Consider the following 115,343-nt stretch of genomic DNA (forward strand, 5'->3'; position numbering starts at 1 on the left):
CACCACGCGCGCGTCGTCTCGGTGGGCCCGTCCAATTCGGTGAGGCCGGCGTCGATAACGGCAACCGGCCGGGTGACGGCGGCCCACTCATCTTGACTCGGGTGGTCCACGCGCACACGGAACTCATCCTCCCGCCACCGCTCTTGGTCGGCATCCGACATGGTCTCCCACGCCAATTGCGCGGCGTGGGCGCACTGGGCCGCGAGCTTGCCGCTGGTCATCTCCAGTCCCGGCCGCACCTCCACGGTGACCATGGCGTCGTTCGAGTGCGAGACGCCGTCGTCGGGAAAAGAGGTGCCCGAGACTTGGAGTTTGTTCAGTTCCTTGGGCAGCGGTTTAACCCGGCCCGGCACGAAGGCGCGCACGGCGGCGTCGCCGGATTCACCGGCACCTGCCTGGGTGACCGTCACGCCGGGCAGCTCCTGGACGTCGGCCCACCGCTTGCCGTCCGCGCGCCGCACCAACTTGCGAATGCGCGCGTCCCGCCAGTACTTCACGGCCGGGTACCAGGGCCCGTTCGGCGCGGATCGCGGGTCGGCGAGCAGGCCGACGACGGCGCGCGCGGCGGCTTCTGCCACGTCCACCTGGCGCGCGGGAGACTGCCGATCCCGGTGCACCACCAACTGCATGGCCCAGGGGATGTCGTGATCATCGGGAATCTGCTCGGACATCTTTCTACTGTGCCACGCGGGATCCGTACTCCCCACAATCGGGGTTCTGCTATGCCTGTCAGGGATCACCCGTAGCCTGAATCCATGAACGTTGACGTTGTGGCCGGACTCCGCAGTACCTTCCGTACCGGGCGGACCCGTTGCCTGGAATGGCGCCGTGACCAACTCAACGCGCTGGAAGCCATGCTGCTCAACCACCGCGAGCACTGGCAGATCGCGTTGGGACAGGACCTGGGCAAGTCCCCGTTCGAGGCCACGATGACCGAAATCTATCCGGTGATCACCGAACTCAAACACACCCGCCGAAACCTCAAGAAGTGGCACAAGGATCAGCCGGTCCGCACTCCCCAGCAGTTCTTCCCGGGCCGTTCGTGGGTGCGCTATGACCCGCTGGGCGTGGTCGTCATCATTTCCCCCTGGAACTACCCGCTGCAATTGCAGCTCTCCCCGTTGATCGGTGCCCTGGCCGCGGGTAACTGCGTGATCATCAAGCCCAGTGAGATCAGTTCCGCCGTGGAACAACTTTTTGCCGAGTTGGCCCCGCGCTACTTCGATCCGGAAGCCGTCGCGGTGGTCACGGGCCCGGCCGACGCCGCCACCGCCCTCATTGACGCCCGTCCCGATCACGTGTTCTTCACCGGTTCCACCCGCACCGGCACCGCCGTGGCCGAGCGAGCGGCCCGCCAGCTCGTTCCCGTGACGCTCGAGCTGGGTGGGAAGTCCCCAACCTATGTTCACCACGACGTGGACCTGAAGGCCACTGCCCGTCGGATCACGTGGGGCAAGTTCATCAATGCCGGTCAGACCTGTGTGGCACCGGATCACATTTACGCGCACCAGGACGTTGCGGCTGCACTTGCCGAGGAGATCGCGAATGCAGTGCGGGAGAGCTTCGGTGCGCGGCCGGAAAAATCCGAGGATTTCGGACGCATGATTCACACCGGCGCGGTGGACCGTGTGGGTGCCATGATCCCGCCGGTCGGCTCGGACAATGTTATTTGTGGTGGCCAGGTCGACCGGGAAGATCGCTACGTCGCCCCGACCGTCCTGTATCCCGTGGCCGAATCCGACCCGGCCATGAGCGAGGAAATCTTCGGTCCGGTGCTGCCCATTCTGCCGGTGAGTGGGCCGCAAGACGCTGCGCAACGAATGCTCACCCGGGACACCCCGCTGGCCCTCTACATCTTTGCGACGGACACGTCAGTACGGAACTACATCATGGCCGAGGTCCCGTCCGGTGGTGTGAGCATCGGCATCCCGGTCGCGCATGTGGGCAGCCCCCACCTGCCCTTCGGCGGTAAGGGCGCCAGCGGCCAGGGGAAATATCACGGCAAGTGGTCACGAGACACGTTCACCCACCAGCGCGCGGTGCTCTCCAAACCGCTGAAACCGGAAACAATGGGTGTCATCTATCCGCCCATCCACGGTGCGGTGAAGTCCGTTCTGGACCGTGCGCTGTCGCCCGTGGGGGACAAGAAGCGGCGCGCTCCAGGGTCGTAAAATGCGGCCACGAACCAGCCCGCGGCTTTCTTCCTGCGCGGGATCAACGTGGGAGTCAACAACAGGGTGGCCGCAGAGTTCGTGAGGGTCTTGTCAGCCGCTACGGAATCCGAATTCGGCGTCAGGGGTCCGGTCACAGCATGTCGGTGCCCCGCGCGATAATGAGCGCATGCACATAGTGGTGGCTCCCGCGGAAACCGGGACCGGAGGCTGGACCCTGCAGGTGGTCACGGCCAACGGTCAACGGGCGGGGCAGCCACTCACGGTCACGGACCAGGAATTCCCGGGCGTCGTTGCCAAGCGAGAGGCCGCCGCGCTGGAAGCGGACGTGCAGCCGCCGGTCTGGACCTGGATGGATACGTCCGTACCGGCCGCACTGCTCTGCGAAGCTGACGTGTGGGCCACCAAGTGCCGGGACCTGGGGCTCTGCGCGACCATCCTGGCCACCGCGTCCACCGCCCCCGGATCCGGTGCCCCGAACACCGACTCCGGCGAGCCCCAGCCCATGCACTACATCCCGGTGATCAACCCAGCGGATCCTCGTCATGTTCCCGGGCCGCGCCCGCGACCGGTGGATGACTCGCAATCGTCCCTGTTCGCCATGGCCACGGACCGTGGCCCCGGCCTCGACGAGTTGGTCGCGGAGCTGGCCGAACAGATCCGCGCCGTGAGCACCGCTCGCAACCACAAACGGCTGGATACGCTGCTGAGCCTCGAATCCCAGGGCGCACTGGTCGCGGCCACCATGCGACATCAGGGGATCCCGTGGAACCCGGACATCCACGAGCAGATCCTCGTTGCCGCCATGGGTTCGCGCCCCAAGGAGGGTGAGCGTCCCGCCCGCATGCAAGAACTGGCCGAAGACATCCGCCGGGTTCTGGCCGCCCCCAGGCTGAATCCCGATTCCCCGAATGAGCTCCTCAAGGCCCTGCGCACCGCGGGCGTTGACGTTGAATCCACCCGCGCCTGGGTGCTCAAGGACTGGACAATGGTCGCGGGCCAACCCGATCCGCACCGGGTCGAACTCGTGGGCCCGGTGCTCGAATACAAGAAACTGTCCCGGATTTTCTCCGCGACCGGCTGGCACTGGCTCGACACCTGGGTCGACAACGGCCGTTTCCACCCCGAGTACGTGGTGGGCGGTGTGGTCACCGGCCGCTGGGCCGCTCGCGGCGGCGGAGCACTGCAGATCCCCAAGTTCATTCGTGACGCCGTCCGGGCCGATCCCGGCCGCACCTTGGTCGTCGCGGACGCCGCTCAATTGGAGCCTCGCGTGCTCGCCATCCTGGCCCGCGACGATGCGCTGGCCCAGGCCTCACGGGACCGGGACCTCTACGAGTCCATTGCCCAACAGGGCCGGGAACGGGGATCGGAGTTGAAGGAAAGGCCTCACGTCAAGGTCGCGCTACTGGGCGCCATGTACGGCGCTACTCAGGGGGCGGCGGGCCGGTTCATGCCGCACCTCACCCGCATGTTCCCCCGGGCCGTGGGATATGTGGAACACGCCGCTCGCGTGGGCGAACGGGGAGAGCAGGTCTGTACCTATCTCGGGCGCTGGTCGCCCTTGCCGGATCCGGAGTGGTTCGAGATTCAGCGCGCCACGGACACCGCCGCCGGCGAGCGCCGCGCGGCCCAAGCGGCTCGGACCCACGGGCGGTTCTCCCGCAACTTTGTGGTGCAGGGGTCGGCCGCGGAGTGGGCTCTGGCCTGGCTGGGTCACATCCGGCAAGGGCTGCACCGTCAAGGATTGGACGCCCACCTGGTCTTTTTCCTGCATGACGAGGTCATGGTGCATTGCACCCAGGAACAGTCCGAGCACGTCAAGCGGGTAGTCCTGGATGCCGCCGAGCAGGCGGTGCGTACCGTGTTCGGCCGGGTGCCGGTCGAGGTTCCGGTGGCGACCAGCGTGGTCACCAGCTACGCGGACGCCAAGTAGGACGCCAAGTAAACCGTCCCCCGGCACGCCGATTCCGCATAGCTCGTCATCACATGGGCGCCGGGCGTTCGTCGTTGTGGTCCCATTCGACCGACCAATCCAGCCATTCCAGGATGCGATCGATCACGATGCCCGTGAATCCCCACACGGTAACGGTTTCCCCGGTCTCGTTCACGCGAACGTCGAACGCCGGTGATTTGTAGGTCTCGTTCCCGCGGGTCACGGTCGCGTAGTAACGGTGGGCCGGGTTGATCAGATCAAGCACGGGAACCCGGAAAACGAGTGAGGACTCCGCGTGATCGACCACGTCCACCTCGGACTGGCTCTGCCACCACCCGATGACCGGGGTGACCATGTGATTACTGATCGGCAGCGGCACGGGGTTGAGGGTTCCGAGCACTTCCACGCCCTGGGGATCCAGCCCGGTTTCCTCGTGGGCCTCGCGCAGCGCACCGCGCACGTGCGGTGCGCTCACCTCACCGCCGGGCACGGTCATGACTTCACCGACGTCACCGTCGGGCGGGTCCAACCGGCCGCCCGGGAAAGCTACCTGCCCGGGGTGTGAGCGGAGGGTGGCCGAGCGCTGCACGAGCAGCACGTCCAGGTCCCGGCCGGGGCCTTCACCGTGCTCGTGGTATCGGGAGGGAATCTCGTCCAGAGCACCGAACAGGATCAACACCGCGGATTGCCGGTAGTCGTCGGTGAGCTTTCCGATCCGCCAGGGCTCGCGGTCCTCCATGTACACCGTGTGCCCCTCTTGGGCCAGCGTCAACAACTGCTCGCGAGCATGCACGGAGCCGGGCGAGGTGGGTTTCATGGTTATCCTTTCGCGGTTCACGCGCTGAGCATGTGCCCCTGGGCCCGCAGCTCGCGTCGCGTGGCCCCGTTCATGTACCGGTCCAGCAGTTGCTCACGGCCGGGTTTCAATTCGTAGGCCAGCAGCTTGCGCGCCACCTGCGGGTCCGTGGGTCCTGCACCGTACGAGGGGCACAGGTCAGCGATCGGGCACACTCCGCACGCCGGTTTCCGGGAGTGACAGATGCGCCGCCCGTGATAGATCAGCTGATGAGACAGTTCGGTCCACACCGTGGCCGGGAACAGGGCGGTGACATCTCTTTCGACCTTGACCGGGTCCTCCTGGGTGCTCCAGCCGAGTCTGCGCGCAAGGCGTCCGAAGTGCGTGTCAACGGTGACACCGGGTACCCCGAACGCGTTGCCCAGCACCACGTTGGCGGTCTTGCGCCCCACGCCCGGCAGCGTGACCAGGTCCTTAAGTTTCCCGGGCACCGCGCCGTCGTATTCGTCCACCACCCGGTTGGCAAGTGCTTGGATGGACCGCGCCTTGGAGCGGTAGAAGCCCAGTGGCCGCACGATCTCCTGCACCGATTCGGACTCGGCCTCGGCCAGCTCTCGGGGTCCGGGGTAGGTCGCAAACAGAATGGGCGTCACCGAGTTCACGCGCACGTCGGTGGTCTGCGCGGACAGCACCGTGGCCACGAGAAGTTGCCAGGCGTCGTCAAAATCCAGTTCGGCCACCGCGTACGGGTAGGTTTCGGCGAGAATCCGCTGGATTTTCCGTGCGCGGCGGGTCACGGACAACGGGCTTTCCTCCCCCGCCCGACGACGCCGCGCGGCCGCCTTGGCCGCCTCATCCGGGGACACGTAACGGATGTGCTCGGCGGCTGCGGGGTTGTCCATAGTCTCGATCATGCTGGGCCGGGCACCCCGGGTCAAACCCGTTCGGCGACCCCGGGGGGTCACACGATGACTTGATATTTCGCGCCCGCGATTCGGTTGGATGTGGCACCGAAATGTCTACTACGCTGGACTTAAATGTGAACTGCGCCACGCAGGGAGTACTTGCGCGGCCAATGGCCATGAAGCAACACACTAAGGAGCGCCATGTCTCAGGACTCGAACTCAACAAAGCAGCGCACGTACGCGCCCAGTCAGGAATTTGCCTCGCAGGCCAACGCCACCGCGGACCTGTACACGCAGGCCGAGGAGCAGGGTGAGGAGTTCTGGGCGAACCAGGCCCGCGATCTGTTGAGCTGGTCCACCCCGTTCAACTCCGTCCTGGACTGGTCCAACCCGCCGTTCGCCAAGTGGTTCGAGGACGGCAAACTCAACGCGGCGTACAACGCCGTGGACCGTCATGTGGAGGCCGGCAACGGTGACCGCGTGGCGTTGCACTTCGAGGGTGAGCCCGGGGACAGCAAGTCCTACACCTATTCGGAACTCAAGGATGAGGTGTCCAAGGCCGCGAATGCCATGGAGTCCCTGGGGGTGTCCAAGGGCGACCGCGTGGCCGTGTACATGCCCATGATCGCCGAGGCCGTGATCACCATGCTGGCCTGCGCCCGCATCGGAGCAATCCATTCCGTGGTCTTCGGCGGTTTCTCCGCGGACGCGCTGCGTTCGCGCATTGACGACGGCGAGGCCAAGCTCGTGGTCACCGCGGACGGTTCCTACCGGCGCGGCAAGCCCACCCAGCTCAAACCCGCCGTGGACGAGGCCCTGTCCAAGGGCGGCAAAAGCGTCAAGCACGTGCTGGTGGTCAAGCGCAACGGTAGCGATGTCCCCTTCGAGAACGGTCGCGACGTGTGGTGGCACGAAGCTCTCGAGGCCGCGAGCACGGAACACACCCCGTCCGAACAGGGCGCCGAGGATCCCCTGTTCATCCTTTACACCTCCGGCACCACCGGTAAGCCCAAGGGCATCCTGCACACCACCGGTGGCTACCTCACGCAGGCCGCGTACACCCACAAGAACGTGTTCGACCTCAAGCCCGAAACGGACGTCTACTGGTGCACCGCTGACGTCGGATGGGTCACCGGGCACACCTACATCGCTTACGGCCCGCTGCTCAACGGCGCGACCCAGGTGATTTACGAGGGCACCCCGGACTCCCCGCACCGCGGCCGGTTCTGGGAGATCGTGCAGAAGTACGGCGTGACCATCCTGTACACCTCCCCCACCGCCATTCGCACCATGATGAAGTGGGGCGAGGAGATTCCCGCCGAGTTCGACCTGAGCTCGCTGCGCTTGTTGGGCACCGTCGGCGAGGCCATCAACCCGGAGGCCTGGACCTGGTTCCGCAAGTACATCGGCGCCGAGAAGTGCCCCATCGTGGACACCTGGTGGCAGACCGAGACCGGCGCCATCATGATCTCCCCGCTCCCGGGCGTCACCGAGACCAAGCCGGGTTCCGCGCAGATCCCGCTGCCCGGTATCGCCGTGGACGTCGTGGACGACGCCGGTACGTCCCTGCCGAACGAGACCGACGGCTTCCTGGTGGTCCGCAAACCATGGCCGTCCATGCTGCGCACCATCTGGGGCGACGACGATCGATTCGTCAACACCTACTGGGCCCAGTTCGGCGACAAGTACTTCGCCGGCGACGGCGCCAAGCGCGATGCGGACGGGGATGTCTGGATCCTGGGCCGCGTGGACGATGTGATGAACGTGTCCGGCCACCGCCTGTCCACCCCGGAAATCGAGTCCGCACTGGTTTCGCACCCGTCCGTGGCGGAGGCCGCGGTGGTCGGGGCCGCGGATGAAACCACCGGCCAGGCCGTGTTCGCGTTCGTGATCCTCTCCGATCACGCGACCACCGAGGCTCGGGATGAAACCGAGCTCTCCGAGGAGATCCGCGCGCACGTGGGCAAGGAGATCTCCCCGATCGCCAAACCCAAGAAGGTCCTGATCGTTCCGGAGCTGCCCAAGACCCGTTCCGGCAAGATCATGCGTCGTCTGCTCAAGGACGTCGCCGAGGATCGCCCCGTGGGCGATGTCTCCACCCTGGCGGATCAGACGGTCATGCAGCAGATCGTGGATTCGCTCGGCACCAAGTAGCCGGTCGCTCACGCCGACCGACGACGCCGCTCGGTGGCCTTTCGCTTGAATTGGCCACCGAGCGGCGTCGTCGTCGTGAAGTCGTGTTGAATGGAGCCATGAGCGAGCTCCCGATTTTCGTCCTGAACGGCCCCAATCTGAACACCCTCGGAACGCGCAAGCCCGAGATCTACGGGCACACCACGCTGAGCGATGTGGAGGCCAACGTGCGGGCGAAAGCCTCAGAATTCGGGTTGGACGTGGTGTTCGAACAATCCAACTACGAGGGCCAGATCGTCGAATGGATCCACCGGGCACGCACCGAGGCCTGCGGGATCGTGATCAACCCCGCGGCTCTGACCCACTATTCGATCGCCATCCACGACGCATTGGAGATGTGTGAAATCCCCATTGTGGAGGTCCACATCTCCAATGTGCACCGCCGGGAATCCTTCCGACACGTCTCGTACGTGTCCCCGCAGGCCACGGCCGTGATCGCCGGGGCCGGCGTGCTCGGCTACGAGCTGGGTGTTCAGGTCGTGGCCCACGAAATGGCGAAGTAGTCGGTCAGCGCCTCGCTCGTGACATCAGGAGAGCACGCATTCGCCGGTGGAAGCCGGCGCGGTTGACCCGCCGGTGGCTTCAAGGATGTCGGTGACCTGTTCCATGGGGATCGCGTAACCGGCTTCGCCCTCCACTGCCTTGGCGAAGATCACGCCCACCACGTTGCCGTTGGCGTCCAACATCGGTCCGCCGGAGTTGCCCTGTTCCACGCGACCGGCAATCTGGATGATGCTACGCGACAGGGTCTCGCCGGTGGTCACGTTCTGGACGGGCGCAACCGCTTCACCCTGGATCGTGGCCGGACGCACCGTGTATGGGCCGCCCAGGGGGTAGCCCGCGAACGAGACCTGCTGGCCGCGTGCCACGGAGTTACTCAACGACAAGGGGGCCTCCGGTAGATCCGGGGCGTAGAGCACGGCGAGGTCCGCGGCGTCGTCGTACTGGACGGCCTGAGCTTGGTAGACGCGACCGTCACGGGTCTGAACCACGGGCTGATCGACACCGGCCACCACGTGGGCGTTGGTGACAACCAAGCCGGAAGCGGCCACGAAACCGGAACCCGTCTGGTTCTGGGCGCACTGATCGGCGGTGCCATAGACCTGCACGACCGACTGGCCCGCGGCTTCGACAGCGCTGGAATCCGAGGTCTGCTCGGGCTCGGGGGCATCCTCGACCGGGAATAGCAAGGAGTCGAGCTGACGGATCCCCTGTGACCCGCTGACCGTATCCCGGGTGTGGGTCATCGCCTCTCGCACCGGTTCCGGGGTGTATTTCTCAATGGTGCGCAACACCGAGGAGCCCGCCACCTGTTGAGACAGCGAGGGGATACCCAACTGGCCCACCAAGGAACCGAGCAGGGCCAACACGATGGCCGCGACCACAACGTTCAGGACCCCACCGCCAATGCGGTCCAACACCCCCAAACCGGTCTTTTCGGTCAGGCGTGCCAAGAAGTTTCCGACCACGCCACCCAGCAGCTGCCCGAGGACCAGTAAGCCCAACACGGTGACGAGCACAAACGGAATGCGCAGTTCGGAACCGACCTGCGCCGAGATCCACGGCCCCGCCCAGAACGCGGCCACCGCGCCGAGTACGAAACCCACCAGCGAGGCGAGGGAACGGAAGAAACCCCTGGACAGCCCAGCGATCAAGTATCCCACCAACACCATCACCAGGATGATGTCCAGCAGGTTGAGGGCCAGGTCCATGAACGTCCTTCTTCGTCGCGCCGCAGACCGCGGGCGGTCAACAAGTAGTTAGTGAGCTTAGGGGTCAGGTCTGAGAAAACAGTGAACTCGGACCGTGCGTTACGCTAATCACAGACCGACATAAAACCGTCATACGATGCGTTCACACTCAGCGCAAGCGCTTGTCAGCCCCGTGAAGTGTGAAACTCGTTACGATGGTGACAAATAGCGCTCTCGATCGGCGCACCCCCAACTGTTGAGGAGAACCACCTTGGATACCGACGTCCTCCGCCGCGCCCCACTGTTTGCTTCACTGGACGATGAGGCTTTTGCCGCGCTGACCGAGGAGATCACCGAGGTTGACCTCTCCCGCGGCTCCGCCCTGTTCTACGAAGGCGACCCCGGGGATCAGCTGTACTTCATCGTGTCCGGCAAGATCAAGCTGGGCCGCACCGCCAGCGACGGCCGCGAGAACCTGGTGGCCATCATGGGCCCCGGCGAGATCTTCGGCGAGATGGCCCTGTTCGACCCGAGCCCCCGGTCGACCTCCGCCACCGCGGTGTCCGAGACCCGCCTGGCCGGCCTCAAGCATGAGAACCTGCGCAAGGTCATCACCCGCTCCCCCGAGGTCTCGGCCCAGTTGCTGCAGGCCCTGGCCCGCCGCCTGCGTCGCACCAATGAAAACTTGGCCGACCTGGTCTTCTCCGATGTTCCCGGCCGCGTGGCCAAGGCCCTGCTGGATCTCGCGGACCGCTTCGGCCGCCCCGCCACGGACGGCATCCTGGTGGCTCACGAGCTCACCCAGGAAGAGCTGGCCCAGCTCGTGGGCGCCTCCCGCGAAACCGTGAACAAGGCTCTGGCGGAGTTCGTGCAGCGCGGCTGGATCCGCCTGGAAGCTCGCGCCGTGGTCATCCTGGACCTGCAGCGCCTCAAGCAGCGTTCACGCTAAGACTCCGTGCCGGGGTCGCCTCTGACGCGCTGCCCCCACCGACGACGCCGCGGCACCCACTCGGGTGCCGCGGCGTTTCGTCTGCGGCCGTCCCGGTTCGTAAGACGGCCCGTGCGCGGTGGATTCGGTGCTACCTGCCCACGGGAGGCGTCAGCGTGTGAGCATCGGTATCAGCTCTTGAGCACCAGAACCGGGTCTCCGTCACGAACCTCGAGGGACGGGGTCCGGACGGTCAGGTCCCGGCGTGCGCTGAGGAAAGCGATCGCGGAACCCGCCTGCGCAATGAGCTCCAAAATCACCTGGACACCGGGGTTGGCCACTTCACCCAGGTCAAATTCCTGGCGTGAGCCGTGGTGCCCCGCGAAGAGCGCTGGCACCGGCGATTCGCCGGGATTCTCCAGCAGGGTACCCGCGTCCACCCATCCCAGCCAGGCACCCTGACCACGGGGTGTCAGGGGTGCGCAGTGCTGGCCCACGGGAAGCACCGCGGCGAAGTACCGCAGATCCACCCGCTGGTGCACGAAGTCCGAGGTCATCCACCGCGCGAGGGGTCTGAGTAGCTCTGAGCGAAAAACGAACAACCTGTTGGCGAGCACCTCTGCGAAGGAGATGTCCAGTGCGCAGAGCTGCTCACGGGCCAGCATCCAGTCCGCTCCATCGACATTTTCCGCCACGATGTCCCCCTCGGAACCCGCGAAGAGCAACCCCGTTTCCACAAAGGCGCGGCGCGCCGCGGCCACGACCGCGCGACGTGACAGGCCGATGTCTTCCGAGCCGAGCCGTTTGGCCCACTCGGTGGGGCGGGGCCCGGACCACACCAGGGGCTCGTCGTCGCTGGGTTCCAGGAGACCGCCCGGGAAGGACAGCTGCCCCAATGAAGGCCGCTCCGGGCGGTGCAGCATGAGGGCCTCCACACCGCGCTCACCGTCGCGAACCACCACGACGGCGGCCGCGTGCCTGGGGGCCGAGCCGTGGATTCCCACGCCCCGGTCCAGCCAGGCCAACGCGGCCTTCCGGTGCGCCAGCGGAACGTGAAACAGCCGTTCAGAGGATCCGCGAGCGGCTGGGTCAGCTGAACTCGACAATCAGTTCGACCTCCACGGGCGAGTTCAACGGCAGCACGCTCACACCCACCGCCGACCGAGCGTGTCGACCTGCCTCGCCAAAGATGTCCCCCAGGAGGGTCGATGCGCCGTCGATGACTCCGGGCTGACCGTAGAAATCGGGGGCGGAGGCCACGAAACCGGTGACCTTCACCACCCGCACCACGCGGTCCAGGTCTCCGATCTGCGCCTTCACGGCGGCCACGGCGTTCAGTGCGCACCGTGCGGCCAATTCCTGGGCGCGCGCCGGGCTCATGTGATTCTCGCCCTCGGTCTCACTGACCACCCCGGTGGCGGGCAGAGCACCGTCGACGAACGGCAACTGACCGGCTGTGTAGACGTACTTGCCGGAGACCACTGCCGGTGCGTATGCCGCGACGGGCGCGGCGACCTCGGGCAGGGTCAGACCCAGCTCCGCAATGCGGTCATCCAGTGAACTGCTCGTTGTCATGACGGGCCCTTTCGGTGCGGGTCGATCAGTTCTTGGGTCGTTTGAAATAGGCAATGGGATTGGTCTGGACCGGGGCATTGACGTTGGCGGCCGGCACATCCGCGGCCTGGGTGCCCGGCAGGACGGTCACCAGCTCCCAGCCGTCGTCACCCCAATTGTCGAGGATCTGCTTAGTAGCGTGAATCATGATCGGAACGGTTGCGTACTCCCAAGTGGTCATGGTCACCACCCTAGTGCCAGCCCGGGGCGGTGTCCCTTCACCGGTTGCTGATCACCCCCTGTGACTGTGCTCTCCGGTGCGCCCTTGCTTCCAGCCCTGGCTTGTACACTGGCGCAATGGCATCACGCAAGAACTCGGACTCCGAGCCCGCCTCGGTCTTCGGCAATGTTGTGGCTTTCCTCGCCACCGCAGTCGTCGCAGGCATCGTGGCGGCAGGGCTACTCGTACCCCCCGCAGCAGCAGCCGGCATGGCGGCCAACGCATCCATTGGTTGGTTCAAGTCCCTCCCCGATGAAATGGAGATGGGGCCGCTGTCCCGTTCCTCCACGGTGGTTGCTCGCGACGGAACCGAGATTGCTACCTTCTTCGCGCAGAACCGGGAACCGGTTGCGCTGGAGGACATGTCCGAGGACATGCAACACGCCATCCTGGCCATTGAGGACCGTGAGTTCTACGACCACGGTGGTGTCGACGCCGGCGGCATCGTTCGCGCCATGGGTAACAACATCTTGCGCCCCAGCGCCCGCCAGGGCGCCTCCACCATCACCCAGCAGTACGTGAACAATCTGTTGATCGACCAACAGGTGCGCGCCGGTGAACAGGCCAGCACCATTGGCTCGGACAAGGGCGTGGTGGACAAGATCAAGGAGATCAAGCTCGCGCTGTCCATGGAACAAGAAATGTCCAAGGACGAGATCCTGGAGGGCTACCTCAACATTGTGTTGTTCGGTGGTCAGAACTACGGGGTTGAAGCCGCCGCCCAGTACTTCTGGGGGATCCCCGCTTCGCAGCTGAACGTCCAGCAGTCCGCCACTTTGGCCGGCATGGTGCAGTCCCCCAACTACTACAACCCGCAGGTCAACCCGGAGGCCTCCGAGCAGCGCCGCAACCTGGTGTTGGACACCATGGTGCAGACCGGTGCCATCACGCAGCAGGAACATGATCAAGCTGTCGCGGCTCCTCTGGATTTGGACATTCACACCACCAACTCGGGGTGTTCCGCCGCGGCAACCGCTCCCTATTTCTGCGATTACGTGCAGAACGAGGTCCTGCAGTCCGAGGCCTTCGGTGCAACCCCCGATGAGCGTCTGGCCACCCTGCAGCGCGGCGGTCTGACCATTCACACCACTCTGGACATGGACGCTCAGCGTGTCGCGGAGCGCGAAGTCGAGAAGACCCAGCCGCGTGACAACAACCCCGACAACGTCTCCACCGCTCTGGTGTCCTTGGAACCCAAGAACGGTCACATCGCTGCCATGGCCCAGAACACTTCCTACTCCGGTGAAGAGAGTGCCTCGAACACCACCTACAACTTCAACGTGGACACCACCATGGGTGGTGCGGGTGGCTTCCAAGTGGGCTCCACCTACAAGCCGGTCACGCTGGCCCAGTGGATCAACGCCGGCAAGGGCGTGAAGGCGACCATTGACGCGCGTCGTACGAGTTACCCCGCCGACTTCAAGTGGACGGCGTCCTGCCTGCCCGGAGGGGTGAAGTACGAGCCCGGCGAGGACGGAAACGGCCTCTCGTTCCAGAACGCGACGCGTGGCTACGAGCGTCAAATGCAGGTGGACTACGGCCTGTACAACTCGATCAACTCCGCATTGTTCGCGATGGCCGCGGATCTCGACCTGTGCGACATCGGAGAAATGTCCGAGGATCTGGGCATCCACGACGGTAAGACCGGAGAACCGGTCGACACCACGATCTTGTCCTCCCTGCTGGGTGGCTCCGTGGACATCGCTCCCATGACCATGGCCCGCGCGTTCTCCGCCTTCGCCAACGACGGCGTGTTGTGCGAGGTGCGTTCCATGACCAAGGTCGAGGACTTCACCGGGAAAACCTACGAGATTCCCTCGGATAAGTGCGAACGTGCCATCAAGGAAGAAGTGGCCCAGGGCGTGAACTACACCCTGGAGCAAGTCCTGACTCGCGGTTCCGGCTATCAGCGTGACATCGGCCTGTCCGGGGCCTCCGCGGCCAAGACCGGCACGACCGACAATTCCACCCAGACGTGGATGATGGGTTACACCAAGGGCCTGTCCACTGCGTCCTGGGTCGGTAACTACGAGCTCGGCTCGCGGTCATTGAACGGCTTGTCGATCGGTGGCCGAACGGGAGGCACCGGCACCGACTGGGTCGACGGTTCCACGTACGCCGGTGAACAGTGGCAGAACTTCATGAACGAGGTGGCCCGCGATTACGACACGTCCCAGTTCTCGGATCCGCCGTCCAGCGTGCTCTCCACCAATAAATGAGTCCCGTGAGTAACGGTGCCCGCGCAGCCGCGGTACTGACCGCAGGGGTAGCAGCTGCGGGCGCGGGCACCACCGCGTGGGCGGTGTTCGGTGAACGGCGTCGGTTCCAGCTGCGGCAGGAGACGGTGCGGATTCTGCCCGCCGGCTCCAGGCCGCTGCGCATCCTGCACCTTTCGGACCTGCACACGGTTCCCGGCCAAGAAGCCAAGAAGCGCTTTGTCCAGTCACTGGCGGCGTTGCGGCCGGATCTGGTGATCGACACCGGTGACAATCTCTCGCATCTGCGAGCGCTGCCGTACCTGCTGGAAATCCTGGATCCCTTGTTCGAGTTCCCGGGCGTGTACGTGCCGGGCTCCAACTGCTACTTTGCGCCCCAGCCCAAGAATCCCCTCCGGTACCTGTGGCGGACCACGGCCAGCGAAGATCCGGTGGACAACACGCGGCTGCCCACCGAGGACATGCACCGCGCGTTCGACGCCGCCGGGTGGACGGGCCTGATCAATCGCCACGATCGCCTGCGCGTACGAGACACCGTGCTCGATTTCTCGGGCGTGGACGATCCGCACCTTGCGTATGACCGTCACCCCGGCTTTCCGAAGACACCTTCCGGTGACGACGCCGCCGCCCTCCGCATCGGTGTGGCGCACGCCCCGTACCTGCGGACCCTGGACCGATTCGTCGAGGACGGCGCGGATCTCATTTTCGCGGGTCACACCCATGGCGGTCAGGTTTGTCTTCCCGGCGGTCGTGCCCTGGTGAGCAACTGCGATCTGGATCCCGCCATCTGCAAGGGCCTGATCGATCACCAGGGTGTTCCGGTGAATATCTCTCAGGGGCTCGGGGAATCCCGTTTCGCCCCCGTGCGCCTGTTCTGCCCGCCCCAGGCGGTTCTGCTCACACTCACGGACTGAGCGACACCGCCGCGCGCTTGTCCGCCTGTGGTCTTACCATGGGTGTAAGCACCCTCACACCCCGCAGGAGCATCGCATGAGCGCACCCGTCCAGGAACAGTCCATCACCGCCACCGAGCGATTCGTGGCGCAGGTACGCGAGGCGTGCGGTGCGAGCGCGATTGCCGAAAGTGAGCTGGAACGACGAGTTCTGGCCCACGATGCGTCCCACTACCTGCTGCAACCCCAAGCCGTGGTGCGCCCTCGAGATGCTGCGCACGTGGGCCATGTCTTTGCCGCTGCGGCTCGGCACGGAGTGGACCTCACATTGCGGTCGGGTGGTACGTCGCTGTCCGGGCAGGCCGTCACCGATCAGGTTCTGGTGGACACCCGCCGGCACTTCCGGGACGTCGAAGTGCTGGACAGCGGCGCCAGGGTCCGCGTTCAGCCCGGGGTCACTATTCGGCAGGTCAACGCCCGCCTGACGCCCCACGGGTACAAGCTGGGCCCGGATCCGGCCAGTGAGGCCGCATGCACCGTGGGTGGAGTGGTGGCCAACAACTCCTCGGGTATGGCGTGCGGCACCGAGTTCAACACCTACCGCACCCTTGAATCCATGACGGTGGTGCTGCCCTCCGGAACGGTGCTCAACACCGCCGATGCGGACGCGGGCGCCCAGTTGCGCGCCGCCGAACCCGAACTCCACGAGGGACTGCTCCGGTTGCGGCAACGCGTCATGGCGAACCCCGAGTCGGTGCGCACCATTGAGCGTTTGTTCGCCATGAAGAACACCATGGGTTACGGGCTCAACGCGTTCGTCGACTTCGAGGAACCCGTGCGGATCCTCGAGCACCTCATGATCGGCTCGGAGGGCACGCTGGGCTTCGTGGCCCAGGCGGTGTTCCGCACCGTCCCCGTTCATCCGTTCGTGGCCACCGGCCTGCTCGTGTTCCCCACGGTGGTGGCGGCCACCAGCTCCGTGCCGCAACTGGTGGACGCCCACTCCGCCACGGTCGAGTTGCTGGACGCTACCTCGTTGAAGGTCTCTCAGCGCACCGGTCAGGCTCCCCCGGTGATCATGAACATTGCCGTGGACCAGCAGGCCGCGTTGCTGGTCGAGTACCAGGCGGATTCGCACGCCGAGGTACGGGACCAGGCCGGCGCGGCGTCGTCGTTGTTCGCGGACCTGGGACTCGAGACCCCCGCGCAACTGACCACCGACCCCGGGGAACGCGCGAGCCTGTGGACCGTGCGCAAGGGCCTGTACACGACCGTGGCGGGCAACCGACCGACCGGTTCCAACGCGCTGCTCGAGGACATCGTGGTGCCGGTGTCGCAGCTGGGCGGGACGTGCGAGGAACTGACCGCGCTGTTCGACGCGCACGGCTACGAGGATTCCGTGATCTTCGGGCACGCCAAGGACGGCAACGTGCACTTCATGCTCAACGAGCAGTTCACGGACCCTCAGCAGCTCAAGCGCTACGAACGGTTCACCGAGGACATGGTGGATCTGGTTCTTGATCGCGGCGGCGCGTTGAAGGCCGAGCACGGAACCGGGCGCATCATGGCGCCGTTCGTGCGGCGGCAGTACGGCGACGAACTCTACGAAGTGATGCTCGAGCTCAAACACCTGATCGATCCGGAGTACCGCTTCAACCCGGGCGTGATCCTCACCAATGACCCCACCGCGTATCTGCGCGACCTCAAGACGGCGCCCACCGTGGAGGAAGAGGTCGACCGCTGCGTGGAGTGCGGTTATTGCGAGCCCGTGTGCCCCTCGCAGAACCTCACGCTGACCCCGCGGCAGCGGATTGCGGGTCGCCGCGAGATCGCGGAGGCGGAGCACGCCGGGCACCGGGCATTGGCCGCGCGACTGTCCCGCGAATACGACTACGCCGGCCTGGACACGTGCGCCGTGGACGGCATGTGCGTGACCGCCTGCCCCGTACACATCAACACGGGAGACCTGGTCCGTCGGTTGCGCGCGGAGAATCACTCCAAGGTGGCGGATGCCCTCTGGGCGGGTCTGGCGCGGTCCTGGTCCGTGACGGCCCCCGGTGCCGCCTTCGCGTTGTCCGTGGCCAACCGGCTGCCCGCGGTGCTGCCGGTCAGTGCGACAGCGGTGGCCCGGGCGGCCCTGGGCGCGGACAACGTTCCGCAGTACAAGCCCCAGCTCCCGGCGGGTGGCCGTTCACGGGATTTCTTGACGACGTCGCCCGCGAATGTTTCCGCCGAACAAGCCCGTGCCGTGTTCTTCCCCGCGTGCATCGGGACCATGTTCGGAACGGTCGAGGGTGCCGGCCCCTCCGTCTCGGAGGCTTTCCTCAAGCTGTGCCGGCGGGCCGGAGTGGGCGTGAGCATTCCCCAGGGCATCACGGCCACGTGTTGCGGCACTCCGTGGAAGTCCAAGGGCCTACCCACCGGCTACAAGACCATGTCCCACCGCACGTTGGAGACGCTGTGGGAGGCTTCCGATCACGGCCGGCTGCCGATCGTGTGCGACGCGTCCTCGTGCACCGAAGGGCTGGAAACCATGCAGCAGTTGGCTCAGGAGACCGAGAAGTACGCGCCGTTGCGCTTTGTGGACGCCGTGGAATTCGTCTCGGAGCACGTGCTGGATCGGCTCACGGTGTCCGACCCGGTGCGCTCGATGGCCGTGCACCCCACCTGTTCCTCTGTGCAATTGGGCATCAACGATCACCTCATGCGCCTCGCCGGCGCGGCCGCTGAACGGGCCACGGTCCCCTTCGCCTGGGGTTGCTGCGGGTACGCCGGTGACCGTGGAATGCTGCACCCGGAACTCACCGCGGCCGCCACGGCCCCGGAGGCCGCGGAGGTCAACGCCACCCACTACGACGCCTATGTCTCCCTCAACCGCACGTGCGAACAGGGCATGACCGAAGCCACCGGCAAGGCCTACGAGCACGTGTTGCAGGTACTCGAGCGCGCGAGCAGGTGACGGGAGGCCGGGACGGTGCAGAGCGGCGTCGTCAGATTTCATGGCGCGGGTGCGCCACGGCTCGGGAGGCTGCCCGCGCCACGGGGACGGTCGAGACAAGGCATACGACCACACCGAAGGCCAAGCATGCAATGAAACCCCTGACCGGGCCGATCCCGAAGACCTCCCCCACGAACGGGCCCAGAACCGCAAGGACGAACGGCACCGCAAAACCGGTGTAGGTCAGGGTGTAGAAGACGCCGATGAGCGCCCCCAGTTCATGTGGTTCGGCGATGATCTCCACCTCCCGCAGACCGGAAACCATCATGATGCCGTAGCTGCACCCCAGGATGATGGCGGCGGGAACCACCAGAAGTGCGCTGCCCAGCTCGACGGCGATGCCGCCGACCAGCAAACCCACGCTCGCGGCACCCAGGCCGACGACCGACAACGGCAACCAGCCGCGCGAGGCGAGTTGCGCGGCGACCGGCTGGATGAAGACACCCGAAAACATGCCCACACCGGAGATGAGACCGAGGTAAGCGATCGGATACGCGACGTTGTCCGTCACGAAACCCGGGATGCTCGTGAACGCGACCGTGGCCGTGCCGAAGACCCACGGGGCCCACGCGGCGACCGCCCAGAAGAACCGGCCCGTGAGCGCGATCCGCGGAACCAACGGGGGCCGTGTGACGCGCCCCGCCGCGGGGAACTGGGTTTCGGGGACACCCCACACCAGCGGGACGGTCACGAGGACCAGTGCAATGTGCAGCAAATACGGCGTGACCTGCGGGGCGGGCACGAACTGGGCGAATTGCGCGGCGATCAAGGGCCCTCCGCCGAAGCCCGCGGACAGCACGATCGTGGCACGCCGCGGGCCCGCAGACGGCCGGTCGACGGACAGTTGTTTGATCCACGCAGACCCCGAGGACATGGCCATGCCCACCCCGAAGCCCATGATCCACCGGCCCACGTACAGTACCCATTCGGGGGCCTCACTACCTGCCGCGAGGATGCCCGAGGCCACAGCGACAAGGATCAGCGCCGGCCGAACGACTGCGCGGCGCCCGTAGTGGTCGGAGATGGGACCGAAAATCAGCAGCGCGGGCACCAGCCCCGCGGCGTAAATACCGAACATCGCGGTCACGGAAGCTTCGGAGATGCCGTCCTGATCGCGGTAAACCTTGAGCATGGGCGCGAACAGGTTGGTGCCGAACCCCACCGCGAACATCGCGAGCCCCACGCGGATCCAGGTGCGAGAAGTGATGGCGATGTCCCGGGACGGGGAGTTCGTGTCACCGGTGGCGGGCCGCGCAGTCATATAGGGGACCTTACCCGTGCTGCTCGACACCGTGGTCAGTGAGTCGCCCACGATGATCCAGCGCACCGATCCTTGGATTTCACAATCCCACTTGTGGCCCGCTATGCTGAAGCAGTTGTTTGCGGGTACGCCTGCCAACATCGGGATGTGGCGCAGCTTGGTAGCGCGCGTCGTTCGGGACGACGAGGTCGCAGGTTCAAATCCTGTCATCCCGACCAAGTGTCCCCTTGCCATCACTGATCGTGACGGCAAGGGGATTTTTCATTACCCCGGTTCGCGACCCAGATGACTTAATAAGTCCTTAGCCCACAATTAATTTCGCGTTCGGATTGAGTTTTGCATTCGCACACGCGTACTGTGAATTCTGGGAACACAGCCATCTAGAGAGCTGTGAAGCATTATTTCATCGGGCGTTCATCCGGCGGGGGCCGAGAACGTGTTCCGATTTCATTGGGGGAACATCTTGGGGTCCATAAAGTCCTTGGTTCATGACGCCTACAGTCGGCGCCGAACCGCAATCATCCTGACCGCGCTACTGCTGACAGCCCTCATTCCGGGCATCGTGGATGGCCTGACTCGACCCGGCCTGACGGTATTGACCGTGGGGGGAGGCGTCCTGGTGCTTCTCACCGTCGCCTTGCTGGCACGGGACAGCACGCCGAGCCTTCCGGTGGGCGAGAGCAACTCATCCGTGAGTAACCGTGGCGGCATCAACTTGATGCTTTACCTGTCGCCGGTGATTTTTCTGAACATCGTCTTCCCGCTCGTGAGTCCTCACATGGCCGCGGCCACGGTGGGCGGTGTGCAACTCACCTACGTGGTGCTGGCATCCTCGATCACGGTGCCCTGGTTGGCCCAGGCTGCGTGCATGCCGGCATACCGTGCGATCGGCGGCCTCATGGCGGAGCGGGATATGCAGAAAATCACCCGCCGCTTCTGCGAGGTCTGGCCGGCCATGTTCACGCAAACCGTTCCGCTGGTGGCCGTGTTCGCACTCCCGCTGTGGCTGGCCACCGGGTGGTCCCTCCAGGCGATGGGCGCCTACCTGGCGTTGTGCGCCGCGCACGTGCTGTTCGTCCAGTCCCTGGTGCTGGCCAACGTCGGTGAGCGTCGCGGATTGTGGGCCGTTGCCTGGGCCGCCTATGCGCTTTCGCTCGCGGTGGCCCCCACTCTGTGGATCTTGCCCCCGCTCCTGGCCGCGACCACTCAGATCGCCGCCATGGGCCGCAGCCTGACCCACGTCAAGACGTTCGAACGCCTCGGGCGCCGTAACTTCGCGGTGGACGTCGTACGGGGCCTGCTGCTCGGTTCCGTCCTGTGGGCGGACAAGTTCGTGCTGTTCCTCGTCACGGACGGAACGTTCCAGGTGGTCGTGGTCTTCATGGCCATGCTCCCCGCTGTGCTCGCCTACAACTTCTACTTCGTGAATCTCGCTCCGCACGTCGATCAGGCAGTGACCCGCCTTCATAAGGCCATCGAGCACGAGCCCCTTCCCGAAATGGCGTCCCGCTCCACCGTGCTCAGCTACATCGTGGATCGCTCGGTGCTGCGGACCGGTGCGGTGGGCATGGTACTGACGCTGGCGGCGTCGTTGTTGTTGGGCGGTTTGCAGCCCGAGAACGCCCTGTTGGCCGTGACCGTCTCCGTGGCCTCGTGGACCTTCATGATGCTCACGCTCCTCAGCTATGAGCTGGACTACATCGGCGAGAAGATCACCGCGCAGGTACTCGGCGCAGTGCACCTGGTGGCCGCCGGACTCGCCTTCACCATGCTAGGCACCACAGGAGCGTACGCGCTGCTCCTGCTGGTCGACTTCGCCCTGGTCGTCGGGGCATGGGCCCTCTACAAGCGGCACTGGGCCAAGCCCGAGTACACGCTGTTCTGGCGTCACGCCACATCCTGGTAGCCACACCCACCACCGCGTCCGATGCGTGCCCGCTCACTTCAGGCAGCACGGAGACGCCGCCCCGCCCGGGGTTCGACCGGGCCCACCGACGCGCTCTAGAGGAGCCTCTTCATGTACCCCTTTGTTCGTTCCCACGGTAAACACCGCGCCGCCAACCCTGCCTGCGATCTTGTGCCCGCGCAGGAACAGGCACAAAAGCACTACGAGGATGTGGACGTGGCCATCGTCATGGAATCCACATATCCGTACCTGAAGGGCGGCGTCTCGGCTGTCGTTCACGACATCGTGACGGGCAACCCCGACCTGAGCTACGGCATCATCCACATCGCCTGGGATGCCAGCCAGCCCATGGAAGACCTGTACGGCATGCCGGAGAACGTGAAGTGGGTGCGCGTGATCTTCCTCAGCATGCAGGAGCACCGCCACGATTTCATGGCTGTGCGCCCCAAGGACCTGAACATGAACTCCGCTGAGCGCACGCGGCTGTCGAATCGCCTCTTCGACGCTCTGTCCGCGCTCTCCGAGCACCGGGACACCGAGCCACTGTGGGAGCTGATCGACGAGGGCTTCAATGAGCGCACGCGTGAATACCCGCTGTGGGCGGTCCTCGGTTCGCAAGAGTTCATGCACGCGTTGACCGAGCGGATGCCGCAGCTCGGTATGTCGTTGTCCGAATCGTTCTGGACCCTGCGCGGTTTCTTCTCGCTGGCTCACGCGGTTCTCGGGGAAACCATGCCCCGCGCCCGCGTTTACCACGCGCACACCACCGGCTACGCCGCCCTGCTGGGTGCGGCCGCCGCACGCGACCACGGGACGTCCTTCCTGTTGACCGAGCACAACCTGTACGTGCGGGACACCGTCAACACGCTGCTGGACCGCAACATGGCGTTGTCGGTCACCTCCAACGATTACCGCACCTTCGATGTCCCCCCGGAGCACCGCGCCTGGATGGCCTGGTGGATCGAGATGGGTCACTTCTGCTATCCCAGCGCTGAGGTGGTCACCTACCTCTACCCCACCGCGATCACCGAGGCCGCCGAGCTGGGCGCGGACATCAACAAGTCCGTGGTCCTGCCCAACGGCATGGTCATCGAGGAATTCGAGGAGAAGTACCACAAGCGCCAGGATGCGGTGGAACGGATTGCGTCGAACCCCGACGAGCACACATGGAAGCTCGTGTACATCGCCCGCGTTGTGCCCATCAAGGGGCTCATGGACCTGCTGTCGAGCATGGATCTGCTGCGCAAGGCCGGGTTCCCCAACCTGCACCTGGATGTCCTGGGCCCCACCGAGCACGTGCCCGAATACTATGAGGCATGCCTGGCCAAGATCGACAGCTTGGGTTTGCACGACATGGTGACCATTCACGGCACTGTGAACGTACGGGATATGCTCGACCAGTTCGATCTGCTGGTGCTGCCCAGCTACAACGAAGGTCAGCCCATCGTGGTTCTGGAGGCTATGGCCGCGGGCATTCCCACCGTGGGATCGGACGTGGGCGGCATGAGCCAACTGGTGGCGGACGACCTGGACACCAACGACGGTCGGACGTGGGGTGCGTGCGGCGAGCTGCTGTCCCCCGGCGATGTGGAGACCATGGCCCAGCGGATCCAGGCCGTGATCGGCGATGTGGACCGTTACCGTTCCTACTGCGGCAACGCCCGCGGGCGCGTGGAGGATTTCTTCCAGCTCCACGAGGTCATGTCCTCCTACAACAAGCTCTACCGGATGCTCGGGAACATGGGCGAGGAGCGCAACTTCGAATACGCAGCCGGGCAGTCGCTCATGGCCAGCGCCCATGTTTCCGGGCGCGCTTCGTGAGTGAAGTGACCGGGGTAGCCGACATCAACACCGCTGCCGCCGTCCCCGGAACGGGCGGGGTAGGCGCATGGATCCGCTACGGCTGGCCCATCAGCGCGGAACAAATCGACTTCGCGGCCGAACACTACCGCGCGGCCATTCTGCAGCCGTGGGAGCTGGAGTCGGCCGCGGAACTGAAGCGCCGCCGCCCGGACATGACCGTGCTCTGTTACAAGTGCCTGTCCTCAACCCGCAGCTACGAGCCCGGCCCGCTGTACAGCTCGGGGGTTTCCTACTCCGAGGCCCCGGATGATTGGTTCGCCCAGCGGCTCAACGGTGGACGGATCCAATGGGCCCGCTACGAGGGGCACTGGCAAATGACCGTGTGGTCCCCCGAGTACCGGAACCGCTGGGTTCGCAACGTCGTCGCCGAGCTGACCGATTCGCCCTTCGACGGCGTCATGGCCGACAACGACGTGTTCGACGACTACTACGGCCTGGACCTGCCCATCCGTGATGCCCGATCCATGACCGATTTCCGTGACGGCGTAGGAGAACTGGTACACACGGCTGGGCGGGCACTGAACGACGTCGGCAAAATCCTGGTGCCGAACATCGCCGAATCGCGGCGCGAACCCGGGCGCTGGGCACGTCACGCCGCCTACGGCGGCGGCTTCGAGGAGGTGTGGCTGGGATTCAGCCCCGTTGATCTCTTCGACCCGGAGACCACCGAGTCGCAGCTCCCCCAAGCCGACGGGCCCGGCCTGAGCATCCTGCGCGTTCCCACCGACGGCAACGACGAGCACCCCAATTTCGAGTACGGTCTGGCCGCGTTCTGGATCTTCGGCGCAGGTCGCGGCGCCTATTCCGCCACCGGCCACGACGACTACAGCCGCACTCAGCACGTCGCCCAGCTCGACTGGGACCTGGGCGAGCCGCTGGATGAACCAGTGCGGCGCGGCCACACCTGGTGGCGCGAATTCACGCACGGCTGGGCCGCGGTGAACTTCAATTCCGACCGCCGACGACGCCGCCGCGTGCGGGTACCCCGCGGCATGGTCGATGTGCAGGGTGATCCGGTCGGGCCCCGTCTGGTTCTTCATCCCCGCCGCGGTGTGGTGTTGCGGCGGGGGTGAGGACCAGGGACGGTCCTCCCGAACGGCATGTGATGGAATCAACCCATGACTGATCAGCAACGCCGACGTCCGTTCGCCCAGGTCGATGTCTTCTCCCGCGATCCCCACATGGGCAATCCGGTCGCGGTGGTACTCGACGGCACGGACCTCAGCGACCAGGACATGGCCCGGTTCGCGCGGTGGACCAATCTGTCCGAAACCACGTTCGTCCTTCCGCCCACCTCGCCGGACGCGGATTACCGGCTGCGTATCTGGACCCCCGGTGGTGAGCTACCCTTCGCGGGTCACCCCACGCTCGGTTCGGCGCACGCGTGGCGCGAGGCGGGCAACGCCGCCCGCTCCGGCGATGTCATTGTGCAGGAATGCGCCGCCGGCCTGGTCGAGATCCGACCCACCAACGACGGCGCTCTGACCTTCGCCGCGCCGCCCACCTCGCGGTCGGGGAACTTCGACCCGGCCATGCTCGAGCAGGTCACGGCCGGGTTGGGCCTGGATGACGAGGAAATCGTGGCCCATCAGTGGGTGGACAACGGACCGGGATGGGCCGCCGTTCTGCTCCCCTCCGCGGCCGACGTGCTGGCCATCGAACCGGATTACCCGGCACTGGGAAATTACAAGGTCGGCGTGGTGGGCCCTTATCCGGAGGGCAGCCCGCAACAGTTCGAGGTCCGCGCCTTCGTCACGGGAACCGGCGGCTACGAGGATCCCGTCACGGGGAGCCTCAACGCGAGCCTGGCGCAGTGGCTCATGAGAACCGGCCGAGCGCCGTCGTCGTACGTTGCTCAGCAGGGAACGGCCATGGGGCGCCGAGGGCGTGTGACCGTGACCTCGGACGCCCACGAGAACGTGTGGGTGGGCGGGGACTGCACCACCTGCATCAGCGGATCGGCACTGCTGTGAGCGGCCGGGACAGCGGACCCGGCAAGGCCGAGCTGGACCTGATCTTCGACGGCCGCTGCGGCTTCTGCACCCGCGCCGTGGGGTGGGTCCGCGCCCTCGACAGGCACGGCCGCATCACCACCCACGCGTACCAACAACCGGACGTGCTGGAACGCTTCGGTCTCACCGAATCACAAGCCCACGCGGCAGTCTGGGCCGTGACCGGCGAGAGGAAATCGGCGGGCGCGGCCGCCGTGGCCGCCACCCTGGACACAGCCCTCGGCACCCGCATTTTTGGCCGCCTGTACCGGATCCCCCCGGTGCGAATGCTTGAGGATCGCGTGTACCAATGGGTTGCCGACCACCGCGGGAAGTTCCCCGGTGTCACTCCGTGGTGCGAGCAGCATCCGGGGCGCTGCTCGGTGAGAACCATGTAACTACAGGAAAGCCCGCAGCTCTCGAGCGGCGGCTTCGGGATCGGCGGCGCCCGTGACCGCCCGGACCACCACGATCCGCGACGCACCGCACTCGAGCACGGCCGGCAACCGTTGCGCGTCAATCCCGCCGATCGCGAAGAACGGTTTGTCCCCCGCATGCTCCGCCGCGTACCGCGGGAGTTCCAGGCCAACGGCCGCTCGACCGGGTTTGGTGGGTGTCTCCCACACGGGCCCGGTGCAGAAATAATCCAGCCCATGATCCGCAATGGCGGCATCCACTTGCCCGCGGGACAGGCACGAACGGCCGATGATCACGCCATCACCCAGCAACCGGCGCGCCTGCGGGGTGGTGAGGTCGCCTTGTCCCACGTGAAAAACGTCCGCGCCGGTGAGCAGTGCGACATCCGCCCGGTCGTTGACCGCGAAGAGCTTGCCGTGCTCGCGAGCAACGTCCGCGAGCACCTCGATGGCCCGGATCTCGGCCGCGGCTTCCAGTTTCTTATCGCGCAGCTGAATGATGTCCACGCCGCCCTCGTAGGCGGAATGCAGGAATTCCCGCAGGTCACCGTGGTCTTGCCGCGCCGTGACACACACGTACAGCTTGGCCTTCGCGAACGCGTCACGCCGGCGGGCACCCTGCTTTTGTTGCTCACTCATGTGGCCATGGTGCCACGGGTCACGGTTACACTGGGACGTATCGGTCACACGGCCGGAAGTTCCACGGGAGTCCGCAATTGTTGTCCCGGCAACCACCGCAGCGGGCTGAGAGGGCGTGAGCCGCCGACCGTAAACCTGATGCGGGTCATGCCGCCGGAGGGAGTGAAGTGGTACCCATGCCACCCGTTGTTCGTCACGGTGCCCCACGGCACGCAGTGGTCGCGGGCGCCGGCCTGATCGGTCTGGCAACCGCTTTCGAATTACGACGCCGCGGCGTTGCCGTGACGCTCGCAGATCCCGAGCCCGCCTCGGGAGCCACCTACGCAGCCGCCGGTATGTTGGCTCCCATTGCCGAAACACAGTACGGGCAAGAGGGTCTCTACCCACTCATGGCCGCCTCCGCCGTGGAGTATCCGGCGTTCATCGAGCGCGTGTCTGCGGCATCGGGACTACCCACCGGCTACCGCACGGAAGAGACCCTGGTCGTGGGGGTGGATTCCGCGGACGCACAGAGCCTCCAGGATCTTGCGGATCATCAGCGGGCCGCGGGCATGCGGGTGGACACCATTACCGCTCGCGAGGCCCGACAACTTGAACCCGCCCTCGCACCGCATTTCGCCGGTGCCATCAGGGTTCCCACGGATCACCAAGTGGATCCCCGGTTACTTGCGGCCTCACTGATTCACGCGCTCGACGCGCCCGTCATCGATACCCTGAACGGTGCCACCGACCCCGGCCCCGTGCGCTGGTTCCACGCGAAGGTGGAACGCGTTCTCTCGACGCGCGGATCCGAACCCCGGGTGAGCGGAGTGTTCCTGGACGGCGGCGAGACGGTCCAGGGCGAAGCGGTTGTCCTGGCAACCGGTCTGAACACCGGTGATGCCGGACAGCTGCCCCCTAACTTGAGTCTGCGGCTGCGCCCCGTGTACGGGGATGTTCTCAGGCTCCGGGTGCCCGATTCGTTGCTGTTACCGGGCGAGGAGAACGTGATCGCCCGAACGGTGCGCGGGCGGGTCGGCGGGCGGCCCGTCTATCTGGTGCCCCGCGCGGACCGCACGCTGGTGCTGGGCGCAACGAGCCGTGAGGACGGCCGCGACTCGGTACTGGCCGGAGGCGTACATCAATTATTGCGGGACGTGCGAACAATTCTGCCCGCCGTGGATGACTGCGATGTCCTGGAAATGATTGCCCGTGCCCGCCCCGGGACCCCCGACGATCTGCCCTACATGGGGCTGTGCTCCATGGACGGGCTGGTCATCAGCACCGGGCACTTCCGACACGGCATTCTGCTCACGCCCGTGGCCTCGCGACTCGCCGCCGAACTGGCAACGGGCGAGTTGGACCCGGCCGTCAGCCACGAACGCGACCACGAGTTCTTGACCTCGACAGACCCCGCGCGGCACTCCCCCGCGCACCCCGAAATGTAGCAGGTGACGCCTTGAATACCGCCCCTCACGACACCATCCTGGTCAATGGGAACCCCGTACCCCTCACCGAGGGCCTGTCCGTGGCCGATGCCGTGGCCGACCTGACCGGTCGCGACATCACCGCCGCGGGCCGCGCGGCCGACGGCAAGCCGCTGGGCATTGCCGTGGCACTCGATCACGCGGTGATCCCCCGGTCTCGCTGGTCCGACACCATGCTCGAAGCACACCAGACCGTGGAGATCGTCACCGCGGTGCAGGGAGGCTGAGATGGCCAGCGATCAGTTGATCATCGACGGCGTGAGCCTGAGTTCCCGACTCATCATGGGTACCGGCGGCCTCACGGATCTGGCCATGTTGGAGCGTGCACTCCTGGCATCGGGCACCGAGCTGACCACCGTGGCGGTGCGGCGTTACGCACCCGGAGCGGGCCTCGGTTCGGACACCGGCCGCGCGGGCCGGAACGGTGAGGCTGCGGCGTCGTCTCCCCCGGACAGCCTCTACGACATCCTGCACCGCAACGACATCAAGGTGCTGCCCAATACCGCCGGATGCTACACCGCCCGGGATGCGCTGCTGACCGCGGAACTGGGCCGGGAAGCGCTGGAAACGGACTGGGTGAAACTCGAGATCATCGCGGACCAGGACACCCTGCTCCCGGACGGCGTGGAACAGCTGGACGCCACCGAACAGCTCGCGGCGCGCGGTTTCAAGGTGTTCGCGTACACCTCGGATGACCCCGTTCTGGCGCTGCACCTCGAACGGGCCGGGGCGAGTGCCGTGATGCCGTTGGGTGCGCCGATCGGAACCGGACTGGGCATCTTGAACCCGCACAACATTGAGCTGATCGCCTCTCGTGCGGGCGTTCCCGTGGTTCTGGACGCGGGCATTGGCACGGCCTCCGAGGCCGCGCTGGCCATGGAACTGGGCTGCGACGCCGTGCTGCTCGCCTCCGCCGTGACCCGCGCCCAGAATCCCGTGGACATGGCCCGCGCCATGCGATACGCCGTGGAAGCCGGGCGGCTGGCGCGCGGTGCGGGCCGGATTGCACGGCGCACGCACGCTGTGGCGTCATCGCCGATGGCCGGGCGGATCGGCACGGGGGATGGCGCGGCGGGGTTCGATACCGCGGGACCTGATGTGCCTCGCGGTGACTGGCCGGGCCCCTCCCTCGCCTCGCCGTCCTCACCGTTGTCCTCACCCGTCCCGTCAGACTCGGAGTCGCACGTTTCATGACCGCAGCTTCCCCCTTCCCACCTCTCGTCGAGCCCGCCCCGGAGCTCAGCCACGAAGAACTGGAACGCTACTCCCGCCACCTCACGCTCCCGCAACTCGGAGTCGATGGCCAGCGGCGGCTGAAGAACGCACGCGTTCTGGTGATCGGCGCCGGGGGCTTGGGTGCACCCGCCCTGCAGTACCTTGCCGCGGCCGGGGTGGGAACCCTCGGCGTGGTCGATGATGACGTGGTCTCCGTGTCCAACCTGCAACGTCAGGTGATCCACGGGATGGCAGACATTGGCCGTGCCAAGGTTGATTCCGCCGCGGACGCGGTGGCCCGTCTGAATCCCCTGGTCACCGTACGGACGCACGGCGAGCGCCTGAGCACCGACAATGCCCTGGAGATCTTCTCCGGTTACGACCTGGTCATGGACGGCGCGGACAACTTCGGCACGCGTTACCTGGTGTCCGACGCCGCCGAACTCGTCGGGATTCCGGTTGTCTGGGGATCCATTCTGCGCTTCGACGGGCAGGTGTCCGTGTTCTGGTCCGGTCACGGCCCGGTGTATCGCGACCTCTTCTCGGAGGCACCGGCACCCGGTCAGGTTCCTTCCTGCGCCGAGGGTGGTGTGCTCGGCATGCTCCCGGCGACCATTGGGTCGGTCATGGTCACCGAGGCACTCAAACTGATCACCGGTATCGGCCGCCCCCTGGTGGGTCGTGTCCTCATCCACAACGCCCTCGCCCAGACCTGGCGCGAACTGACCGTTCTACCGGACCCCGATCGCCCTGCGGTCACCGACCTCTCCCAGGTCGTCGTGGCCTGCGGGGTCCCTACCGCCGACGACGCCGCTCCCGCCCCCCACGAAACCGTCACCGCCCCGGAGCTGGCCGGGCTGCTGACCTCTCGTTCACTTGGTGAAACGTCTTTCACGCTGATTGACGTGCGCGAGGCCTGGGAGCGGGATCTGGTTTCCATCCCGGGGTCTATGCAGGTCCCGTTGCAGGAAATTCTGGACCGCGGTGTGTCCGCGTTGCCGGATTCGGTGGAGGGCAATGTCATTCTGCATTGCAAGGCGGGAGTGCGCTCCGCTCAGGCGCTGAGTGCGTTACGCGGGGACTACGCGCTGCGGGAGGACACCGTGAAGCATCTGGACGGTGGCGTTCTGGCGTGGATCTATCAGGTCGACCCGTCGCTGCCGCACTACTGAGGTCGCCGGCAGTCTCAGGGGAGGTAATTGCGGGATGTGGGCAAGAATTCTGCATTGACCTCACACCAGACTGCGCCGCTGCAGTTACCTCACAGCAGACTCCAGGGTGGGAGTGGTTCGACCCAGATCGACGACATAGCGAGCTTCTCGGGGCCTTTACAGTCACACGTGTCACCATGAAACTAGCGGTCGAGTCACCGGGGCCGGCCGTGTCACTGAGGAGAGATCGTGCCCAACACTGAAGTTGCTGCGCCTCGCGTCTACGTGGTCACCGGAGCCGGATCCGGCATCGGTCAGGCCACTGCCGCTCAGCTCATCGAAGAAGGCCACCGGGTCATTGGCGTTGATCTCAAGAACACGGAAGTGGTCGCGGACCTCTCCACCGAAGAGGGCATCGCCGGGATGGTGGAAGAGATCACGCAACTGACCTCCGTGGTGGACGGCGTGATCGCCAATGCCGGAACCTCGTTGCAGGCTCCCATGGACGTGGCCATCAACTTCTTCGGCGCGGTGGGAACGGTCGAGGGCCTGCTCCCCCTGCTCAACCAGTCGGATGCACCGCGGGTATGCATCACCACCAGCGCGGCGTCATTGCACCCAGCCCATGACGACCTCCTCGAGGCGATGCTCAACGGTGACCGTGCGACCGCCGCCGCGATCGGCGAGCAGCTCGTGGCCGCGGGCGGAATGGCCGGTTACCTCAACTATTCCTCCTCCAAGCAGGCCGTGGCCCGTTGGATCCGCCGCAATGCCACCACCGAACGGTTTGCCGGAGCGGGCATCTCGCTCAACGCAGTAGCTCCCGGTGTGGTCATCACGCCCATGACCGAGCAACTCTTCGCCACCGAAGAGGGCCGCCAGCAAATGGAGCAGGGCATGCCCTCCCCCCTGAACGGTCCGGCCCGCGCCGAGGACATCGCCGCCGCCATCTGCTTCCTGACCTCCACCGCAGCCGGCAAGGTCACCGGTCAGGTGTTGTTCGTGGATTCCGGTTACGACGCGCTGACCCGCGGCGACTCCTCCTGGTAAGACATGCGGCCGCCCGACCCGTCGCGGGAAGCCCGCGGATCAGCCCAGCAGGATCACGTCCAGGGTGCGGGGGCCGTGCACACCCTCCACTCGTTCCAGCTCGATGTCCGAGGTGGCGGACGGGCCGGAAATCATGGTGGTGGGGGCGGTGGGTTCCACGCGGGCCATGGCTTCCGGAATCAGTTCCACGATCGAGTCCAACGGCACAATGCAGATGTGGTGATCCGGAACCAGCGTGATGGCACGGCGGCCTTCATCCGCTCGACCGGACAGGAAGATCGTTCCCGTCTGCGCGCAGGACACCGTGGAGGACGTCACCACCGCATCCACCTGGTTCAGTTCCCGCACCCCCAGAGCCGACGCCTTACGAGCATCATTGGGATCCACGATCGCACGGCGGGCTGCCCTGTCCTCCGGCAGGAGTGCGGTGTCGAATCCCTCCGGGATCACGTAGCGCGCCGATGCGCCCAGCTGGGTCGCGATCCGCTCGGCCACGGTTTCCGCGGTTTCATGAAACACATTGGCCTTGTAATCGAGCAGCCGATCTTCGAGCATCTCCACGATCTCCTCGCGGGACAGCTCCGACGTCTTCCGGTAGGCGCGCGGCGTCTGCGGCACAGCCGGCTGATCGGCCAGAGCGCCCCGAATGCGGGCCAGAATTTCGGTTTTGGCGTCCACGCTCATTGCTGCGCTCCGTCCTGGTCATCGTTGCCGTTGCTGGGCTGGGTCGGCTCGACCGCGGGCCCGTCCGCAAAACCGTCGCTCGGTGCGGACGCGACAACGCCGTCCCGGGTCAGCCGCTGCTCGGTTTCACCTTCGTGCTTCTTCCACCAGTTGCGGAAGGACTGCTTGGGCGGTTCGGGGATGTCACGCTGGTCGGTCCAGCCACCCACCACGCCGGGAAGCCAACCAATCGCATGATCACGACCCGCAACCACCCGACCCAGCGGCAGGCCCTTTTCCGCCAGCGACATGCGCTTACCCGAGGACATCACGAACGAGGCGCCCTTCATCATGGCGTCCATTTGCGTGGGGAACTTCCGCGCCGGCGCGGACTTGGCGATCTTGCGCCCGGCGGATCGCACGGAGGCAACCATGTCACTCGCGGCTCCGCGGGTAGCTGCGCCTGGTGTCCGCGAGCCCGGATCGATCCGCTCGGAATCCGCATCACCGGTCAGCACCTTCTCCGACCGCCAGTCATCCGCGGACTCCGTGGCGGGGTCGTGGGAAACGGGAGCCGCAGCGGCGTCGTCCTGGGTGCGTTGGCCGTGCTGGGTGCGAATGTCCTCGTCGCGCAGGTGCACCAGGATGTCCGGAATGTTGATCTTGACGGGGCACACCTGATAGCACGCACCGCACAGGGAGGAGGCGTACGGAAGGGACGCGTTCGCCTCGGACGTGATGCCGGTGAGCTGCGGCGAGAGGATCGCGCCAATGGGCCCCGGGTAGGTAGAGCCGTAGGCGTGACCGCCGGCGTGCTCGTACACCGGGCACACGTTGAGGCACGCGGAGCAGCGGATGCAGTGCAGCGCCGAACGGCCGTCCGGGTCGGACAGCACCGCGGAGCGACCGTTGTCCAGCAGGACCACGTGGAAATTCTGCGGCCCGTCGCCCGGTGTCACCCCGGTCCACAGCGAGGTGTAGGGGTTCATCCGCTCGCCGGTCGAGGAGCGCGGCAGCAACTGGAAGAAGACCTCGAGGTCCTCGTAGGAGGGCAGTAGCTTCTCGATGCCCATCACCGTGATCAGGGTGTCCGGCAGGGTCAGGCACATGCGCCCGTTGCCCTCGGACTCCACCACGGACAGCGTGCCGGTCTCGGCGATGCCGAAGTTCGCACCGCTGATGGCCACGCGCGTGGTCAGGAACTTTTCCCGCAGGTGCTGCCGGGCGGCCTCCGCGAGAACGCGCGGTTCGCTCGTGAGCTCGTCCGTGGTTTCGGGCATTTCGCGGCGGAAGATCTCGCGGATCTCCTCGCGGTTCTTGTGGATCGCCGGGACCAGGATGTGCGAGGGCTTATCGCGGCCCAGCTGCACGATGAGCTCCGCCAGGTCCGTTTCGGTCGCGGTGATGCCGTGTTCTTCAAGATGAACGTCCAAACCGATTTCCTGCGTGGCCATGGACTTGACCTTGATGACGTCCGTGGTGCCGGTTTCCTGCACGAGCTCGGTCACGATCCGGTTGGCCTCGTCCGCGTCACGCGCCCAGTGCACCACGCCGCCGCGGGCAATCACGTTCTGTTCGAATGCCTCGAGCAGCTCGGGCAGATTGGCCATCACGCGTTCCTTGATGGCCGATCCGGAATCACGTAGTTGCTGCCAGTCCGGAACCTCGCCCACCACGTTGGTCCGCTTGCCACGAATGGTGTGCGTTGCGTGCCGGATATTGGCGCGCATTTGATCGTTCTTGAGTTCTTCCTTGGCGGCCTTGGGGAATGCGACCTGCGCGTGCAGGTTGCCCTGCCCGTGCACGGGTCGCACCGCGGGCATGCCCAGATCGGTGATGCTCATCGGTTACCTCCAGCGTTCGACGCCGCCCGCGCACCCTGCGCGGGGATGGACAGTTCCACGGGCCCCTCCACCACGAGTGGGTTTTCCTTGGTGGAGGCCAGGATCTCCACGAAGTGCACGGTGCGCACGGGCGCCTTCCACTTGGACGCCGCGCCACCCAGGTGCATCAGACAGGACGAGTCGCCGCCGGTGCACAGGGAAGCACCCGACGCCTCGATGTTGCGCAGCTTGGCCTCGGCCATGGCGCCGGAGACATCCGGGTTCTTGAAGGAGAAGGTGCCGCCGAAACCACAGCATTCCTCGGCGTCCGGTAGCTCGCGGTAGTCGATGCCGCCCACGGACTTCACCAGGTCCTTCTGCCGGTCCCCCAGGTTCAGCAGGCGCATGCCGTGGCACGAGGGGTGATAGGTCACGGTTTCCGGGAACCAGGACCCGAGTTGCTCGGCGGCATCGGTCACGCCCAAAACATCGATCAGTAGTTCGGAGAGCTCATACGTGGTGGCGGCAACGTCAGCGGCCTGTTCGGCCAGCAGGTCGTCCCCGCACTTTCGCGCGACCATCGGCTGCTGGTGGCCCAGCGAGGCGACGCACGAGCCGGAAGGCGCCACGGCGACGTCGTACTCGACCTCGGTGAAAGCCTTGACGTGATTGCGGATCACGGGCATGGCGTCCTCGAAGTAGCCGCTGTTGACGTGCATTTGCGAACAACAACCCTGCCCCTGCGGGAACACCACCTCGTGGCCGAGCCGCTCCAGAACGCGCACGGTGGCCAGCGCAACCTTGGGATACATAGCGTCCACGATGCACGTGGCGAACAGTGCGATTCTCACAACATTGATCTCCGATCAACTCCGGCTCCTGTGGTCTGACCATGCTAGGTGAGTGAACGCGATCACACAAGCAGGCTTATCGTGGCAGCCCACCGGAGACGCCCCCCAAGTGACTGTGCAGTGTGACGAGCATCATGTATGCTTCGTGGTCTGACCATAGTGGTCCGACCATACGACGGACCCACCGGAGCCCGCAGGAGACAGCGTGACCACATTTACCGCCATGACCGACGCCGTGGGTGGCAGTGTCGGACTTTCAGCCCTGGTGGGCTGCATCCCTCTGCTCACCTTCTTCGTAATGCTGCTGGCCTTCAAGACCAGCGCGCACGTGGCCGGCCTGACCGCGCTGGGCGCCGCGCTGCTCGTGGCGATCTTCGGCTTCAACATGCCGGCCCAGCTCGCCGCACTGAGCGCCACGCAGGGTGCCGTGTACGGCCTGTTCCCCATCGTGTGGATCGTGGTCATGGCACTGTGGTTCTACCAGGTCACGGTGCTGTCCGGGCGCTTCGAGGACCTGCGCACCATCTTCGACACCATTGGCGGCGGTGACCTGCGTATCCAGGCCATGCTGATCGCGTTCTGCTTTGGCGGTCTGCTGGAGGCGCTCGCCGGTTTCGGCGCGCCCGTGGCCATTACCGCGACCATGATTTTGGCGTTGGGCCTCAAGCCGCTCAAGACGGCCACCGTGGTGCTGATCGCCAACACCGCACCCGTTGCCTTCGGCGCGATCGCCATCCCCATCACCACCGCCGGCGTGCTCACGGGCCTGGACCCGGCACACATTGGCGCCGTGGTCGGCCACCAAGCCCCGTTCTTCGCGTTCGTGGTTCCGTTCTTCCTGCTGATGATTGTCGACGGCGTTCGCGGCCTCAAGCAGGCCTGGCCCGCTGCACTGGCCGTGGGCGGCGCCTTTGCCATTGCCCAGTGGTGGTGCGCCACGCACTTCTCCTACGAACTCACGGACGTGGTAGCATCCCTCGCGGGCCTTGCCGCGGCGGTGATTCTCATGCGCTTCTGGAAACCCAAGGGCGCCGAGGAGGTTCGGGCGGATCTGGGCATCGATCGCCCCCAGAGCGTGGACGCTCTGACCCCGGTGCGCGCCTGGATGGCAGTGCTGCCCTACATCCTGGTGGTCGTGGTCTTCGGTGTCGCCAAGTTGTGGACCTGGGGCGTCAATGTCCCCAAGTCCCTCGCGGCCACCGATATCAAGATCCCCTGGCCGGGTCTCCACGGTCACCTGTTGAACTCCGCCGGTGAACCCATTTCCGGTTCCGTGTACAACTTCCAGTGGCTGTCCAGCCCGGGCACGCTCTTGCTGATCTCCGGTTTGCTGGTCGCCATCATCTACTCGGTGTTCAATCACCACGGTCGCTTCAAGCTCACGGTGGGCAACGCGCTTGCCGAGATCGGCCGCAGCGCATGGAAAATGCGGTTCTCCGCTCTGACCATTGCCTCGGTGCTCTCCCTTGCCTACGTCATGAACTTCTCCGGCCAGACCATTTCCATCGGTACGTTCGTGGCGGGTCTGGGTGCGGCGTTCGCATTCTTCTCCCCGGTACTGGGTTGGGTGGGCACCGCCGTGACCGGTTCGGACACCTCAGCCAACGCGTTGTTCGCCAACCTGCAGAAGACCGCGGCCCTGGAATCCGGACTGGACCCCTACCTGATGACCGCGGCCAACACGTCCGGAGGCGTGGTGGGCAAGATGATCTCGCCGCAGTCCCTGGCCATTGCCGCAACCGCGGTGAGCATGCAAGGTCAGGAGTCCAAGATCTTCCGTTCGGTGATCCCGTGGTCCATCGGCTTGCTGCTCGCGCTGTGCTGCTTGGTGTTCCTGCAGTCCAACGTGCTCGCCTGGATGCTTCCCGCCGCATAGACTTGACGATGCATAAACCGCCCGCCACTCGTGCATCACGGGTGACGGGCGGTTTTCTTTCAACAACCCACAGGAGGACTACATGGTCTCCACCCCCGCGTACACGGTGGTGCTGAACTGGCTCGAGGAGCAGTTGCGCCATGGGAAGATCCGCGTGGGTGACAAACTGCCCGCGGAACGCGCGTTGGCGGAGCACTTCACCATTTCTCGGGCATCGGTACGTGAGGCCATCCGCATCCTTGATGCCATGGGGCTGGTGCGTTCGGGCACCGGCTCCGGACCCCAAGCCGGCGCCACGGTGATTTCCGAACCCTCCGCCGCTCTGGGCTGGGCCCTTCGCATGCACATTGCCACCAAGGCACTACCGGTCAAGGACGTTGTCACCACGCGTCTCATGTTGGAGACCCAAGCGGCGTGGGATGCGGCGTCGGGTGAGAACGATGATCACACGGACCGCGACGCCATCCTGGCCCAGGCCCACGACGTGCTGGACCGCATGGACGACCCCACCATGTCCAACGACGAGTTCCACGCCCTGGATGCCCACTTCCACCTGCTCCTGACCTCCCTGGCGGGGAACGTGGTGCTGGAGACCGTCATGGTGTCGCTGCGCGAGGCCACCATTGGCTACGTCCAGGAAACCGTGGCCACCCTCAAGGACTGGGAGAGCATCCGTTCCTCGTTACAGACCCAGCATTGGGGCATCCTCGCGGCCGTCACCGCCCGCAACGGCAAACAGGCGACCCGTTTGTTGCGTGATCACATCAACTGGTTCTACAGCTTGGTGCCGCGAGCCCAGAATCAGTCGCGGTAGCCTGCCCGAACCCGTGACACAAGAAATGCGACCCCTCCTGGTCGAGAGGGGCCGCACTTTACTTCTGGGGTGCTGACGCGACGGGGGTCCCGGAGCATCACGCAAGGTGATCCAAGTCTTCCGGAGCTCTAACCGGGGAGGGCCAAACAAGACCCCCGCCGCGAGTTCAGCGTGACTCAAGGTTCTCTTGGCGGCGCCGTACATTTGCTGCCTCACCCAAAATCTTGAGTCGGTGAACACTTCTTTCGTCGTGTTCATGTACTACTGTGCCGCACTGCACCACCGGGTGAACATGGCCAAATGGCCAGAGTTGAAGCGCCGGACCTGTGAGAAGCCTGTGAATCAATTCATTGGGTGAGATCCTCGGTCAGTTCCGGCTTCACCAGGCCGCTTTGGATACCCGCAATCAACACCTGGACACGGTCCCGAGCGCCGAGTTTGTCGCACAGTTGCGACACGTACGCCTTGACGCTCCCGTGGGAGACTTTCATTTTCTCCGCGATCTCATTGTTGTTGAGCCCCTTGGCGATCCACCGCAGGGTGTCCAGTTCGCGGCCGGTCAGCTCCGGGACGTAGGACTGGCGACTTGCCGCAGACGAATCCGCCGGAGGGGTATTGCGTGGTTCATTCCAACTTCTGCGTACCGAGGGGACCGGCACATCACCCAGCACATTGTTTGCCAACGAATTCGCTACGGACTGCGACAATGTCATTTCGTCTTCTCGTACCTGCAGTACCGCAGAAACTATTTCTTCATGGCGAGCATCCTTAACCAAATATCCCGAAGCGCCCGCCCGAAGCGCGGGCACCACATACTCAAGAGTAGAAAAAGTCGTGAGTGCGAGGACTTTGCTACGGGGCGCTTGGTGAACGATGTGCGCAGTGGCTTCGATCCCATCCATTCCGGGCATCCGGATGTCCATGAGTACTACATCGGGGTCCAGCTCCAAACACTTCTGAACGGCTTCAGCTCCCTCGGATGCTTCGCCCAAAACCTGAAATCCTGGCTCGGCATCAAATAAATTCCGCAGCGCATCGCGCATAAGCGGGTGGTCATCTACCAACATGAGGGTGCACGAACTCATATTCTGATCATAAACTGATCCCATGAACTCACCTCATACCATTTCTCGTCGCCATGCTGACCAGGCAAACTCTTCTTCGAGTTTCAAAAGGGCCCTCGCAGCCGCTTTGATTGCCTGCTCCCTCTTATTCACCGTGGGGGGCCCCGCGTTGACCGCTCAGCAGGGTCCTGCCGAAAAGGGCCCCAGCAGCGTGCTGTGCCGCTACTTCCCCCAGCTCTGCGGCGGGTGGTAATCACCGTCCCTGCCGGTTACACCTCTGCACGGGAGGGATTTCACCGCACCAGTCCACTACCGGTCTGGCTGCGCGTTGCGGTGGTTCTCTTTGCTGCCATTGCACTCTTCGATGACCTCAGAGCCCTGAATCCCAATGACCACACTCCCACCGCGGTGGCGCTGGTGGTCACCCAGATGATCCTCAGTTATGGGTCACTGGCCATGGTGGCTTGGCGACCGGGTATTGCCAGCACCCTGTTTCTGCTTCCCCTGTTCCTTGCACTGTTAACTCACAACTACGCTTTCACCCTCATTTGTGCGGTGATCATTGCGGTTGCTGTGGTGAGCATGCTGCCGCGGGCACTGACATTGGCGTACAGCGTGATTCTCGCTGCCTGGACGGTTGCCATTGTGGTGGTGGAGAGCACCACGGATGCCCTGTGGCTCATGGGAACACCGTTGGTGGTCGGGGTGATGATCGGCGTGGCGCTGCGGTTTTTCGTCATTCAGCACCGGGAGAACAAGGCTCGCTTGAGAAGTGTCGAGGCCGCACACCAGCAGCTCCGTGAACAGGAACGCTTGGAACTTGCCCGTGATCTGCACGACGTGGTGGCTCACGAACTCACCCTTGTGACCATGCAGGCCGCAGGCTCCCACCGGCAGAAGGATCCCGCGGTATTGCACGAAACCATCTCCACCATGGAGAATGCGGCCCGGTCCGGCCTCCAAGAACTGCGTACCCTGCTGCACATTCTGCGCGAGTCTCCGGGGGCCGTGAGCAGGAATGACAACTCATCCGGTCTGACCACCGGCTCCTTGAAGAACCTGATGGCGTCCCTCACCGCGAGTCTCAGCGCAGCTGGCTTTTCGGTCACCGTGAACGTCCACAACGGTTTCGACAAGCTGCCCACTACCGTGCGCGGCACGGCGGCGCGCATTCTGCAGGAAGCAACCACCAACATCATTAAATACGCGCCGTCCGGCTCGGACTGCCTGTTGTTCCTTGCCCTGGATGCCAATGTGGTACTCATCCGTACGGAGAACCAGCTCCAGCACTCATCCGGGGTCAGCTCTGACGAGTATCCCCTCACGTCCGGTTACGGGTTGCATGGGATCCAGGAGCGCGTGGCACTGCTCAACGGGGATGCCACCTACGGGCCGGACCACGGCCGCTGGGTCTTGGACGTGCGGATCCCGTTCGCTAATGCATGAGCCAGCGGCGCCCCTCACCGGCGATGACGCCGCACGAGCCGTCCGCCGTGTAGTGCTCGCGATGCCCCCCGGGACGGTGTTGTCCTACGGTGATCTCGCCGAACTCGCCGGGCTCAGTTCACCGCGGCTGGCCGCTCGCATCCTCTCGCGCGGTCTCGCCGGTGACGACGTCGCCTGGTGGCGGATCGTGCGCGCGGACGGTTCCCTGCCGGATCACCTCCAGATCGCGGCCCGCGAGCACTACCTGGCGGAGGGGACCCCGCTCAAGAACACGGATGCTCACCTCGTGCAGGTGGCGATGCGAATCGCCCGCTGGGACGATCCACCGGAGCTCTTCCCGGGCCCCCAGGAATGAGCACGCCGGGCGGAAAATCCCGGTCTCAGTACTCCGCGGGACCCGCAACCTCGAAGAACGGGCCCTTGGGCTCGAAGACTCGCCCGGTGAGCCGCTCGTAGGCTTCCACGTACCGCGCGCGCGTCTTCTCGCCCACGTCTGCGGGAAGTTCCGGAACGGGGCCGTTACCGTCCCACCCGGACTCTGCGGATCGCAACCAGTCACGGACGTATTGCTTGTCGAACGAGGGCTGGGCCTGACCCGGCCTGTAGGTCTCCGCATCCCAGAACCGGGAGGAGTCCGGGGTCAGTACCTCGTCACCCAGGGTGATGGCGCCCCGGTAGGAGTCCAGCCCGAACTCCATTTTGGTGTCGGCCACGATGATGCCGCGCTCGCGTGCGATTTCCTCGGCCTCCGCATAAATGTTGAGCGACAGCTCGCGTAAGCGGTCCGCCACCGCGTTACCCACCACATCGGCCATTTCCTGGAAGGTGATGGGCTCGTCGTGTTCGCCCAGTTCGGCCTTGCCGGTCGGGGTGAAAATGGGGCCCTCAAGTCGATCTCCGTCTCCCAGTCCCTCGGGCAGCTCCACGCCGCAGACCGATCCCGATGCCTTGTAGTCCTTGAGGCCCGAACCGGTCAGATAACCGCGCACAATGTTCTCAACCGGGAACATGGACAGGTTTTTACAGATCACCGCACGGCCGCGCACCGATTCGTGAACGTCGGTCGTGAGAATGTGATTGGGGATGCCCGAGAGCTGCTCGAACCACCACAGGGACAATTGATTCAAAATGATGCCCTTGTCCGGAATCTCGGTGGGCAGCACCTGATCGAACGCGGAGATCCGGTCACTCGCGAGGACCAAGACGGACCCGGCGCGGTACTCGGCGTTGTCGTTGATGGCAACCCCGGTGGCGCGCAGGCGGGATTCGTCCGGTACGTAAAGTTCACGGACCTTACCCGTATAGGCATGCTTCCAGCCGGGAATCTCGGGCGGTGCGGAATGCTCACTCATGCTTGTTCCTCAGCTGTGGTCGGGAGGGTGACGCGCCCCTCGGCGGCCGCGAGCGCAATGTCACCGCGATAGTGCCCACCGGGGAGGGAGATCAATTCCATCCCACGATAAACACGCTCACGTGCTTCTGCGAGGTCCGCGCCGTGGGACACCACGGCCAGTACGCGGCCACCCGCGGACACGATATCCCCCGCAGTGCCGGCGGCGGTGCCCGCGTGGATCACCTGAGTCTCGGCCACGGAGTCGACCCGGTCCAGACCACCGATGGGGTCACCCTTGCGCGGAGCTCCAGGGTAGTTCTGCGCCGCGAGCACCACGGTCACTGAGGCGCCCGGCTTCCACTGCAGGGCTCGGTCCTCGGAGAGGCGGCCCGCGGCGGCGTCGAGCATGAGCTCGCCCAGCGGGGACTCGAGCATGGCCAGCACGGACTGGGTCTCGGGGTCTCCGAAGCGCGCGTTGAATTCAATGACCTGGATGCCGCGCTGGGTGACCGCGAGGCCGCAGTAGAGAACACCCACGAAGGGTGTGCCGCGGCGTCGTAACTCGGCCACCACGGGACGGGCCACACGCTCGACGACCTCGTCCGTGAAGCCCTCGGGCAACCAATCCAGGGGCGTGTAGGCCCCCATGCCGCCCGTGTTGGGGCCCTGGTCGTTGTCGCGTACGCGCTTGAAGTCCTGCGCGGGGAGCAACGGAACCACGCGCTCGCCGTCCGTGAGGACGAACAAGGAGACCTCGGGGCCGTCCAGGAATTCCTCGATCACCACGGCTCCGCCGGCCTCGATGCACTCGCGAGCGTGGGCTTCCGCGCGGTCGGTTTCGTGGGTGACCACCACGCCCTTGCCCGCAGCCAGGCCGTCGTCCTTGACCACGTGCGGTGCGCCGAATTCCGCAAGCGCTTCGCGGACCTCTGCCATGTCCGAGGTGGCCACGGCGCGTGCCGTGGGGACGTTTGCCGCGGCCATGATCTCCTTGGCGAACGCCTTGGAGCCCTCGATGTGCGCGGCGTCCTTGGAGGGCCCGAACACCGGGAACCCGGCCTCGCGCAGGGCATCGCCCACGCCCGCGACCAGTGGAGCCTCGGGGCCCACCACCACGAGATCCGCGCGCAGTTCGCGAGCCAGCTCGGTGACCGCTCGGGGGTCCTGAGCGTTCACGGCGTGCACGGGAACGTCCCGGGCGATCCCGGCGTTACCGGGCGCGGAGTGGACTTCACCGACCTTGGGATCCGTCAGCAGGGACTTGATTATCGCGTGTTCTCGGCCGCCTGGGCCCACCACCAAAACCTTCACGTGCTCAGCGTATCGGCACCGGGTACACCTACTCCAACGTTTCCCGTGATCGCGCTGACATACTGGGTTGCATGCACACTTTCAGTTCTGAACAGGCCGTTGATCTCGCAGAAGTGGAGCGCAGCGGGTTCGTGGAGTCCCGGCACCGCGGCTCGGCCGTGGTGCTGGCTCCCGACGGTTCCGTGGCCCTGTCCTTGGGTGCCCCGGACGAACTGATCTTCCCCCGTTCCACGCTCAAACCGTTCCAGGCCATTGCGTCCATGAAGGCCGGTGCCCCGCTGCGTGGAGGTCAGGTGGCCATTGCTGCGGCCTCCCACACGGGTACCTTCGATCACCTGGATGCGGTCAGCTCCATCCTCAAAGCAGCGGGCCTGACCCCCGACGCGTTGCAGTGCCCGCAGGACTGGCCCCAGGACGAGGACACCCGCGCTTGGTTGATCCGCACCGAGCGCGGCAAGAACCGCATGTGCATGAACTGCTCCGGCAAGCACGCGGCGTTCCTGTGGGCCTGCGTGGTCAACGAGTGGCCCCTGGACAGTTACCTGGATCCACAGCATCCGCTGCAGAAGCTCGTGGTCGAGACCATCGAGGATTTTTCCGGCGAACAGGCCCAGCACGTGGGCATCGACGGCTGCGGCGCACCGCTGACGGCGCTCACCCTCACCGGGTTGGCCCGCATGTACTCCACGCTGGGTCGCGCTGCACGCAACATCCAGGCGGACGCCCGCGCCGCCACGGTCGCTACCTCCATGCTCGACTACCCCGAATACGTCCAGGGTCCCGGCCGCTCGAACACCGTGATCATGGAGGAGCTGGATGTGATCACCAAGCTCGGCGCGGAGGGCGTGCTGGGCCTGGGAACCCGGGGCGGCTGGTCCGTGGCCATCAAGATGCTCGACGGTTCCTCCCGCGCCAATGCGCTGGTGGGCCTCACACTTCTCGCCCAGGTGGGTGCCATTTCCGCCGACGACGCCGCTCGCGTCCTGGACAAGGTGCTGCACCCGATTACCGGAGCCGGGAAACCCGTGGGCGCCATCAAGCTCGCGCGTCCCGTTCTGGACCTGTTCAACTGACCGGCACTGCTCGACAGATCCGCACCGACCGAGCCGCGACTATTTCTGGAGGCACCGCGCCGTGAGCGTGCGTCGCAAGATCAACCCCGCAGACGGCACCCTGGCCCTGGCCCGGTGGCGCCAGGACCCCGATGCATCACCGCGCAAGACCACGGCCTTGGCGGTGCGCTACTGCTTGGAAGAACTGGCCACCCGCGCCGAAGGAAACTCCGTGGAAGTGCGGGTACCTCCCTTCGGCGTGACCCAGTGCGTGGCCGGGCCCCGCCACACCCGCGGCACGCCCCCGAACGTGGTGGAAACAGATGCCCTCACGTGGCTTCGCCTGGCCACCGGACAACTCGAATGGGCGAGCGCCGTGGCGGACGGGACCGTGGCGGCGTCGGGAACCCGGACCGATCTCTCCGACTGGCTGCCGCTGTTCGACTGAGGTGATTGCCAGCGAATCCTCGGCGCTCACCAGCCCGCAAATACCGCGGGCAGGTGAACCCGCGATAGCCTGGAACCCATGAGTTCCGTGTCCAACAACACCCCCGAACCCGCACCCGACGAGCCCTCGCGCGCAACGAGAATGACCATCCGCCGCGCGCCCAATCTGCTCGCGTTCCTCATCACCGGCGCCATTCTGGGCGCGGTCGGGGGGTTTCTGTTCGGGCTCCTGGGCCCCGAGTCCCAGTACTACACGCGCGGCGCCATCGCGGGTTTCTTCCTGGTCATCGGCCTGGTGATCGGCGCGGGAGTGGGCTCGGTGGTGTCTTTGATCATCGACCGCGTTTCGCTCAAGCGCACCCGCAATGTCACCGCACACATTGATGACGTGCATGAAAGTGGTGACCGCCCCGGATCGTGAGACACTGCTGTGGTGGTTCGATCCGATGGAAAACTCACTCATGACCTCTTCCCCGGTGAAAAAGGCCCCCAGGACGCGTGCGGCGTTTTCGGCGTGTGGGCCCCCGGCGAGGATGTAGCCAAACTCTCATATTACGGGCTGTACGCGTTGCAGCACCGCGGGCAGGAGTCCGCGGGCATTGCCACGTCCGGTGGCGACCGGATCTCGGTCTACAAGGACATGGGGTTGGTGTCCCAGGTCTTTGACGAGACCACGCTGAACACCCTCCAGGGGCACGTGGCCGTGGGCCACTGCCGCTACTCCACCACGGGCGGGTCCCACTGGGCCAACGCGCAGCCCACCCTGGGTGCCACCCCGCACGGAACCGTGGCACTTGCGCACAACGGCAACCTGACGAATTCCGCCGAGCTGTACGACCAGCTCATCGACAAGTCGGGGTTCCCGTCCCGCGGTGAAATGGCCCAGGGCAACACCACGGACACGGCGCTGATCACGGCGCTGCTGGCCGAGCATCCGCATGGTTCCCTCGAGGATGCCGCCATGCACCTGCTGCCCAGGCTCACCGGTTCCTTCTGCCTGTCCTTCATGGACGAGACCACGCTGTACGCCGCTCGCGACCCCCAGGGCATCCGCCCGCTGGTGCTGGGCCGTTTGGAGCGCGGCTGGGTGGTCGCCTCCGAAACGGCTGCCCTGGACATCGTGGGCGCATCGCTGGTGCGCGAGATCGAACCGGGTGAATTCATTGCCGTGGACGAGAACGGCCTGCGGACCCGCCGCTTTGCGGAGACCAAGCGCGCCGGTTGCGTGTTCGAGTACGTGTACCTGGCCCGCCCGGACACCACCATCAACGGGCGCTCGGTCTACGAATCCCGCGTGGAAATGGGCCGCCAGTTGGCCCGCGAGCACGCGGTTGAAGCGGACCTGGTCATGCCCACCCCCGAATCCGGCACCCCGGCCGCTATTGGCTACGCGGAAGCCTCGGGCATTCCGTTCGGTCACGGCCTGGTCAAGAACTCCTACGTGGGCCGCACGTTCATCCAACCCTCGGACACCATCCGGCAGCTGGGCATCCGGCTCAAACTGAATCCGTTGCGCTCGATCGTCGCCGGTAAGAAGCTGATCGTCGTGGACGACTCGATCGTGCGCGGCAACACCCAGCGTGCCCTGGTGCGGATGCTGCGCGAGGCCGGGGCGGCGGAGATCCACATTCGGATCTCCTCACCGCCCATCAAATGGCCGTGCTTCTACGGCATTGACTTTGCCTCCCGCGCGGAACTGATCGCCAACGGGCTTGCCGTGGAGGACATCCGGGCATCCCTGGGGGCCGATTCGCTGGGGTACATTTCCCATGACGGCATGGTCGAAGCCACCAAGCAGCCCCGGGAGATCCTGTGTACGGCATGCTTCTCCGGCGAGTACCCCACTCCCCTGCCCGAGGCCGACAAGCTCGGCAAAGCCGTGCTCGAAGCTCCGGGTAGCTCAGCGCCGTCGTCGACGGTCCGGGAACCGAACGAGACCGAACCCCACATCCCTGCCACCCAGGAGAACAGCGCATGAGCAACATCCAAGACGGCGCCGGTGCCCAGTCCGTGACCTACGCGAGCGCCGGAGTGGACGTCGAAGCCGGCGATCGCGCCGTGGAACTCATGAAGTCCGCGGTCAAAGCCACTCACTCGGCCAAGGTGATCGGCGGCGTGGGGGGATTCGCCGGACTGTACGACGTCTCGGAGCTCACCAAGTACCGCAAGCCCTACCTGGCGACCTCCACGGACGGCGTGGGCACCAAGGTGGCCATTGCCCAGAGCCTGGACATCCACGACACCATTGGCTGGGACCTGGTGGGCATGGTCGTGGACGACATCGTGGTGGTGGGCGCCAAGCCGCTGTTCATGACTGACTACATTGCCACGGGCAAGGTGGTTCCCGAGCGTATCGCGGACATCGTGCGTGGCATTGCGTCCGCGTGCGACGCCGCCGGGACCTCCCTGGTCGGCGGCGAGACCGCCGAGCACCCGGGCCTTCTGGCTCCGGACGAGTACGACGTGGCCGGGGCGGCCACCGGCGTGATCGAGGCCGATGAGCTACTCGGCCCGGACCGTGTGCAGGCCGGTGACGTGATCATCGGCATGGCTTCTTCCGGCATCCACTCCAACGGGTACTCCCTGGTGCGCCGGGTCATCAATGTGGCCGGCTGGCAGCTGGAGCGTCAAGTCTCCGAACTCGGCCGCACCCTGGGCGAGGAACTGCTCGAGCCCACGCGCGTCTACACCGCCGATGTCCTGGATCTGGCCCGGACCTTCCCCGTCAACGGTCAGGACGGGCAGACGGGTCACGGTGTACGGGGTTTCTCACACGTGACCGGCGGTGGTTTGGCCGCCAACCTGGCCCGCGTGCTCCCCTCGGGGTTGCAAGCCACCGTGGACCGTTCCACGTGGGAACTGCCGGCCATTTTCCAACTGGTCGGTCAGCTGGGCAACGTTCCCCTACCGGATCTGGAGCGCACCCTCAATCTGGGAGTGGGCATGGTCGCCATTGTGGATCCCTCGGTGGCGGACGCCGCCGTGGAGCACCTCAACAAGCGCGGCGTGAATTCCTGGCTCATGGGCGAAGTGCGCCCCGTGGATCCCGCCGCTCGGCACGCAGGGTCGGACTGGGTGCAAGGCGCCAAGGGCGTGGACGGCGGCGGCGTGCTCATGACGGGCTCGTACGCCAACTGATCGTTCCCGGTCCTGCACAACAACAAGATGAACGCACAAGGAACCGCCCCAACCACTAGTGGTATGGGGCGGTTCCTTGTGGAGTACAACGTCCTGGGACCCGAAACATGGTGCTCCACGTTCGCGTGACGCATGCGTTGTGCTGGAGGTGACGCGGGCCTCAGTGGGTGTCCGCGTGAACCAGATCAGTCATAGTCGGAGTACTTCTCCGCGTAGGCCGAGTAATCATCTTCTTCCTCGTGACGATCCTCGTGGTCTACGGCTCGGGTGGACGGTTTGGTGGACCGCAGCTCGCGCTGCAGCGCCGAGTAGTCGGTTTGCGGGCTGAAGTACTTCATCTCCCGCGCCTGCCGTGTCGCCTTCGCCTTTTGACGGCCGCGCCCCATGGCGTGACCCCCTCTGCGTCTCGTGTCCGATGGGCGGCACCGTATCAACGCACTGCGCACACAGTACGGCCCCGGAGTATCTTGTCAGTTTTTCGTAGGTCCAGGTTACATGCTTTTACCCGCCCTTGCTGACGAGCGCTTCATCACATGACAAGAATCCCTTTACACAGTCCCGATCGTTGCAAACGCGTGCTAAAACGGCCACTCCGGGCAGTAAATCCACGGTGTTGAGGAACACACTTACCTTTCGTTCGCCCCTTGGGGGCCCATCTACGGGCGGCCGGCCGCTAAGGTATTACGGTCCGGGCGGCCGACGCCGCCACCTTCAGTTCAGAACGCAGGTTCCGTTATGAGCTCCTCGTCCCGCCCGGTTGCCGGACCCGACGACGCCACCGCAAGTTATCCCCACGACACTCACCCGGGTCTGGTTCCGGGTGTTTCCGTGGAGGAGCAGCGCGTCCGCTACCGCACCGACAAGATCACCTTCGGTGTGGCTGGGGCGCTGATCGTGGGTTTCGTGGTGTGGGGTGCGGTGTCCACCGAAACCTTGACGCAGGTCGCCTCGAGCGCACTGACCGGTGTGGTTACGTACGGCGGCTGGATCTTCACGTTGCTGGCCGCCGTGGTGCTGTTGTTCCTGCTCTACGTGGGTTTCTCCCGCTACGGCAAGATTCCCCTGGGCAAGGACGGTGAAGCACCCGCCTACTCCATGGGGTCCTGGATCGCGATGCTGTTCGCCGCCGGAATGGGCGTGGGCTTGATCTTCTTCGGCGTCTACGAGCCGATCACCTATTACATGACTCCCCCGCCGGGCCGCGCGGAAGCGGAGACATACCAGGCCATGCACTCTGCAATGGCTCAAACCATTTTCCATTGGGGTTTGCAGGCGTGGGCCATCTACGCGCTGGTGGGGGCCGCCGTGGGTTACGCCGCCTATCGTCGCGGTCGCCCGTTGTTGATGTCCGCCATTTTCGGTCAGCGGGCGCACCTGACCGTGGGCGGCCGACTGATCGACACCTTCGCCATTGTTGGCATCCTGTTCGCAACCTCCGCGTCCCTGGGTCTGGGAACCCTGCAGATCGGCAGCGGTCTGCAGATCATCACCGGGATAGGCGAAGTGGGCAATGGCCTGTTGATCGCCATCATTGCCATTCTGACCTGCGTGTTCTTGATTTCGGCGGTCTCCGGTGTGGCCAAGGGCATCCGTCGACTCTCCAACTTCAACATGGTCCTGGCCGCCATCGTGGCGTTCTTCCTGTTCGTGGCCGGCCCCACCGTATTCCTGTTGAACTTCATTCCGTCCGTGGTGGGCACGTACTTCGGTGAGATGTTCCAAATGATCTCGATGTCCGCGTCCTGGGGCCCGGAGGCCGAAGAATTCATGCGTTACTGGACCCTGTTCTACTGGGCCTGGTGGGTTTCCTGGGCACCCTTTGTCGGCACCTTCGTGGCCCGCATCTCACGCGGCCGCACCCTGCGCCAGTACGTGACCGTGGTGCTGTTGGCGCCCACCCTGATTTGCGTGCTCGCATTCTCGATCTTCGGTGGCACGGCCATCTGGCTGCAGCGCTCCGGCACCGACATCGCCAGTGCCGCCTCTCCCGAGGCGATGCTCTTCCTGATGCTGGATGCCCTGCCCCTCAGCCAGATCACGCCCATCGTGATCATCATTCTGTTGGCCGTTTTCTTCATCACTTCCGCGGACTCCGCGACCCTGGTCATGGCCTCCATGTCCCAGCAGGGCAAGCCGCATCCGGACAAGAAGATCACCATCTTCTGGGGTCTGGCGTTGGCCGGTGTGTCCTCGATCATGCTCCTGGTGGGAGGTTCGGACGCGTTGCAGGGACTTCAGGACCTGGTGACCGTGGCGGCGTTGCCGTTCGCGGTCATCCTGTTGGCCCTGATCCCCGCGTTCCTGCGGGATCTGAGTACCGATCCCATGAGCTTGCGCCACCGCTACGCCCGCAAGGCGCTGGACAACGCGGTGCGCCAGGGAATGGATCAGCACGGCGACGATTTCGCCATCGAGATCCGCCAGGAGAAGGGCCCGGCCGCCGCCGGCCGCGACATGGACTCCACCTCGGAGCGCATGAGCTCCTGGTACCAGCGCACCGACGAGGACGATCGACCCGTGGACTACGACTACCGCGAAGATCGGTATGTGGAGGACGAACCCGGCCGGTAAGGTCCCCATCCGAGAAGAACGCGCCGGTGGCTTCCCTTGTCAGGGCGCCACCGGCGCGGTGTTTCATCGGGGAGGCCGGGCCGACGCCGCAGCCTCACCCTGACGGATCAGTCGTCGACGATCTCCGCGTCCAGGATGTCGTCGTCGTGGCCGCTGGACGGTGAGCCCGCGGCGTCGTCGTGCGAGGACGTGACCGTGAGACCGTCCGCGGCGACGTCCGGATCGACGTCCACCCGGACGGTGTCCCCGTCGGTGATGTTGCCGGCGAGCAGGCCGCGGGCCAGGCGATCGCCGATCTCGCGCTGCACCAGGCGACGCAGCGGACGGGCACCGTAGGCCGGGTCGTAACCGGCCAGGCCCAGCCACTCACTGGCCGCGGGGGTGACGTCCAGGGTCAGGCGGCGCTGTTCAAGCCGCTTGGCCAGCTGCGCAACCTGGATGTCCACGATCTTGGCGAGATCCTCCACCGACAGCGGATCGAACATGATGATGTCGTCCAACCGGTTCAGGAACTCGGGCTTGAACGAGGCGTTGACCACGTTCATGACCGCTTCCTTCTTGGCGTCCAGATCCAGATTCTGGTCCACCAGGAACTGGCTACCCATGTTCGAGGTCAGGATCAGGATCACGTTGCGGAAGTCCACGGTGCGGCCCTGGCCATCGGTCAGGCGCCCGTCATCGAGGACCTGCAGGAGGATGTCGAAGACCTCGGGGTGGGCCTTCTCCACCTCGTCCAGCAGAACCACCGAATACGGACGACGCCGCACGGCCTCGGTCAGCTGACCACCCTCGTCATAGCCCACGTAACCCGGAGGGGCACCGACCAGACGCGAGACGGAGTGCTTCTCCGAGTACTCGGACATGTCGATCCGGACCAGGGCGCGTTCGTCGTCGAACTGGAAGTCCGCCAGGGACTTGGCCAGCTCCGTCTTACCGACACCCGTGGGCCCCAGGAACAGGAACGAACCAATGGGGCGATCCGGGTCCGAGATCCCGGCACGCGAACGGCGCACGGCATCCGCAACCGCCGTGACCGCGGGCTTCTGACCGATCAGGCGCTTGCCGAGCAGTTCTTCCATGCGGAGGAGCTTCTCCGACTCGCCCTGCAGCATTCTGCCCGCGGGAATACCCGTCCACGCGGAAATCACCTCGGCAATGTCATCCGCTGTGACCTCCTCCGAGACCATGGTGTCCTCGTGCTGGTCACCGGCCTCCTCCTGAGCCTGCGCAGCATCGAGGTCCTTCTGCAGGCCCGGAATCTCACCGTAGAGCAGCCGCGAAGCCTCACCCAGGTCACCGTTGCGCTGTGCGCGCTCGGCCTGTGAACGCAGATCGTCGATTTTGGCTTTGAGGTCGCCCACGCGATTCAGGCCGGCCTTTTCGGCCTCCCAGCGCGCATTGAGCGCATCCAGTTCGGCCTTCTTGTCCGCCATGTCCTGGCGCAGCGCGGCAAGACGTTCGACGGACGCCGGATCCGTCTCGTCCGCCAGGGCCAGTTCCTCCATGGTCAAGCGGTCCACCTGACGGCGCAGCTGGTCGATCTCCTCCGGAGCGGAATCGATCTCCATGCGCAACCGCGAAGCGGCCTCGTCCACCAGGTCAATGGCCTTGTCCGGCAGCTGCCGGCTGGGGATGTAGCGGTTGGACAGTGTGGCCGCGGCAACCAACGCGGAGTCCGCGATCTGCACCTTGTGGTGGGCCTCGTAGCGTTCCTTGAGCCCGCGCAGGATGGCCACGGTGTCTTCCACGGACGGTTCGCCCACGTAGACCTGCTGGAAGCGGCGCTCCAACGCGGCATCCTTCTCAATGTTCTCGCGGTACTCATCCAGGGTGGTGGCCCCGATCAACCGCAACTCACCGCGCGCCAACATGGGCTTGAGCATGTTGCCCGCGTCCATGGAACCCTCGGAAGCTCCGGCGCCCACCACGGTGTGGATTTCGTCGATGAAGGTCACGATCTGACCCTCTGACTGTCTGATCTCGTCGAGCACGGCCTTGAGCCGTTCCTCGAATTCACCGCGGTACTTGGCGCCGGCGATCATTGAACCGAGGTCCAGGGAGATCAGGGTCTTACCGCGCAGGGATTCCGGCACGTCACCGGCAACCATCCGCTGAGCCAGCCCCTCGACCACGGCGGTCTTACCCACACCGGGCTCACCGATCAGGACAGGGTTGTTCTTGGTGCGGCGTGACAGCACCTGCACCACGCGGCGAATCTCGGAATCACGACCGATCACCGGATCCAACGTGCCCTCACGGGCAATGGCGGTGAGGTCCGTACCGAATTTCTCCAGCGATTGGAAGGTGCCTTCCGGGTCAGGGCTCGTCACGCGGCGGTCACCACGGACCGTGGGGATGATCCGGCGCAGCTCTTCCGGGCCGGCCCCGGACTCCTCAAGCGCATTGGCCGCCTTGTCATTGCCGGAGGCAATACCGAACAGCAGGTGTTCGGTGGAAACGTAGTCGTCCCCTAGTTCGCGGGCGTAGTTCTCGGCAGTCTGCAGCGCCTGGAGCCCCGCCCGATTGAGCTGGGCCTGCGCGGTATGCGAACCCGATGCGCTGGGCAGCTGGCTGATAATGGTGCTGGCCTTGGCCGAGACAGCGTCCACATTGGCGCCGGTGGCAATGAGCACAGCCACGGCTACGCCCTCGCGTTGATCCATCAGCGCCTTGAGCAGGTGTGCCGGTTCGATCTGCGGGTTTCCCGCGGTTGAGGCATTCGTGGCCGCTGCGGCCAGTGCCTCTTGAGACTTGGTAGTGAATTTGGTGTCCACAGCATCTCCTTGCTTTGGTCAGGTGGTGGTCCCTTGGGCAAGAAACCATGAATCGCACGCATGCGCTCGTGCCTATCATTTAACTTGAGTCTACTCTACTCAACTCTAGAGGGGAAGGGATTATTCCCTCCGGAGCTATGTCGGAGCGGTTACGAGAAGCAGCTCGCGGACCTTATGCGGCATTTTTCCCGGTCGCGGAGCTCGCTCTCCTAGGCCCGGGAGGTGCTCAGGCGGGCGTGCTCAGCGGGGGCCAACTGAAAGGGCTGATGTGGGAGGTGACTCTGGGCCACATCCCTTCGGGCCTCGGCCCGGGGCCCGAAAGGACGCGGCCGACGCCGAGCGCGTGTTGTTCGCCGAGCTACTGGGCGCGCGTTTCGTCCCGCGCTCGCGTAGGCCACACCCGGCACCGTCAGGTGGTCCGCGGGCAGTTCCTCCAGCCCGATCAGAGCTGCCTGCCCGCTCTGCCAGTGAGCGGGAGCTCGCGTCCGCGAACTCGATGGCGGCGACGAAATCGCCGGTCTTTCCGTCCGGCTTCCGTCCCCGGTGCGGTCCCAGCTGGTCAACGAGCGCGCCGCCCCTACCCCGCGCGGAGGTTGGTCACATGGGAGCTAGACACTCGATTAGCAGGGCCGGGGATCCTCCCGCTCCTGCACTTCGTTGATGAGCCAGATGCCCTGCTGCTCGTCCTGGACCATGGTGTAGTCGAGAGCAAGGATTGAGCATGTCTGGCCGTCTGGACCATCCGCAGCGTCCTGCGTCGTGCGCACCAACGTCCGCGCCGTCAGCGTGTCACCAGACCCCGAGACGTCAAGGACGGCCAATTCTTGCCAGTAGGTGGTGAGCAGGCCCTCCCGCCAGACCTCGACCCCCTCCATCTGCTCTTGCATGGAAGGGGTGAAGAGGCCGAAGGCGGCGTCGTACTGGCTTCTGTTAATGGCGTCGCCGTGCAGGGCCAGTGACTGCGCCACCGCTGCCGCGCTTTCGTGATCCGAGGCGACGGTCACGTCGAGAGGCACGTCCCCCGTGGGTTGGGGAACGCCCGGGACCACTGGACATTCCACCAATGGCACCGACTGCGGGGCGGTGGCCCAATCGTCGATTATGGACTGGGCAGTCTGGTAGGACAGCGCATAAGCAGTACCCTCTACGGGCGTGCCAGCCGAGCCCGCCACCCCTTTGGCGAACACCACACCAAGTACGTCCCCGTCGATCGTCACCAGCGGCCCACCGCTGTTGCCGGGGTTCACAGCCGCGTCGGTCTGGACATAGCGCGCGGTGTCGCTGAAGCCCTCGGGCCGGGCGTTGGGGCTACTCACCACACCCTGGACGCTGGTGAGCCCACCCCGGAGGGGATATCCGAGGACGGACACGTCCTGACCAAGACGAGGCGGCTCCTCGGCCCAGGAAAAGATGTGGCCCTCCACGGGCTCGGCGACCCGCAGCAGGGCCAGGTCCGCCTCCTCGCTGTAACCGATGATTTCCGCGGTGGCGGCGGCTTGACCGACCGTCACCGCGGCCGCATCCGCGACGACGTGGGCGTTGGTGACGATGAGCGTGTCACTCACAGGGAAGCCGCTGCCCAAGAGCCCGGGCCCGTCGCAGGTTCCCGTCGAGATTTTGACCACTCCCGTACTGACCTGTTCGAGGGTGTCCGTCCAGACGGCCGGCACCTCCGGCGGTACCGATGCCGATTGCGGAGGAGCCTGGGCGGGCGACTCCAGCGTTGGTTCGGTCGGGGTCGTCGGATCCAACTGAAGCGGCGCCGTCGTGGCCGGCGGGGTCTGCTCATCCCCACCCTGATTCGGGTTGACCGTCACGCATCCCGACAGGGCGAGCGCCGAGGCTGCTGCCACGACCAGGAGTGTGGAGCGGGACTGAATAGCCATAATAGGATTCCCTCCGCCTGGCCGAGGCCGGCCCCCGCCGACAACGCTGCGGCCCTAAGCTGTGGACACCATGGTATGTCCTCGATGTGAAGCGGTCGAGACCTCACGTTTGTTGAAGAAGGACGCGCGCTTAGTGGCGTTCCCGATCCGAGGCATCGGTAGCGACAATGAGATCGAGTTCATCAACCGGGAGCTGTCCCGTTGATGCGAAGATCACCAAAAATAGGACCACCCCCACCTCAGACCTGCTGAACTTGGCCACAACGAGACGAGCACCGAGAACACAGCCTGCACAATCTGTACATCGCCAATTGGCCTTTCGAAGAAACCCAGCCGCACATTTTATGCAGGGTTCCCCGGGGACATGTTGGTATTGATGCACCCACCCCGGTTGCAGGGGTGAACGGATCGACCGAGCGTACGGTGCGGGTCGAGTAGCTCGGTATACCGCTCCGGGACGAGATCGACGTGTTCCTCAGCGCCCGATCCCAGTCAACTGTGCCCCGCGAAGACACCATGGCGATCATCCGTCCTTTCGCCCTGACGTAGGAATTACGTTCAGCACCGGGGGCGCCGCCTGGCCGACGGCCCGCGGCGTCTGCCTGCGCCGGAGCCGCCCCGTAGCATACTGACTGTCATCCCGGCTCACGAACGGAGGAACCATGGCGCTTGCGGATTTGGTGCTCGAGGGTGGAGGCGCCAAGCTGCCCGGCTTGATTGGAGCGATCAGCGCGCTCAGCGAAGGACCCGGGAACTACGAGTTCCAGCGCGTCGCCGGGACCTCGGCGGGTGCGATTGTCGGCGCGCTGACCGCGGCGGGCGCATCGATCGAGTTCATGAAGCAGGTGATGCTCGGCCAGGACTTCACTGAATTCGAGGACGTCGCCCCGTTGTTCCGGTGCGTCCCCGCGCTGGGCCAGGCCGGGGGGTTGCTGCTGCACCAGGGCATGTACCGAGGTCGGGCTCTGCACGCTTTCCTCACCGATCTGCTCGCCGACCTCGGAGTGCGGACGTGGGCCGACCTGCGCCAGGAGGACCCCGGTAGTTCACTGCCCCCGGAGCAGCACTACAAGCTCGTGGTCGTGGTCTCCGACATCTCCCGCGGTCGTGTCCTACGCCTGCCGTGGGACTACCGAGACCGGCTGGGCGTGGACCCCGATGACCAACCCGTTGCCGATGCGCTCTACGCCTCGGCCGCGATTCCCTTCTTCTTCCGGCCCCGCCGACTGCCGGCGGACCCCCGCGTGGTCGGCCATCGCTCGGTACTGGGCGTGGACGGTGGCCTGCTGTCCCGGTTCCCGGTGGACATCTTCGACCGCACGGACCTCCTGCCCCCGCGCTGGCCCACCATTGGCGTCAAGCTGTCCGCGCAAGAGACCGCCAGCACCGGATGGCGACCCAACCACAACACGTTCCAGTACGCGGTGTCGGTGATGGCGACCCTGATCAACGCTCGAGACAGCATTCACATCAACGACCCGGAGGTCACCGCCCGGACCGTCTTTGTGGACACAACCGGTTATCGAAGCACCGATTTCGACATTTCCCGGGAGCAGAAGCTCAACCTGTTCGATCGGGGCGCGCAGGCCGGCGAGCACTTCCTGACCGGCCGCGACGGTCAAGCCGGTGTTCCCCGAGACGGTCGCCCTCACCCATTGCCCTCAGCTGAAAAATGATATGTACCCTTACTTGTTGACAAAAGATCTGTAAGCTTAGGAAGTCGACCATGTGTTGTATGAAAGGTGCCACTATGAGCAACAAGAACAACCAGCGTCCGGGCGGCCACCAGGCCAACACCCAAGGTTCCACCGAAGCGCCGTCCAAGAAGGACATCGCCGCGGAGACCGGCAAGGCCGAAGGTCAGCATCTCAAGAACGAGGCGGCCGGATCCGGCCGACGAGTGAAGGAGACCGCCAAGGATCAGGCTGTTGCCGCCAAGGACGAAGCCGCACACCAGGCCAAGGACCTCCTGGGCCAACTCAAGGACGATCTGCAGAGCTACGTTGGCCCGCAGCAGGAGCGACTCGCTTCTACCGCGCGCTCCGTCAGCGACGAGGTCAACGCCATTTCCCAGGGCCAGAAGCCCGAAACCGACTACGTATCCGGTCTGCTCGGCAATGTCTCCGGCACCGTTGATTCGTTTGCCGCGTCCTTGGAGAACAAGAACGCTGAGGATCTACTCGGCGACGTCCGTCGATTTGCAGCCCGCCGCCCCGGCACGTTCCTGGCCATTGCTGCCGGCATCGGCCTGCTCGCCGGGCGCGCAACCCGCAGCGCCAAGGACAGCGATGAGATCGGCAGCAGCAACAACGCTGACGGTGGACAGCCCCGCGCCTACGGCACTCCCGCTGCCGACGAGACCTACGCGTACCGCGTCGAAACCGAAGCCACTGCGCCTCGCACCTACACCGACCAGGTTCCCGGTTCCGCTTACCCCGGACAGGATGGTGAGCGTCGATGAGCCACCCCATTCCACCGACAGAACCCGAGCGGCGCGCAGAAGAGGAATCCCTCGGCGAGATGTTCAAATCGCTGAGCACCAACCTCACCACTCTGATTCAGCAGGAGATCGCTCTTGCCAAGGCGGAGGCGACCGAGGCCGTCCAGAAAGCCACGGACTCGGCAAAAGACGCCGGTAAGGGTGCGGGCATGCTGGGTGGTGCCGGCGTAGCCGGTCACTTCGTTCTCCTGTTCCTGTCCCTCGCCCTCATGTGGGGACTGGGCAACCTGTTGGGCCTTGGCTGGTCCGCAGTGATCGTCGCTGTCATCTGGGCCATCATCGCTGCGATCCTCGCCGCGGTGGGCAAGAAGAACCTCGACAAGGGCAAGCGGAAGATCGCGCAAGCCACCAGCAATCCCCTGCCGAGAACCCGCGAAACCGTCAGCGAAATCCCGGATACCGTGAATCCCTCTAAGGAGACCCGATGAGCCAGCAGAACCCCGAAGAAATCCGCGCCGAGATCGAAGCCACCCGTGCTCGCTTGAGCGCCGACGTGGACGCCGTCACCGAGAAGGTGACCCCCGAGAACGTTGTGGACCGTCAGAAGACCAAGGCCCGCAACAAGATCCAGGATGTGCGCGAATCCATCATGGGTTCCAAGGACGACGCCCGCGATCTGCGCGATGAGGCCTCCTACCGCATGGATCAGGCAAGCAACGCCGTCAGCAATGCGCCGGCCGCTGCCAAGGCCAAGACCCGCGGCAACCCGATGGCTGCGGGCTTGATCGCCCTGGGTGCCGGCTGGTTGGTCGGTTCTTTGCTTCCTTCGAGTCAGAAGGAGCAGGAACTCGTGGCGGAGGCCGCGGACCGCGTTCAGCCGCACGTTCAGAGCGCCGTGGACTCCACCAAGGAAGCTGCGCAGAACATTGCGCAAGACTTGAAGGGACCGGCTCAGGAAGCCGCGCAGTCCGTCAAGGAAACCGCACAGTCCGGTGCGGAGAAGGTCAAGTCCCAGGGCCAGCAGGAAGCCAGCCAGCTCAAGGATTCGGCTCAGGATTCCGCTAAGAACGTCAAGGACAACACCCAGCAGGCGTGATGCCTGACTGTTGTGCGTACTACTGAGGGCCCCTGACCGGAAACGGTCGGGGGCCCTCCTCGCACCCACCGGGTACCAGTTAGTGCACTAAGCTCAGTAGTAAACATGTTGATGGACGCCGTGTGTGTGCAGCACCTCGCCCGCCGTTTCGAAGGGACCCACAGTGAACAGCGATTCCCCGTCCGAGCAGCCTGCTCCGCGCAAACCGAGCAAATTCCGCCGCTTCGACAATTTCGTCATGCGCTTTGTGGGGCCCGCGAACCGTAGTTCCATGAATCTGCGCGGCAACACGGAGATGAGCGACGAGGCCAAGGACTGGTACGACAACCTCCAAAACGACTTCGAAATGGTCAAGGACGCTAACGGCCAGACGTATCTACGCCGCCGAGGTCAGTAACTTCCGTGAACTGCAATTGCCCCGCGAATCGGCGAGATTCGCGGGGCAATTGCCGGAGGGGCGTCGTCGAGCGGGCCGAGGCCGCCGCGACCGTCAGTACTTGGCTGACTGACCCCCGTCAATGGGCAGCACGGTGCCGTTGACGAACGGGGCCTCACCGGACAGGAAGAAAGCAACCACCGAGGCCACCTCTTCAGGCTTGCCGAACCGCTTGAACGGGTTCACGGACACGAACTGCATGCCCGCTTCTTCCCAGTTCTCGGGATCCATCTGCTTGAGCGATGCCTCCACCATTGCGGTCATGATGGCACCCGGGGCAATCGCGTTAATGGTGATCCCGTACTGTCCGTACTCCACGGCCGAGTTGCGGGTCAGGCCCACCACGCCGTGCTTGGAGGCGGAATAACCGGACTGGTTACCCACGCCGCGGATACCACCCACGGACGCGCTGTTCAGCACGGAACCGTAACCCTGTTCGCGCATGATCTTCAGGACCGCCGCCATGCCGTAAAACACACCGTTGAGGTTGACGGACACCACCTTGGTGAACTCGTCGGCTCCGAAATCTTCGGTGAGGTTCTGCCGGCCTTCAATACCGGCGTTATTGAAGAAGCCGTCGATCTTGCCGAACTCGTTGACGGTGGCGTCCACCTATTTCTGGACCTGTGACTCGTCGGAGACGTCTGCGGCCACGGTCAAAATCTTGGCCTCGGGCGCGGTTCCGAGCACCAGGGCCTTGGCGGCTTCCAGTGCATCTTCTTTGAGGTCCACCAGAACCAGATCGGCGCCTTCGGAGGCAATGCGAACGGCAGATTCCAGGCCCAGGCCGGATGCTGCGCCGGTGATGATGACTACCTTGTCGGTGAAACGTGCCATGTGATGTCCCTACCTAGCCGGGAAGGCTGTGTGGCCATGGGACGCGGGTCGGCGCCCTCGGTTCCACCGTATCGAGGTGAGATGAACGTGTGCTTGTGCGTCAGGCCCAGACCCCGGACGTCCCACGCCGATGGCTGCCCACCAGGTGGGTGTCGACCACCCCGATTGCTTCCATCAGGGCGAACATCGTGGTGGGGCCCACGAACGTGAACCCGCGTCTTTTGAGCTCCCTGGACAGGGCCTTGGACTCGGGCGAGCCGGTGGGTACCTCGGCGAACGTCATCGGTTCCGGGGTGAGCTCTGGTTTGAACGACCACACCAGATCTACCAGTCCTCCGTCTTCGCGCAGCACCACCGTGGCCTGCGCGTTGGTGATGGTGGCGACTATTTTCTGCCGGTTCCGGATGATGCGCGGATCCTGCACCAGCCTGGCCACGTCGGATTCACCGAAGGCCGCCACCCGGTCCGGCTCGAAGTCCTCGAACACCTCTCGGAAGGCCGGCCGCTTGGCCAGCACCGTACGCCATGACAGTCCGGCCTGAAAGGCCTCGAGCGCCACGCGCTCGAACATCCCGGCCTCGTCCCGCACGGGCATGCCCCATTCGGTGTCGTAGTACTCACGCAGCAGCGGATCCTTGGCGGCCCACACGGGCCGCGCGAGCCCGTCCTCGCCGATGACCAGATCAGGATTGCTCGCCACCCGGCTCCTTTCCCGAGGTCGGTGCGGTGATGTCGAAGAGTTCGCACGCGGCGTCGTAATAGGCGTCGCTCGGGCCCAGATGCGTCATGCCCAGACGCAGGCACACGGCCTGCGATGCCGTATTGGCCGGGTTGGTCACGGCCACCACGCGCTCGAGGCCGCACGCGAAGGCGTGGTCCAGGACCACACGGGCCGCTTCGGTGGCGTAGCCGTGACCCCGGTGGTCAGGATGGAAATGCCACCCGATCTCGGTGTCCCGTTCAACCGCAGTAACGCTGTCCGGGATGGGTTTGAGCAGCAAGGACCCGGTTATGGTGCCACCCTTGCGGCACACCGCCCACAGCCCCTGCGCCGGTTCGGCCAGATAGCGTTCGTTCCACGCGTTGATCTTGGCCCGTGCCTCGATCATTGTCCGCACTCGCTGGGTGCCGTCACCCAGGTAACGCTGCACCTCCGGGCGCGAATACAGGCCCCGGACGAAGGCCGCGTCCCCCGGGGAATAGGGCCGCAAGATGAGCCGCGGTGACGCCAGTTGCCGCGTCATGGACGCCTGGATTCCGACGACGCCGCCGCGCCACTTCCGCGCCTCGGCTCACCGTGCCTCGGCTCACCGTGGGCACGCTGGGCCTCCATGCGGTCAAGTATCTCGTCCTCGCTGAGCGGTTCACCGCGCAGCGCCCGCCGGGTGTTGCGGAGGTCGGTGAGCGCCAGCAATACCAGGGCGACCGCCATGGCCACGGACATCACGCCCAAGGTATTGGCAAAGCCGTAGGAGATCCCCATCATGTCCGGGCCGGTCAGTGCGGTGAACACGGATGCGGTGCCGTCCGGCGTGGAATCCGGAAGGAAGAACCCGAACAGCGCCGTGACGATCCACGAACCGATCACCGTGAGACTCGCCCGAAGGCTCACCGACGCCGAGGGATAGAGCTTTGCGTCCCTGCCGAAAAGCACCGCGGCTACGGTGTGCAGCACCATCAGCGGAAGGCCCAGGGCAAAGGCGTACACCCAGACGAGCGACCCCAGCGCATCCACAGCTATGCGCCCGAAGACAACCCAGATGACCAACACCATGGCCACCGTGGGCATCATCCTGGGCAACGCGCGCCGCCACACAGAACCAGGTCGGTGCAATTCGCGGGGATGCGTCTCGTAGGAGCTCATGTCTTCATCGTAAGTGCGCCGCTACCGAACCATGGGCATGCAGCACACACCCGTGCTGCTCACCGTCGTGGAACTGAATCTTCCGGCCAGTACAGTGACACCATGACCGATATTTCATTCCCCCGCGCAGTACTTTTCGATCACGACGGAACACTGGTGGACACCGAACCCTTATGGGCGCAGGGCAAGGAGCAACTGGCGGCAACCCACGGCGGGGAGTGGACCCAAGCGGACACGGACGCAACGCTGGGTCAGCCCATCGCCAAGACGGTCGAGCGCCTCAGCGAACTCGGTGTGCCCGGTGATCTGGATCAGGTGTTCCAGGAGTTCTACACCGTGCTCGAGAAAATCCTCGAAGCGGACCCGCCCGGCTTCATCGCCGGCGTCGAGCCGCTGTTGAAGGATCTCGCGGAAGCGGGTATCCCCGCGGCCATTGTCACCAATGCCACCACGGACGTCGCCAAGTACACGGCCTCGATTGCGCCGGACAACCTTTTTCAGGTGATTATCGGCGATCAAGAGGTCGCCGCGGGTGTGAAGCCCAAGCCGGACCCGGATGCCTACCTGCAAGCGGCCAAGCGTCTGGGCGTGAAACCCGAGGACTGCGTGGTCATTGAGGATTCTCCATCTGGTGCGCAGGCCGGTGTTGCCGCCGGCATCATCACCGTGGCGGTCCCCGGCGAGCAGGAAATCCCGGCCCAACCCGGCGTGATACACGTGCCCAACCACTCGGAGCTCACCCTGGATTTGCTGCGCACGCTCAAGCCGTGATGCCCCCGCGCTCAACCCACGAACCGGCTCTATACCGTAGGGCGGCCAGTTCTGGATTCCAACCATTGTTAGAACGCCCCGAAAGCGAGTGTTCCTATGAGGGCCACGGTCAAAATGACGATTGTAGATATCAACCCGAGGAACAGAGGCTTGACTCCGACCCGGATCAAGCTGGGTATGTGCACACCCAGCCCCAATGCGAACATGGCTGCGGCCAGCAAAAGCGTTTGCACGATATGCAAATCTGCCAGGAGACTTTCGGGGAGAATTCCCGCCGTTCTGATCAGCATGGAGGCAATGAAGCCCACTACGAAGAGAGGCACGAGCGGGGGCTTTTGTGCGCCAGTCTCGGAACCCTGGCGCCTCATGTAGAGCGAGATTCCCGCGATAATCGGAGCCAGCGTGATAACCCTTGACAACTTGACCGTGACTGCCACGGCCAGGGCACCGCTACCGACAGCCCCGCCAGCAGCCACTACTTGAGCCACTTCATGGGTGGAGGCTCCGATCCACATTCCTATCGACTCATCCGGCAGACCGAATAGGCCGCCGAGGAAGGGGACCAGAGGAATCATTAGGGTTCCGTACAGAACGACCAGCGAAACAGCTGTAGCAACTTCATCGCTCTTGGCCTTGGTTGCCCCTTCAGCGGCAGCCACCGCAGCGGCACCGCAAATCGAGGACCCGGTCGCAATGAGAATTCTCTGGGCGAGGCCAACTCCCATGAGTTTGCCCACCCACATGGTGACGAAGAAGGTAACGGCTACCGACACCACCACGACCAGCAGTACACCAGCGCCCAGATCCAGCACAGCGGACAGTGAAAGCTCCAGCCCAAGAAGCACAATACCGGCGCGCAAGAGTCGTTTGGCTGCGAACCCCACTCCCGGCGAAAGGACCGAGGGGACGGTGACAAGATTGCGCCACAAAGCACCGAACACGATGGCGATCAGCAACGCACTCACACCCGTCAGCACCTGGGCAGCCAACCATGCAACCCCGGCACCGAGCAAGCACACCACTACTCCCGGAACGCGCACCGCCGTACGTCGAATTGTCTTTCGGATGCCTGTGAGCTCAGTGCCGGCTGTCGACACTGGAACCTCGACGATATCGGCGTGAAGTGTGTTGCGATCTGTATGACTCATACCATCGAGAATCACAGCAATTAGGGCTGGACAGTAGCCTCCGGTTCACTAACGCTGCCATATGATGGTGATATGTCATACCGCACGACGAGCCTCGATAACTGGTTGAACTTGTCCATGTTGCGGCTCGTGGTGGGCGTGGCAGATCACGGCAGCTTGAGCGCGTCGGCTCGAGCGGCACACATGGCTCAATCCAATGCCTCCAGGTCCATCAGGACGATGGAGCGACGCTTCGGTTACGCTCTCCTGCGTCGATCAACTCGGGGTTCAACCCTGACCCAAGAGGGCGTCCTAACCGTCGAGTGGGCCCGAGACATCTTGGACGCAGTGGATCGGCTCGGCGCTGGTGCCGAGGCGCTTTCCCACAGAGGGGATGAAGAACTGACCATTGGAACCAGCATGACCATTGCGGAGCATCTACTGCCAGCGTGGATCGGTCCCTTTCGCGCTCGGCACTCGCAGGTCACGACCAAGTTGCGGGTTATGAACTCCGCTCAAGTTATCGAAGAAGTGAGCAGCGGGGCAGTCACCCTCGGATTTGTTGAGACCCCGGACGTTCCACCGCCCCTGTCATCCACTGCCGTATGGACAGATCAACTTGTCGCAGTGGTGAACGAAGCACACCCTTGGGCGAGGCTAGACAGGCCATTAGATGTTCAGTCACTAGCCGTCACGCCCTTGGTGGAGCGCGAGGAAGGTTCCGGTACCCGTGCCTTCCTCGACCGACTCGTGGGGAACCACCGGCCATCCCCCCTGCTGGAACTGAATAGCAACTCTGCAATTTGCCAAGCTGCCATCGAAGGCATCGGTCCAGCCGTCCTGAGCCGGCTCGCTGTTCAGAGCTATCTACGCAATGGACTCCTGATAGAGGTGCCAATTAGTGGGCACGATCTTGAGCGCACTCTGAGAGCATTGTGGACGGATTCCGCATCCCTATCGGTTGCAGCGCGAGATTTCCTCGAGATCGCGCGGACCGGCTCGAAAGGTTCAAAACCACATACGGTTGGGTAGCGCGATTCGCGCACTGCGAAGGGTGCACATAATAAGGCGGGGCGGCCGGTTTCAATCTGAAACCGACCGCCCGTGTTATCAGTACCCGGGGTCAGCGGGAGCCCTGGTCCTGGCGATTCGCCCGGCGACGGCGCTGGGCCGCAGCGGTCGCACGGTCCGGGGTCTGACCGGTCGAGTGCGAACGCTGGGTGGACGTACCGCGCTCCCCGCGCGCCTTGTCGCCACGAGTACCCGATGCCGAACCGGCACCCTGTGACTTACCGCTGAAGCGGCGGTTACCCGAACCGGCGGCGTCGGAACGCGACACGTTGCTGCGTGCACCGCCCGAGCGTGTACCGCCGGAACGCTTGTTCTCGCTACGGGCAGCACCGTCACGAGGTGAACCGCCCCGCTCGGTGCGGGAGCGACCGCCACCGGAACGGCCGCCATTGCGACCGCCCGAGCGAGCGCCGTCGTTGCGACCACCGGAGCGCGGCTTGGAACCACGACCGCCTTGGCCACCGCCGTTGCCGGTCTGGGCCGCAGGCTGGGGTGCAACGCGCTCGGCACGCTCGCCCACCAGGTCCGCGACAATCTCGGAACCGGGAGACACGGCGTCAACGCGAGCGCGTACGCCGGCTTTGTGCATGAGCTTGTCCACGTCACCGCGCTCTTCGGTCGTGGATATGGTGATCACAGAACCGGAGGCACCGGCGCGAGCCGTACGGCCGGAACGGTGCAGGTAGGACTTGTGCTCGGCGGGCGGGTCGATGTGAACGACCAGCTCCACGTCGTCGACGTGAACGCCGCGGGCGGCAACGTCGGTGGCCACGAGCACGCGCACCTCGCCGTCCGAGAACGCGGACAGGTTGCGGTCACGGGCGTTCTGCGACAGGTTGCCCTGCAGGTCGACCGCGGGGATACCCGACTGATTGAGCTTCTTGGCCATTTTCTTGGCGCGGTATTTGGTACGCGTGAACATCATACGGCGACCGGTGCCGGAGGCCAGGGTCTCGATGAGGGCCTGCTTGTCGTCGTTTTTCACGACCAGCACGTGGTGATCCATGGTGGTCACCGCAGCCTTGGCGACATCCGCCGAGTGCAACACGGGGTTGCTCAGGAACTTCTTGACCAGGGTGTCCACGCCGTTGTCCAAGGTCGCGGAGAACAGCAGCCGCTGGCTCCCCTTGGGGGTGCGGGACAGGATGCGGGTGACCACGGGCAGGAAGCCCATGTCGGCCATGTGATCGGCTTCGTCGAGGACCGTTACGCGAATCTCGTCCAGGGTCAGAACGCCCTGCTTGAGCAGGTCATCCAGGCGGCCGGGGCAGGCCACCACGATGTCCACGCCCTTGGCGAGTTCCTGCTCCTGGCGCTTTTGGGACACGCCACCGAAAATCACGGTGGTACTCAGGCCGGCAGCCTTGGCCAACGGGGCCACGGTGCGGTCGATCTGGGTGGCCAGCTCACGAGTGGGAGCCAGCACCAATCCGGTGGGGCGGTTGGCGCGGCGAGGTGCGCGAGCGGCGCCCTCCACCATGCCCGCCAGACGAGCCACGAGCGGCAACGCGAAGGCAACGGTCTTACCGGAGCCGGTGCGGCCACGGCCCAGGACGTCCTGGCCGGCCAGCGAATCGGGAAGAGTTTTTTCTTGAATGGGGAAGGCTTCGGTGATGCCCGTGCGGGCAAGGTCAGCCGAAAGGACCTCGGGCACACCGAGGTTTACAAAATTAGTAGACAAGGAAAGTCTTTCAGGTTGGTCCACGCGAAACGATTCCGCGCGCACGCGCCATGAGCCATAAACGGGGCGCGAACTGCGCGCCTTGGACCGGCGCGCCAACCTCGTGAAATGCACGAGGGAACCTGGCCAGTGTACACGCGTCACCTACTGGCCGGTTAGGACGCAGGCCACAAATGGGCTCAACCCTGAATGGAAAACCATTTGCGGCCCGGGACCTTTGCGGATCCCGAGCCGCCTGAATACAAAGAGTGGTCCATCAAACGGCGGTGTAGCCACCGTCCACCAGGTAGTAACCGCCGGTCATGAAGGACGCATTCTCCGAGAGCAGGAACGCGGTCAGCTGCGCCACTTCTTCGGAGGTGCCCAGGCGCCCCATGGGGTGGGCGTTGACCAGGGCTTCCTTGGTGCCGGCCGGGAGGTTGGCGAGCAGCGGAGTCTCGATGTACGCCGGGCCCACCGCGTTGATGCGCACACCGCGCCGGCCGTAGTCCACGGCGGTCTGCTTGGTCAGGCCCACCACACCATGCTTCGCTGCGGTGTACGCGCTGTTGCCCACGCCGGTGGCCACGGTGGAGTGGATCGAACCGATATTCACGATGGCCCCACCGCCGTGCTGTTCGATGACCGGCAGTTGAGCAGCCATGCCGTAGGCAACGCCGTTGAGGTCGATGGCAACGGTGCGGTCCCAGGCATCCATGTCGGTCTCGCCCAGCGCCTCGACCTGGCCGCCCACGCCGGCGTTGTTCACGGCATAGTGCAGACCGCCGTACGTCTGCACCGCGAAGTCCACGGCGGCCTGGGCGTCCTCGCGCCTGGCGACATCCTGGCGAATACCCGCCGCGTTACCACCGGCGGCCATGATGGCCTGGACCACGTTGTCGATGCCGGTGGAGTCGATGTCCGTCACCACTACCTTGGTGCCGCGCTTGGCCAGATTCCTGGCAATTGCCTCGCCGATTCCCGACGCCGCTCCGGTCACCAACGCCACGCGTCCGTTGAACTCAGACATGTCCACTCCTTCTCCTCGGGATCACTTCCTCCCTTAGAGTCTTAGTGTTTTCGCGCACAAATGCCAGGGACGCCCCTGTGTTGCTGACCGCTGGGGAGTCAGTCCTCTTCTTCAGCAGCCTTCTGCGCGTCCTTCTCGGCGCGCAGTTCCTCGGAGGCCTTTTCTTCCTCGGCCTTCTCCTCTAGCACCACTTCGGTGAGGAGCTTGGTCATTTCCTTGGCCACGCTGGCCGCGGATTGCGGGTTCTGACCCGTGACCAGGTGGTCATCCACCTGCACGTTGTCCTCCCAATTGTCGGCAACCTTGACCGTGGCACCCTGTTCTTCGAGCTGGTCCTGCAGCAGGTAGGGAACCACGCCTGTCTTGCCCACTTCTTCTTCCTCGGCATTGGTGAACGCTGCCACCTTACGGCCGGACAGCAGGCCGATGCCGTTGCCCAGTTCCACATCCACCAGGCCGGAGGGACCGTGGCAGACCGCGCCGACCACTCCGCCGCTGTCGTACACGGTGGCGATCAGCTTCTGCAGATCCTTGTTACCCGTGAAGTCCCACATGGTTCCGTGGCCGCCCACCAGGAGTACTGCGTGGTACTGGGAGGGATCCACCACAGCGATCTTGGGGGTGTTGTACAGGGATGCCTTGACGGTCTCATCGGTGGTGAAATCGACCTGAACGGGGTCTTCTTGATCCATCCCGTCCTGCGGCGGCTGGCCGCCCTCGATGGATGCGAAATCCACGAAGTAGCCGGCGTCGCGGAACACCTTCCAGGGGTGTGCCGCCTCGCCCACGAAGTAACCCGTGGCCTCTCCGGTGTCGCCCAGGGTGTCATGGCTGGTTAGTACCAACAGAACCTTTTTCATGGTGCCCATGTCCATGCGTGCTCCTTTCGGCCGGCGCGCAGCAAGCGCGCGTGTGAACGAGTTCACCCTAGGCGGGGTGGTCACTGTGCTTCCAGCCGCGTTCGCTGACGGCACCTTGTCGCGGCAACTGTTGACGCATCACATCGATCCGCTGTTAGCATGAACCCGACAGTTGTAGCGGGTCGTGTTCATCGCCCGTACTTTTCCGAAGAAAGGGCATTGACGTGCGCATTTCCAACGCCATTCTCCGCGCCGTACCCGGTGCGTTCCTCCTGCAGTCCGGTTACGGCAAGCTCAGCCTGGACGCCGAGTCCGCAGAAGGCCTCAAGCAGTTCGCTGCCACCGGCGTTCCCCAGTTCGCCGATTGGGATTCGGAGACCTTCGGTAAGTTCATTGCCGGCTCCGAACTGGCCATTGGTGCGCTGCTGGTCACCCCGTTCGTCTCCAAGCGCCTGGCCGGTGCCGGGCTGCTGGCTTTCTCCGCGGGCCTTCTCACCATGTACTTCCGTAACCCGGAAATGACCCAGGACGACGGCGTTCGTCCGTCCGAGTCCGGCCTGACCCTGTCCAAGGATGCCTTCATGGCAGCCATTGGTGCAGCCCTGGTGGTCCAGAAGTAGTTCCCTCCTCCCCCGAAAGTTTTACCGACGCCGCAGCGAGCCACTGCGGCGTCGGCGCCGCTTAAGGCCTCCCCGGGCGTGGACTCGCCGCCGAATGAGCGGTAGGGCGCACACGACTCGCTGGTACGTTAACCATCAATTCGTAGACCCCCCCCTCGAGGAAAGCCACGGCTCCCCATGGACACGCTGCAATCAATATTCGATGCCATCCGCAATGTGATTTGGGGTCCCTGGCTCCTGATCCCCCTACTGTTGGGCGTGGGAATCTTCCTGACCGTGCGACTTCGGGGCATCCAGTTCTTGCTGTTCGGCAAGGCCATGAGCTTGGGGTTCGGCCGCCGTTCCAAGCAGCAGGGTGGGAAAGGTGAAATCTCCTCGTTCGCGGCCATGTCCACCGCGCTGGCCGCGACCGTGGGTACCGGAAATATCGTGGGTGTGGCCGCTGCCATTTTCATTGGGGGCCCGGGCGCATTGTTCTGGATGTGGATCACTGCCCTGTTCGGCATGGCCTCCAAGTACGCGGAATGCTTCCTGGGTGTCCGGTTCCGCACACGTGACTCATCCGGGCAACTCACCGGTGGGCCGCAGGTCTACCTGGTGCGTGGCATTCCCAACAAATTCGGGCGTTTCCTGTCTCTCATGTTCGCGGTGTGCTGTGTGGTGGCAACCTTCGGTGTGGGCAACATGACCCAGGGAAACGCCATTGCGAGCAACCTGGAACACACCTTCTCCGTGCCGCCCCTGCTCACCGCCGTGGTACTGGCCGTGGCCACCGGTCTGGCGCTTCTGGGAGGCATCCGCTCCATCGCCAAGGTCACCACACTGATGGTGCCGCTGATGATCGTTCTCTACATCGTTTCGGGTCTATACATCATCGGCGTCAATTTCCAGGGCATCCCCGAGGCCATCCGCTTGATCTTCACCGGCGCGTTCACCCCCATGGGCGCCACCGGCGGCTTTGTGGGCTCCACCATCATGATGGCCATCCAGATGGGCGCTGCCCGTTCGCTGTTCTCCAACGAGTCGGGCATGGGCACCGCCTCCATTGCGGCCTCCGTGGCTCAGACCAGCCACCCGGTGCGACAGGGCCTGGTGTCCATGACCCAGACCTTCGTGGACACCTTGGTGGTCATCTCGATCACCGGTTTCGTCATCCTCACCACCGGTGTGTGGGACCAGGGCAACCCCGGCACGATGACCTCCATCGCGTTCTCCACCGGCCTGCCCGGCGAATGGGGCGGGATCGTGGTGACCATTTGCCTCGTCCTGCTGGGGTACTCGACCGTGCTGGGCTGGGCCTACTACGGCGAGCGCAACATGGAACGCCTGGCCGGCTACAAGGCAGCGGCCGTCTACCGTGTGCTGTTCTCCATTGCCGCCGGCCTGGGAGCACTGGCACCGTTGACGCTGGTGTGGTCCTTCTCGGACATCATGAACGGGCTCATGGCCATCCCCAACCTGATCGGACTGATCCTGCTGTCCGGCCTGGTGGTGCGCGAAACGAGGCTGTACCTCAAGAATGATCCCACGTTCACCGCCACACCCGAAGAGATCGACCACTTCATGGGCGATCACCAGGGTGCACTGGATGCGCAAATCGATCACACGGTGGATTTTGCGTCGAACCGTCCCGGGCTCAGCGAAACCGGTTCCGTGCCGAAGCTCAGAGCCGTTGATCCCTCGAGTTCGCCGAACCGCCCGGACGGCGCCGCGTCACCGAAGTAGCGAATCGCGGCTCACCGACAAGCGCTGGGTCATGGTGTGGGACTTACCGGCATCCACGTGAACGGCGTCACCGAGCACGTTGGCGGTCTCCACGCACACCATGGACTGCCACTCGGCATCCGCGAAATCGTCCATGGCCTTGGACTTCTCCGTCCACGGGTTCCACACCACGGTATTGGCCGAGCCCTCCTTGGCCACCGTGATGGTGCGCCCCATGGCGGGGTCCTTCACCCGCACGGTGTCTTGGGAGTGGTACACGCGGTCGGTTTCGTCCGTGATCGTCACGGCACCGGACTGCTGCTCCTCCTGCTGGGCCACCTTGTCGAAGTATCGTGCGCCGTCCAGGCCATCGATGCTGATGCGCCGGGAATCCCCCACCGACAGGTAGGTGTGCAGTGCTTCTTCGAATTCGAACGCGGTGGATCCGGTGTTCGTCACGGTCAGCGACATGATCAGCTCCGCTCCGAAATCCACGGTGTAGACGGCGCGGAACGGGTGCGGGAACGCGCCGCGTAACTGAGGGTCGATGTCCTCGTGGGTGAGGATGAAGCGCGCGGTGGCGGCAGCGGCGTCGTCCTCAGAAATCCTGTCCGCGAGCTTCCATTCCGTGATGCGCGCGAACCCGTGGGCGGGTTTCAAATCCCCGGAGCGGCCGGGGCCGAACCACGGGAAGCAGATCGGTACACCGCCGCGGATGGCCTCCCCCACACTGTCCTTGGCCTGGGACGACACCCACACCACCGGATCGGCACCGGTGGGCGCCCAGGACATCACATGGGCGCCGTACGTGCGGACCGTACCTGAACCGGACGGGCAGGACAGTGTCAGGGGCGAGGGCAGTCGAGTCATGCCCCCAGCTTAGGCACTGGTCGGTGCCGACAGGCTCAGCACGACCGGAGTATTACCTCTCCAGCTCGGCATGATCCACGGGCTTCTCCATCTCGGCCTTGAACCACTCGAACGCCTGTCGGTGGGTTGCCGTGCGCCGCACGAACGCCCACGCAATACCCAGACCGGCCAGCCAAATGGGCAGGGACACCAGACCCGCCGCCGTTTCGGGTTCGGTGGTGAGCGTCCACACCACGAACGCGAAGAACACCAGCACCGCCACGCACATGAACAGGCCGCCGGGCATCTTGTACTCGGAGGCCGCATGGCGCTGCGGGTGCTTGCGGCGGTAGCAGATGTAGGACACCAGAATCATGGACCACACGAACATGAACAGCTGCGCAGCCACGGTGGTGATCAGGGTGAAGGCGGCAATGATCGAGTCCCCCGCGTACAGCACGGGGATGGTCAGCAGGAGCACGAGCGCTGTGACGCCCAGGGCGCGGGCCGGCACACCCGCGGTGCTCAGGTAGCGGAAGAAGCGCGGGGCACTGCCCTCGGCGGAGAGGCCGAACATCATGCGGGAGGTGGAAAACACGCCGGCGTTGGCGGAGGACATCGCCGAGGTCAGCACCACGAAGTTGACCACGGAGGCCGCGCCGGCCAGACCCACGAGCGAGAACATGGACACGAACGGGGACTGCCCGGGGTCGACCGAGCTCCACGGGGTCACCATGAGGATGGCCAACAGCGCACCCACGTAGAAGATCAGGATGCGCACGGGCACCGAGTTGATGGCGCGCGGCAGGGTTTTACGGGGATTGCGTGCCTCGGCGGCGGTGGTACCCACCAGCTCAAGACCTACGAACGCGAACACAGCGATCTGGAATCCTGCGACGACGCCCATGATTCCGTTGGGGAACCAGCCGCCGTTGTTCCACAGGTTGGACACCTGCGCCACGTGACCGTCCGGAGAGGTGAACCTGGTAGCCACCATGATCACACCCGCCACGATCAACGACAGAATGGCCACGATTTTGATCAGGGCGAACCAGAACTCCATCTCGCCGAAGTTCTTCACGCTGGCCCAACGTCTTGTAATGCAGGTTGGACAGCAACAGCTCACCCATGGCCCGCATGACGAAGAACAGGAAGAACCCAATGGTCATGTACACGAACACCACGGCGGGACCCGCCAAGGAAATCGTGCGCCCGGATCCCATGAACAGGCCGGTGCCAATAGCACCGCCGATCGCGATGAGCTGGATGTGTCGATTGGTGAGACCTAGGCTGAGACCAGGCCGGTCATGCGAAGTTTCTGCGACGCGCTCATGAGTCATACCGTCAGACAGTACTCCTCACCACCGCGAGGGCAGCGCCGACATGGGAACGACCCCCGGGCTCGTGGCCCGGGGGTCGTTCCGCTGACTCAACAATCACACGGCTCGGCGAACGAACTGCTTCCGCGTGATCAACGGTTGGTGAGCTCGTACGTGTCGATACCACCGTCGCGGTCCTTCATGAAGGTGTCCACGTCCTCTCGGGTGGCCCGCAGCTTGGGGTCGTTGCGCAGGTAGTGTCTGGTCTCGCGCGCAATCAGCCCGGACAGGATCAGCAGACCCAGCAGATTGGGCAGCGCCATCAAGCCGTTCATCACGTCCGAGAAGGACCACACGATGGCTAACGGAACGGTTGCGCCAATGAACACGACCACGGAGAAGAACACCCGGTAGGGCATCACGGCGCGGCGACCGAAAAGCCGCTCCATGCACCGCTCACCGTAGTAGGCCCAGCCCAGGATGGTGGAGTAGGCAAAGAGCACCAGGCCCACGGTCACGATCAGGTGGCCCCACACTCCGGGCAAGCCGTGAGCGAATGCCTCGCCGGTCATGGTCGCGGCGGTGTCCTTACCCTGGTCCCACACGCCGGTGGTCACGATGACCAGGCCGGTGCAGGACACCACGATGATCGTGTCGATGAAGGTCTGGGTCATGGACACCAGGCCCTGACGGACCGGGTGAGTGGTCTTGGCCGCGGCCGCGGCAATAGCGGCCGACCCCATGCCGGACTCGTTGGAGAAGATACCGCGGGCCACACCCATTTGGACGGCCAGGATGATGGCGGAACCGGCAAAGCCGCCAACGGCGGACGTGCCGCTGAAGGCATCGCCGAAGATCAAGGCGAAAGCTGCGGGGATGGCGTCCACGTTGGCGATCAGGATGTACAGGGCACCCAGCACGTAAAAAATGATCATGACGGGCACCAAACCTGCGGTGACCCTGCCGATGGATTTGATGCCGCCCACCAGAACCAGCAGGGTCAGCGCGGCCAGAATCAGGCCGGTGATCCACACGGGCACACCGAAGGAGGACTCCATGTTCGCGGAGATGGAGTTGCCCTGCGTCATGTTGCCGATACCGAAGGATGCCAGCACCGCCGCGATCGCGAAGAACAGCGACAGGAACGTGCCGAATCCATTGGGGATGCCGCGTTTCAGGTAGTACTGCGGGCCGCCCGAGATCTCGCCGGCGGCATCACGGGTACGGAATCGCACGCCCAGGAACGCCTCGGAGTACTTGGAGGCCATGCCGACCACACCCGTGACCCACATCCAGAACAGAGCGCCGGGGCCGCCAATGGAGATGGCCGTGGCCACACCCACGATGTTGCCGGTGCCCACGGTGGCCGCGAGCGCGGTGGTGAGTGCCTGGAACTGGGAGACGTCACCGCCGGGGGCGTCCTTGTCCTGACGTTCGAACAGCGCCAGTCGCAATGCGGGGATCAATTTGAACAGTTGGATGCCACCCAGTCGGATGGTCAGATAAATACCGGTTCCCAACAGAAGAGGGATCAGGAAGAACGGGCCCCAGATGAAGCTGCCTGCTGTATCCAGAATGCCGGTGAGTGACTCAATCATAGAGATTCCTCGGGTTGAGAGGTGGGGTCTGTGATACGTCACTACATTGTGAGCTGTATCTCGTTGGGTGGAATTGAATCACATTCAAAGCCAATCCCCAGGTAACGGGCGTTCGCCGGGTGGTTGTGTCGGCCCTTTCGCTCACTTCTGGCGCGCCCCGGGAGGCCGACGACGTCGCTCGCGGGGGCGGCGTCGTCGGCCCCTGTGGTCTGGGACGCGTTATCTGCGGGCGGCCAGAACCGCGCCGAGCGCGACAAGTGCGCACGCGGCCATGGTTACGACCATGGGGACGGCGGAGTGGTCTCCGGCCAGGCCGGACAGCGGCGAGACGATGCCGCCCAGGACGAACTGGGACATACCCACCACCGCGGATCCCGTGCCGGACAGGCGATGGGCGTGCGCGCGGTCCTGGGCGAGGGCCACCGCGTTGCCGAAGATGAACCCGATGCAGGACTGCATGAGGAACAACAGTATCAGCGTGGGGATGCCCACCACACCCAGGAGCACCAGAATCATGTTGAGGCACGCGGTCGCGCTCATGCCGATGACCCCCATGAGTAGGAGAGCGCGCGGTTCGCGGTTCTTGACCAGTCGGGTGTTGAGCATGGCCGTGACGATTGCGCCGGCGGCATTGACGGCGAAGATCACCGAGTACGCGAGGGCGCTGTAGCCCATTACGTTCTGGATCACGAAGGACGACGCCGAGACATAGGAGAACAGGGAACCGAACCCGAACGCGAAGGTCAGGGCGTACAGGGTGAACCAGCGGTCCTTCACAACCGTGACCGCGTTGCGCACGATCCGGCCCATGCCGCCCTGCGAGCGCATGGCCTTGGGGAGTGTTTCGGGGATCACCAACACCGAGCACGCGAGCATCAACAACCCGAAACCCGTCAGCACCCAGAACACGGTTTGCCACTGCGCGACCGTGGCGATCACCCCACCCAGCAGCGGGGCGACCACGGGCGCGAGCGAGGTGATCAGGGCCAGGATGGAGTAGAGCTGCGCGGCGGTGCGGCCGGTCGTCATGTCCGAGACCATGGCGCGGGCGATCACCACTCCGGCGGCACCGGCGACACCCTGGATCGCGCGCAGGGCCAGCACCACTTCAATGGTGGGCGCAAACACGATGCCCAGCGAAGCCACCACGAACAACGCGTTGCCGGCGACCATGAGCTTGTGTCGACCGAGCACATCGGACAGCGGGCCCAGCACGAACTGCCCCAGCGCAATGCCGATCATGTAGGTGGTGAGGGTGAGTTGGACCAGCGACGCCGTGGTACCGAAGTACTCACTCATGTCCGGCATGGACGCGAGGTACACGTCCGTGGCCATGGGGCTGACCGCGGAGAGGATGCCCAGCGCACCGATCAACAGCACACGATCCAACCGCGGACTCAGACCCAAACGGCTCCGGAACGGGTGGGACTCGGCGGAACTCTGGCTCATGGGTGTCCTGCTCCTCTGGGTGGTGTCCCGCTCTGTGTGTCCGTGTGGTGCCCGGCTCGATCCTGGGCCCACCGAAGCGGCTGCGGGCCACTCAATGCTAGGGCCTTCCTCGTTCCCCGTGAATCAATATGTCGCTCGGGGACCTAGGATGTTCAACGATGAACTCCAGCAATGATTCCGCCCAGAACCCCGATTCACAGACCTCCGGCGAGCGCCCGGTCTTCCACAAGCAGCCGTACTCGTTCGTGCGCCGCGGAGATCGTCTCTCCCCCAAGCGCCAAAAGGCGTGGGACGAGTACGCCTCTCAGTGGGTTCTGAACATCCCCCGCGTCATGACGGACACCTCCGTGGATCCGTCCTTCCGGCTGGACCACGAGACGCTGTTCGGCCGCAAGGCACCGCTGGTGGTCGAGATCGGCTCGGGTCTGGGTGAGGCAATAGTCAATCATGCGCTCGCGCACCCCGAGCTGGACCACTTGGCCGTGGAAGTTTACAAGCCGGGTATCGCGGACCTGCTGATGAAGGCATCGCAGGCGGGTGTGACCAATGTTCGGGTTGCCCAGGCCAACGCTCCCGAAGTACTGGAGTCCATGCTGGAGCCCGGTTCGGTGCATGAGCTGTGGGTGTTCTTCCCGGATCCCTGGCACAAGACGCGTCATCATAAGAGACGCCTGGTGTCCCCGCGCTTCGCCGGGTTGGCGGCCCGCGTACTGGAACAGGGTGGATTGTGGCGGCTGGCCACCGACTGGCAGGAATATGCAGTGGTCATGCGCGAAGTCCTCGACGGCGCCTCCGCCGACTTCGAGAACGTGAACCCCGGTCCCGCCGCCACCGATGTGAACCCCGAACAAGGGTGGGCTCCCCGCTGGGAGGGCCGCATCCTCACGAGCTTCGAACGCAAGGCCACCGAGGCCGGGCGGATTCCGAGGGACCTGACGTACCGCCGTCGGTGATTGGGGAACACCTGCGGGGTCGGCAGAGCCCCGTCCCGCATCTGAGGGGCCGTTGGAACCTTTCCACCAGGTGAAGAAGGTTCTAACGGCCCCTCAGGCGCACCGGAGGGCGTTCATGCCGGCCAAGGGGAACCCATTTTCTGGAGCGGGCCCACTCTGGCCTCCACCACCCAACGGCAACCCCATCCTGTACGACCACGCGACCGGCGAGTACGCCGAGCCGAACGACGTCGTCCCGTCTCAGGACGGCTCCGAAAAGTAGCCGCAACGGGGAAACGCGCCGGTCTCCTCGAGGGGAGGCCGGCGCGCGTGTCATGCCGCGTCTCGTCGACGCCGCTTGTTCACTTCCTCAGGCCGTGCACCTTCGCCGGGCGGTACAGCATGAGGGCCTGGGACACCTTGCGGGGTGCGGGCCGGGAACCGCGGGCCATGCGCACCACGTCTCCGGAAGCGCCCGCGGCGAAGATTCTGGAGGACTCTCGGCGTAATTCACGTTCCCGGTCCAGTTCTTCGGACAGTTCCGTGACGCGTAACTGCAACGCGTGCACCTGGTTCTCCAGCTGAATGATCCGCTTGATGCCCTCCAGCGACACGCCTTCCTGCGACAACGCTTGGATCTGGCGCAGTTTCTCGACATCCATCTGGGAGTATCTACGCGCCCTACCGGACGCCCGAGAAGGCGTCACCAAACCCAGACGGTCGTACTGCCGCAGGGTCTGCGGGTGCATCTTCGCGAGCTCGGCGGCTACCGAGGTCACGAACACCGGCTGCGTGAAGTCGAAGGCCATGTCACTTCGCCGCCTTCTCGCTCAGACCGGCTCGAGGATCGAAATCCTCGGTGGCCTGCGCGAATGCCTCCGCTGCTTTCTTGGCTTCGGCATTCAGCGACTCGGGAAGCTCGATGTCGACAGTCACGATCATGTTGCCGGTCGTGGATCCCGAGGTGAATCCCTTGTCCTTGACGCGGAAACGACGCCCGGACGACGTGCCCGCCGGGATCTTCACGTTCACGTGATTCCCGTCCAGGGTGGGCACCTCAAGGGTCGCACCCAGGGCGGCTTCGCCCACGGTCACCGGAACGGTGACAGCCACGTTCTGTCCGTCGCGGCTGAAGAACGGGTGATCCCTGACCTTGATGGTCACGATCAGATCGCCGTTTCCGCCCGGGCCGGAATGGCCCTTGCCCGACACCTTGAGTCGCTGTTCGTCCTTGACGCCCTTGGGCACCCGCACCGTGGTGGTCTGACCGTTGCCACGGCGCAACTTCACGGTGGTGCCGTTGTACGCCGAACGCAACGGAATGGTGGTGGTCGTGTGGATGTCCTCGCCCTTGGCGGGCGGGCCCTGATAACCGCCGTATCCACCGGGCGCACCGTAGGCGGGTCCGCCCGAGGTGCTGAACCGGGTGTCACCACCTTGACCGCCGAACTGCGCGAACAGGTCCTCGAACCCGCCCCCACCGGATGTGGAGTGGCGCGCGCGTCGACCGCCTCCGCCGCCGAACATCCCACTGAAGATGTCCTCGAAGCTCGCGTTACCGGCGGCGCCGCCACCACCGGGTGCACCCGCGCTGAAGCGAGCACCGGAGCCCATGGCACGGATCGCGTCGTACTGTTCGCGTTCCTCGGTGTCGGACAGCACCGAATTGGCCTCGGAGATGTCCTTGAATTTCTTCTCCGCGGCGGCATCCCCTGGGTTCTGGTCCGGGTGATACTTGCGGGCCAGCTTGCGATAGGCCTTCTTGATATCGGCCGGGGATGCGTCCTTGGAGACGCCCAGGACACTGTAGAAATCCTTATCGATCCAGTCCTGACTGGCCATGACGCCTCCTTTCAACTAAGAGTATGTGTTTTGTGCGAGTCAGGGCGGGTCTTGTCATGAAGACCCGCCCTGAACCTCGTGGTGCTTTACGGCTGTGCCGCCACGGCCACCTGAGCCGCGCGGACCACCCGGTCACCGATCTTGAAACCCGATCGCAGCACCAGGGACACGTGGTCCGGTTCCACCTGGTCGGTGGGTTGCTGCAAGACGGCCTCGTGAACGGTGGGGTCGAAGGCTTGGCCCACGTCACCGATCCGCTCGAGACCCTGACGAGTCAGTGTCTCCTCGAGCTTCGTGGCGATCGCCGCGAACGGCCCGTCCGTGAGGTCACCCGCCTTGCGTGCGGCCTCGATGTCGTCCAGAACCGGAAGCAGCGCGGTGATCATGTCACCGGACACGAAGTCCCGCAGCTGTTCCTTCTCGCGTGAGGTGCGGTTCTTGAAGTTCACGAACTCCGCCTGCAGGCGACGCAGATCCTCAAGTCGCTCGTCCGCGAGCTTCTGAGCGGCGTCCTCGCCCGCCGGGGCGGCGTCGTCGGGGTTCGACGACGCCGCGTCGGCAGCTTCGACGCCCTCGGACTGCGGGGTGCCGAGGATGTCATCCACGGTCAATCCCGGCTCGCCCTGGGACTGCTGCTCACCGGACTGGGCGTGAGCGGGGTGCTCCGGGTCCTCCTCCGGCACGGACTGGCCGTGACCCTTGGTGTTCTCGGAATCGCTCATGCTCACTTCTTTCCGTTGTTGTCTTCTTCATCGTCGACAACCTCGGCGTCAACGATGTCGTCATCTTCCTTGGGAGCCTCGCCCGCACCGGCATCGGCGGCGCCATCTGCCTGGGACTGCGCGTACAGGGCCTCACCGATCTTGGTCTGCGAGGTCTGCAGCTTGTCGAACGCGGTCTTCACGGCGTCGTCGTCTTCGCCTTCCAGCGCGGACTTGACGGCATCGACATCGGCCTGAACCTCTGACTTGACGTCCTCGGGCAGTGCGCCTTCGTCTTCGCTGAGCAGCTTCTCCACGGAGTAGGCGGTCTGCTCTGCGTTGTTGCGCAGGTCAGCGGCCTCTCGGCGCTTCTTGTCCGATTCGGCGTTGGCTTCCGCATCCTTGACCATGCGATCGATGTCGTCCTTGGAAAGGGACGTGCCACCGGTGATGGTCATGGACTGTTCCTTGTTGGTGCCCTTGTCCTTGGCGAACACGTGCACGATGCCGTTGGCGTCGATGTCGAAGGTGACCTCGATCTGCGGCATGCCACGCGGAGCCGGTGCGATACCGGTCAGCTCGAAGGTACCCAGGTTCTTGTTGTCCCGGGTGAACTCACGTTCGCCCTGGAAGACCTGAATGGACACGGACGGCTGGTTGTCCTCAGCGGTCGTGAAGGTCTCGGAACGCTTGGTGGGGATGGCCGTGTTGCGCTCGATGAGCTTGGTCATCACGCCACCCTTGGTTTCGATGCCCAGGGACAGCGGGGTCACGTCGATCAGCAGAACGTCCTTGCGGTCACCCTTGAGGACACCGGCCTGGATCGCGGCACCCACGGCCACGACCTCATCCGGGTTCACGCCCTTGTTGGGAGCCTTGCCAGCCATCTCGGTGACCTTCTCGACCACCGCGGGCATGCGGGTGGAGCCACCCACGAGCACCACGTGATCGATGTCGCCCACCTTGATGCCGGCTTCCGAGATGACGTCCTTGAAGGGCTTCTCGGTACGAGCCAACAGGTCCTGGGTCAGTTCCTGGAACTTGGCGCGAGTGAGCTTCTCATCCAGGTGCACCGGACCTTCGGGGGTCACGGATAGGTACTGCAAGGAGATGTTGGTCGAGGTGGCCGAGGACAGTTCCTTCTTGGCCTGCTCCGCAGTCTCCTTCAGGCGCTGCAGGGCGATCTTGTCCTTGGACAGGTCCGCACCGGTCTTGGACTTGACCTGCTGCAGCAACCAATCCACGATGCGCTGGTCCCAGTCGTCACCACCCAGACGGTTGTCACCGGCGGTGGCACGGACCTGAATGGTGGAGAAGTCGTCGTCATCCTTGCCGACTTCCAGCAGCGAGACGTCGAACGTACCGCCACCGAGGTCGAAGACCAGGATGAGCTCGTCTTCCTTGCCCTTCTCCAGACCGTAGGCCAGGGCCGCGGCGGTGGGCTCGTTGATGATGCGGAGCACGTTCATGCCCGCGACCTCGCCCGCCTCCTTGGTGGCCTGACGCTCGGCGTCGTTGAAGTACGCGGGAACGGTGATCACGGCGTCCGTGACCTTGTCGCCCAGGTACGCCTCGGCGTCGTTCTTGAGCTTCATGAGGGTACGGGCCGAGATTTCCTGCGGCGTGTACTTCTTGCCGTCGATGTCCTGGGTCTTCCAGTCGGTACCCATGTGACGTTTCACGGACGCAATGGTGCGATCCACGTTGGTGACGGCCTGACGCTTGGCGACGTCACCCACCAGGGTTTCGCCGTCCTTGGAGAACGCAACCACGGAAGGGGTGGTGCGGTTGCCCTCCGCGTTGGCGATAACGACGGGTTCGCCACCTTCGAGGGCGGCGACCACGGAGTTGGTGGTGCCGAGGTCAATACCTACTGCACGAGACATAGTTGCGAGTCCTTTCTTTCGACTGCTTGGGTCTGTTCCCGCCCACTCGACGCGCGAGCACTCGGGACAAATGTCAAACATGAGTTGTTATGACTCAAGTTTGCCACATGAGCGCCAGAAGTCAAGTAAAGTTGAGTCGAACGCGCTCAATGTGATGGAGCCAACATCCATGAGGTCACGATCGGGCAGCCTGACTAAACACCGAGAACTCGATATAGTCGTCTGCTTGTGCGCGGGCCTCCCATTGACGCGTGTCAGGTAGCGCAGGGCCCCGCCTCTACTTAGGAGACACACCTCTCTCGATTTCACGACTCATTCACTCGACGCCATGTCCAGGAGGACCGTCTTGAGCACGCCACCACACCCGTCAGAACAGCAAACCGGTTCCGGTTCGTCCGTGACCGTTGAACCGCCCAACGGTGAGATCATCTACCGGGACAACCGCAGCAAATCACGCAAGATCATTGATGAGCTGACCTACCCCCACGGGATCCACCCGGCGTTGGTCCCCGGCGTGGGTGTCGAAGACCGCAAGCTGAGTTTCGCCACGGACAAGGTGGTCTTCCTGGTCACCGCGGCCCTGATCGTGGGTTTCATCCTGTGGGGCATCCTCTCCACCGAAACCCTGACCAACGTCTCATCCACCGCCTTGGCCTGGGTGACCGCGAACACCGGCTGGTTCTTCATCCTGCTCTCCACCGCGTCCGTTCTCTTCATGCTGGTCATCGGCTTCACCCGCACCGGCCGCATCAAGCTCGGCCGCGACAACGAGCCGCCCGAATACTCCTTCTTCTCCTGGCTGGCCATGCTCTTCGCGGCGGGTATGGGCATTGGCTTGATGTTCTACGGCGCGTTCGAGCCCATGACGTACTTCGAGGGCGGTATCCCCGGTTTCGAGGGCGTGGCCGACGCCGGTGACGACTCGATGGTTGTGTATTCCCTGGTCCAGACCGCGTTCCACTGGGCGCTCAACCCCTGGGCCATATACGCGGTGGTGGGTGTTTCCGTGGCCTACGGTGCATACCGCCGGGGCCGTGCTCCGTTGATCTCCCGAATCTTCACCACGCTGCTGGGTCAACGCCGGGTGGAAGGCACGCTCGGCAAGCTCATTGACGTGTTCGCCATTTTCGCCACGCTCTTCGGCACCGCCGCTTCCTTGGGTTTCGGTGCCATGCAGATCACGCAGGGTCTGCAGATCGTGGGCGATGTGGAACCGGGCGGTAACACGGTGCCCATCATCGTGATCTGCGTCCTGTCGATCGCCTTCATCGTGTCCGCGGTCTCCGGTGTTTCGCGCGGTATCCGCTACCTCTCCAACACGAACTTGGTGCTGGCTTTCATCCTGGCGCTGTTCGTGTTCGTCGTGGGGCCCACGGTGTTCATGCTCAGCCTGATCCCGTCCGTGTTCTCCACCTACATTTCCGAGTACCTGTTCATGACCGGCCAGTCGGCCGCGTGGGGTCCCGCCGCCGCGGAGTTCTCCAGCACCTGGACCGTGTACTACTGGGCCTGGTGGATGTCCTGGGCGCCGTTCGTGGGCATGTTCATCGCCAAGATCTCCCGCGGCCGCACCATCCGTCAGTTCGTGACCGTGGTGCTCGTGGTGCCGGCGTCCGTGTGTGTCCTGTGGTTCATCATCTTCGGTGGCTCGGCCATGTACTACGCGCAGAACGGTGCGGATCTGACCGTGGCGAACGGCGCGGAGTCCATGTTGTTCGGTCTGCTGGACCAGTTGCCGTTGCCCGCCATCACCTCCGTGTTGGCCATGATCGTGATCGGCATCTTCTTTGTCACCAGCGCGGACTCGGCCTCCGTGGTCATGGGCACCATGACGCAGAAGGGCAAGCCCGTCCCAGCCAAGTGGATCGTGATTTTCTGGGGCCTGTGTCTGGCCGGTATCGCCATTGTGATGTTGCTGGTGGGTGGCGACAACGCCCTGGCCGGCATGCAGAACCTGGTGATCGTCTCCGCACTGCCGTTCGCGATCATCATGGCGGGCATGATGATTTCGCTCTTCAAGGACCTCCGCAAGGATCCCGCTACCCTGCGTTCGCGCTTCGCCTCGTCCGCCGTGGACAAGGCCGTTTCCACGGGTCTGGCCGAACACGGTGATGACTTCGCCCTGCAGGTGGAGCACGCCGAAGGCCACCGCGCGGCGGGTCAGGACTTCGACTCGCACGACCCGTCCGTGACCGAGTGGTACCGCCAGACGGATGAGGAGGGCAAGGAGATCGACTTCGAGTACCAGACCGCTTGGTCGTCATCTCCCGCGGACGACATTGCGGAAACCACCCCGAACGAGAAGGCCCCCTGGCAGCGGGGCAAGGAATCATCCACTCTGCAGTAGACGGCAGTCAATAGCCCGCTGCTTTGCCCCGGGGGCCCGGTACCGATCGGTACCGGGCCCTCATTTGTGTGGCTTGAGATGGCGCGGACCCGCCACATCCGTGGGAAGTTTCGTAGAGTGGAGGTCATGTTCAAAATCGTCACGGTGTGCACCGGCAACATTTGCCGCTCCCCCATGGCCCATGCCCTGCTCGATGCGCAGCTGTCCGCCGCCGGATTGCAGGATCAGGTGAGGGTGATGTCCGCCGGAATCAGCGATGAGGAACACGGCAATCCCGTGGACTCCCGCGCTGCGACCGTACTGGCCCGTAACGACCTCGAGTTGCCCGACCACCAGGCCCACCGCATCACCGACGATGAGCTCCGGGATGCGGATCTGTTGCTGGCCATGACCGCCGCGCACCAAGCGGAACTGCGGCGTCGGCTGGGGGATGAGCAGGCAGACCAGGTACGGCTCATGCGCTCGTTCGGCGCCGAGGATTTCCACGACAACGACCTGGACATCGCCGATCCCTGGTACGGCGGCGCCGATGACTTCGACCTGGCCTGGGAGCAGATCCGCGCGGCCGCCCCGCACGTGGTCTCCGAGGTCTCGCAAAGGCTGACGAGACGGTGATCGATCCCGAGGAGAACTTCGACGACGCCCTGTTCGCGGCCTACCCCGACGGCGTGAATCTCGCACGGCTGCTTCCCGTGCCCACACAGCGGCCGTTCATCATCGGCATCGACGGTCGGTCCGGTGCCGGGAAGACCAGCCTCACGGCGCAGCTGGCTGCCGTACTCGAGCGCCGGCACGACGTCACGGTGTTTCATTTGGAGGACATCTACCCGGGGTGGAACGGCCTGGCGCAGGGCATGGACACCTTTGTGCGCGAAGTGCTTCAGCCACTGCGCCGCGGGGAGGACGCCCATTGGACCGCGTGGGATTGGTTGACCAATGAACCCGGCACTCCACGACTGACCCGGGCCGCGGAAATCGTCCTGGTGGAAGGCGTGGGCGCGTGCAATGAACTGGCCCGGCCGCTGCTCGACACCTCGGTGTGGATCGAGCTGCCGGCCGCGTCACGAAAGCTGCGCGCCATGGAACGCGACGGCCGATCCTACGAAAAGTTCTGGGACGCGTGGGCGGAACAGGAAGAGTCCTATCTTGCTGCCGATCCGGTCTGGGAGAACGCGGATGTCCTGCACCCCGGCCCGGTCCCCGACGCCGCGGCATCTTCCAACGGTGAACGGGGCCGGTCATGAGCGAGGCCCAACGCGCAGTGGTCATGATGGCCCCCGTGGATCGGCAGCCCCACCTGGTGGATCCCGTACAGCCGCTCGTGCTGATCGATGACGAGGGCCTGACCCGTGGTGACGGGGTGTTCGAGACCATGCATGCCCTGGAGGGCGAGGTCTACAAGTTCGGTGCGCATTATCGGCGGTTGTGCACCTCCGCCCGGCTGGCCCAGCTCCCGGTGCCGTCCGAGGATTCCTGCCGCACCGCCATTGCGCTGGGTCTGGAGAACGCGGGCCCGGGGGGCAACGCAGGTTTGGGTGCGGAGCACTCGATCAAACTCAGTATCAGCCGCGGCGCCCCCGGTGGTGCCCCGTGGGCCTGGCTCACGGTGACCCCCGTCGGCGAAAAAACCTTTGCCGTGCGGCGCAACGGTGTGGCCGCCGTTCTGCTGCAGCGCGGTCACGACCCCGCCGAGGACTCCGGCTGCGCGTGGTTACTACCCGGCGCCAAGACCCTGTCCTACGCGGTCAACATGGCCGCACTTCGCCATGCGCGGGATCTGGGCGCGGACGAGGCCATTTTCACCACCTCGACCGATCGCCGCGTCCTGGAGGCCGCGACGTCGTCCGTGATCTGCGCCCGCACGGGGCGCGGCGAGCGCACCCTGGTGACCCCGGAGCCCTCGCACGGGATCCTGCCGGGCACGTCCCAGGCGCGGATTTTCGCGGCGGCGCGCAAGGATGGCTGGCGCATTGATTACGGTCCGCTCTACCCGGCGGACCTGCTGCGCGCGGACGCCGTCTGGCTCACCTCGTCCGTGCGGCTCGCGGTGCCCGTGGTGCGCCTGGACCAGCAACCGCTGCCCCACACCCGCGACCTCACACAGCTGCTGACCGGGTACCTGGTGGGTCACTGACCCGCCGAGTACACAACTACCCCGGCGGATCAATCACCCCGCCACGTCCCACCGTGGAGGGCGTACCCGAGTGACACAATGGCGGGCCCGCTACTGCCAGATGAACCTGTGGGTTCCCAACAGCAGTGACACGCCCAGGGCCCCGAGGGCGATCAGCACGGCGGCCCCAGCCGTGTAGAGATCCACGCGGCCGTAGTGGGGAACGCGCGCCCACGTGCGCTTTCCGGCTCCGAATCCGCGCGCTTCCATGGTCATGGCCAGGCGTGTGGCGCGGCGCAGTGACTGGACCAGCAGGGTGAATGCCTGCCCCCCGAATTCCTTGGCCGTGCCCACGGGTCCGTGATCATTGCCGGCGCCGCGTGCGCGCCGGGCCGAAGCGAGCACGGACCATTCCTTGACCATGACCTCGACCAGTCGCAACGCCGCCAGCGAGGCCAGTACAAATCGTTCGGGCAGTCGCAGGGTCTGCGCCAACCCGTCGGCCAGGTCGGTGGGGTCGGTGGTGAGCAGCACCGTGATACCGGGTAGCGCAATGGCCAGGCCACGCAGCGCAATGGCCGCACCGGCGGCCAGCGAGCCCGTGGTCACCGTGATCCAGCCCAGGTTCACCAGCTCGGTTCCGCCCTCCGGGGACAGCATGGCGGTGCCCCACCCGCTGATCAGTGCCGCCACGGTGATGGGCCACAGGGTGACCAGCAGACGCAGGGGTTTCTGCCCTGCGGCGGCCAGCAACACCAGTTGGCCCAGCAGGGCAAGACCGCTGGTCACGGGGTCCGCGCTCACGACCAGCACCACGGTGATGAGCAAGGCACCCAGGAGTTTGACCAGCGCGTTGGAACGGCCCATGGGACTGACTCGAACGGAATCGGCAATGGCGCTCACGCTCATGCTCCCAACCTCACTTCCACCGCGTGGAGGGCCTTGATGAGTTCGCGGTCGTGGGTCACGGCCACCACGGCGGTGCCCCGTTCCATCTCTTCGACGAGCATGTCGACCAGCTCACGCCAGGTCTGCGCGTCCTGGCCGAACGTGGGCTCGTCGAGGATGAGCACCTGCGGGGCGGAGGCCAGCACGGTCGCCACCGATAGCCGCCGTTTCTGCCCGCCGGACAGTGTGAACGGGTTGGCGTCCTGGATCTCCGCCAGGTCCAGACGGCGCAGCAGGGTGTCAATGCGCGTCTCGTCCAGCCCCGAGTCGGTACCGCGGCGGGCCGTCCGGAGCGGCCCGTATTCAAGTTCGGCCCGCACGGACGAGCAGAGGAACTGATGCTCCGGGTGCTGGAAGACACTGCCGATGCGGGTGATGAGCTCCGTTCCCTCCCAGAGCGAGGGGTCAGCGGGAGCGTTCCCGGCGAGAGCCCGCGTGGCTTTCACGGTTCCCGCGCACGGCAAGAGCAATCCCGCCAATGTCAGCGCCAGCGTGGACTTCCCGGCGCCGTTCTCGCCCGTGACGGCCAGCGCCTGACCCGCGCGCACGGTCAGGGTGATGCTGTGGGCGACCGGCACAACATTCTCGGTAGCGCATATCTCGTCCCGTCCCGGTGTTCCGCGGGACCAGGCTTTACGCGCCCGACGACGCCGCCGCGCCACCGCTCGCGCGCTCGGCTGGGTTCGGCTCACGGCCAGGTCGTGGACCTCCAGCAGCGGCGTTGCCTGCTGGTCGTACGCCGGGGCGGGAATGGTGGACGGTGTCCAGTCCGGAACCCACGTACCCTGCCGTTGCAAGAGTTCGCGCGCGTCCACGAGGACCTCGCGGGTCGGACCGTCGAACGCTACGCTCCCGTTGTCGTCGAGCACCAGCACTCGGTCCACCACGGATTCCCAGAGGCCGACTCGGTGCTCGACCACGATCATCGTGGTGCCCGCCTGTGACACCGCACGGTCCACCGCGTCGCGCAATTCGACCGCGCCCCGTTCATCCACGCTGGCGGTGGGTTCATCGAGCAGGAGGAGCTGTGGGCGCATGGCCATGGTTCCGGCCAACGCCAGGCGCTGCTTCTGCCCCCCGGACAGCGAGGTGGTGGAATGATCGAGCGGGAGGTCCAACCCGACCTCGGCAAGCGCTGCCTCCACCCGGGACCAGATCTGGTCGCGAGGTACGGCGAGATTCTCGAGGCCGAAAGCGACGTCGTCGCCCACGCGCCCCAAAATGACCTGCGTCTCGGGATCTTGGTGCATGAAACCCACCGATCCGCGCGCGTCGCGCGGATCCACGCCGTTGACGGTGAGTTCCCCGGAGCGGGATTCGCCGTCAGGATCCTGTTCCACACCGGCCATGGCCTGCAGCAGCGTGGACTTACCGGCTCCGGACGGGCCCAGCAGCAGCACACGCTCGCCCGGCCTGATCCGAGCGCTCACGCAGCGCAGGGACGGTTCCTCACGGCCGGGGTAGTGCCACCCGAAATCCGTGAGCACCACGTCCGCCCCGCGCTGCTCCACGGCCACGTGCGCGTTCATCGTCGTGCGGCGCCGGAGGCCAACCCGTTGAGCACGCCCGTCCTCTGCAGCGCCCGGGTGACCAGCCACATCAAGATCCCGGCGATGACCGCACCCGAGAGGGTGGTGAGAGCCGTATAAACCACTCGCTGGTCGAAGGCCCATTCGTAGTTGTAGATGATGCTTTCGTTGATTCCCATGACCAGTCCCGCAAGCGCACCACCTGCCGCCGCGGCGGCCGGGCCGAAGCGACGATAACGGCTCAGCAGGAACACGATCTCCACGGCGGCACCCTGGATCAAACCCGAGAACACCACCGGCCAGCCGAAGTGGGTGCCCAGGAAGCCTTCCAGGACGGCGGCGAGAAGTTCGCAGAAAATCGCGGCTCCGGGCTTGCGGATGATCAGTGCCCCCAGGGTGCCGGCGATCAGCCAACCGCCGCCGATCAGGCCGGTGGCCGGCGGGTAAGCAACCGCAGCGGTGGTCGCCACCGGGTACAACAGGTTGGCCCACGCCCAGAAGACGACGGCGCACAGTGCGGCCAGCACCGCAGCCACCACGATGTCCACCACCCGCCACGACTTCTTGGGGGATTTCCGCTGCGGACGGGCGGTCCTGGATTTGACCTGGGTCATGATGTTCATCCTCCTGATGAGTACAGGAGGGGAAAGAACCGCGCACGGGCCGCGCACGGGTCCTTTGAGATGCTCGACTCCCTAGCGCCGGTATGAACCGGATCAGGTTCGAGGGTCTGCGCTGGTGCGCACTCTCAGCGCCGCTCGGGCGCTCCCCTGTCGTTAGTGCCTCATCCTAGACCAAAAGAAGCGGCGGGGTCGCGTCCGCTGGACGCACCCCCGCCGCTTCCGGCAGTCGGAAAATTTAGATCTCGCTCTGCGACGTGTTGTCCTGGTCACTGTCCATCTTGGCGATGGCGCGCTGGACACCCACCTTGATGAGCGTGCCCACAAGACCGGTCAGAAGGGCCCACACGATGATGTCGCGCCAGGCCTCGTCCGGGTCCGGGTTCTTGGCGGGGGGCTCGTTACCCGTAACCTTTTTCCAGCCCGCGGTCAGCACCTTGTTGGACAGTGCCACGCCGCCCAGTGATGCTGCGGTGCCGGCCAAATCGTACATTTTGCTCATTGAAAGCTCCTCTTCACGGTTCTCGCTGCTTCACTAAGCATACGAAGCAGTTGCTGGTTCTTCGACCACCTCGGCCCGCCACGGGCCGAGATTTTTAGTCGTCACGCCTGGTACTCGCGTACTCGATCACGTTCTTGAGGTCGTCCTGGGTGAGGTTTTCCTCGCGCAGGTGCTTGGACCGGTACGCCGACCGACCCACCATGTGGGCGGAGACGGGGACCGTCAGCAGCATGAACAACCACGCCAGGATCAGCAACGGAATCATTGCGGGGTCGCGCCCCTCAATGCCCACCGCGGTCAGTAACAGCAGCAGGCCGAAGACCTGGGGCTTGGTACCGGCGTGCATACGGGAGAGCAGGTCCGGGAAACGCACCAGACCCACCGCCGCGGCCAGCGACATCAGGCACCCCACCACCATGCACACGGCTGCGACGACATCCAGAATCAGTTCCCACGTCATGACTTCCCCGTTCCCGCGTTACGCGCCACGGTCACGGAGCCCAAGAAGCCGACCAGCGAGACGATGACCAAGAGGAAAATGTTGTTCATGTGATGGTTGTAAACCATCTCGATGGCAAGGGACGCCCCGACAATGGCCAGCAACACGTCACTGGCAATGACTCGATCCAGGAGGGAGGGGCCCTTGGCGAGGCGATAAATGGCCCCGGCCGCGGCCAGTACCAGGAAGACCCCGCAGATCCACACGGCTATCTCGAACACGGTTTACTCCTCTCCCCGCTCGGGCCCGCCACCGGTGCGATACATCTGAGTGGTCGGCGAATGAATCATTCCGGTCGTGGTCGTCTCATTGCCTCCGGTCTCCTGTTTCAGGGCGCGCAGGTCTTCCTTGCTGCCCATGATGTGGATCCACGCGGCCTCGACCCGCAGTGCTGACTCGCGGAAGATCTCGGCCTGTTTCTTGTTGGCGACGTCCAGGACGTGGAAGTACAGGATGCCCGAACCGCGATCGACCTCGATCACCAGCGAACCGGGGATCAAGGCCATGGTGTGCCCCACGGCGGTCATCAACAGGTCATTGTTCTGCCGCAATCTCACGCCGACCACGGCGTTCTGCACGGCAGGTCCCTGAACGAGTGCCAACTTGAACACGTGGAAACTCGCCGTGGCCACCTGCCAAATGAAGGACACCACGAACACCGCGAAGTGGAGCACGTTGAATCGTCCGGACAGTTCAATGGGTGGCAAGGTGAGCGCGCGGGTCACGATGAAGGCCAGGATCAGCCCGAAGGCCAAGTTCCCCAGGCGCCAATCGCCCCAGAGCGCGCCCCACACCACGACCAGCCACAGCAGCAGCGGGATGTCGGCGCGGAACGTACTTTGAAAACGCTTCTGGGTGGGGGAAGTACTCACTGCGCCTCCTCACTCACGCCACCCTGGCCCGCCGGGGCGAAGACGGCGTCGATGTAGCGATCCGGGTGTATCAGGTTCTGTGAGGCGTTGTCGGCCAGGTCGAACAGCGGGCCCGCGAAGACCGTGAGGGCCACACCGACCGCCACCAGAGCGGTCGTTGCGCCCACCATGAAACTCGGCATGAGCAACACGGCACCGCGGCCGGCGAACGTGCTGGACCCGGCACGTTCGGCGGGGCCTGAGGTCCGGGGTTGCTTGCCGTCCACCGTGGTCGAGCGCAGCACGGGGTCCGGGTACTCGGCATCATCCACGCTGCGCAGGAACACGCGAATCCACACGCGGACCAGTGCCAGCAGGGTCAGCAGCGACACGAACACGCTGACACCGACCAGCAGGTAATCCAAGCCGGTTCCACGGCTCACAGCCGCTTCCAGGAGCCCCACCTTGCCCAGGAACCCGGAGAACGGGGGAATACCGCCCAGGTTCAGGGCCGGGATCATGTACAGGATGCCCAGCAACGGTGAAATTTTGAGCATGCCCGCGAGTCGATCCACGTTGGTGGAGCCACCGCGCCGCTCGATCAGACCCGCGACCAGGAACAGGCTGGTTTGGATCACGATGTGGTGGGCAATGTAGTAGACCACCGCCGCCAGTGCTTCCTCGGTCCCCACCGCGATACCGAAGATCATGTACCCGATGTGACTGATCAACGTGAACGAGAGCATACGTTTGATGTCGATCTGCGCCAGTGCACCCAGAATGCCCACCACCATGGTGAGCAGGGCAACCCACATCAAGAGCCCGTTGATCTGCGTTCCGGGGAACAGCAGTGTCTCGGTACGGATGATCGAGTAGACGCCCACCTTGGTCAACAGACCCGCGAACACGGCGGTCACCGGCGCGGAGGCGGTCGGGTAGGAGTCGGGCAACCAGAACGACAGCGGGAAGACCGCGGCCTTCACTCCGAACGCGATGAGCAGCATCAGGTGCAGCTGCATTTGGGTGCCCTGCGGCAGGTCCGCCAGCTTCACGGAGAGATCGGCCATGTTCACGGTGCCCGTGGCGCCGTAAATCATGCTGATCGAGATCAGGAACAGCACGGAGGAGATCACCGAGACCACCACGTACGTGACACCGGCGCGGATGCGCTGCACCGTTCCGCCCATGGTCAACAAGACGTAGGAGGCGGTCAGCAGGATCTCGAAACCCACGTACAGGTTGAACAGGTCTCCGGCCAGGAACGCATTGGAAACACCGGCCACCAGGATCAAGAAGGTGGGGTAGAAAATCGAGATGGGGCCTTCGTCGTCTCCGTCAGCAACGCCCTCACCCGCGGCGTAGATCAACACCGCCAGCGACACGACCACCGAGACCACGAGCATCAGCGCGGACAGTTGGTCCACGACCATCACAATGCCGAAGGGCGCCGCCCACTCACCCAGGTGGACGGCCTGCGGCCCCTGGTTCCACACGGTGATCATGATCAGCACGTTCAGGGCCAGGGTCGCGCTCATGGCGCCGATGGTCACAAAACGTTGCAACCGGTTCCGGTGCACGATCAGCAGGTTCATCGCGGCACCCAGGAACGGAATCACCACGGCCAGCGGAGCCAGCTGTGCGAAGTCATAGCTCATGACCGTTCCTCCCTTCCGGTGTCCTCGGGCCCGTGGCCCTCGAAGCGTTGGCCCTCGGTGTGCTCCACGTAGTCCGGGGACGACGGCGCAGCCAGGTGGTGTGCTCGGTGATGTCCTGGGGACTCAGTTGCTTCCTCTTCGTTGTGGCGTGCGCGTCCCCTTGGCTCATCCGAATCGGTGAATTCGGAGGAGTCCTGGGGCAGGGCGTCGTCGTCCTCGGCGTCGTAGGCGGGCTGCTGGGCGACAAAGCGGTCTTCCAGGTCGTCCTGGATCTCGTCGCGACGCGCCAGGGTCCAGGAGCGGTAGATCATGCTCAGGATGAACGCCGTGGTGGCCAGCGAAATCACGATTGCCGTGAGAATCAATGCTTGCGGTAGGGGGTCGGAGTACTCGGAACCGTCGAGCTCGGAATCATAGAGCGGCGCGAATCCCGGGACCCCGCCCGCGTGCAGGATCAACAAGTTGGTCCCGTTGGTCAGGAGCATGATGCCGAGCAGCACGCGGGTCAGGGAACGTTCCAGGAGCAGGTACACGCCCACGGAATACAGCACGCCCATGACCAGGAGCAATATCACGTTGACAGTCATCCCTGCACCTCCGAGGGGTTGCTGCCCCGGGCCGGAACACCGGAAGCATTGGACGGCTCGGAGTCATCCACGCGGTGCGCGGACACGGACGGGCCGGTTCGGGTCACGCGGATGCGGGAACCGCGGCCCTCCTTGGCTGCGCCGTCGAAGGCCTCACGTTCCTTCCGCTCGTCGATGCGACCGCCCAGGGAGCGGAGGATGTCCAGGACCAGGCCGATCACGATCAGGTACACGCCGACGTCGAAGATCACCGAGGTCACGAACTTCACGTGGCCGAAAATGATCATGTCCCATTCGAACGTGTAGCTCTGCATGACCGTGCCGCCGAACAGGACGGGCGCTATTGCGTAGAGCGAGGCGATGGCCAAGCCCGCGCCCAACATCCAACCGGCGTTGACGGGGGTGGCTCGCTCCAGTTCGTAACGGCCACCGGCCAGATAACGCAGCGTGAGCGCCAGGGCAGCCATGAGGCCACCGGCAAAACCACCGCCTGGGTCGTTGTGGCCGGCGATCAGCAGGTAAATGGACACCATCATGAAGGTGTGGAACAGCAACCGGGCAATCACTTCGAAAATGATGGAGCGGCGTTCGGGTGCCAGGGTGCGCCCGGCCAGGATGAACGGGTCTGCCTCCGGGCGCGAGGTGAACCGCCGCGCGAGGTCCAGTTGCTCGGTGTTCACGTTCTGGGAGTGTGCCGCGGCATTCATGCTGCGGATGATCTTCAGCTCAGACGTGTCAAGCTGATGGCGTTCGCTGCGCAGCCGGTCACCGCGGCTCTTCACGAAGATCAAGGAAGCAATACCGGTGGCCGCGACCACCAGAACGGTGATCTCACCAAAGGTGTCCCAGGCGCGGATGTCGACGAGGATCACGTTGACCACGTTGGCGCCGTTGCCCTGCTCGTAGGCCAGGCGCGGCAGCTCCAGGGAAATCCGCTCGGCGGAACGGGACGAGATCGAGAAAGCGGCCAGGGCCATCATGAACAGGCCGAACACCACCGAGAAGATCACCCGGAGGGCCTTACGACCGGCGGGACGGCGATTCCACAGCGGGCCGGGCAGCGAACGCAACGCCAGGACGAAGGCCACCAGCATGATGGTCTCCACGAGCGTCTGGGTCAGCGCCAGATCGGGGGCGCCTTGCAGGGCGAAGATCAATGCCAGCCCGTAACCGGTCACGGACACCAGCAACACGGCCAGGAACCGCTTACCGGCGGTGAGCACCAGCAGCGCCGCAATGATCATGCCGATACCGGTGACCAGCTGCCCCGGGGAGTCCGCGTAACGGGTGTCGGCCAGCGGAGGGGTCTCGTACCAGAACAATGCAACCAAGGGCACCACGATGGCGGTGACCAGGATGACGGACAGGTAGAACTTCAGCGAACCACGCTGGGTGCGGCCGGTGACCCACACGGCCACCAGGTCCAGGGCGTTGATGATCTTGCGGTAAACGAAGTCACCCGTGGGGACCTCGGGCAGCTTGTCCTGGAACTGTTTCACGTAACGGCGTGCGAGGTGCAGCACCGCACCCACCGCAATGATCAGCGCGGACAATCCGAGGGCCACTGTGAAACCGTGCCACAGCACCAGGTGCACGCCGGACTCGGCGACGTCCGCGAACTCCTCCTGGTAGGGCTTGATGCCGGCTTCCATGGGCCCGGGGAAGAGACCGAACACCACGGTCAGGACGGCGAGAACGGTTGGGGCCACCATGAAACCCCACGGCGCGGGTTTGAAATCACCGATGACCGATTGGCCGTCTGCCGCGGTGTCCAGGTCGGAGAATTGGCCCGACTTGCGGGCAAAGCCACCCCACATGAACCGGGCGCTGTACGCAAAGGTCAGGATGGAACCAACGACCACGCCCACGAGCAGGATCATGCCCAGCGGCTCACCGCTGTGGTCCACGAGACCGGTGAGCACGGCTTCCTTGGTCACGAAGCCGAACAACGGCGGCACACCGGCCATGGAAGCGGCGCCGATGAGCGAGACCACCAAGAGCTTGGGGGCGCTGCGTCCCACGCCCGAGAGTCTGCGGATGTCACGGGTTCCCGCCTGGTGGTCAATGATGCCCACGCACAGGAACAAGGTGGCCTTGAACAGACCGTGCGCCATGACCATTCCCATTCCGGCCATGGCGGTGTCGGCTGAACCGAAGCTGATGACGGCGGTGATGAAGCCCAACTGGCTGACCGTGCCGTAGGCCAGGATCAGTTTGAGGTCGTACTGGCGCAGGGCAACCCAACCACCGAAGATCATGGTGCCCAGGCCCAGGGACACCGTGATGGGTAACCACCAGTCGGTCGCGGCAAAGCCCGGGGCGAAACGCGCCACCAGGTAGATACCGGCCTTGACCATGGCCGCGGCATGCAAGTAGGCGGACACCGGGGTGGGTGCCGCCATGGCCGCGGGGAGCCAGAAGTGGGTGGGGAACAGCGCCGACTTGGAGATCGCGCCGGCCAGGAGCAAAACAATGGCGGCGTTGATGGTGGCCGACGAGGCCATCAGTTCGGGGGCGGCGTCGACGATCTGCGACACCCGGTAGGTCCCGGCGGCCTCGCCGAGCATGATCATGCCCACGAGCATGGCCAGGCCACCCGCGGTGGTGACCACGAGCGCTTGCAGCGCGGCGCGGCGGGCGGCGAGCTTGGTGCGCGAGTAGCTGATCAGCAGGAACGACAGGACCGAGGTGATTTCCCAGAAGACGAACAGCACCAAGAGGTCATCCGCGGTGACCAGACCGAACATGGCTCCCGCGAAGGCCACCAGCTGCGCGGCGAACGCGCCGATGCCATCGGCGTCGGACTTGAAGTAGCGCGCGCAGTACATCAGCACCAGCGCGCCCACGCCCAGGATCAGCAGGCACATCATGTAGGCCAGCGCATCCATGCGGAAGGACAGCGTGATCCCCAGCTGGGGGATCCACTCGAGGGTGCTGTACCACTCGTTGGTCTCCCCGGAGTAAACGCGAGGGGTCTGGGTGAACAGCCAGATCAGCGAGCCGAGCGGCACGAGCGCCACGGCGTAGAAACCCGAACGCCCGGTTCGTTTGAGGATCGCTGGTGCACACAGGGCTGCAAGGCCGTGAATGAGCAACACAGCGAGCATGAGAACCTAACCTCTCTGGAGGTCACGGACAGGTGGACATGACCCCGCGAGGGCACGGCTCTACCCACAACCCACGGGTCGGAAGAATCCTGTCAAGCCTAACAAAGCGCGCATATGCCGCGTCCGCATTTACCTGTGGGTGAACTCCACGTCGGACAGCGCACGCCACGCTGGCCAATTCTTGACCCGCGGCCCGTTCGACGGGCCCTAGTCTGGGGCCATGGCCATTCAAGCGCGGGAGACCACGGGAACACGCACACAGGTCCTCGCCTGGTGCTTGTGGGACACGGGTTCCTCCGCGTTCCACGCGATCATGCTGACCTTCGTCTTCACGGTGTACCTCACCAGTTCGTCCTTCGGTTCCCCCGAGCACACATCGGCCGTCCTGAGCGCGGGCATGGCCATTGCGGGTTTCTTCATTGCCCTGACCGCCCCGTTGATCGGCCAGCGCTCCGACGCGCCCCGTTCCCGTTCCCGGTTCCTCGGCGTCAACACCGTGTTACTTGCGCTCTTCACCGGTCTGGCGTTCTTCGCCCGACCCGAACCCTCGTTCCTGGTCTTCGGCGTTGCAATGATCGCCATCGCGAGCATCGCGGCCGAATTTGCCGAGGTCAGCTACAACGCCATGCTCCCCGGCCTGGCCGGACCCCAAAAAATCGGTGCGGTCTCCGGCTGGGGCTGGGGTGCCGGTTACCTGGGTGGCATCGTGGCGCTGGCATTCGTGCTCTTCGGTTTCGTTCAGCCGGGGTTCCTGGGCATCCCGACCGACCACGCCCTCAATTACCGCTCCGTGGCCCTGTTCAGCGCCGCGTGGGTTCTGGCGTTCTGCCTGCCCCTGATGCTGCGGGCCCGGACCATGCCCTACCGCTGCCTCGAGATCGCCGACGACGTCGCGGCACCCACTCCTCGTCGGGGCATCCTGGCGTCCTACGGGGAGCTCTTCCGGACGATCGCCCGCGTCTGGCGCCGCTCCCCCGCCACCGTGTATTTCTTGCTGTCCTCGGCCATTTTTCGCGACGGACTCGCGGGCATCTTCACGTTCGGCGGCGTGCTCGCGGCCGGAACGTTCGGGTTTTCGATGTCCGAGGTGATCATTTTCGCGGTGGTCGCCAATATCGCCGCGGCCCTCGGTGCGATCGTGGGCGGCAGGTTCGACGACGCCGCCGGCCCCCGCGCGGTGATCGTCGTGTCGTTGCTCGGCATCATGGTCGCCGGTTCCGTCTTGTTGTTCTGGGAGGGACCCACCGCGTTCTGGGTGTGCGGCCTGGCCCTGTGCTTGTTCGTGGGACCGGCTCAAGCGGCGTCGCGAACCTACCTGGGCCGACTGACCCCGTCCGGTCGGGACGGCGAGATGTACGGCCTCTACGCGACCACGGGCCGAGCGGTGAGCTTCCTGGCGCCCACGATGTTCGGTATTTTCGTCACCGCCTTCGGCGCCCAGATCTGGGGCGTCCTCGGGATCCTGAGCGTGGTGGGAGTGGGACTGGTCCTGCTGCTGTTCACACCCAAGCCGCCCAAGGGCTTCACGACCGTTCAGGCCTGATCGGCGGGGCGATCGTCATATCCGTCGAGACGCATATGAACGTCGGCCCAAGAATCGGCACGTTACTCGACCGGCGAGCGGTGAAAATTCACGTGGCTCCGTGAGGCCGTAGGGCCACGCTGTCCCTGATACCGGTTCCCGTAGGCCCCGCTGCCGTACGGATGCTCCGCCGCGGACGAGAGCTGGAAGAAGCACAGCTGCCCCACCTTGGAGCCGGGCCACAGCTTGATGGGCAGCGTGGCCATGTTGGACAGCTCCAGTGTGACGTGCCCGGAGAAACCCGGATCAATGAACCCCGCGGTGGAGTGCGTGAGCAGGCCCAACCTACCCAGGGAGGATTTGCCCTCGAGTCTCGCGGCGACGTCGTCGGGGAGTGTGACCTTCTCGTACGTGGCACCCAGGACGAACTCGCCGGGGTGCAGAACGAACGGTTCCTGGGGATCCACCTCGATCAACCGTGTGAGCTCGGGCTGTTCCTGGGCGGGATCGATGTGTGCGTACTTGTGGTTGTCGAACAACCGGAACCAACGGTCCAGGCGCACGTCCACGCTGGCGGGCTGGATCATGGCGGGGTCGTACGGTTCCAGCCGCACACGGCCGGAATCCATGAGGCTGCGAATGTCACGATCGGAGATGAGCACGCTTACACGGTAATGCACCGGCAATCGTCAGCACTCCCGTGGTCACCGCGCCTCCCCGTACCCGTTGTACGTGGGCGCCGGCCGCGGCCATGACTTCTGTCACCTCGGGTACGAGACCGCCGGGAAGAAAGTCCGGGCGGAAGTTGTTGTAGACTCGGTGGCGTTCAATCGGCCGCAAGGTCTGATCGATACAACGCGCGGCTGTAGCTCAATGGTAGAGCGCACGCTTCCCAAGCCTGATACGCGGGTTCGATTCCCGTCAGCCGCTCCACATATCGCGCCACTGCCCCGGGACACCTTCGAGGACCCGGGGTTCGTGTTAGACATTGCACGCGTCGAGGAGCACCCATGTTGCGCACCATGTTCACTGGAAAGATCCACCGAGCAACCGTCACCCAGGCCGACCTGCACTACGTGGGATCCGTGACCGTGGACCAGGACCTACTGGATGCGGCCAACATTCTTCCGGGCGAACAGGTGTCCATCGTGGACATCAACAATGGTGCCCGGCTCGAGACCTACACGATCGCCGGCGAGCGCGGCAGCGGCGTGATCGGGATCAACGGTGCCGCCGCCCACCTGGTGCAGCCCGGTGATCTGGTGATCCTGATTTCCTACGGACTCATGGACACCGCGGAAGCTCAGAACTACAACCCCCACGTGGTGCACGTGAACGAGAACAACAAGATCGTGGCCCTGGGTTCGGATCCGGCGGACGCCGTCACCGGCGACATGGTTCGCCCGCCCCAGGCGCGGGACCACGCGCGGGCCCAGGAAGACGCCGCTGTAGCGGCACTGTAGCCACCACGGTGCTTCTCGGTTCCCCAGACCCCGGGGTCGTGCGCGACGAACGACCCTTACCCGAGAGAACACGCCCATGAGCGGCGTGTTTTCCGGGTTTTTCATCATTTGGGCCGTCATCGGCGTGGGATTCCTGGTGGGCCGCTCCGGTTTTCTGGGCCCGCACGGACAGGTAGTACTGTCCAAACTCGCGTTCTACGTGGCCTCCCCGCCGCTGTTGTTCCTCACCATCTCGCAGGCGGACGTTGCGCAGATCCTGTCCACTCCCCTGCTGATCGCCATGCTCTCCGCGTGGTTGACCATGGGCCTGTACGCGGGCGTCTCACGCTTCGCGTTCAAACGTGATGCCGCCACCGTGGTGATGGGATCCCAGGCCGCCGGTCAGGTCAACGCCGCCAACCTGGGCATCCCCATTGCCGTGTTCGTCCTGGGGGACGCGTCCCAGGTGGCCCCCGTAATGTTGTTCCAGCTGGCCATCAACTCACCCCTCTATCTCACGGCCATGGACACCCTCACCGACGGCGCCAGACCCACCCCGGGCTCGATTCTCAAGAACACGTTCACCAATCCACTGATCGTGGGGTCCCTGTTGGGCATCCTGTTCGGAGCCACCGGATGGCACCTGCCCGATCTGGTGCTGCAGCCCGTTGAACTGGTCGCCGGCGCAAGCATCCCCGCCATGCTGCTGGCCTTCGGCATGTCCCTGGTGGGCTCACGACCCCTGTCGGACAAGCGCGAACGCATGGACACTCTGCTTGCCTCCGCGGCAAAGTTGTTCGTCCACCCCGCGCTCGCCCTGCTCTTGGGGCACCTCCTGGGGCTCGAGGGTCATGCCCTGTACGCCACGGTGATCATGGCATCCCTGCCCACTGCTCAAAATCTCTACGTGGCGGCGGTACGGTATAAACGCGCAACCACTGTGAGCCGTGACACGGTCCTGGTCACCACGGTGTTCTCGATGGTCACCATGGCAATCATTGCCGTAGTGCTTTCGTGACCGCGTCGGTCGACAGGTGTGAGATGCCTCACCCATAGACTGAGTAAATGCTGAGCAGCCTGATGACCCTTGCGGGTCCATGGGCTCACAGCCCAGTGGATGACCTTGTCACAGGGGAGGAATCATAGTGAAAGCCACTCACACACCACGCAGGGCGCGGAGGGGACGCCGGATCCGCAGTGCGGTTGCGCTCGCGGGCGCGTCGGCAATGTTGCTGACGGCGTGCGGTTCGCAAGAATCGGGCCCGCCCACGCTGACGTGGTACATCAACCCGGACGACGGCGGGCAGGCCACCATTGCGGAACAATGCTCCGCGGCCTCTGACGGGAAGTACGAGATCGAAACGTCCCTGCTGCCCCGCGATGCGTCCTCGCAGCGAGAGCAGTTGGCCCGGCGATTGGCCGCCGGCGACACGTCCATGGACATCATGAGCCTGGACCCGCCGTTCGTTCCCGAGCTCGCCGAGCCCGGGTTCCTGGCCAAGCCGCCGGCGGACGTGGTCGAAAGGACCACCTCGGACACCCTGGACGGCCCACTCGAGGGCGCCAAGTGGGACGGTGAGATCGTGGCCGTACCGTTCTGGGCCAACACCCAGTTGCTCTGGTACCGCAAGTCGGTCGCACAAGCCGCCGGTCTGGACATGTCCAAGCCGGTCACGTGGGATCAAATCATTGACGCCGCACGCAGCCAGGACAAGTATTTGGGCGTTCAAGGCACCCAGGCCGAGTCCATGACCGTGTGGGTCAACGGACTGGTCGCCTCGGCCGGCGGCCAGATCATCACCTCCGGCGAAGAGGGCCAGGACGCAGAAATCACCTTGGACAGCGAGGCCGGTGAGAAGGCTGCCGAGATCGTGGGCACCATTGGCGAGGAGGGCCTGGGCGGACCGGGTCTACCCACCCAGGACGAAAACTCATCCATGATCCAGTTCCAGGGGGACATGGGCTCGTTCATGGTGAACTGGCCCTTCGTCTGGGCGGCGTCCAACGCCGCCGTGGAAGAAGGTTCGCTGGACAAGTCCCTGGTGGACGATATCGGCTGGGCCCAATGGCCCCGCGTCGATGCCGACACCCCGTCCGCCCCTCCGCTGGGTGGTATCAACATTGGTGTGGGTGCCACTTCCGAAAACCAGGATCTCGCCTGGGAGGCTGTGGAGTGCATCGTCACCCCGGAACACCAGTCGCAGTACTTCGCGACCAACGGCAACCCGCCGTCCTCCGCCAAGGCCTTTGACGACGCCGCGGTGCGTGAGGCGTACCCGCAGGCGTCGGTCATTCGGGAATCCCTGGACAACGCGGCACCGCGCCCGCAGACTCCGTACTACAACGAGATTTCCACCGCCATTCAGCAGGAGTGGACGCCACCGCAGAGCGTGAACGAGAACACGCCTAAAGAGACCACTGCCTTTATTGAGCAAGTCCTGAAGGGAGATGCGCTGCTGTGAGTACCACCGTCGATTCTTCGACCCGAGCACCTGGGACCCAAGCGCCCAAGGCCAAACGACAGATTTCGGACCGCGTCCGGGCGGAGCGAAAGCTCGGTTGGCTGCTGGCCGGCCCCGCGTTCATCATCATGTTGCTGGTGACCCTGTACCCCATTGTGCAGGCCCTGTACGACTCCCTGTTCTCCTTCCGCCTCACCGCACCCGGGGACAAGGAATTCGTGTTCCTGGGCAACTACGCCACGGTTTTCTCCGACTCCCTGTTCTGGCAGGACCTGGGTGTCACCCTGTTGATCACAGTGGTCACCGTGCTCGTGGAACTCGTGCTGGGTCTGGCCCTCGCACTGGTCATGCACAGTGCGATCAAGGCCACCCGCGGCCTGCTGCGCACCGCGATCCTGGTGCCCTATGGAATCATCACCGTGGTCTCCGCGTTCGCGTGGTTCTACGCGTTCGACATCACCACCGGTTACGTCAACAACTGGTTCGACTGGGTTCCCGGTATCGGACCGGACTTCAACTGGTTTGCTTCTCAGGGTCCCGCGTTGACCATCATCATGGCGTCCGAGATCTGGAAGACCACCCCGTTCATCTCGCTGTTGCTGCTCTCCGGGTTGGCACAGGTTCCGGGGGAACTCTCCGAAGCGGCCCGTGTGGACGGTGCCTCCGCGTGGCAGCGCCTGACCAAGGTGATCCTGCCGAACATGAAGGCCGCCATCATGGTGGCCGTGGTGTTCCGCGCGCTGGACGCGTTCCGTATTTTCGACAACATTTTCATCATGACCCAGGGCCAGTACGGCACGGAGGCGCTCTCGCTGCTCGCGTATCGAACCTCCATCGGACGCCTGGAAATCGGCCTCGGCTCGGCGATCTCCGTGATCTTGTTCCTGTGCGTGATGCTCATAGCTCTCACCGCGATCAAGGTCTTCAAGGTGGATCTTGCCGGCAGTGGGAAGGGGAGGTAACCCGCCATGTTGAGCACTAAACAAAAGGTCGGATGGGCCATTGTCACCGTATTGGTGCTGATCTACGCACTGTTCCCGGTGCTGTCGATCCTGATGACCTCGTTCAAGACCCCTGCCGATCTGAGCTCCGGCAAGTTCTTGCCCGCCCAGTTCGTCACCGACAACTACGAGCAGATCTTCGTGGGCGACGCCAAGGATCTGTTCCTTCCCGCGCTGCGGAACTCGATCGGTATCTCACTGATCGCCACGTTCATCGCGGTGGTGCTGGCCACCCTGTGCGCCTACGCGATCGCCCGCCTGGACTTCCCGGGTAAGCGGATCGTGCTGACCACCGCGCTGATGGTGTCCATGTTCCCGGTGATCTCCATTGTCACCCCGCTGTTCAACCTGTGGCGTCAGGTGGGCCTGTACGACACCTGGCTCGGTCTGATCATTCCTTACCTGTCCCTGACCCTTCCCATCTCCATTTGGACGCTGGCGGCCTTTTTCCAGCAGATCCCGTGGGACTTGGAGCGGGCGGCCCAGGTCGACGGCGCTTCCACATGGCAGGCGTTCCGCAAGGTGATCGTTCCGCTGACCGCCCCGGGTGTGTTCACCACCGCGATCATTGCGTTCTTCATTGCGTGGAACGACTTCGTCTACGGAATCGGTCTGACCTCCACGTCGGCGGCGCGCCCCGTGCCGGCGGCGCTGGCCTTCTTCACGGGCGCGTCGCAGTTCGAGGATCCCGCCGGTGCCATTTCCGCCGCCGCGATCATCGTGACCATCCCCGTGGTGCTGTTGGTCCTGGCCTTCCAGCGCCAAATCGTTTCCGGCCTGACCCAGGGCGCGGTCAAGGGTTGATCCCACCGGTGCCTCAACACTTCAAGCTCAAGCACAGTAAGGACTGAGTAGACATGGCAGCTATTACCATGCAGAACCTCGTCAAGAAGTACGACGACGGTTTTCCGGCGGTCAACGACGTCTCCATCGACGTGGCCGACGGCGAATTTTTGATCCTCGTGGGCCCCTCGGGTTGTGGTAAGTCCACCCTCCTGCGCATGGTCGTGGGACTCGAGGACATCACCAGCGGCGAGTTGCTCATCGACGGCGAGCGCGTCAACGACAAGGCTCCCCGCGACCGCAACCTGTCCATGGTGTTCCAGAACTACGCCCTGTATCCGCACCTGACCGTCTACGAGAACATTGCGTTCCCGTTGCGGTTGTCCAAGGGTCAGTTCTCCAACGACGAGATCGACCGTAAGGTCCGTGCGGCGTCGGACACCCTGGACCTGGACGAGCACCTGGAGCGCAAGCCGGCCAACCTGTCCGGCGGTCAGCGGCAGCGTGTGGCCATGGGCCGCGCGATCGTGCGTGACGCGGATGCGTTCCTCTTCGACGAGCCGCTGTCCAACCTGGACGCCAAGCTCCGTGGTCAGATGCGCACGGAGATCGCCCAGTTGCAGCGCCGGATGGGCATCACCTCCATTTACGTGACCCACGACCAGACCGAGGCCATGACCCTCGGTGACCGCGTGGCAGTGCTCAAGAAGGGCGTGCTGCAGCAGATCGCGTCCCCGCGTGAGCTCTACGAACAGCCGGTCAACTTGTTCGTGGCGGGCTTCATCGGAGCGCCCTCCATGAACTTCTTGCCGGCGCGCATCGAGGGCAACGTGTTCAAGACACCCATTGGTGACATCGAGGTACCGCAGCGGGTGCAGCAGAAGGTGTCGGGCAAGAGCGACATCGTGCTGTTGGGTCTGCGCCCCGAGCACTTCGAGGACTCCAAGTTCGTGGACGAGGCCAAGGTGCCCCACGGCACCACGTTCGAGGCCGAGTTCACCCACACCGAGTGGCTGGGTAACCAGCAGTACGGCTACAGACAGTTCGAGCAGGACCAGGCCGTCAAGCACAAGCTCGACGAGCTGGCCAAGGACTTGGACGCGGACGAGATGCCTTCGCAGGTGGTCGTGTCCCTGGACGCCTCCTCCCGCATCCGCGGCGGCACGGCGGCCAACATCTGGTTGGACGCACGACGCATGCACGTGTTCGATCCCGAGACCGGTGAGAACCTCACCCGCGACGAGGAGGCCGGTGCGGAGTTGACCCGCGAGGCCACCGAGGAGCGCGAGGCGGAGATCGAGCGCGCTCGGCAGAAGGCCGACCGCGAGTCGGACAGTGGTGTTCGCAACGCCGCCGGCGACGGATCCGAGTTGGGTGGTCGACACCGCGCGGCCGGCGCGGCCGGGCAGGGCGGCAGCACCAGCGTCTGACACCCGCCAAGCATTCATGACCGCCGACGCCGCGGTGAGACTCCTCCGGGACGTCTCACCGCGGCGTCGGCGTGTGTGCGGTTATTACTGGAACGTGGTCTGGACGAAGGTCAGCCAGACAACCAGCGCGATCACGAGCACCAGGGCCAGCGAGGACGCAGCGTAGCGCAGCCGCGGATAGCGCACGTGCCAGGAAACGAGCGCGGGCCAATGCGTGCTGACCTGCTCGGGGGTGGCCTGTTTGAAGTTCACGTGCTGCGCGCCGGACAGGTCCGCGAAACTCTTGAGCGAGGTTGTATCCCACACGATTCCGTCGAGCGCCATGGCACGCTTGCCGGTCTCGGTCACGAGCCACAAGTAGGGCCTACCCCGGGGCTTACCCGATGTGGGGCGCGGAGGCAGAAGTTTGTCCACCGTGACCACCTGATGGACCCTGTCGCGGGGTACGGCGTGGAATCCGATCCAGCGCGACTTGAGGAAGTGCGTCCGGGTGATCACCGTCAGCGCGGGGCGCAGGTACCCGTAGGCAATGACCCCTCCGGCCAAGGCCAGCAGGATCAGCACCGCGATCACAGGCCCGCGCGGGCGGCGGTAGTACAGCGCCAGCAAAGCCACGGCCACTAGGAGCAATGGAGGCACGGCGGCCCAGATCCGGCGGCCGTACGAGGTGATGCGCGGGTGGAAGATGTGCTGCGGAACCGAGTACTTCTCCGGAACCTGTCGGACTGTTTCTGCCATGGCGTACTGAGATTCTCCCGCTGACGTCGGTGTGGGCCCGCACCAGCTTAACCGGCGCAGCACACTGGATCGGACGGTCGGATCGCCGGATCGCGCCATCTAGCGACTCGCACCTGCCGATGGACTAACGTGATGATTCATGGAACGAACCGACCGCGTACTGAAGGCCGTAGGGGCATGGCTCTTCCTCATCCTGCTCTCGGTTGCCGCGGCGGCGGTCACGATCGCCCTGGTCAACAAGTACCAGTACGGGCCGGAAACGGACGTCAAGGCCTATTTCGAGGCGCTCCAGGCCGGCGACGGCGCGGCGGCCCTCGGCGCGCTCAACGCCGAGGTCCCGGATTCGAACGCGGCCCTGTTGGACGGTGAGCCGTTGGAGGCGGCGGCGGAGACATTGGACGACGTGTCGATCTCCACCGTGTCCTCCTCCGGCGACCAGGCCGTGGTCCGTGCGGACTACACCCTGGACGGTCAGGAACACAGTTCCGAGTTCACCCTCCACCCGGCGGACACCCAGTGGGGGTTCTTCACCGTGTGGGACTTCGACCGCACCACCCTGCCCACCATGCGCGTGACCATGGCCGGTTCCACCTCGGTGGACATCAACGGCGAGTCCGTGGCACTGACCGATTCCGCACGTGACTTCGCGGTGTTCTACCCCGGCGTGTACACCGGTTCCTTCACCTCCGCCATGGTGACGGCGGAGCCCGAACGGACTCTGGTGACCGACCCCGGCACCCAAGCCGACCTGGAACTGGTCGCCAGCCCGTCGGACGAGCTGACATCGCAGGTCAGCGGGCAGATCAAGACGTACCTGGACAACTGCGCCGGGCAGGACACCCTGTACCCCGCCGGCTGCCCGTTCTCCTACGAGTTCACGGGGCGCGTCCTGGACGACGTGCAGTGGTCCATCACCGAGTACCCGGAACCCGAGGTGCGTCTGGGCGGACCCACGGCGGACCGGTGGACCCTCATGGACGCCCCCGGCACGGCCAAGATCGAGTTCACCTCCGTCAACCTCTTCGACGGGAAAACCAGCAAAGTGTCCGAGGACGTGCCCTTCACGTTCAAGGGCGATCTGGTGGTCACCGAGGACAAAGCCACGGTCACACCCGAGCCGTGAACCGCGGCGGGATCAGTCCAGCCCGCGCAGCTCCAGGGTCAGCTCGGACTCGGCGTCATCCGACACCGTAAAAGGAATCCCCCAGTCCTGCTGGTACAGGTGGCACGCGGCGTGTTCGGGTATCTCGCCGTCCGGGGAGCCGTCGCACGCGGCCGCGCGAGCGGTGATGTGCAGAACCCCCTCGCTCACACCGTCCGCCAGCCGCAGCGTGCGCGTCAGACCCTGTGCGGTCCCGTGGCCCTCGACGAGCGCCTCGGCCGGTGAGGACGAGACCTTCAGCTGCGTGGGATCACCCCAGCGGTTGTCCAACTTCTGTCCGGCGGGAGCGGAGAACCGCACCGTCAGGCCCAGTTCACCCGGCGCGATCGGGGTGCGCTTGCGCTGCATCTGCGCGGCACCCTCGTCCACGGTCTGGGCGTCCTTGGGTACCGGGACGCGCACCAGCCGATGGGCGTTGGCCTCCACGACGACCAGCACGGGGTGATCCTGCGAGTCGTCCAGGATCACCCCGGAGGGTTCGGCCAGACCGCGGGTCAGGGTGGAGACCTCCTCGGTCGAAGGATCGTACCGGCGGATCGCACCGTTGTAGGTGTCCGCGATGGCCACGGAGTTATCGGGCAGAACGGCCACGCCCAGGCAGTGCTGCAGGCGGGCCTGGGCTGCGGCGCCGTCGCGGAAGCCGAAGTCGAACAGGCCCTCACCAATGGGGCTGTCCACGCGGGACACCGCACCGGACTCGTCGAAGCGCACGCGGCGCAACGCCGAGGACTCGGAGTCCGCGACCCACACCGTGCCGGAGGCATCCTGCGCCAGACCCGAGGGCTGGGCGAACCAGGACTCGGTGGCCGCGCCGTCGCGCAGGCCCTCGTCCCCGGTACCCGCGAGCACGGCCAGTTGACCCGTGCGCGGGTCGAAGGAGAACAGCTGGTGCGTACCGGCCATCGCGATCACCAGGGCATCCGCCGCGGTGGACCACAACACGTCCCACGGCGAGGACAGCGCAACGTCCGTGGGAGCGGCGTCGGCGGGGACCTCGTTCGGATCCACCCCGCGAGCGCGGGCGTCGTCCAGGAGGCGCTGCACGCCGTTACCGGCCAGGGTGCGCACCGCACCCGTGGACAGCTCCACACCGCGCAGGCGGTGATTGACGGTGTCCGCAACGATCAGGTCGTACCCGAGATCCGCGCGCACGGACTCGGGCAGCAGGGCCACCCCCTGGGGCTCGTTGAAGCGGGCGGCATCCGCCGGGCCGTCGGCCCACCCCTTGGTGCCGGAACCGATCGCTCGACGCACCGTGGTGAGATCGTCCTCGAGCTGCACCAGCCGGTGGTGGCCGGTATCGGTGACCATGAAGGAGCCGTCCGGCAAGCGCACGGATTTACCCGGGAAACGCAGGTCACCCTCGGGGCGCGGGCGCGGCACGTAGGGGCCGTCACCGCGGTGCAGGGTGCCCTTGGCGTCGTGCTCGGCCACGAGCTCCTCCACCAATGATTCCAGGCCCTGCACGTGGCCCTCACCGGACAGGTGCGCCACAATGTAGCCCTCGGGATCCAACACCACCAGGGTGGGCCAGGCGCGGGCGGTGTAGGCGTCCCAGGTCTTCAGCTCGGGGTCGTCCAACACGGGGTGGGTGATCTCATAACGATCCACCGCGGCGGCCAGCGCCCGGGGATCGGCCTCGTGCTCGAACTTGGGCGAGTGCACGCCCACGGTCACCAGCACGTCCGAATACTTCTCCTCGAGCGGGCGCAGCTCATCCAGCACGTGCAGACAATTGATGCAGCAGAAGGACCAGAAGTCCAATACCACGATCTTGCCGCGCAGGGCTTCCAGATCCAGCTGCCGGTCGCCGGTGTTGAGCCAGGCGCGGCCGGTGAGCTCAGAAGCTCGGACGGGGGTTGTGCTCCGCTGTGTCTTCACAGTGTGATGAGTCCTTCCAGGCATGCAAAAATCGGTCTTTCACAGCAACGTTAGCCGCCGCGCGCATCTTCCCGGGCGCGCGCCTTGCCGTCCGTGCCTCAGCGGCGGCGTTCGTCCTGCTCGGCGAGGTTCGCCATCATTTCGTTGTAGGCCTTCAACTCCGCGTCGTCGGTGCGGTCCGCCTGGCGGTCCACCCGTCGGTTCTCCTTGCTGCCCTCGAGCGCCCACAGGATGGCCACGATCACGGCCAGCAGGAACGTGGGGAACTCGCCGATGCCCCACATGAGCATTCCGCCCAGTTCCTGATCCTCCAGCGCGCTGGGGCCCCAGGGGCGGCCCATGTTGCCGAACCAGCCGGCCTGCAGCACCGAGGTCATGCTCATGATGGAGATGCCGATGAACGCGTGCGCGGCCATGGTGGCCAGCAGCAGCACCAGGCGCATGGGATAGGTGGGGCGCTTGGGAATCGGGTCGATACCGATCAGCACCAGGGCGAACATGTATCCGGTGAACAGGAAGTGGATCATCATGAACTCGTGACCCACGTGGTAACGCAGCGTGACGCGGAACAGGTCGGTGAAGTAGAACAGAACAATCGAGAACGCGAAGTTGGCCGCAGCGAAGATCGGGTGGGTCACGATCTTGCCCCACGTGGAGTGCACGAGGCGCAGGATCCATTCACGCGGTCCGCGAGTGCCGTCCCCGCGGGGTTCCAAGGCCTTGAGGACCACGGTCACGGGCGCGCCGGAAACCAGGAACAACGGCACGATCATGGTGAGGCTCATGTGCTCCACCATGTGCGCGGAAAACAGCACGCGGGCGTAGACCGCCACACCACCGGAGGTCGCATACATGAGCAGCACCAACCCGATGAGCCAGGACCCGGTCCGCAGCACCGACCACTGATCCCCGCGTCGCCACACCTTGATGGCGGCCCAGAGGTACACGATGGCGAAGAAGACGACCACCGCGGCCCAGAACCAGTCGATGCGCCACTCGGTGAACCAGGAACTGACCGTCGGTTCGGGGGGCAGCTCGTACCAGGTGAGCAGGCGCGCCGGGGAGGCGTCCGTGGGCATCTCCTCGGGCACGGGGGGAGCCGTCCGGCTCAGGGCGGAGGCAATGCCCATCAGCAAACCCATCAGCACCAGCTCCACCACGATCACGCGCCACAAAGTAGCCGCGCGCGAACGGGAGCCGTCCGTCACACCCGGGATCAGCCACTGGCGGTGCGCAAAGCCCACCAGCATCAGCACCAGGGTCAGCACCAGCTTGGCCAGCACGATCCGGCCGTACCCCGAGTTGAGCTGCTCCCACGAACCAATGCGCACCTGCGCGTTGATGATCCCCGACAGCAGGACCAGGAAGTAGCACCCCAGGGCCACCACCGAGTACCGGCGCAGCACCACGGCCAGCAACGGGACACGCTGCCTGGTCTGACCGCGGTGGGCAATCACCGTGGACTCCTGGGCCAGCAACGGGCTGGCCCACGCCAGGGCAATCAGACCGCCCACCCACAGGCAAACCCCCAAAAGGTGCAGCCCCAGCGAGTTCACGGCCCCCATGTGGTCGGCCCCGCCCGATGAGTGACCGTTCAACGCGAGCGCCACCAGCGCGACCATGGTCAAGGCCAGGGTGCAGAAGAGACCCAGGAGCGCACGCACACCGAAGATCAAGGTGGTGACCACCGCCGCCACGATCACCACGGTGACCTGCGCCTGACCCGTGGCGATCTCCGTGACGTAGTGGGTCAATTGCTGGGTGTAGTTCTCACCCGCGCCCAATCCCGTACCCGAGACGTCCGAGTAGGTGAAGATCAGCACCGCGATCGCGGAGACGGTCCACACGACCGACGCGGCCTGGGCCAGCTGCAGCACCGCCGCATACACCGGGTGTTCCGGTTCGGCGGCTTGGTCGCGGCTGTTGCGCGGTGGCCGCTTGCGCGTGGGGTCCGCGAATCTCGGCACCACACCGATCGCCAACAAGAGCGCACCCATGACCGCGGCCATCGAGATGTTGTGCACGGTCTCCAGGGCCGGCAGGCCCCAGCGCACCAGGGCCCCCGGGTCCGCAACCTGGCGCGGGTCCGAGGCGCCGCCGTACAACAGGGCAGCGGTCATCCCGATCATGGCGCTCACCAGGACCACGGCCACGGTCCACGGGGTGAGGCTCACCCCCGCGATCTCGGACCGCCGAGGCGGCGTGCTTTCCGGAGCTTTGGCCCCAGTGGCAGTGCTCATTCGTGTGCTCCTTCGGCCCCGTGCTCGGTGACCATTCCCGCGTTATGGGCCGGTGCCCCTGTTGTGTTGTGCTTCATCCGATCAGAAGAGTTGATCTCCTACGAATCCACCTTCCTCGCACCCGGGTGGAATCGCAAACACCGCCGAGCCGATGGGCACGGTCCAGGTGTTGAGCATGTCCATCTCGTCCAGCCTCTTCTGGATGGGCACGAATTGCTTGACCGGATCCGCTTGGTAGGACGCGAAGATCAATCCGGTATTGGATACTCCCCCGCTGATCTCACCGGAACGGCTCATCCCCGATGCGTCGGCCACCGGCAGATCGTAGTTGTAGACACTGCGGAAGATTTTTTCGTCGGGATTGTCCGTGCGGGACCGCCGAATGTGACTGTAGGACGCGATCACCGGGAACCCCAACGGGCCCTTGGCCTCGAAGTCCGGTTCATCGTGTTCCTGCGATCCGGTCAGGGGGGCGCCGTCGGCCAGCTTCCGGCCCACCGCGTCCTCGCGGGCGGGAGTATCGGCCTCGTCCCATGTGTCCACATTCATGTGGATGCGGCGCAGCACCAGCGATGTACCGTTCTCGATCCATGGATCGAATCCGTCCCGCCCGTAGACCACTTTCTCGTGGTCTGTTTCCCCCGGATACGGGTTGACCGTGCCGTCCACCTGGCCGAACAGGTTGCGCAGGCTCTGGCCGGAAACCGTGGCCCCCACGGTGTTGCGGAACCCGTCCTGGATCCACCGCACGGCCGCGAAGGACCGCGAATCCTTGAGCAGCACGCGCTGGGCATGCGCCAGGGTGAGCTTGTCGTCGCAGCACAGCTGCACCAACACGTCGCCCTGGTTCCACCGGTCCTGCAACCGGTCGATGGTGAATGCCGGGAGGGGTTTGAGCCACCCCGGGGAGCGGGCCGCAGCAATCAGGGACATGACCTTCGGTCCGAATCCGAACGTGACCGTGAGCCGCGAGGGGTTCTCCGCGAGCCACGGCTCCTGGTCCCACAACGGAGCGCGGCCCTGGGTGAGGGCGGCGGCGTCGTCGGAGAGCACCCGGAGCATGCGCCGCAGGGAATCCTTGCTCGCGCCCTTGTTGAGGTCCAACGCGATGAAGGCGGAGAAGGCCTGGGGCAGTGTTGCCACGCCGGCCTGCCGAGCGCCGTAAAACGGTTCCGTCTGCAGGCCGTGCCGTGCGGCGTCGCCGTGGTCGGAGGTGGGCCGGTCCGATGAACCGAGTACCCCGCTGAAGCCCGCCGCTGATGCGGCTCCGATGCCGGTGGCGCCCGCACCTGCGACCGCTCCGATGAGGAGTGATCGCCGCTGCAGGCCCCCGGAACGAGGGGTTTCGTCAGTGCTCATGGCATTCTGGAAGTGCCGAGGATTGCGCGCTGGGCATCTCGGAGTGCTCACCGTGGCCGCTGTGCTCCTCGCCCGGGGCATAGTGCTCCTGCGCTCCCGCGTAGTCGCGCACCGGCACGGTGATCTCCTGGGTCCGGCCGTCACTGAACCCCAGGTCGAGAGTCAAATCGGTCCCCGACTGCACGGCACACGTGAGCTCCATGAGCATGATGTGGTCCCCACCGGGTTCCAGCGTCTTGGTCTCTCCGGGCCCGATCTCGAAGCCACCCTCAACCCGCTTCATCTCGGTCGCGCCCGTTTGGTCGTTCATCACGGTCTCGTGCAGCTCGGCCACGTCAGCGGTGTCTGCCGCGGCAATGGATTCGAGCGTCACGGCCTGGTCACCGGTGTTTTTGAGCGAACCGAACACGGAGGTCATGTTCGAATCGGCCGCCTTGGCCCAGCCGTCCCCCAATTCCACAACTTGCCCGGTCGCCGCAGTAGCCTCCGCCGACGACGCCGCCGGGGCCTGCGTGGTCTCGTTCGCCGGGTTGCCGCTCGAGGAGCAGCCGGTCAGTGCCGTCGCGGCCAGACCCACCGCCAGCAGGGATGTCACGCCGCGGCGCACGGGGCGGGGCAGCGGACCGGAAGCACGTTCAATCATCAAGTTCATGGTGTGGTCTTTCTCTAACCTGAGTTCCGCCCCGCCCCGACCGGGGGCACATGAATATGCCGCGACGGAAATACGGGGCGGAACCCAGAAACCTACGGGATACGGTGGCCGATCAGTTCTTCTTGCGGCGGGTGGCCAGCACCAGGACCACGATGAGCAGCGCGAGAGCACCCACACCGCCGATCACGGGGATCGGCCAACCGGGCGTGCCGGATTCGGCTGCGGGCTCGGCCGCTTCGGACGCGGAGTCGTCCCGATCGTCACCCGTGGGGGTCGCGGACTGTTCCTGGGTGGGGCCCTGGTCGGCCACCTCACCGGCTCCCGCTCCCACGGTGTAGTCGAAGGTTCCCTCAATGGGGTGGCCGTCCTCGGACACCACGCGCCACACCACCGTGTAGGTCTCGTCCTCGGTGGAACCGGGGTTGTCGAGCGGCTGGATCAGTTTCTGCCGGTCCACGGTCGATTCCTGCGCGACCTGCGATTCACCGGTGGAGTCCGTCACCCGGACTTCCCGGCCGATGTCCATGATGTTTCCGGAGAGCGTGAGGGTGAGCGCTTCCGGCGACGCCTCCAGCGCGGCCCCGGACTCGGGGTCGGAGCTGATCATTTCGTCGTGGGCTGCGGCTGGTTGCACCGTGCTGACGAGCATGAACAATGCGGTCAGCAGGGCCAGCAGGACGGCCGCGAGCGGACGCCGATCGGAACCGGCGGGCGCCACCGCGCTGTGCGGCGTCGTCCGTGCTGCGGATGTGGAACGGGCGGGGACTGCGGAATCAAAAGTGTGCATGGAGTTCTCCTGCGTCAAGGACGCGTTACTGCCGCTGCGCGCGGCATGAAGCGGGATGTGAAGTGTGGCCATGACGGCACTCCGGATCCCGCGGCAACGCCGACCACCAACGCCGACGAACTACGCGAGAACCGGGACCGTCCCCCGGGCGGGTGGGCCCCTGAAACCATGCACGACCGGCAGGAGCAGCTGATCGGTGAGAGCGCGCGGAGAGGTCCACGCAATGCGGCGCGGCACCGTACGGATCACCGGAAGCGTAGGCACGCTGACCCAGGCCGCGACCCGTAACGAGACGGCGTCGACCAGGCGCATCACGGCGACCTCACCGTGACGTAGGAGAAGGTAGGTGGCAACGGCGGCGACGACGTGCGCCATCAGCATGCCCGTGCCGTGATGGACCAGGTCCGGGGCGGTCGTGACCACCAGCTGTGGGGTGCCCTCGGCAACCGGACCGGCGGCGTGATGGGTGTGGTCAACGGCGGTGACGCCGTGCCCGGCCTGCGCGAACACACCGTGAAAAAGGCCCTGGCTCGCCACGACCGCCGCGGCAACGCTCACCCGGGAGAGCACCGTGCCGGCGAGCAGCATGCACACGGGAGCCGCGAGTGCGGCGGAGAGGAGCATCAGGATGACCGGGGGCCATGTGCCGTCCACGGCGGCGTGGGAGGCGGCACCCAGGCCCGTCGCGGTCAGGGACGCGGCCCAACCCCGGGCAAGACGGCGCGCACGCGAAGCCACCGCACACCTCCGGGGTTCTGATCAGTCGACAAATTTCCCTCCATTATGCGTGTCAGCCGGGGAATTCACGAACTCGGAAACGATTGAGGGACCGCCCACGAAAATACGTGGGCGGTCCCTCGAACTGTCACGCGCGTAGTGCACGCGCAGGCTTACCTCACTTGGAGGAGACAGCAGCCTTCAGCTTGGAGCCGGCGGTCAGCTTGACACCGTGGCCCGCCGGAATCTGAATGGTCTCACCGGTCTGCGGGTTACGGCCCTGACGAGCGGCACGGTCGGTGCGCTCGACGGACATCCACCCCGGGATGGTGATCTTCTCGCCGTTGGAAACGGAGCTCTCGAAGACCTGGAACATTGCATCCAGCACGCCGTTGACGGCGGCCTGCGTGGTGCCGGATTTCTCGGCAACCTCGGCAACGAGTTCGCTGCGGTTCTTAGCCATGTGCTTGTCCTCCTGGACTTAATTGGCGTTCTCGGTGGAAAGGGCGCCTATGCTCCCATTGCTTCCGAGGGAGAAATTACCAGCTCGACTTGGTAATACCCGGCAATTCGCCACGGTGCGCCATTTCGCGGAAGCGAACACGGGAAATACCGAAGCGCTGGAAGGTTCCGCGGGGGCGGCCGTCGATCTGGTCGCGGTTGCGGACGCGGATAGGGGAAGCGTCACGGGGAAGCTTCTGCAGACCCAGGCGAGCCTCTTCGCGGGCCTCCGGGGATGCGTTCTCATCCACGAGGGTCTTCTTGAGCTCTGCGCGCTTGGCGGCGTAGCGCTCGACAATGACCTTGCGCTGCTCGTTCTTGGCGATCTTGGACTTCTTTGCCATGTGTTTAGCGCTCCTCGCGGAAATCGACGTGCTGACGAACCACCGGGTCGTACTTCTTCATGACCATGCGGTCAGGATTGTTACGGCGGTTCTTACGGGTTACGTAGGTGAAGCCGGTACCAGCGGTGGACTTCAGCTTGATGATGGGACGTACGTCCTTGTCCTTGGCCATCTCAGATCTTCTCCCCACGTGCAATGAGCTCGTTGATCACGGAGTCGATGCCGCGAGCATCGATCACCTTGATGCCCTTGGCGCTCAGATTGAGCGTGACGTTGCGACGCAACGAGGGCACCCAGTAACGCTTCTTCTGAATGTTCGGGTTCCACCGGCGCTTGGTGCGGCGGTGCGAGTGCGAGATGCTGTGTCCAAAACCCGGCTGGGCTCCGGTCACCTGGCAGTGCGCTGCCATAGTGTTCTCCTCCAATGTCCAATGTCGACGAAATGACGGCACGCATGGTCGCTGTCAGCGTTGTGTGTTGACGCTGTCAGCTGCGGCCAAGAGTGATCCGTCACCTCAAGAAAATGCCACCGTTCGTGCGCTGGGCGGTGGTGCTCAATTGCCCCGCGTCAGTACCGGTCAGGGCACTCGCCACGACGAAGACGGTGAAGATCAGGCGCCGGTAGATGGACTCCACCACACGACAGCCTTAAATTCTAGGCTTCTACGATCTCTCTCGCAAACTCAACGTTAAAAACGGTGCGATTGAGCGCAGGACCATCCTAGCGGTAGCCGCCCAAGGGGCAAACTCGGGGGCTTTTAACACGAGTTCGGGGTGCGCGCCGTCCATGACCCGGCGCACACCCCAGAACACGTTGTGCGGTTCCCATCTCCTCACCCAGGAGATTAGGTAAGACTAATCTAACCTAAGTTGCGGACGGGGGGAACCCCTCGGCGGCATCCGT

The 115,343-nt window shown here is 64.9% G+C and carries 106 protein-coding genes, 2 tRNA genes, 2 pseudogenes and 1 riboswitch (2 of these 111 cut by a window edge); of the genes and pseudogenes, 52 read left to right on the forward strand and 58 right to left on the reverse strand.

What is annotated here, in order from left to right; translation table 11 throughout:
• Positions 1-671, reverse strand: the 5' portion of a protein-coding gene (locus ABEA06_RS00510; RefSeq protein WP_345310214.1) for a peptidyl-tRNA hydrolase. The gene continues 4 nt to the left of window position 1, outside the view; 671 of the gene's 675 nt are visible here — the first part of the coding sequence; its start codon is at positions 669-671; the stop codon falls past the left edge of the window.
• An 84-nt stretch (positions 672-755) separates the two neighbouring features.
• Between ABEA06_RS00510 and ABEA06_RS00515 the strand changes: the two genes are divergently transcribed.
• Together ABEA06_RS00515 and ABEA06_RS00520 are read left to right on the forward strand one after the other, a co-directional pair.
• Positions 756-2,171: an aldehyde dehydrogenase family protein gene (locus tag ABEA06_RS00515; protein ID WP_345310215.1), complete on the forward strand. Its 1,416-nt coding sequence runs from the start codon at positions 756-758 to the stop codon at positions 2,169-2,171.
• A gap of 169 nt (positions 2,172-2,340) precedes the next feature.
• Positions 2,341-4,107 (forward strand): bifunctional 3'-5' exonuclease/DNA polymerase, encoded by a 1,767-nt coding sequence (locus ABEA06_RS00520; RefSeq protein WP_345310216.1) that lies wholly within the window; start codon positions 2,341-2,343, stop codon positions 4,105-4,107.
• A gap of 49 nt (positions 4,108-4,156) precedes the next feature.
• On the opposite strand, the gene ABEA06_RS00525 is transcribed toward ABEA06_RS00520, so the two are convergent.
• Positions 4,157-4,924, reverse strand: coding sequence for an NUDIX hydrolase (locus tag ABEA06_RS00525; protein ID WP_345310217.1), 768 nt, complete (start codon positions 4,922-4,924; stop codon positions 4,157-4,159).
• 17 nt (positions 4,925-4,941) lie between these two features.
• Positions 4,942-5,805 carry an endonuclease III gene (gene nth / locus ABEA06_RS00530; RefSeq protein ID WP_345310300.1) on the reverse strand — a complete coding sequence of 288 codons (864 nt, stop codon included), beginning with the start codon at positions 5,803-5,805 and terminating at the stop codon, positions 4,942-4,944.
• A 204-nt stretch (positions 5,806-6,009) separates the two neighbouring features.
• Here nth and acs point away from each other — a divergent pair, with 204 nt between their 5' ends.
• Positions 6,010-7,962: an acetate--CoA ligase gene (gene acs, locus ABEA06_RS00535; protein WP_303381671.1), complete on the forward strand. Its 1,953-nt coding sequence runs from the start codon at positions 6,010-6,012 to the stop codon at positions 7,960-7,962.
• A 98-nt stretch (positions 7,963-8,060) separates the two neighbouring features.
• Positions 8,061-8,504 carry a type II 3-dehydroquinate dehydratase gene (aroQ, locus tag ABEA06_RS00540; protein ID WP_303381670.1) on the forward strand — a complete coding sequence of 148 codons (444 nt, stop codon included), beginning with the start codon at positions 8,061-8,063 and terminating at the stop codon, positions 8,502-8,504.
• Positions 8,505-8,528: 24 nt separating this feature from the next.
• Here aroQ and ABEA06_RS00545 read toward each other — a convergent pair whose 3' ends face one another.
• On the reverse strand, positions 8,529-9,713 hold the full coding sequence (locus tag ABEA06_RS00545; protein ID WP_303381669.1) for a MarP family serine protease: 1,185 nt from the start codon (positions 9,711-9,713) through the stop codon (positions 8,529-8,531).
• Positions 9,714-9,963: 250 nt separating this feature from the next.
• Between ABEA06_RS00545 and ABEA06_RS00550 the strand changes: the two genes are divergently transcribed.
• Positions 9,964-10,641, forward strand: coding sequence for a Crp/Fnr family transcriptional regulator (locus ABEA06_RS00550; RefSeq protein WP_190781206.1), 678 nt, complete (start codon positions 9,964-9,966; stop codon positions 10,639-10,641).
• Positions 10,642-10,811: 170 nt separating this feature from the next.
• On the opposite strand, the gene ABEA06_RS00555 is transcribed toward ABEA06_RS00550, so the two are convergent.
• The 3 genes from ABEA06_RS00555 to ABEA06_RS00565 are packed head-to-tail and all read right to left on the reverse strand — an operon-like array spanning position 10,812 to position 12,415.
• Positions 10,812-11,726 (reverse strand): NUDIX hydrolase, encoded by a 915-nt coding sequence (locus tag ABEA06_RS00555; protein ID WP_345310218.1) that lies wholly within the window; start codon positions 11,724-11,726, stop codon positions 10,812-10,814.
• A complete protein-coding gene (locus tag ABEA06_RS00560; RefSeq protein WP_345310219.1) occupies positions 11,710-12,195 on the reverse strand; it encodes a RidA family protein in 486 nt (161 codons plus the stop codon). The genes ABEA06_RS00555 and ABEA06_RS00560 overlap by 17 nt, the downstream gene beginning before the upstream one ends.
• Positions 12,196-12,220: 25 nt before the next feature.
• Positions 12,221-12,415 carry a DUF4177 domain-containing protein gene (locus ABEA06_RS00565; protein ID WP_303381666.1) on the reverse strand — a complete coding sequence of 65 codons (195 nt, stop codon included), beginning with the start codon at positions 12,413-12,415 and terminating at the stop codon, positions 12,221-12,223.
• Positions 12,416-12,531: 116 nt separating this feature from the next.
• Here ABEA06_RS00565 and ABEA06_RS00570 point away from each other — a divergent pair, with 116 nt between their 5' ends.
• The 3 genes from ABEA06_RS00570 to ABEA06_RS00580 all read left to right on the forward strand — a co-directional run bounded on the left by ABEA06_RS00570 (position 12,532) and on the right by ABEA06_RS00580 (position 18,522).
• Positions 12,532-14,673: a transglycosylase domain-containing protein gene (locus tag ABEA06_RS00570; RefSeq protein ID WP_345310220.1), complete on the forward strand. Its 2,142-nt coding sequence runs from the start codon at positions 12,532-12,534 to the stop codon at positions 14,671-14,673.
• On the forward strand, positions 14,670-15,584 hold the full coding sequence (locus ABEA06_RS00575) for a metallophosphoesterase (protein WP_345310221.1): 915 nt from the start codon (positions 14,670-14,672) through the stop codon (positions 15,582-15,584). The genes ABEA06_RS00570 and ABEA06_RS00575 overlap by 4 nt, the downstream gene beginning before the upstream one ends.
• Positions 15,585-15,660: 76 nt before the next feature.
• Positions 15,661-18,522, forward strand: a complete 2,862-nt coding sequence (locus tag ABEA06_RS00580) for an FAD-binding and (Fe-S)-binding domain-containing protein (RefSeq protein WP_345310222.1) — start codon at positions 15,661-15,663, stop codon at positions 18,520-18,522.
• 31 nt (positions 18,523-18,553) lie between these two features.
• On the opposite strand, the gene ABEA06_RS00585 is transcribed toward ABEA06_RS00580, so the two are convergent.
• Positions 18,554-19,888, reverse strand: a complete 1,335-nt coding sequence (locus tag ABEA06_RS00585) for an MFS transporter (protein WP_345310223.1) — start codon at positions 19,886-19,888, stop codon at positions 18,554-18,556.
• Positions 19,889-19,963: 75 nt separating this feature from the next.
• Between ABEA06_RS00585 and ABEA06_RS00590 the strand changes: the two genes are divergently transcribed.
• From ABEA06_RS00590 to ABEA06_RS00615, 6 genes are all read left to right on the forward strand, one after another.
• Positions 19,964-20,040 (forward strand) — tRNA-Pro (locus ABEA06_RS00590).
• A 245-nt stretch (positions 20,041-20,285) separates the two neighbouring features.
• On the forward strand, positions 20,286-21,728 hold the full coding sequence (locus ABEA06_RS00595) for a hypothetical protein (protein WP_345310224.1): 1,443 nt from the start codon (positions 20,286-20,288) through the stop codon (positions 21,726-21,728).
• A 111-nt stretch (positions 21,729-21,839) separates the two neighbouring features.
• Positions 21,840-23,549, forward strand: coding sequence for a GT4 family glycosyltransferase PelF (pelF, locus tag ABEA06_RS00600; RefSeq protein ID WP_345310225.1), 1,710 nt, complete (start codon positions 21,840-21,842; stop codon positions 23,547-23,549).
• A complete protein-coding gene (locus tag ABEA06_RS00605) occupies positions 23,546-24,664 on the forward strand; it encodes a putative glycoside hydrolase (protein WP_345310226.1) in 1,119 nt (372 codons plus the stop codon). Before pelF ends, ABEA06_RS00605 begins: the two co-directional genes overlap by 4 nt.
• A 45-nt stretch (positions 24,665-24,709) precedes the next feature.
• On the forward strand, positions 24,710-25,564 hold the full coding sequence (locus ABEA06_RS00610; protein ID WP_345310227.1) for a PhzF family phenazine biosynthesis protein: 855 nt from the start codon (positions 24,710-24,712) through the stop codon (positions 25,562-25,564).
• On the forward strand, positions 25,561-25,980 hold the full coding sequence (locus tag ABEA06_RS00615) for a thiol-disulfide oxidoreductase DCC family protein (protein WP_345310228.1): 420 nt from the start codon (positions 25,561-25,563) through the stop codon (positions 25,978-25,980). The genes ABEA06_RS00610 and ABEA06_RS00615 overlap by 4 nt, the downstream gene beginning before the upstream one ends.
• Here the strand turns inward: ABEA06_RS00615 and thiE are convergent, their stop codons facing one another.
• The gene (gene thiE, locus ABEA06_RS00620; RefSeq protein WP_303383239.1) at positions 25,981-26,637 is read right to left on the reverse strand and encodes a thiamine phosphate synthase; all 657 of its coding nucleotides are present in this window, start codon (positions 26,635-26,637) and stop codon (positions 25,981-25,983) included. It abuts the gene before it with no gap.
• A gap of 176 nt (positions 26,638-26,813) precedes the next feature.
• Between thiE and thiO the strand changes: the two genes are divergently transcribed.
• The 5 genes from thiO to ABEA06_RS00645 all read left to right on the forward strand — a co-directional run bounded on the left by thiO (position 26,814) and on the right by ABEA06_RS00645 (position 31,519).
• Positions 26,814-28,064: a glycine oxidase ThiO gene (gene thiO, locus ABEA06_RS00625; RefSeq protein ID WP_345310229.1), complete on the forward strand. Its 1,251-nt coding sequence runs from the start codon at positions 26,814-26,816 to the stop codon at positions 28,062-28,064.
• Positions 28,065-28,075: 11 nt separating this feature from the next.
• Complete coding sequence (gene thiS / locus ABEA06_RS00630) at positions 28,076-28,330, forward strand: sulfur carrier protein ThiS (protein WP_345310230.1); 255 nt, start codon at positions 28,076-28,078, stop codon at positions 28,328-28,330.
• A gap of 1 nt (position 28,331) precedes the next feature.
• Positions 28,332-29,297: a thiazole synthase gene (locus ABEA06_RS00635; RefSeq protein WP_345310231.1), complete on the forward strand. Its 966-nt coding sequence runs from the start codon at positions 28,332-28,334 to the stop codon at positions 29,295-29,297.
• Positions 29,294-30,490 carry a molybdopterin-synthase adenylyltransferase MoeB gene (gene moeB / locus ABEA06_RS00640; protein ID WP_345310232.1) on the forward strand — a complete coding sequence of 399 codons (1,197 nt, stop codon included), beginning with the start codon at positions 29,294-29,296 and terminating at the stop codon, positions 30,488-30,490. The genes ABEA06_RS00635 and moeB overlap by 4 nt, the downstream gene beginning before the upstream one ends.
• A gap of 228 nt (positions 30,491-30,718) precedes the next feature.
• Positions 30,719-31,519, forward strand: a complete 801-nt coding sequence (locus ABEA06_RS00645) for an SDR family oxidoreductase (RefSeq protein ID WP_345310233.1) — start codon at positions 30,719-30,721, stop codon at positions 31,517-31,519.
• A gap of 39 nt (positions 31,520-31,558) precedes the next feature.
• Here the strand turns inward: ABEA06_RS00645 and ABEA06_RS00650 are convergent, their stop codons facing one another.
• The 3 genes from ABEA06_RS00650 to ABEA06_RS00660 are packed head-to-tail and all read right to left on the reverse strand — an operon-like array spanning position 31,559 to position 34,856.
• Positions 31,559-32,203 (reverse strand): LutC/YkgG family protein, encoded by a 645-nt coding sequence (locus ABEA06_RS00650; RefSeq protein WP_303383773.1) that lies wholly within the window; start codon positions 32,201-32,203, stop codon positions 31,559-31,561.
• A complete protein-coding gene (locus ABEA06_RS00655; protein ID WP_345310234.1) occupies positions 32,200-34,026 on the reverse strand; it encodes a lactate utilization protein B in 1,827 nt (608 codons plus the stop codon). The genes ABEA06_RS00650 and ABEA06_RS00655 overlap by 4 nt, the downstream gene beginning before the upstream one ends.
• On the reverse strand, positions 34,023-34,856 hold the full coding sequence (locus tag ABEA06_RS00660) for a (Fe-S)-binding protein (protein WP_303383726.1): 834 nt from the start codon (positions 34,854-34,856) through the stop codon (positions 34,023-34,025). The genes ABEA06_RS00655 and ABEA06_RS00660 overlap by 4 nt, the downstream gene beginning before the upstream one ends.
• A 205-nt stretch (positions 34,857-35,061) precedes the next feature.
• On the opposite strand from ABEA06_RS00660, the gene ABEA06_RS00665 reads away from it, so the two are divergent.
• Together ABEA06_RS00665 and ABEA06_RS00670 are read left to right on the forward strand one after the other, a co-directional pair.
• Positions 35,062-36,732, forward strand: a complete 1,671-nt coding sequence (locus ABEA06_RS00665) for an L-lactate permease (RefSeq protein ID WP_303383566.1) — start codon at positions 35,062-35,064, stop codon at positions 36,730-36,732.
• Between the two features lie 82 nt (positions 36,733-36,814).
• A complete protein-coding gene (locus tag ABEA06_RS00670; protein WP_303383567.1) occupies positions 36,815-37,546 on the forward strand; it encodes a FadR/GntR family transcriptional regulator in 732 nt (243 codons plus the stop codon).
• Positions 37,547-37,893: 347 nt separating this feature from the next.
• On the opposite strand, the gene ABEA06_RS00675 is transcribed toward ABEA06_RS00670, so the two are convergent.
• A complete protein-coding gene (locus tag ABEA06_RS00675; protein WP_345310235.1) occupies positions 37,894-38,631 on the reverse strand; it encodes a response regulator transcription factor in 738 nt (245 codons plus the stop codon).
• 312 nt (positions 38,632-38,943) lie between these two features.
• Here ABEA06_RS00675 and ABEA06_RS00680 point away from each other — a divergent pair, with 312 nt between their 5' ends.
• Positions 38,944-40,056, forward strand: a complete 1,113-nt coding sequence (locus tag ABEA06_RS00680; protein ID WP_345310236.1) for a sensor histidine kinase — start codon at positions 38,944-38,946, stop codon at positions 40,054-40,056.
• Entirely contained in the window at positions 40,049-40,411 is a 363-nt protein-coding gene (locus ABEA06_RS00685) for an MGMT family protein (RefSeq protein ID WP_345310237.1), read from the forward strand. Before ABEA06_RS00680 ends, ABEA06_RS00685 begins: the two co-directional genes overlap by 8 nt.
• 25 nt (positions 40,412-40,436) lie before the next feature.
• On the opposite strand, the gene ABEA06_RS00690 is transcribed toward ABEA06_RS00685, so the two are convergent.
• Both ABEA06_RS00690 and purD read right to left on the reverse strand, forming a co-directional pair.
• The gene (locus ABEA06_RS00690; RefSeq protein WP_345310238.1) at positions 40,437-41,408 is read right to left on the reverse strand and encodes a phosphoribosylaminoimidazolesuccinocarboxamide synthase; all 972 of its coding nucleotides are present in this window, start codon (positions 41,406-41,408) and stop codon (positions 40,437-40,439) included.
• Entirely contained in the window at positions 41,405-42,700 is a 1,296-nt protein-coding gene (gene purD, locus ABEA06_RS00695) for a phosphoribosylamine--glycine ligase (RefSeq protein WP_303382833.1), read from the reverse strand. The genes ABEA06_RS00690 and purD overlap by 4 nt, the downstream gene beginning before the upstream one ends.
• Before the next feature lie 71 nt (positions 42,701-42,771).
• Here purD and ABEA06_RS00700 point away from each other — a divergent pair, with 71 nt between their 5' ends.
• From ABEA06_RS00700 to purM, 5 genes are all read left to right on the forward strand, one after another.
• Positions 42,772-43,773, forward strand: a complete 1,002-nt coding sequence (locus ABEA06_RS00700) for an asparaginase (protein WP_303382834.1) — start codon at positions 42,772-42,774, stop codon at positions 43,771-43,773.
• A 61-nt stretch (positions 43,774-43,834) separates the two neighbouring features.
• Positions 43,835-44,200 carry a sterol carrier family protein gene (locus ABEA06_RS00705; protein ID WP_345310239.1) on the forward strand — a complete coding sequence of 122 codons (366 nt, stop codon included), beginning with the start codon at positions 43,835-43,837 and terminating at the stop codon, positions 44,198-44,200.
• A 78-nt stretch (positions 44,201-44,278) separates the two neighbouring features.
• Entirely contained in the window at positions 44,279-44,620 is a 342-nt protein-coding gene (locus ABEA06_RS00710) for a hypothetical protein (RefSeq protein WP_303382836.1), read from the forward strand.
• Positions 44,621-44,632: 12 nt separating this feature from the next.
• Entirely contained in the window at positions 44,633-46,177 is a 1,545-nt protein-coding gene (purF, locus tag ABEA06_RS00715) for an amidophosphoribosyltransferase (protein WP_303382837.1), read from the forward strand.
• Positions 46,174-47,337, forward strand: coding sequence for a phosphoribosylformylglycinamidine cyclo-ligase (purM, locus tag ABEA06_RS00720; RefSeq protein ID WP_303382838.1), 1,164 nt, complete (start codon positions 46,174-46,176; stop codon positions 47,335-47,337). Before purF ends, purM begins: the two co-directional genes overlap by 4 nt.
• 185 nt (positions 47,338-47,522) lie before the next feature.
• Here purM and ABEA06_RS00725 read toward each other — a convergent pair whose 3' ends face one another.
• The gene (locus ABEA06_RS00725) at positions 47,523-47,723 is read right to left on the reverse strand and encodes a DUF3073 domain-containing protein (protein WP_345310240.1); all 201 of its coding nucleotides are present in this window, start codon (positions 47,721-47,723) and stop codon (positions 47,523-47,525) included.
• Between the two features lie 349 nt (positions 47,724-48,072).
• Here ABEA06_RS00725 and ABEA06_RS00730 point away from each other — a divergent pair, with 349 nt between their 5' ends.
• Complete coding sequence (locus tag ABEA06_RS00730; RefSeq protein WP_303382839.1) at positions 48,073-49,908, forward strand: BCCT family transporter; 1,836 nt, start codon at positions 48,073-48,075, stop codon at positions 49,906-49,908.
• A gap of 107 nt (positions 49,909-50,015) precedes the next feature.
• On the opposite strand, the gene clpB is transcribed toward ABEA06_RS00730, so the two are convergent.
• Positions 50,016-52,682, reverse strand: coding sequence for an ATP-dependent chaperone ClpB (gene clpB, locus ABEA06_RS00735; protein WP_345310241.1), 2,667 nt, complete (start codon positions 52,680-52,682; stop codon positions 50,016-50,018).
• Between the two features lie 620 nt (positions 52,683-53,302).
• The gene (locus ABEA06_RS00740) at positions 53,303-54,568 is read right to left on the reverse strand and encodes a trypsin-like peptidase domain-containing protein (protein WP_345310242.1); all 1,266 of its coding nucleotides are present in this window, start codon (positions 54,566-54,568) and stop codon (positions 53,303-53,305) included.
• A gap of 662 nt (positions 54,569-55,230) precedes the next feature.
• Between ABEA06_RS00740 and ABEA06_RS00745 the strand changes: the two genes are divergently transcribed.
• The 5 genes from ABEA06_RS00745 (at position 55,231) to ABEA06_RS00765 (ending at position 58,501) form a co-directional block, all read left to right on the forward strand.
• Entirely contained in the window at positions 55,231-56,244 is a 1,014-nt protein-coding gene (locus tag ABEA06_RS00745; protein ID WP_345310243.1) for a patatin-like phospholipase family protein, read from the forward strand.
• Between the two features lie 74 nt (positions 56,245-56,318).
• Positions 56,319-57,029, forward strand: a complete 711-nt coding sequence (locus tag ABEA06_RS00750; protein WP_345310244.1) for a hypothetical protein — start codon at positions 56,319-56,321, stop codon at positions 57,027-57,029.
• Positions 57,026-57,496 carry a phage holin family protein gene (locus ABEA06_RS00755; protein WP_312397251.1) on the forward strand — a complete coding sequence of 157 codons (471 nt, stop codon included), beginning with the start codon at positions 57,026-57,028 and terminating at the stop codon, positions 57,494-57,496. The genes ABEA06_RS00750 and ABEA06_RS00755 overlap by 4 nt, the downstream gene beginning before the upstream one ends.
• Complete coding sequence (locus ABEA06_RS00760) at positions 57,493-58,104, forward strand: DUF3618 domain-containing protein (RefSeq protein ID WP_303383095.1); 612 nt, start codon at positions 57,493-57,495, stop codon at positions 58,102-58,104. Before ABEA06_RS00755 ends, ABEA06_RS00760 begins: the two co-directional genes overlap by 4 nt.
• 163 nt (positions 58,105-58,267) lie before the next feature.
• A complete protein-coding gene (locus tag ABEA06_RS00765; RefSeq protein WP_303383096.1) occupies positions 58,268-58,501 on the forward strand; it encodes a hypothetical protein in 234 nt (77 codons plus the stop codon).
• A gap of 93 nt (positions 58,502-58,594) precedes the next feature.
• Here the strand turns inward: ABEA06_RS00765 and ABEA06_RS00770 are convergent.
• The 4 genes and pseudogenes from ABEA06_RS00770 to ABEA06_RS00785 all read right to left on the reverse strand — a co-directional run bounded on the left by ABEA06_RS00770 (position 58,595) and on the right by ABEA06_RS00785 (position 61,241).
• Positions 58,595-59,377, reverse strand: a pseudogene (locus ABEA06_RS00770) (glucose 1-dehydrogenase).
• 100 nt (positions 59,378-59,477) lie between these two features.
• Positions 59,478-60,077, reverse strand: a complete 600-nt coding sequence (locus tag ABEA06_RS00775) for a DNA-3-methyladenine glycosylase I (protein WP_312397249.1) — start codon at positions 60,075-60,077, stop codon at positions 59,478-59,480.
• Positions 60,061-60,621, reverse strand: a complete 561-nt coding sequence (locus ABEA06_RS00780; protein ID WP_312397247.1) for a GNAT family N-acetyltransferase — start codon at positions 60,619-60,621, stop codon at positions 60,061-60,063. Before ABEA06_RS00780 ends, ABEA06_RS00775 begins: the two co-directional genes overlap by 17 nt.
• Positions 60,618-61,241, reverse strand: a complete 624-nt coding sequence (locus ABEA06_RS00785; protein ID WP_312397245.1) for a hypothetical protein — start codon at positions 61,239-61,241, stop codon at positions 60,618-60,620. The genes ABEA06_RS00780 and ABEA06_RS00785 overlap by 4 nt, the downstream gene beginning before the upstream one ends.
• 102 nt (positions 61,242-61,343) lie before the next feature.
• Here ABEA06_RS00785 and ABEA06_RS00790 point away from each other — a divergent pair, with 102 nt between their 5' ends.
• The gene (locus ABEA06_RS00790; protein WP_303383101.1) at positions 61,344-62,012 is read left to right on the forward strand and encodes an HAD family hydrolase; all 669 of its coding nucleotides are present in this window, start codon (positions 61,344-61,346) and stop codon (positions 62,010-62,012) included.
• 68 nt (positions 62,013-62,080) lie between these two features.
• Here ABEA06_RS00790 and ABEA06_RS00795 read toward each other — a convergent pair whose 3' ends face one another.
• Complete coding sequence (locus ABEA06_RS00795) at positions 62,081-63,160, reverse strand: YeiH family protein (RefSeq protein WP_345310245.1); 1,080 nt, start codon at positions 63,158-63,160, stop codon at positions 62,081-62,083.
• A 117-nt stretch (positions 63,161-63,277) separates the two neighbouring features.
• On the opposite strand from ABEA06_RS00795, the gene ABEA06_RS14520 reads away from it, so the two are divergent.
• On the forward strand, positions 63,278-64,171 hold the full coding sequence (locus tag ABEA06_RS14520; protein WP_425559481.1) for a LysR family transcriptional regulator: 894 nt from the start codon (positions 63,278-63,280) through the stop codon (positions 64,169-64,171).
• 91 nt (positions 64,172-64,262) lie between these two features.
• Here ABEA06_RS14520 and ABEA06_RS00800 read toward each other — a convergent pair whose 3' ends face one another.
• The 3 genes from ABEA06_RS00800 to ABEA06_RS00810 form a co-directional block, all read right to left on the reverse strand.
• Positions 64,263-65,891: a DEAD/DEAH box helicase gene (locus ABEA06_RS00800; protein WP_345310246.1), complete on the reverse strand. Its 1,629-nt coding sequence runs from the start codon at positions 65,889-65,891 to the stop codon at positions 64,263-64,265.
• A gap of 256 nt (positions 65,892-66,147) precedes the next feature.
• Positions 66,148-66,900 carry an SDR family NAD(P)-dependent oxidoreductase gene (locus tag ABEA06_RS00805; RefSeq protein ID WP_345310247.1) on the reverse strand — a complete coding sequence of 251 codons (753 nt, stop codon included), beginning with the start codon at positions 66,898-66,900 and terminating at the stop codon, positions 66,148-66,150.
• A gap of 98 nt (positions 66,901-66,998) precedes the next feature.
• Positions 66,999-67,775 (reverse strand): type 1 glutamine amidotransferase domain-containing protein, encoded by a 777-nt coding sequence (locus ABEA06_RS00810; RefSeq protein WP_345310248.1) that lies wholly within the window; start codon positions 67,773-67,775, stop codon positions 66,999-67,001.
• A 209-nt stretch (positions 67,776-67,984) separates the two neighbouring features.
• Here ABEA06_RS00810 and ABEA06_RS00815 point away from each other — a divergent pair, with 209 nt between their 5' ends.
• Together ABEA06_RS00815 and ABEA06_RS00820 are read left to right on the forward strand one after the other, a co-directional pair.
• Complete coding sequence (locus ABEA06_RS00815) at positions 67,985-68,380, forward strand: hypothetical protein (RefSeq protein ID WP_303382995.1); 396 nt, start codon at positions 67,985-67,987, stop codon at positions 68,378-68,380.
• A 177-nt stretch (positions 68,381-68,557) separates the two neighbouring features.
• The gene (locus ABEA06_RS00820; protein ID WP_345310249.1) at positions 68,558-70,105 is read left to right on the forward strand and encodes an alanine/glycine:cation symporter family protein; all 1,548 of its coding nucleotides are present in this window, start codon (positions 68,558-68,560) and stop codon (positions 70,103-70,105) included.
• Here the strand turns inward: ABEA06_RS00820 and ABEA06_RS00825 are convergent.
• From ABEA06_RS00825 to ABEA06_RS00840, 4 genes and pseudogenes are all read right to left on the reverse strand, one after another.
• On the reverse strand, positions 70,094-70,954 hold the full coding sequence (locus tag ABEA06_RS00825) for a D-hexose-6-phosphate mutarotase (protein ID WP_345310250.1): 861 nt from the start codon (positions 70,952-70,954) through the stop codon (positions 70,094-70,096). The genes ABEA06_RS00820 and ABEA06_RS00825 overlap by 12 nt on opposite strands.
• 52 nt (positions 70,955-71,006) lie before the next feature.
• A pseudogene (locus ABEA06_RS00830) lies at positions 71,007-72,273 on the reverse strand (amino acid permease).
• Between the two features lie 131 nt (positions 72,274-72,404).
• Positions 72,405-73,850 carry an alanine/glycine:cation symporter family protein gene (locus ABEA06_RS00835; RefSeq protein WP_345310251.1) on the reverse strand — a complete coding sequence of 482 codons (1,446 nt, stop codon included), beginning with the start codon at positions 73,848-73,850 and terminating at the stop codon, positions 72,405-72,407.
• A 219-nt stretch (positions 73,851-74,069) separates the two neighbouring features.
• Positions 74,070-75,299: a multidrug effflux MFS transporter gene (locus ABEA06_RS00840; RefSeq protein ID WP_312397616.1), complete on the reverse strand. Its 1,230-nt coding sequence runs from the start codon at positions 75,297-75,299 to the stop codon at positions 74,070-74,072.
• A gap of 158 nt (positions 75,300-75,457) precedes the next feature.
• Between ABEA06_RS00840 and trmB the strand changes: the two genes are divergently transcribed.
• Positions 75,458-76,252 (forward strand): tRNA (guanosine(46)-N7)-methyltransferase TrmB, encoded by a 795-nt coding sequence (gene trmB / locus ABEA06_RS00845; protein WP_345310252.1) that lies wholly within the window; start codon positions 75,458-75,460, stop codon positions 76,250-76,252.
• 341 nt (positions 76,253-76,593) lie between these two features.
• Here trmB and ABEA06_RS00850 read toward each other — a convergent pair whose 3' ends face one another.
• The 4 genes from ABEA06_RS00850 to dnaK form a co-directional block, all read right to left on the reverse strand.
• A complete protein-coding gene (locus ABEA06_RS00850; protein ID WP_345310253.1) occupies positions 76,594-77,040 on the reverse strand; it encodes a heat shock protein transcriptional repressor HspR in 447 nt (148 codons plus the stop codon).
• A 1-nt stretch (position 77,041) separates the two neighbouring features.
• Positions 77,042-78,073, reverse strand: a complete 1,032-nt coding sequence (locus tag ABEA06_RS00855) for a J domain-containing protein (protein WP_345310254.1) — start codon at positions 78,071-78,073, stop codon at positions 77,042-77,044.
• 86 nt (positions 78,074-78,159) lie between these two features.
• A complete protein-coding gene (locus tag ABEA06_RS00860; RefSeq protein WP_345310255.1) occupies positions 78,160-78,801 on the reverse strand; it encodes a nucleotide exchange factor GrpE in 642 nt (213 codons plus the stop codon).
• On the reverse strand, positions 78,798-80,660 hold the full coding sequence (gene dnaK, locus ABEA06_RS00865; protein WP_345310256.1) for a molecular chaperone DnaK: 1,863 nt from the start codon (positions 80,658-80,660) through the stop codon (positions 78,798-78,800). Before dnaK ends, ABEA06_RS00860 begins: the two co-directional genes overlap by 4 nt.
• A 346-nt stretch (positions 80,661-81,006) precedes the next feature.
• Between dnaK and ABEA06_RS00870 the strand changes: the two genes are divergently transcribed.
• The 4 genes from ABEA06_RS00870 to ABEA06_RS00885 all read left to right on the forward strand — a co-directional run bounded on the left by ABEA06_RS00870 (position 81,007) and on the right by ABEA06_RS00885 (position 85,141).
• Positions 81,007-83,007 carry a BCCT family transporter gene (locus tag ABEA06_RS00870; protein WP_345310257.1) on the forward strand — a complete coding sequence of 667 codons (2,001 nt, stop codon included), beginning with the start codon at positions 81,007-81,009 and terminating at the stop codon, positions 83,005-83,007.
• 126 nt (positions 83,008-83,133) lie between these two features.
• Positions 83,134-83,622 carry a low molecular weight protein-tyrosine-phosphatase gene (locus ABEA06_RS00875; protein ID WP_345310258.1) on the forward strand — a complete coding sequence of 163 codons (489 nt, stop codon included), beginning with the start codon at positions 83,134-83,136 and terminating at the stop codon, positions 83,620-83,622.
• A complete protein-coding gene (locus ABEA06_RS00880; protein WP_303382356.1) occupies positions 83,619-84,251 on the forward strand; it encodes a uridine kinase family protein in 633 nt (210 codons plus the stop codon). The genes ABEA06_RS00875 and ABEA06_RS00880 overlap by 4 nt, the downstream gene beginning before the upstream one ends.
• Positions 84,248-85,141 (forward strand): aminotransferase class IV, encoded by an 894-nt coding sequence (locus tag ABEA06_RS00885; protein ID WP_303382355.1) that lies wholly within the window; start codon positions 84,248-84,250, stop codon positions 85,139-85,141. The genes ABEA06_RS00880 and ABEA06_RS00885 overlap by 4 nt, the downstream gene beginning before the upstream one ends.
• A gap of 90 nt (positions 85,142-85,231) precedes the next feature.
• Here ABEA06_RS00885 and ABEA06_RS00890 read toward each other — a convergent pair whose 3' ends face one another.
• The 10 genes from ABEA06_RS00890 to ABEA06_RS00935 form a co-directional block, all read right to left on the reverse strand.
• The gene (locus ABEA06_RS00890) at positions 85,232-86,029 is read right to left on the reverse strand and encodes an energy-coupling factor transporter transmembrane component T family protein (protein WP_312395779.1); all 798 of its coding nucleotides are present in this window, start codon (positions 86,027-86,029) and stop codon (positions 85,232-85,234) included.
• Positions 86,026-87,597: an ABC transporter ATP-binding protein gene (locus tag ABEA06_RS00895; RefSeq protein ID WP_345310259.1), complete on the reverse strand. Its 1,572-nt coding sequence runs from the start codon at positions 87,595-87,597 to the stop codon at positions 86,026-86,028. The genes ABEA06_RS00890 and ABEA06_RS00895 overlap by 4 nt, the downstream gene beginning before the upstream one ends.
• Positions 87,594-88,211 carry an ECF transporter S component gene (locus ABEA06_RS00900; RefSeq protein WP_345310260.1) on the reverse strand — a complete coding sequence of 206 codons (618 nt, stop codon included), beginning with the start codon at positions 88,209-88,211 and terminating at the stop codon, positions 87,594-87,596. Before ABEA06_RS00900 ends, ABEA06_RS00895 begins: the two co-directional genes overlap by 4 nt.
• A 61-nt stretch (positions 88,212-88,272) precedes the next feature.
• Positions 88,273-88,379, reverse strand: a riboswitch (TPP riboswitch).
• A gap of 76 nt (positions 88,380-88,455) precedes the next feature.
• Entirely contained in the window at positions 88,456-88,719 is a 264-nt protein-coding gene (locus ABEA06_RS00905; protein WP_312395773.1) for a DUF4235 domain-containing protein, read from the reverse strand.
• A gap of 94 nt (positions 88,720-88,813) precedes the next feature.
• The gene (mnhG, locus tag ABEA06_RS00910; RefSeq protein ID WP_303382350.1) at positions 88,814-89,179 is read right to left on the reverse strand and encodes a monovalent cation/H(+) antiporter subunit G; all 366 of its coding nucleotides are present in this window, start codon (positions 89,177-89,179) and stop codon (positions 88,814-88,816) included.
• Positions 89,176-89,439 (reverse strand): monovalent cation/H+ antiporter complex subunit F, encoded by a 264-nt coding sequence (locus ABEA06_RS00915; RefSeq protein WP_303382349.1) that lies wholly within the window; start codon positions 89,437-89,439, stop codon positions 89,176-89,178. Before ABEA06_RS00915 ends, mnhG begins: the two co-directional genes overlap by 4 nt.
• Before the next feature lie 3 nt (positions 89,440-89,442).
• Positions 89,443-90,090 carry a Na+/H+ antiporter subunit E gene (locus ABEA06_RS00920; protein ID WP_345310261.1) on the reverse strand — a complete coding sequence of 216 codons (648 nt, stop codon included), beginning with the start codon at positions 90,088-90,090 and terminating at the stop codon, positions 89,443-89,445.
• On the reverse strand, positions 90,087-91,724 hold the full coding sequence (locus tag ABEA06_RS00925; RefSeq protein WP_345310262.1) for a Na+/H+ antiporter subunit D: 1,638 nt from the start codon (positions 91,722-91,724) through the stop codon (positions 90,087-90,089). The genes ABEA06_RS00920 and ABEA06_RS00925 overlap by 4 nt, the downstream gene beginning before the upstream one ends.
• The gene (locus tag ABEA06_RS00930) at positions 91,721-92,311 is read right to left on the reverse strand and encodes a Na(+)/H(+) antiporter subunit C (protein ID WP_303382346.1); all 591 of its coding nucleotides are present in this window, start codon (positions 92,309-92,311) and stop codon (positions 91,721-91,723) included. Before ABEA06_RS00930 ends, ABEA06_RS00925 begins: the two co-directional genes overlap by 4 nt.
• A complete protein-coding gene (locus tag ABEA06_RS00935) occupies positions 92,308-95,418 on the reverse strand; it encodes a Na+/H+ antiporter subunit A (RefSeq protein ID WP_345310263.1) in 3,111 nt (1,036 codons plus the stop codon). Before ABEA06_RS00935 ends, ABEA06_RS00930 begins: the two co-directional genes overlap by 4 nt.
• 220 nt (positions 95,419-95,638) lie before the next feature.
• On the opposite strand from ABEA06_RS00935, the gene ABEA06_RS00940 reads away from it, so the two are divergent.
• Complete coding sequence (locus ABEA06_RS00940) at positions 95,639-96,961, forward strand: MFS transporter (RefSeq protein WP_345310264.1); 1,323 nt, start codon at positions 95,639-95,641, stop codon at positions 96,959-96,961.
• A 62-nt stretch (positions 96,962-97,023) separates the two neighbouring features.
• On the opposite strand, the gene dcd is transcribed toward ABEA06_RS00940, so the two are convergent.
• Positions 97,024-97,602, reverse strand: coding sequence for a dCTP deaminase (gene dcd, locus ABEA06_RS00945; protein ID WP_095796635.1), 579 nt, complete (start codon positions 97,600-97,602; stop codon positions 97,024-97,026).
• A 197-nt stretch (positions 97,603-97,799) separates the two neighbouring features.
• On the opposite strand from dcd, the gene ABEA06_RS00950 reads away from it, so the two are divergent.
• From ABEA06_RS00950 to ABEA06_RS00980, 7 genes are all read left to right on the forward strand, one after another.
• A tRNA-Gly gene (locus tag ABEA06_RS00950) sits at positions 97,800-97,873 on the forward strand.
• A 77-nt stretch (positions 97,874-97,950) separates the two neighbouring features.
• Positions 97,951-98,403 (forward strand): aspartate 1-decarboxylase, encoded by a 453-nt coding sequence (gene panD / locus ABEA06_RS00955; protein WP_129699563.1) that lies wholly within the window; start codon positions 97,951-97,953, stop codon positions 98,401-98,403.
• Positions 98,404-98,479: 76 nt separating this feature from the next.
• A complete protein-coding gene (locus tag ABEA06_RS00960; RefSeq protein ID WP_345310265.1) occupies positions 98,480-99,400 on the forward strand; it encodes an AEC family transporter in 921 nt (306 codons plus the stop codon).
• Positions 99,401-99,527: 127 nt separating this feature from the next.
• Positions 99,528-100,844, forward strand: a complete 1,317-nt coding sequence (locus tag ABEA06_RS00965; protein WP_345310266.1) for an extracellular solute-binding protein — start codon at positions 99,528-99,530, stop codon at positions 100,842-100,844.
• Positions 100,841-101,806: a carbohydrate ABC transporter permease gene (locus tag ABEA06_RS00970; RefSeq protein WP_312395753.1), complete on the forward strand. Its 966-nt coding sequence runs from the start codon at positions 100,841-100,843 to the stop codon at positions 101,804-101,806. The genes ABEA06_RS00965 and ABEA06_RS00970 overlap by 4 nt, the downstream gene beginning before the upstream one ends.
• 6 nt (positions 101,807-101,812) lie before the next feature.
• Positions 101,813-102,649, forward strand: coding sequence for a carbohydrate ABC transporter permease (locus tag ABEA06_RS00975; RefSeq protein ID WP_345310267.1), 837 nt, complete (start codon positions 101,813-101,815; stop codon positions 102,647-102,649).
• A gap of 53 nt (positions 102,650-102,702) precedes the next feature.
• Entirely contained in the window at positions 102,703-104,058 is a 1,356-nt protein-coding gene (locus tag ABEA06_RS00980) for an ABC transporter ATP-binding protein (protein WP_345310268.1), read from the forward strand.
• Positions 104,059-104,142: 84 nt separating this feature from the next.
• Here ABEA06_RS00980 and ABEA06_RS00985 read toward each other — a convergent pair whose 3' ends face one another.
• Positions 104,143-104,796 (reverse strand): hypothetical protein, encoded by a 654-nt coding sequence (locus ABEA06_RS00985; RefSeq protein WP_345310269.1) that lies wholly within the window; start codon positions 104,794-104,796, stop codon positions 104,143-104,145.
• 139 nt (positions 104,797-104,935) lie between these two features.
• On the opposite strand from ABEA06_RS00985, the gene ABEA06_RS00990 reads away from it, so the two are divergent.
• The gene (locus tag ABEA06_RS00990; protein WP_345310270.1) at positions 104,936-105,919 is read left to right on the forward strand and encodes a hypothetical protein; all 984 of its coding nucleotides are present in this window, start codon (positions 104,936-104,938) and stop codon (positions 105,917-105,919) included.
• 12 nt (positions 105,920-105,931) lie between these two features.
• Here the strand turns inward: ABEA06_RS00990 and ABEA06_RS00995 are convergent, their stop codons facing one another.
• The 12 genes from ABEA06_RS00995 to malQ all read right to left on the reverse strand — a co-directional run.
• Complete coding sequence (locus ABEA06_RS00995) at positions 105,932-107,863, reverse strand: NHL domain-containing thioredoxin family protein (protein WP_312395425.1); 1,932 nt, start codon at positions 107,861-107,863, stop codon at positions 105,932-105,934.
• Between the two features lie 74 nt (positions 107,864-107,937).
• The gene (locus ABEA06_RS01000) at positions 107,938-110,079 is read right to left on the reverse strand and encodes a cytochrome c oxidase assembly protein (protein WP_345310271.1); all 2,142 of its coding nucleotides are present in this window, start codon (positions 110,077-110,079) and stop codon (positions 107,938-107,940) included.
• Positions 110,080-110,160: 81 nt separating this feature from the next.
• Positions 110,161-111,438 (reverse strand): Dyp-type peroxidase, encoded by a 1,278-nt coding sequence (locus ABEA06_RS01005; RefSeq protein WP_345310272.1) that lies wholly within the window; start codon positions 111,436-111,438, stop codon positions 110,161-110,163.
• Positions 111,428-112,090 (reverse strand): copper chaperone PCu(A)C, encoded by a 663-nt coding sequence (locus tag ABEA06_RS01010; protein ID WP_345310273.1) that lies wholly within the window; start codon positions 112,088-112,090, stop codon positions 111,428-111,430. The genes ABEA06_RS01005 and ABEA06_RS01010 overlap by 11 nt, the downstream gene beginning before the upstream one ends.
• Positions 112,091-112,202: 112 nt before the next feature.
• Positions 112,203-112,877, reverse strand: coding sequence for a copper resistance CopC family protein (locus ABEA06_RS01015; protein WP_345310274.1), 675 nt, complete (start codon positions 112,875-112,877; stop codon positions 112,203-112,205).
• A 120-nt stretch (positions 112,878-112,997) separates the two neighbouring features.
• Positions 112,998-113,615, reverse strand: coding sequence for a hypothetical protein (locus ABEA06_RS01020; RefSeq protein ID WP_345310275.1), 618 nt, complete (start codon positions 113,613-113,615; stop codon positions 112,998-113,000).
• A 157-nt stretch (positions 113,616-113,772) separates the two neighbouring features.
• A complete protein-coding gene (locus ABEA06_RS01025; RefSeq protein ID WP_345310276.1) occupies positions 113,773-114,057 on the reverse strand; it encodes an HU family DNA-binding protein in 285 nt (94 codons plus the stop codon).
• 76 nt (positions 114,058-114,133) lie between these two features.
• Positions 114,134-114,439, reverse strand: a complete 306-nt coding sequence (gene rpsN, locus ABEA06_RS01030) for a 30S ribosomal protein S14 (RefSeq protein WP_303383157.1) — start codon at positions 114,437-114,439, stop codon at positions 114,134-114,136.
• Positions 114,440-114,443: 4 nt separating this feature from the next.
• A complete protein-coding gene (gene rpmG / locus ABEA06_RS01035; RefSeq protein ID WP_190780701.1) occupies positions 114,444-114,611 on the reverse strand; it encodes a 50S ribosomal protein L33 in 168 nt (55 codons plus the stop codon).
• A 1-nt stretch (position 114,612) separates the two neighbouring features.
• The gene (rpmB, locus tag ABEA06_RS01040) at positions 114,613-114,849 is read right to left on the reverse strand and encodes a 50S ribosomal protein L28 (protein WP_345310277.1); all 237 of its coding nucleotides are present in this window, start codon (positions 114,847-114,849) and stop codon (positions 114,613-114,615) included.
• Positions 114,850-114,949: 100 nt separating this feature from the next.
• A complete protein-coding gene (locus ABEA06_RS01045; protein WP_016997589.1) occupies positions 114,950-115,078 on the reverse strand; it encodes a hypothetical protein in 129 nt (42 codons plus the stop codon).
• A 264-nt stretch (positions 115,079-115,342) separates the two neighbouring features.
• A protein-coding gene (malQ, locus tag ABEA06_RS01050) for a 4-alpha-glucanotransferase (protein ID WP_303382162.1) crosses the window boundary here: on the reverse strand, position 115,343 shows a 1-nt sliver of it. 2,228 nt of this gene lie beyond the right edge of the window; just 1 of its 2,229 coding nucleotides falls inside the window; the start codon falls outside the window, past its right edge — the gene reads right to left on this strand; only part of the stop codon is in view: it crosses the right edge, with 1 base visible at position 115,343.

The sequence above is a fragment of the Kocuria gwangalliensis genome, assembly GCF_039544365.1.
Lineage (GTDB): Bacteria > Actinomycetota > Actinomycetes > Actinomycetales > Micrococcaceae > Kocuria > Kocuria gwangalliensis.

Bases quoted from the DNA above. Each gene is read 5' to 3' on its own strand.
- ABEA06_RS00515 (WP_345310215.1), top strand. From the start codon at position 756: ATGAACGTTGACGTTGTGGCCGGACTCCGCAGTACCTTCCGTACCGGG.
- ABEA06_RS00520 (WP_345310216.1), top strand. From the start codon at position 2,341: ATGCACATAGTGGTGGCTCCCGCGGAAACCGGGACCGGAGGCTGGACC.
- ABEA06_RS00525 (WP_345310217.1), bottom strand. From the start codon at position 4,924: ATGAAACCCACCTCGCCCGGCTCCGTGCATGCTCGCGAGCAGTTGTTG.
- nth (WP_345310300.1), bottom strand. From the start codon at position 5,805: ATGGACAACCCCGCAGCCGCCGAGCACATCCGTTACGTGTCCCCGGAT.
- acs (WP_303381671.1), top strand. From the start codon at position 6,010: ATGTCTCAGGACTCGAACTCAACAAAGCAGCGCACGTACGCGCCCAGT.
- aroQ (WP_303381670.1), top strand. From the start codon at position 8,061: ATGAGCGAGCTCCCGATTTTCGTCCTGAACGGCCCCAATCTGAACACC.
- ABEA06_RS00545 (WP_303381669.1), bottom strand. From the start codon at position 9,713: ATGGACCTGGCCCTCAACCTGCTGGACATCATCCTGGTGATGGTGTTG.
- ABEA06_RS00560 (WP_345310219.1), bottom strand. From the start codon at position 12,195: ATGACAACGAGCAGTTCACTGGATGACCGCATTGCGGAGCTGGGTCTG.
- ABEA06_RS00565 (WP_303381666.1), bottom strand. From the start codon at position 12,415: ATGACCACTTGGGAGTACGCAACCGTTCCGATCATGATTCACGCTACT.
- ABEA06_RS00570 (WP_345310220.1), top strand. From the start codon at position 12,532: ATGGCATCACGCAAGAACTCGGACTCCGAGCCCGCCTCGGTCTTCGGC.
- ABEA06_RS00575 (WP_345310221.1), top strand. From the start codon at position 14,670: ATGAGTCCCGTGAGTAACGGTGCCCGCGCAGCCGCGGTACTGACCGCA.
- ABEA06_RS00580 (WP_345310222.1), top strand. From the start codon at position 15,661: ATGAGCGCACCCGTCCAGGAACAGTCCATCACCGCCACCGAGCGATTC.
- pelF (WP_345310225.1), top strand. From the start codon at position 21,840: ATGTACCCCTTTGTTCGTTCCCACGGTAAACACCGCGCCGCCAACCCT.
- ABEA06_RS00610 (WP_345310227.1), top strand. From the start codon at position 24,710: ATGACTGATCAGCAACGCCGACGTCCGTTCGCCCAGGTCGATGTCTTC.
- thiE (WP_303383239.1), bottom strand. From the start codon at position 26,637: ATGAGTGAGCAACAAAAGCAGGGTGCCCGCCGGCGTGACGCGTTCGCG.
- thiO (WP_345310229.1), top strand. From the start codon at position 26,814: ATGCCACCCGTTGTTCGTCACGGTGCCCCACGGCACGCAGTGGTCGCG.
- ABEA06_RS00635 (WP_345310231.1), top strand. From the start codon at position 28,332: ATGGCCAGCGATCAGTTGATCATCGACGGCGTGAGCCTGAGTTCCCGA.
- moeB (WP_345310232.1), top strand. From the start codon at position 29,294: ATGACCGCAGCTTCCCCCTTCCCACCTCTCGTCGAGCCCGCCCCGGAG.
- ABEA06_RS00650 (WP_303383773.1), bottom strand. From the start codon at position 32,203: ATGAGCGTGGACGCCAAAACCGAAATTCTGGCCCGCATTCGGGGCGCT.
- ABEA06_RS00655 (WP_345310234.1), bottom strand. From the start codon at position 34,026: ATGAGCATCACCGATCTGGGCATGCCCGCGGTGCGACCCGTGCACGGG.
- ABEA06_RS00670 (WP_303383567.1), top strand. From the start codon at position 36,815: ATGGTCTCCACCCCCGCGTACACGGTGGTGCTGAACTGGCTCGAGGAG.
- ABEA06_RS00675 (WP_345310235.1), bottom strand. From the start codon at position 38,631: ATGAGTTCGTGCACCCTCATGTTGGTAGATGACCACCCGCTTATGCGC.
- ABEA06_RS00685 (WP_345310237.1), top strand. From the start codon at position 40,049: ATGCATGAGCCAGCGGCGCCCCTCACCGGCGATGACGCCGCACGAGCC.
- ABEA06_RS00690 (WP_345310238.1), bottom strand. From the start codon at position 41,408: ATGAGTGAGCATTCCGCACCGCCCGAGATTCCCGGCTGGAAGCATGCC.
- ABEA06_RS00700 (WP_303382834.1), top strand. From the start codon at position 42,772: ATGCACACTTTCAGTTCTGAACAGGCCGTTGATCTCGCAGAAGTGGAG.
- ABEA06_RS00710 (WP_303382836.1), top strand. From the start codon at position 44,279: ATGAGTTCCGTGTCCAACAACACCCCCGAACCCGCACCCGACGAGCCC.
- purM (WP_303382838.1), top strand. From the start codon at position 46,174: ATGAGCAACATCCAAGACGGCGCCGGTGCCCAGTCCGTGACCTACGCG.
- ABEA06_RS00725 (WP_345310240.1), bottom strand. From the start codon at position 47,723: ATGGGGCGCGGCCGTCAAAAGGCGAAGGCGACACGGCAGGCGCGGGAG.
- ABEA06_RS00730 (WP_303382839.1), top strand. From the start codon at position 48,073: ATGAGCTCCTCGTCCCGCCCGGTTGCCGGACCCGACGACGCCACCGCA.
- ABEA06_RS00740 (WP_345310242.1), bottom strand. From the start codon at position 54,568: ATGGCTATTCAGTCCCGCTCCACACTCCTGGTCGTGGCAGCAGCCTCG.
- ABEA06_RS00745 (WP_345310243.1), top strand. From the start codon at position 55,231: ATGGCGCTTGCGGATTTGGTGCTCGAGGGTGGAGGCGCCAAGCTGCCC.
- ABEA06_RS00750 (WP_345310244.1), top strand. From the start codon at position 56,319: ATGAGCAACAAGAACAACCAGCGTCCGGGCGGCCACCAGGCCAACACC.
- ABEA06_RS00755 (WP_312397251.1), top strand. From the start codon at position 57,026: ATGAGCCACCCCATTCCACCGACAGAACCCGAGCGGCGCGCAGAAGAG.
- ABEA06_RS00760 (WP_303383095.1), top strand. From the start codon at position 57,493: ATGAGCCAGCAGAACCCCGAAGAAATCCGCGCCGAGATCGAAGCCACC.
- ABEA06_RS00780 (WP_312397247.1), bottom strand. From the start codon at position 60,621: ATGACGCGGCAACTGGCGTCACCGCGGCTCATCTTGCGGCCCTATTCC.
- ABEA06_RS00785 (WP_312397245.1), bottom strand. From the start codon at position 61,241: ATGAGCTCCTACGAGACGCATCCCCGCGAATTGCACCGACCTGGTTCT.
- ABEA06_RS00790 (WP_303383101.1), top strand. From the start codon at position 61,344: ATGACCGATATTTCATTCCCCCGCGCAGTACTTTTCGATCACGACGGA.
- ABEA06_RS00795 (WP_345310245.1), bottom strand. From the start codon at position 63,160: ATGAGTCATACAGATCGCAACACACTTCACGCCGATATCGTCGAGGTT.
- ABEA06_RS14520 (WP_425559481.1), top strand. From the start codon at position 63,278: ATGTTGCGGCTCGTGGTGGGCGTGGCAGATCACGGCAGCTTGAGCGCG.
- ABEA06_RS00805 (WP_345310247.1), bottom strand. From the start codon at position 66,900: ATGTCTGAGTTCAACGGACGCGTGGCGTTGGTGACCGGAGCGGCGTCG.
- ABEA06_RS00810 (WP_345310248.1), bottom strand. From the start codon at position 67,775: ATGGACATGGGCACCATGAAAAAGGTTCTGTTGGTACTAACCAGCCAT.
- ABEA06_RS00820 (WP_345310249.1), top strand. From the start codon at position 68,558: ATGGACACGCTGCAATCAATATTCGATGCCATCCGCAATGTGATTTGG.
- ABEA06_RS00825 (WP_345310250.1), bottom strand. From the start codon at position 70,954: ATGACTCGACTGCCCTCGCCCCTGACACTGTCCTGCCCGTCCGGTTCA.
- ABEA06_RS00835 (WP_345310251.1), bottom strand. From the start codon at position 73,850: ATGATTGAGTCACTCACCGGCATTCTGGATACAGCAGGCAGCTTCATC.
- ABEA06_RS00840 (WP_312397616.1), bottom strand. From the start codon at position 75,299: ATGAGCCAGAGTTCCGCCGAGTCCCACCCGTTCCGGAGCCGTTTGGGT.
- trmB (WP_345310252.1), top strand. From the start codon at position 75,458: ATGAACTCCAGCAATGATTCCGCCCAGAACCCCGATTCACAGACCTCC.
- ABEA06_RS00850 (WP_345310253.1), bottom strand. From the start codon at position 77,040: ATGGCCTTCGACTTCACGCAGCCGGTGTTCGTGACCTCGGTAGCCGCC.
- ABEA06_RS00855 (WP_345310254.1), bottom strand. From the start codon at position 78,073: ATGGCCAGTCAGGACTGGATCGATAAGGATTTCTACAGTGTCCTGGGC.
- dnaK (WP_345310256.1), bottom strand. From the start codon at position 80,660: ATGTCTCGTGCAGTAGGTATTGACCTCGGCACCACCAACTCCGTGGTC.
- ABEA06_RS00875 (WP_345310258.1), top strand. From the start codon at position 83,134: ATGTTCAAAATCGTCACGGTGTGCACCGGCAACATTTGCCGCTCCCCC.
- ABEA06_RS00885 (WP_303382355.1), top strand. From the start codon at position 84,248: ATGAGCGAGGCCCAACGCGCAGTGGTCATGATGGCCCCCGTGGATCGG.
- ABEA06_RS00890 (WP_312395779.1), bottom strand. From the start codon at position 86,029: ATGAGCGTGAGCGCCATTGCCGATTCCGTTCGAGTCAGTCCCATGGGC.
- ABEA06_RS00895 (WP_345310259.1), bottom strand. From the start codon at position 87,597: ATGAACGCGCACGTGGCCGTGGAGCAGCGCGGGGCGGACGTGGTGCTC.
- ABEA06_RS00900 (WP_345310260.1), bottom strand. From the start codon at position 88,211: ATGACCCAGGTCAAATCCAGGACCGCCCGTCCGCAGCGGAAATCCCCC.
- ABEA06_RS00905 (WP_312395773.1), bottom strand. From the start codon at position 88,719: ATGAGCAAAATGTACGATTTGGCCGGCACCGCAGCATCACTGGGCGGC.
- mnhG (WP_303382350.1), bottom strand. From the start codon at position 89,179: ATGACGTGGGAACTGATTCTGGATGTCGTCGCAGCCGTGTGCATGGTG.
- ABEA06_RS00925 (WP_345310262.1), bottom strand. From the start codon at position 91,724: ATGAGCTATGACTTCGCACAGCTGGCTCCGCTGGCCGTGGTGATTCCG.
- ABEA06_RS00930 (WP_303382346.1), bottom strand. From the start codon at position 92,311: ATGACTGTCAACGTGATATTGCTCCTGGTCATGGGCGTGCTGTATTCC.
- ABEA06_RS00935 (WP_345310263.1), bottom strand. From the start codon at position 95,418: ATGCTCGCTGTGTTGCTCATTCACGGCCTTGCAGCCCTGTGTGCACCA.
- ABEA06_RS00940 (WP_345310264.1), top strand. From the start codon at position 95,639: ATGGCCATTCAAGCGCGGGAGACCACGGGAACACGCACACAGGTCCTC.
- panD (WP_129699563.1), top strand. From the start codon at position 97,951: ATGTTGCGCACCATGTTCACTGGAAAGATCCACCGAGCAACCGTCACC.
- ABEA06_RS00960 (WP_345310265.1), top strand. From the start codon at position 98,480: ATGAGCGGCGTGTTTTCCGGGTTTTTCATCATTTGGGCCGTCATCGGC.
- ABEA06_RS00975 (WP_345310267.1), top strand. From the start codon at position 101,813: ATGTTGAGCACTAAACAAAAGGTCGGATGGGCCATTGTCACCGTATTG.
- ABEA06_RS00980 (WP_345310268.1), top strand. From the start codon at position 102,703: ATGGCAGCTATTACCATGCAGAACCTCGTCAAGAAGTACGACGACGGT.
- ABEA06_RS00985 (WP_345310269.1), bottom strand. From the start codon at position 104,796: ATGGCAGAAACAGTCCGACAGGTTCCGGAGAAGTACTCGGTTCCGCAG.
- ABEA06_RS00990 (WP_345310270.1), top strand. From the start codon at position 104,936: ATGGAACGAACCGACCGCGTACTGAAGGCCGTAGGGGCATGGCTCTTC.
- ABEA06_RS00995 (WP_312395425.1), bottom strand. From the start codon at position 107,863: ATGCCTGGAAGGACTCATCACACTGTGAAGACACAGCGGAGCACAACC.
- ABEA06_RS01000 (WP_345310271.1), bottom strand. From the start codon at position 110,079: ATGAGCACTGCCACTGGGGCCAAAGCTCCGGAAAGCACGCCGCCTCGG.
- ABEA06_RS01005 (WP_345310272.1), bottom strand. From the start codon at position 111,438: ATGAGCACTGACGAAACCCCTCGTTCCGGGGGCCTGCAGCGGCGATCA.
- ABEA06_RS01010 (WP_345310273.1), bottom strand. From the start codon at position 112,090: ATGAACTTGATGATTGAACGTGCTTCCGGTCCGCTGCCCCGCCCCGTG.
- ABEA06_RS01015 (WP_345310274.1), bottom strand. From the start codon at position 112,877: ATGCACACTTTTGATTCCGCAGTCCCCGCCCGTTCCACATCCGCAGCA.
- ABEA06_RS01025 (WP_345310276.1), bottom strand. From the start codon at position 114,057: ATGGCTAAGAACCGCAGCGAACTCGTTGCCGAGGTTGCCGAGAAATCC.
- rpsN (WP_303383157.1), bottom strand. From the start codon at position 114,439: ATGGCAAAGAAGTCCAAGATCGCCAAGAACGAGCAGCGCAAGGTCATT.
- rpmG (WP_190780701.1), bottom strand. From the start codon at position 114,611: ATGGCCAAGGACAAGGACGTACGTCCCATCATCAAGCTGAAGTCCACC.
- rpmB (WP_345310277.1), bottom strand. From the start codon at position 114,849: ATGGCAGCGCACTGCCAGGTGACCGGAGCCCAGCCGGGTTTTGGACAC.